This window comes from Herbiconiux daphne (assembly GCF_024979295.1).
GTDB classification, from domain to species: Bacteria; Actinomycetota; Actinomycetes; order Actinomycetales; family Microbacteriaceae; genus Herbiconiux; species Herbiconiux daphnes.
Genome location: NZ_JANLCJ010000007.1, coordinates 1 through 115343, shown reverse-complemented (window position 1 = coordinate 115343; position 115343 = coordinate 1). Strand labels below are relative to the sequence as shown.

Below are 115343 nucleotides of genomic sequence, written 5' to 3'. Positions count from 1 at the left end.
CCAGCTCGATCGAGCCGTCGCCCTCCGCCGCGACGAGTTCGCCGGTCTCGAGAAGGCCGGCGTCGAAGTAACGGGTGACGAAGTCGTCGTCGTAGGGCTTCATCGTGATGAGCATGGCCTCGGTCATGCCGAGTGCCGGCGCGATCGTCGACGAGCGCAGGCCCGTCGACGCGAATCGGTCGAGGAACGCCTGAACGGTCTCGGGGCGCACGGGCTCGCTGCCCGAGATCGTCCATTCGAGGCTCGAGAGGTCGAGCGCGGCGATCTGTTCGTCGGTCGCGAGCTGCGCGCACAGGCCGAACGCGAAGTTGCCGGCCGCGGTGGCGGTGCCCCGGTGGTCGCTGATGAGCTGCAGCCAGAACAGGGGCCGGCGCTGGAACTGCTCGGGCGACGTGGCGACGCTCTGCACGCCCGCCGTCGCCGGCGTCAGCACCTCGAGGCAGAGCCCCATGGCGTGGTGCATCGGCAGCCAGCCGACGAACGTCGACTCGGGACCGAAGTTCATCGCCTCCGCCACGACGTAGGAACTGGCGAGCAACCCGCCGTGGGTGCCGATGACCCCCTTGGGGTCGCCGGTCGAGCCCGACGTGAACATCAGCAGCGCGGTCGACCCGGCATCGATCGCCGGCTTCTCCCAGGCCGCGGCGTCGCCCGTGGCGAGAAGCGACTCGATGGTCAGCACCGCGACGCCGAGGTCGTCGGCGGCGTCGCCGAGCAGGTCGACCACCGACGCATCCGCTATGAGCACCGCCGCCTTCGACGCGACCGCGAGCCCCGTGATCCGGCCGGCCAGCCCAGGACCCGCCGCCGGGGTGGGCACCATCGCGAGGCCGGCGTAGAGCGCGCCGTAGAGGCCATCGGCCCAGGCCAGTCCGGGCTGCAACGCCACCACGGCCGCGTCGCCGGGGCCGTATCCGGCAACCGCGATGGCCTGCGCGATCGTGCGCGCATGCTCGTCGAGGCTGGCGTAACCGCGGTAGTCGCTCGAGTCAGGGCTGGCATAGAACACGATGCCGCGGTCGTCGCCCCGGGTGAGGGCGGTGGACTGCAGGGCGTCGACGAGGGTTTCGGGCGGGGTTCGGGTCATGAACGGGTGGCTCCTCGGGTAGGGGTCAGGGGGTGTTGGCGTGAACGGGGTTGAAGCCGCTCGACGAGAGGGCGGGCAGGGCGCCCGCTTCGATCTGCTGGCGGGTCGGCTGCCGGCGCACCTTGCCGGTGGGGGTTCGCGGCAGAGCGCCCTCGGGCACGATCATCACGGCGAGCGACGGCAGCGAGAAGCCGGCGACGATGGTCTCGCGCACCTGGGCGGCCAGCGCGTCGGGATCGGTGTCGCCCAGCGCCTCGGCCGACGCCTCGAACGCGAGTCCGACGACCGACGGATGCCCCGCCAGCTCGAACGCGGCGCCGATGCCGACCGCGGGGTGCACGGTGCGGGCGGCTGCCTCGATGTCCTGCGGGTAGAGGTTGCGCCCGCGGATGATGATCATCTCCTTCAGGCGGCCGGTGACGTAGAGCTGGCCGTCGATCACGGCGGCCAGGTCGCCGGTGCGCATGTAGGCGTTGTCGTCGCCCGGCAGTTTCAGGCCGAACGTCTCGGCGGTGGCATCCGGGCGGCGGAAGTAACCGGGCGACACCGACGCCGAGGCGACCCAGATCTCGCCGACCTCGCCGTCGGGAACCACGGCCAGGGTCTCGGGGTCGACGATCCGCACGTGGATGTTGTCGGGCCAGCGGCCGCACGACACCCACTCCACGCTGCCCTCGCCCGTGGAGGGCACGAGGTGCCCGGCCTGCAGCTCGGCGCTGTCGAAATGACTGATGACGAGGTCGTCTTCGGGGAACTTGCCCGAGATCATCATGGCCTCGGTCATGCCCATGACGGGTGCGACCATCTTCTCGGTGATGCCGGTCGGCGCGAAGCGCGCGAGGAAGGCGCGCAGGGTGCTCGGCCGCACCGGCTCGCTGCCCGAGAACAGGCTGATCAGGCTCGACAGGTCGAGGTCGGCGATCTGCTCGTCGGTGGCGAGCTGGGTGACGAGGTCGAACGCGAAGTTGCCGGCCGGGCTCATCGTGCCGCGGTGCTTGCTGATCAGCTGCAGCCAGAAGATCGGGCGGCGCTGGAACAGCTCGGTCGCGCAGGCGATGGCCTGGGCGCCGTTGACGGCGGGGAAGATCACCTGCGTCGCGAGACCCATGATGTGGTGCATCGGCGCCCAGCCCACGATGGTGGCATCGCGGTTGCTCTGGAAGAGCACTCCGGTGGTCTGGGCCGTGGCCACCACGTTGCGGTGGGTCGTGATGACGCCCTTGGGGTCGCCCGTGGAGCCCGACGTGAAGAGCAGGTAGGCGATGGTGTCGCCGTCGATGGCCGGTTGCTCCCAGGCGTCGGCGTCGCCCTCGGCGAGCACGTCTTCGAGCACGAGCACCGGAATGCCGATGTCGGCGATGGTGTCGCCGAGCCGGTCGATCACCTTGGTGTCGACGAGCAGGGCCGAAGCCTCGGATGTCGCGGCGATGCGGGCGACGGTGTGCCCGAGCTGCGGGCCCGTTCCGTAGCCGGCGACGGGGGCCGGCACGAAGGCGAGCCCTGCGTACATGGCGCCGAACGCGGCATCCGCCACCTGCAGGGCGTCGGTCAGGCCGATGACGACGGTGTCGCCCACGCCGAGCCCGCGTTTCGCCAGCGCGTTCGCGATGCGGCGCGCGTTCTCGTCGAGGTCGGCATACCCGCGGTAGGTCGTGGTCTCGGGCGTGCTGTAGTAGAGGATTCCGTGGTCGTTGCCGAGATCGCGCGCGCTTTTGCGCAATCCGTCCACTACCGTGATGATCTCCTGCGTCATGGCCGTGCTCCTTCTGCCGATCGTGTATTGCGGTCGTCGGTGCTGTGCTGCTGGTCGTGAGAGACGGGGAGCCCGAAGAGCCGCTCCTTCGCCGCCGGGTAGCCGTCGCGCCACTGGCGCCGTGAGCGCCAGACGACGGCCCAGGTCGAGTCGGATCGGCGCCGCGCGAGAGCGGGCACCGCGCGCACGAGGGCGCCGAGCTGAAGAAGACGGATGCCGACGGTGGCGGCAGGGCGGCCCCAGGCGGTGCGCAGCACGGTCGCCTTGCCGGCCATCACCATCGACATCTTGCGGCCGCTCGAGGCCGTCGACCCGCCGACGGCGTGGATGATCGTGGCGCCGGGAACGACCACCGGTCGCATGCCGGCCTTGCGGGCGCGGTCGGAGAACTCGGCGTCTTCGCCGTAGAGGAAGAAGTGCTCGTCCATGCCGCCGAGCGCGTTCCAGTCGTCGCGCGAGGTGAGCAGCAGGCATCCGGTGATGATCGGCACCTCACGCAGGGTGTCGCGGTTCCAGTGCCCGAGCGACTCGGGGTCGAACAGGGTAGACCGCTTGAACACCGTCGAGAGCCCGAGGGCGAACGAGGTCAGCGACCACAGCGTCATGGCCCCCCAGCACGAGCTCGGGTCGGTGCTGCCGTCGGGCCGAAGGGTGCGCCCGCCGTAGATGCCGTGCTGCGGATGCTCCACGGCGAACGCGAACAGGTTGTCGACCGCCTTCTCGAGCACGATGGTGTCGGGGTTGAGCAGCAGCACCCACGGCGCGCTCGAACGGGCCACGCCGAGGTTGACGCCGGCCGCGAAGCCGAGGTTCTCACCCGCCTCGACGACCTCGATCGAGGGGAACGCCTCGCGCAGGGCCTCGGCACTGCCGTCGACCGAGCCGTTGTCGACCACCACGACCTCGAGCGGAACGGATGTCGCGTCGAGCAGACTGCGCACGCTCGCCGAGGTCTCGACCTTCGTGTTGTAGTTCACGATGATCACGGCGACCTGCGGGGGAGTGCTCACGTCAGCCTCCCGCGCCCGTGCCGGCGGGCGCGGATCCGGTGGCGAGGGTCTCGCTAGAGTCAGCCGCCGCGGGCTCGACTCCGCCGCGCCATCCGATCACCCGGGCCGGAACACCGCCGACGATCGCCAGCGCAGGCACGTCTTTGGTGACCACGGCGCCCGCGGCCACCACCACGTGGTCGCCGATGGTGACGCCCGCGAGCACGACGGTGTTCGCGCCGAGCCACACGTCGCGGCCGATGGTGATGTCGCGCTCGATCTTGGGCTGGTCCATCACGAACTCGCCGAGCTCGGTGCCGTAGTTCGAGGCGGTGATGGTGACGTGGGGGGCGAGCAGGCACTTCTCGCCGAAGGTGATGCGACCCGAGGTGTTGCCGGCCCAGATGATGCTGTGCTCGCCGATGTGGGTGCCCGCGCCGATGGTGATGCGCTCGCCGTTGCGGAACGACACGTTGGGCGCGAAACTGACGTTCGCGCCGCGGTTCAGCAGTCGCACCGGCTGCACGTGGGAATAGGAGGCGAAGTGCAGCAGCCGGAACGCCTGCGCATAGGTGCGCGGGTCGAGGAACGAGCGCACGACGCCCTGAAGCTTGCCGCTCATGCAGCCGCCCCGTCGGTGCTGACGAGCACGACCGGTTGCGGCGGCTGCACGTCGACGAACACGCCGCCCGCGCGCGGGATGCCGTAGGCCTCGCGAAGGCCCCCGACGATCGAGCGCAGGTAGACGCTCTGGCCGCGGCGGGTGCGCTTGTTGCGCAGTCGCCGCACGTAGCGGCTCACGCCGCGCCGGGCGATGAGCGCCGTGAGAGCGATGCCGCTGCGGGGCGAGGTGCGCAGCCACTTGGCGCACATCGCGCCGATGCCGAGGCCGTAGTTGCGGTTGAGTTGCACGTAGTCGTCGTCGCTCCGGGTGTAGAGGTGGGTGACGACGGATGCCGGCACCCGCACGATCTCGCGGCCCGAGTGCAGCACGCGGCAGAAGGCGTCCATGTCTTCGGCGCCACCGAACCGCCGGCCCGCACCGAGCACGGGATCGAAGGCGCCGACTTCGATCAGCGCGGCGCGGCGGAACGCCATCAACGCGCCGTGGCCGGCATCCAGCCCCTCGGTGGTGCGGTGCAGGTGCTCCTCCGACGGCGCGGGCAGCGGTGAGCCCGAGGCGCTCGCGTCGCGCAGCGAGCCGGTGACGGCGCCGACCACGGGAAAGATGAACGGATGGATCAAAGGCTCGAGAAAACCGGGCTCGACCGCGCAGTCGTCGTCGGTGTAGACCACGATCTCGCGCTCGGTGCTCGCGAGCCCCAGGTTGCGGGCGATCGAGAGGCCGGGCACGTCGCTGCGCACGAAGCGCACGCCCGCCGCGGCCGCGGTGTCGGCGGTGGCGGCGGAGCGTGAACCGGAGTCGACGACGAGGATGTCGGCGCCGGGTCCGAGCGCCGTCTTCAGGGCCTCCAGGGCGTGCGCCAGCATCTCGGGCCGGTCGCGCGTGCAGAGCACCACGGTCACGTCGTCGCGGGTCCAGCGGCGCGACGGAACGTCGGCTTCACCGCCGTGGAGCCGTGCTGTCGGCTCGGACATGAGGGCTCCCCTCCCCTTAGTCTCCTGTCAAGATGATCGCCCCCACAGCTCACGCCTTGCGAATCTCGACCTTACCTGCAATGGTGAGGCCGGGTCTACGGTGTGACTTTTGTTGTCTTGTGCCGTTCACACAGTTGAAACACATTACTGTCATTGTTGAGTGCCTATCGCAAACCCGCGTCGATGCAATACCTACATCGGTCGCAAACACAGTGCTCCAACCCCGGGGGAAACGCGTACATGGAAAGACCTACCTACCTTCAGCGATTGCTGAGGCAGAAGATCCTGCTGATCATCGGCATCGTCGTGGCAATCGCTGCGGGCCTGCTGGCCGGCTTCACCATCACCGACGGGCACATCGAATCCCGCGTGGTGCGCACCTATCAGGCGAGTTCGACCGTGCTGCTGTCAGCGCCGACGCCCACCTACTACCAGGTGGAGATCCCCGGCTCGGTCACCGAGGTGCCGCAGGCCGACCCGGCCGCCGACCCCAATGCCGCAGCCGCGCCCGATCTCATCCAGAACCCGGCGACCCCCATCGACCTGGCCAGCTCGGCCATCATCCTGGCCTACATCGCCTCGAGTGACGAAGTGTCCGACGGCGTCAGCGCGGCCATCGGCGGTCTCGAAGATGGCGACGCGATCACCGCGGTGCGGCGCACCACGCAGCCCGCGGGCGACGAGGCGTTCGGCGGCCGGCTGCAGCTGCCGATCGTCAACATCGTCGGCGTGTCGACCTCGGCCGAACGCGCCGAAGAGATCGCCAACCAGGCCACGAAGGTGTTCGGCGACCTGGTCTCGGCCCAGCAGGCCGAGTGGGGCGTTCCCGAAGACATCCGCCTGACGCTCGACGAGCTGAACGCGCCCAAGGCCGACGCCGGCACCGGCAGCAACCCGGCCATCCCCGTCATCATCGTGGCCCTCGGAGTGTTCCTGCTCTTCGTGGCCATCGCCCTCGTCATCGAGGCCATCCGTGAGCGCCGTCGCAAGTCGGGCGCAGATGCCGGTGAGCCCGACGACGACCTGTCGCCCGACGACGACGCCGCCGTGGTTCCCGTGGCCGCGACCTCGCGCGCCGGTCGCTCGAAGAGCTCCGACACGCCGCTGGCGACGACCCCGGCCGCCACCACGCCCGTGGTCGCCGCTCCGGTGGTCGCTGCCCCGGTCGCTACCGCGACTCCGGATGTCGCGCCGCCGGTCAGCGCCGCCGCCAAGCCCTCGCGCTCGTCGAAGGCGTCGCGGAGTGCCGAGCCCGAGGGCACCGCGGTGTTCGACGAGCTCGACGACTCGCTCTCCGAAGGCCCCGACGAGAACCCGGATGCCGGCCCCTCGACCAGCACGCCATCCGGCCGGCTGACCCGCCGCCAGGTGCGGGCTCTCGGCCCCACGACCGACGACTCGGCGCCCGGAACCACCGATTCCACCCGCGGCTAGGACGCCCGCGATGGCCGACGTGACGACCCCGCAGCGCGAGCGAGCCCACCGGCCCGCTCGCGACCGCGGGCCGCGCGTTCTCACCACCATCGCCATCGCGATCGTGGTGACCGCGGTCGTCGTGGTGGCGGTGCTCTTCCTCGAACCGCTCATCGTGGGCGGCGTGCTGCTGGTGGTCTGCGGTCTCTACGTGTTCCGCCGGGCGGTGTTCAACTGGACGACCATGCTGTTCGTGCTGACGGCGGTCATCCTCTTCATCCCGATCCGCCGCTACGCCCTGCCGATTCCGGTCGGGTTCGCGCTCGAGCCCTACCGGGTCACCATCGCCGCACTGTTGGTGGCTCTCGGCGTGCACCTGTTCGTGCGCGGCCGCAAAGACTGGAAGCCCGTGGTGTGGGGCTGGCCGATCGCGATCTTCCTGTGGACCGCGTTCGCGTCGCTCATGGTCAACGCCGTGGCCATAACCGAGACCGGCCTGGTCACCGCCGGTTTCGCCAACATCTTCCAGCTCGCGTTCCTGCTGTCGACCATCGTGATCTTCCGGCAGATGCTCTCGAGCGAGGCCATCACCACGATCCTGCTCAACGTCATCGTGTTCGGCGGAGCCTTCATCGGCATCTCCGCCTTCCTCGAGCGCGTCACGCACCGCAACATCTTCCTCATGCTCAACCAGTTCCTGCCGCTGGAGATCCTGCGCGACGACGCCGAGTCGCTGCGAGCGGGTGGAGCCCGCGCGTTCGGGTCGGCGCAGCATCCGATCGCCCTGGCCGTGCTGTTCTGCATGATCATTCCGCTGGCGATCTACCTGATGAAGTTCAGCCCCTGGCCCAAGTTCCAGTTCACGCGCATCCTGGTCTACTCGGCCGCGATCGGGCTCATGATGATCGGCCTGCTCTCGGCGGTCTCGCGCACCGGGATCGTGGCGCTCGGCGTCATGTTCCTGTTCATCCTGCTCGTGCGGCCGAAACTCGCCGGCCTGCTGGCGGTGGTGGGCCTGCCGGTCGTGATCGTGGTGGGCCTGATCTTCCCGGCCCTGTTCGAGTCGACCGTGCTCTCGCTCTTCGACCTGCAGGGTCTCGTGGCCTCGCAGACGACCTCGGTCGGTCTGGCAGGTCAAGGCCGGCTCGCCGACCTGCCGGAGGCTTTCGCCCAGTTCGGGCAGAACCCGCTCGCGGGCACCGGCCTCGGCAGCCGCATCGTGGTGGGCCCCGAAGCGAACTCGCAGATTCTCGACAACCAGTGGCTCGGTAGCCTGCTCGAGACGGGCATCATCGGCGTGCTGGGCCTCATCGCCCTGCTGGTGTGGCCCATCGTCGTGATGGTGCGGTTCTCGTTCCGCCGTGGCGTGCCCGAGCAGCGGGCCATGCTCGTGCTGGCGGTCACCACGTCGGCCATCGGCTACGCCACGTCGATGTTCTTCTACGACGCCTTCGCGTTCATGCAGACCCTGCTGCTGCTGTCGCTGCTGCTCGCCATCGGCGCCTGGGCCATGACCTTCCAGTCCGAGTCGTGGGGCGGTGTCTACGGCCTCGCGAAGCCGCGTGCTCGCGAGCGCGCGCTGGTGCGATCGTGACCCGCATCTCGGTGGTCGTGCCGGCGCACGACGAAGAGGCGTTGCTCCCGGTCGCCCTGCGGCACCTGCTCGACGTGCCGCGCGAGCAGCTCGACCTGATCGTGGTGGCCAACGGATGCACCGACGGCACGGCCGCGCGGGCTCGTGAGTTCGGCGCTGCGGTGCGGGTGCTCGAGATTCCCGAGGCCTCGAAGATCAAGGCCCTGAACGCCGGCAGCCGCGCGGTCGACGCCTACCCGGTGGCCTTCGTCGACGCCGACGTCTCGGTGGCCGGCTCCGACCTGCTCGCCCTCGCCGAACTGCTCACGTCGACGGGCGCCGAGGTGGCCTCGCCCACCCTGCGGGTGCTGCCGTCGCGCTCGTGGTGGGTGCGGCAGTACTACCGCGTCTGGGCGCTCACCGACTACCGCACGAGCGGGCACATCGGCTCGGGCATCTACATGCTGAGTGAGGCGGGCCGCGCGCGTTTCGACGAGTTCCCCGACGTGATCGCCGACGACCTCTTCGTGCAGCGCCTGTTCGCGCCCGAGGAGCGGTGCGTCGCCGACAGCCTCACGTTCTCGGTGACCGCTCCCGGCTCGCTCGCCACCCTGGTGCGGCGCAACACCCGCATCGCGGCCGGAAACAGCCAGATCGCCCGCGTGTTCCCCGACCTCGCGCCGCCCCCGCCGTCGGCCGGAGCCCGGTCGCTCGTGCGCCGGGTGGCCCGCCGACCGTGGCTGTGGCCCGGTTTCGTGGTCTACTCAGTGGTGCACGTCGTCACCCACCGACGCGCACGACGCCTGACGGCCGACGATCGGCCGATCTCGTGGAACCGAGACGAGACAACCCGGAAGGGCAGTTCATGAGTGCACCCACGAATCTGGCGCATCGCGCCGTTCGCGGCGTCTTGGTCACCACCGGTGGCCTGTGGGGACGGGCGCTGCTGCAGACGGTCTCGACGGTCGTTCTCGCCCGTCTTCTGACCCCGGCCGACTTCGGTCTGATCGCGATGGTCGGGGCCGTGATGGGCCTCGCCGAGCTCGTGCGCGACTTCGGCATGACCGGCGCCATCATCCAGGCCCAGAACCTCACCGAGAAGGTGTGGCAGAGCCTGCTCTGGCTGTCGGTGCTGATCGGCATCGTGCTCTCGGTGATCATCGCCCTGTGTGCCCCGCTGATCGCCGCGCTCTACAACGAGCCGCGTCTGGTGGGTGTGACGCTGCTGATGGCGCCAGGCGTCTTCCTGAGCGGCTTGGTGATGCCGCTGCAGGCCCGCGCCACGAAGGAGCTGCGCTTCGGCACCCTCGCGTCGCTCGACATCGGCACCATGGCGCTCGGCGTCGTGGCCGGCATCATCACCGCGCTGCTCGGCTGGGGCTACTGGTCGCTCGTGGCCATGGCCGGTGCGCAGTTCATCGTGCGCCTCGTGGTGCTCTGGGCCATCGTGCGGCCGAAGGTCGGCGCCCCCCGCATCGTGCGCGACGCCTGGAAGCTGATGGGCACGGGCGGCAGCATCTTCGGTGCCGAGCTGCTCGGCTACGCCGAGAAGAACCTCGACAACGTCATCATCGGTGCGAGCCTCGGCCCCACCGCCCTCGGTCAGTACTCGCGGGCCTACGCGCTGTTCCTGCTGCCCCTGCAGCAGATGAACGGCCCGCTCGGCCGCGTGGCCCTGCCGGTGCTCAGTTCGCTGCGCGACGACGGAGAGCGCTACCGCCGCTACATCCGCAGCGCCGTGCTGGTGATCGGCTACCTCACGCTTCCCACCTACGCCATCGCGGCCGGCGTCGCCCAGCCGCTCGTGCGTCTCTTGCTCGGCCCGAACTGGGAGACGGCGGCCACGCTGTTCAGCCTGTTCGCCATCGCCGGCTTCGGGCAGGCCATCGGCCGGCTGCGCACCTGGCTCTACATATCGCTCGGCCGCTCGCACCGCCAGTTCCTCTACGACCTGGTGGCCCGCCCGATCGTCATCGGCGGCTACTTCTTCGGCATCTTCTGGGGCGGCCTCAACGGCCTGGTCATCACCTACGGCGTGCTCACGCTGCTGCTGCTGATCCCCGGCTTCGCCTGGGCCATCTCGGGCACCTTCATGAAGGGCAAAGACATCTGGGGCCCGCTCGTGCGGCCCGCGATCATGGCCCTCATCGCCTTCGCGGCCTCATTCGGCATCTCGCGGCTCGTGCCCACCCCGATCGCCCTGCTCGAAGTGCTGGTCGGATGCTTCGCCGCCCTGTTCGCCGTGGCGCCGCTGTTCCTCATTCCCGGCTACCGTCGGGACTTCAGCAACCTGCTTCAGTTCGTGCAGCGCATGCGCAAGCCCAAGAAGCCCGCCGCCGCGGCCGGCGAGGGTGCCGACGGCGAGGGCCCCGAGGTCGTCGACGAGTCGCAGCTGGTCGTTCCGGTCGAGCCCGAGACCTTCGCCGAGGCGGCGATGGACGAGGGCTACGTGCGCGAAGAGCTCAGCGCGATCGAAGAGGGCGAGCGCCGGCACGAGCACGAACACGCCGGCGGCCGCCGTAACCCGCCGCACGACGAGCACTCACCGGCCCGTGAGCCGCGCGGGCGCCACGTGCGCGACGACGACCAGGCCTGAGCCCGGCCGCGGCCCCTACCAGCTCCAGAGCGCCCGCAGGGTCGAGATCTCGTAGTCGGGAATGGCCTGCTGGCCCATGATCTGCTCGCGCGTCCACTCGGCGACCGACGGGTCGACGATCCAGGCGCCGGATTCACGGGGCTGCTGCGAGTCGGTCGGCGCGTAGCTGAGGGTCGAGTTCTGCACCTGGGTGAACCCCATGCGGCCGATCGCCCCGGCGACGACCGTGTCGGTCAGGCGCACGTCTTGGCAGTCGCCCGAGAAGGCGTTGGGGTCGCCCGGGTAGTCGCCTGGGCGCAGCGGGTAGACCTGCCAGGGCAGCTGCCCGCCCAGAATGAGGCAGTGGCGGTATTCGGCGAGCGTGAGCTTGTCGTCGAGCAGCTCGGCCGCGTTCGACGAACCGTAGTCGACGCAGTCGGTGGTGGTGACGGGCCCGAACACGCCCGTGCCGGTGCCCTCGAGCTGAATGGTGTCGCAGTGGGAGTCGTCGCCGTCGGGCTTCACCGAGGGCCCGAACACACAGCCGTCGCGGGTGAGGTTCACCATCGGGAAGGTCTCGATCGGGCGCACGCCCACGGTGTCGTCGCTGTTCTGCCGAAAGCCCAGCACGAGCTCGAAGAGCGCGATGTCGCGCCCGCCGCGGGTGATGCTCATGGCGTCGAACCGGCCCCAGCCCACCTGCACGTTCTGGCATCGGGTCATGGTGAAGGCGCCGCTGCCCACGAAGCCGAACAGCGACACCCGGGCGCTCTGGTCGATGCGGATGCCGGTGCTCGCGAACGCCACGCTGCCGAAGCCGTCGAGGGGGCACACCACGACGTTTCTCGTCCACGCCGGGTTGCCCACGTTCGTGAGCACGGCCGGAGCCGACGAGCCCGCGCCGCCGCCGGCGAGCGTGCCGGGCTTGACCCGGATGATGACGCCGGCCGCCACCTCTTCGGCGAGCAGCCCCTGGATGGTGCGGCCGATGTCTTGCCAGCTGCACTCCGCCACGAGCTCCGTGGCGGCCCGCTCACCGAGCCACGGCACGTCGTCGGGGTAGTGGGTGCCGTTGGGGCCGAACGACGTCACCCGCGTGGGGCGCTCAGAGGTCGGCCCGCCGCCGGCCGCTTCCGTCGCGGCGGGCGACGGAGCGGTGGCTGACGGGCCGGGGACTACGCGATCGTCTGAACACGCCACCACGGTTCCGGATGCAGCCAGAACCAGTGATCCTTTCAGCAGCGTGCGTCGGTCGATCTCACGTGTCATGTAGTCCCTCGTGGCACCCGCAGATAGAACGGCGGCGGAGGAACCGTGTGGATGCTGCTTCGGCTTGCTTCGACGATATCATCCAGCGTGAGGTCCTCCGGCGCGCGCATGGTCGCCAGACCGCGTCGCTGGAGCTCGCGGGCCACCTGCAGCTGGTGGTCGTCGATGTGCTCGTTGTGCGCCGTGAGACGCGGGATCATCACGGGGTGCTTGCCGGCGCGCAGCGCCGTCAGCGCCCCACCGACACCCGAGTGGCTGATCACGACGTCGGCCTCACGGATGGCGGCTTTCAGCTCGTCGTAGGGCACACTGGCCCGCCCGTCGATGCCGAGGCCCGAGACATCCAGGTCGCCGGTCTGCCAGAGCACCTCGTCGAAATCGGCGACCAGCGGCACCACGGCTTCGATCATGCGGGGGAAGGGGTAACCCTCCTGCGTGCCGACCGAGACCACGGCGCGCTTGGGCATGGCGTCGGTGGCGACATCCGGGCCCGGAGCGAACTCGTCGAACACCGACCCGCGGTACTCCCAGCGCTCGTCGGCCCACACGGGGTACTGGCAGTAGGTGTTGATGCGCTTGAAGCGCGAGATGAGCTTGCCGGTGAGCGAGGGCCCGTCGGCGCGCGCGGCGCTCTCGATGTAGTGCGTGGTGACGCCGCGCAGCGCGGCATTGGGCAGAAACGCCACGGCGGGGCTCGAGCCCGTGCTGATCACCTCGGTGAACGTGCCCTTCGAGAGCACCTTCTGGGCCAGCACCACGAGCTTCGCGAAGTTCTTGAGGTCGCGGGGCGCCGTGAACGGTGCCCAGATCACCTCACGGCCGGCGAGCAACGATTCGCTGAGACCGTTCTGGAACGTGACCCACACCTGCTGCTCGGGCGCATAGCCGATGCGCTCGACGAAACTGTCCAGCTGCCGTAGGTGTCCACCCCCAGAACACACCAATAGAACCTTGCCACTCGGAATCATTGTGTTCTCCTCTTTCTAGTGCCCGTCGGGAGGCGGGCGCTAAATTCCCCACAGCAGTGCGAGTATCTCCTCGTGTCGTCTCGACCACGCGTTGGCCTTGAGGAACTCCTGCCGTTGGGTTTCGGTGAGAGGTCCCTGCGCCAGCGCGGGGTCGACGAGATCGATGAAGTCCGAGACCGTGTCTGCGAGATGGACATGGTCTCCCAATCCGCGCACGGGACGCAGATCGGTGGCGAGCACGGGCTTGCCGGCTGCCAGGTATTCGTACACCTTGAGCGGGCTCATCGCCTCGGTCAAGGGTGTGCGTCGGTGGGCGAGCAGTGTCAGCTCGCTGTTGCGCAGCACGGCGACGACTTCGCGTCGGCCGACTTTGCCGCGGATGTGCACGTTGGGCAGGTCTTTGAGCTCAGCGATGTAGTGCGCACTCGGCGCCGGGCCCACCAGCACGATGTGCAGTTCGGGTTTCGCGCGCGCGAGCGCGGTGAGCCCGTCGATGTCGAGGCGCGAGTCGAGCGTGCCCACGTAGGTGGCGCGCGGCCCGGGAATGCGGCCGAACCACTCGGGCGGCTCGGGCAGTTCGCCCTCCCACTCCTGCACCTCGATGCCGTTCGGCACCACGCGATGCGGGCCGCGGGGCTCGATGCGGTCGATGATCTCCTGCGACACCGCGGCCACGGCCCGGCCGCTCTCGGAGATGCGGCGGTAGGCCTCTTGATAGGCCGGCCAGTAGCGCCGGCGCGCCGGCGAGCTCAGCCAGTCGTCGCGGGCGTAGTAGAGCGCGGGGCCGGCCCAGTCGAGCGAGGTGAAGCCGCCCACAAGCGGGTTGGCCGTGACGATGGCGGGCGTGACGAGACCGGCCGCTGATGCCGCGTTCTCGAGCTTGTGCTCATAGGCGCGGTAGACGCGCTCGATGGCCTGCAGGTCGGTCGGGTCGGCGCGCGCGAACCGCATCGGGCTCACGTGCTGCATCTTCTCGGAGTCGCGCGGACGGTAACGGAAGTCGATCAGGAATCGCGCCCAGTTCGTGGCCCACGACCGGTAGGGGTCGGCCACGACGAGCCGGCGCACCTCGGGTGACTGCATCAGCATGGCGACGAGCCGGTCGGGCGGCCGCATCATGCCGCGCTTCTGCGCGTCGGCGAACGATTCGTAGGAGAACGTGAAGACGAAGTCCTTGGGGTTCACAGCTGGGCCGCCCGGGGTCATGGGGTTGGGTTCGGCGAGAGTCATGCCAGCTCCCGGATGACTCGTGCGGGCACTCCCGCAGCCACCGTGTGGTCGGGCACGTCATCGCGCACGACGCTGTTCGCTCCGATCACGGCCCCCCGGCCGATCGTGACCCCCGGCAGCACCACGACGTTCTGCCCGAGCCACGCCCCGCGGCGGATGACGACGGGCGCCACCCTGTCGATGGGCTGGTCGCGCACCGGCAGGTCGAGGTCGCTGAAGCCGTGGGAGTGGTCGGAGATGTAACAGCCCCGGGCCATGGCCACGGCCTCTTCGATCTCGACGTGCGAGACGGCTGAGATCGAGGTCTGATTCATGCGCACGCGGTCGTGCAGAATCAGGTTGGGCCCGGGGGAGTGCTGCTCGGGCACGATGAGCCACGACTGGGCGCCGATCAGCACCCGGTCGCCGATGCTCATGTGCTGGGTTCCGCTCAGGCGGGTGGGCAGCAGGATGCGCGAGTTCTTGCCGAACCGGGCGAAGCCCGATGCGGCCAGCTTGCTGAAAGCGAAATCGCGCGCGCGCTGAGCCCCGAGCATCAGTTCGAGTGTGTTCATGCCGCGGCCTCCTTGTTCTCGGTCACCAGGGTGGGTGATGGGGGAGAGCGGAAGGCTTCGACGGCGCCGTCGATTTCTTCGTGATCGAGCACTGCCAGGGTGAGCAGCGCGAGTCGGGTGATGTAGTCGTTCTCGGCGAGACCTCGGGATGTCGCGACCGCGAGCCCGCCCTCGGCGCGCGTGTTGCGCGCGAGCCGGGCACGGAGTGCGGTGGCGAAGGCTTGGGCGTCACCCACGGGCACCAGGGCGGCATCCGCGTCGGTGACGTATTCGTCGATGCCGCCGGCGTCGCTGACGATGAGCGGGATGCCGGCGGAGATGGCCTCGATGGCCACGGTGCAGCCCGAGGCGTGGTGGTTGTCGCGCAGCGGCAGAGCCGCGATCGACGACGACGCATAGGCCTCGAGCACGAGCCGCTGTGGGCTCGAGCGCACGTGCACGTTGCTCGGCCAGGTGCGCTCGCGCACGGTGCTGGCCAGCGAGATGATGTCGAAGTCGGCCTCGGGAACGAGACGGGTGACTTCGAGCAGCAGGTCCCAGTCGCGGTGGCGGTCGTTGCCGACCACCAGCACCCGCGGGGGAGTGGGCAGCGCGGCATCCGTCGGTGCCGGCGTCGCGAATCGCGAGCCGAACGGAAGGCGCAGAACCTTTCGGCCGGGAACCAGGCGACGCGAGTCGTCGCGGTTCACCCGGCTCAGCACCAGCTCCACGGCGTGCCGGCGCAGCAGCGACCGGAACACCCGGGCGCGCAGGCCCGAGATGCCGGGCCACAGGTCCCAGAGCCACACCGACTGGGCGATGCTCACGGCCCGGTAGCGTCGCGGAGCGAGGGCCTTGATGAGGGCGACGGCGAGGTGCTCGCGCTCGGTGTGGGTCCAGACGGCGTCGACCCGTTTGATCACGTGGCGGTTGCGCCAGACGTGCACGAAGTCGAAGCCGACGAACCTCTTCACCGACATGCGCCACCAGCGGGAGAGGTGGCCCTCGACGCGGTCTGTCGACCACTCGAGGGCGAACCACTCCTCTGCCAGATGGTAGGCGTAAGGGGTTTCATCGGCCACTTCGCCCTTGGCGTAGCGCAGGCGCCACGTCTCAGGGCTGAAACCGAACCCGAGGATGACGCCGACTTTGCGTTGCTGTGTCATGCGTCACCCCCGCCGGTTGTTCGCTGCCGTGTCGGTCAGCTGTTGCGGTTTGCGGTCTGCTCCCGACGGCGGGTGATGACCAGGGTCAGCACGCCGGCCAGAAGCACGAGCACTCCCGCTCCAGCGAACGGCGGCACGCTCGAGAGGTCGGCGCCGGTGGCTGCGAGGCTGCCCCCGTTGCCGCCGGTGTTGGCCGGGGTCAAGCTGGTCGCCGTGTTGGTGAACGTCACCACACCCACCGTGCTCGCGTCGAGCGTGATGGTCTGCGCGGCAGGCAGATCGCCCCACGCGACACCCGAGACGGCCGGGAGCGAGCTGCTCTCGGTGATCGTCACGACGTCACCGGGTGCGAGCACGGGGCCGTCGACGGCGGTGCCGTTCGGGTAGACCACGAGCGGGGCTGCAGCCGGCGTTCCGTTCACCGAGTAGGTGAAGCTGAACGGCGTGGTGGAGGGAACCAGGGATGCCCCGGAGCCGGTGATCACCTTGCGCACCTGGAAGGTGGCTGCCGACGGGTCGACCGCGTTCGTGTAGGCCACGTCGACGCTGTCGGTCGGTGCGAGGCCCGTGAGCACGAGTGCCGGGTCGGTGCTGGTGCCCGTGGTCGACGTTCCGTCTTCGTGGGTGATCTCGTAGTCGACGCCCACCAGCGAGTAGCCGGGCTGGCCGGTCTCGGTGAGGGTCAGCGTGGCGGTGGCGGCCACGTCGTCGAAGATGACGTTCCAGGTCGCCTCACCGGTCGAGTTGTCACCCGAGCCGGTCACCTGCGGCGAGTCGCCGTAGAGGGTGGCGGTTCCGGCCGACACGTCGCTGACCTCGGCACCGAAGCTCCAGCCGTCGGCGAGAGCGGGCTCACCGGTGGTGGGGTCGACCACGTACTTCTCGAGGGTGACCGGGGTGCTGCAGACCAGCGGGGTGATCACGTTCTTCAGGTCTTCGGTGAGGGTCTCCCACTCGCCCTGGTAGTAGTCGCTCTCGGCGACCGGACCGGAGATGGCGGCGAGGTTGTGGTAGACGTCACCCGAGACACCGTTGCCGATGCCCATGGCGATCACGCGGGTGCCCTTGGCCTTCACGGCGTTGGCCGAGAAGACGGCCTGCTCGACCGAGGCGATGGTGACCTCGGAGCCCGAGACGTATTCGCCGCCGTCGCCGGCCGCGTTGCTCACCTGGTTGGGTGCGCCGTCGGTCAGCATCAGCAGAGCGTCGAAGTTCTGCGGGGCGTCGGCGATGCGGCGGAGCGCGAGATCCCAGTTGGTCTGCTGCGTGTCGCCGGGCACGGCCTCGGTGAAGTCGCTGATGTCGTCGAGCACTGCGGCGACGTCATCCTCGTTGTCGAGCGCCCAGGGGCCGCTGGCGCGACCGTCGACCGGTGAGGTCGAACCGAACGTCGTCAGGTAGAGGTCGACACGGCTGCCGGCGAGCTGGGCGACCATCTGCTGCAGAGCGTCGCGGTACTGCATGCGCTGCTCGCCGTCGACCGAGCCGGAGATGTCCATCTGCACGGCGAGCGACAGCGAGCCGGTGGTGCACAGCGGCACGATCGACGGGTTGTCGAGCCCCGAGGCGATGACGCCGGAGTTGGTCAGCTGGCCTTCACCCGGGGTCGGGAACGCGATGGTCGCGTTCGCGGTCACCGGAGGGGTGACGCCCGGGTAGTAGCGCAGGTTGTCGGGCCGCGAAGCGGTGCCCGTCATCAGGATGTCGATGGGGTAGGCCGAGGCACCGGCCGAGGTCTGCACCACGTAGTACTGGGCGCCTTCGTTGGCGCCACCGGTGCCGACATCCGGAACCGTGATGGTGCAGTCGACCGCACCGGCCGGAATGGCGCAGGTGAGACCCGTGGGCTCGCCCGGGCCGTCGGCCGTCGGGGTGTAGAGCTCGAAGGCCACGCCCTCGAGGTACTCCGGATTGTTGAGGTCGGCTTCGCCGGCGGGAACCCGCTGGTAGGCGATGCGCGCACCGATGACGATGTCAGCGGTGGTCGGGCCCGCGAGAGCGGTGACCGAGCCGGAGTCGTCGGTGACATCGGCAGAGGCCATGCTCGGCACGGCGATTACGGCTGTCGCAGCCATCAGCGACGCGGCGGCAACCGCGACTACGCGGCTCCGAACGGTCGAGAACGGGTGCGCAGAGATTTTTTTCGTCATGTGTATCAATTCCAGTTTGTCGGGTCTCGGGCATCAGTTACTGGCTGCAGGGACGACAAAACTTAAGGCTCGTCATAGCCTTCCCCCAGGAACAGCATATGTCGAAACGGCTTCGCCACAAATCGCGCATGTAACGATCAGCCTTCGATGTGGTGAATTGCGCGGCAACCAGCTGGGATTCCGCGCAGAGTGCCGGTCTATTCAGGGTGCCGTCGACATACGCTTGCCGGTATGCCCAGCCCCGCGGAAACATCCCGACGCCCGCGCCAACTCGCGGTGGGGGCCGTGCTGGTCGCCCTGCTCGCCGGTCTCGCCGGCTGCACTCCGGCGCCGGCCGAAACCCCCGAGCCCACGCTGACCGTGCCGACGGAGAAGCCCGTGACCGACACCTCCACTTTGCGCACCATCATCGACTCCGCGCCAGAGCAGCCCACGCTCACCATGGGGGAGGTGCTCGACGCCACCGACGGCGTGACCTCGACGGCCGTCACCTACGACAGCGGCGGACTCACCATCTCGGGCGTGCTGCGGGTGCCGGCGGGCGAGGGCCCGTTCCCCGGCGTCGTGGTGGTGCACGGCAGTGTCGACCCCGAGCGCTACGACACCGGCGGCGACCTCGAGTCGGAGCAGAGGGTGCTCGTGGCCAACGGCTACGCCGTGCTCGCCACCGACCTGCGCGGCTACGGCTCGTCAGACCCGGCCGACTCCGAAGACAACCTCACGGTCGACCCCGGCTTCGGCTGGCCCACCGTGCTCGACTGGGGCATGGCACTCGACGTGGTCAACGCTCTCGCGGTGCTGCGCAGCGGGCAGGTGCCCGAGGTCGACCCCGACCGCATCGGTTTGGTCGGTCACAGTCTCGGCGGCCTGCTCGCGCTCGACGCCGCGGTGATCGCGCCCGGTTCGTCTGACATGGTGGTGGCGCTGTCGGCAGCCACGTCGTCGTTCGGTGAGGTGATCGAGGGCTACGAGGCATCCGGAGCCGACGTCACCGAGACCACCGCCGGCCCCACCCAAGACCCCGAATACTGGGCGGATGTCTCGCCCCGCACCTTCTTCGACCGGGCCACCGAGCCCCTGCTGCTCATTCACGGCGGGGCCGACGACACCGCGTTGCCCGAGTGGTCGCAAGAGACCGCCGCCGCCTGGCAGGCCGAGGGCCTCGAGGCCCAGGCGGTCATCCTCGACGGCGCCGACCACGCGCTCAAGCCGCGGCGCGACGAGGCCGACGAACTGATGCTCGCCGCGTTCAACGCGACCATCGGCCCCGGAGGTGCCCCCCAAACGGGGTGACCACCTCTGCTGCAAAGTGTGTTTCACTGAGGGCTGATGCGAAGAGCGCCGGTGACTCCGGGCTCTGAAACCGGGTGAGCAATGGTGACTGAGAGCAAGCGGCAGTCAACGGTAGGCAACCGCGTTGCCTCCGCCGATTGGCGCGTGAGCTATGCCCGCCGGCTTCTGGTGACCGACTTCTTGATTCTCGCCTGGGTCATCTTCGGGGTGCAGATCGCCTGGTTCGGCGTGGATGCCGCCACGGTGGCCGTGCGCGACGCCCCGATGCTCGCGCTCAACTACACCGCCATCTCGGTGATCCTGCTGGTGGGCTGGATGGTGGTGCTCGGCGTCTACGGCACCCGCGGTTACCGCGTGGTGGGCACGGGCGCCCAGGAATACCGGCTCATCATCGACGGCGCCATGCGGTTGTTCGGCGTGGTGGCGATCGTCGCGTTCCTCTTTCAGGTCAGCTTCGCGCGCGGCTACATCCTCATCGCGCTGCCGCTCGGTCTCGCCGTGCTCATCTTCTCGCGCTGGATGTGGCGGCAGTGGCTGGCCACCCGGCGGTCGCGCGGCGAGTACACCTCGCGGGTGCTACTCGTCGGTTCGCGATCGTCGGTGGCGCACATCGCCCACGAGCTCGGGCGTCAGCCCCAGGCGGGTTACCTCGTGGTGGGTGCGTGTGTGCCGTCGAGCGTGAGCGGCGACACCGTGGCGGGCACCGACATCCCGCTGTTCGGCAACTTCGACATGGTGCAGCAGGCGATGATGGCCTACGGCGCCGACACGGTCGTCATCACAAGTGCCGACGAGCTGCCGCCCGAGCGAGTGCGCCAGTTGAGCTGGGGCCTCGAGCCCGGCCGCCAGCACCTGGTGGTGGCACCGAGCCTGGTCGACATCGGCGGCCCCCGGGTGCACACCCGGCCTGTCGCGGGCTTGCCCCTCATCCACATCGAGACTCCGCGCTACGAGGGCGGCACGCGTTTCATGAAGCGCAGCTTCGACGTGCTCGCGTCGGGGCTCGGCATCGCCGTCATCTCGCCGTTCCTGCTGGTGATCGCCATCACCGTGCGGCTCAGCAGCGCCGGTCCCGTGCTGTTCCGGCAGGAGCGCATCGGGCTGAAGGGCGAGCGGTTCGAGATGCTGAAGTTCCGGTCGATGGTGATCGACGCCGAGCAGCGACTGATCGATCTGCAGCTGGAGCAGCACGACCGGGGCAACGCCGTGATGTTCAAGATGCGCGACGACCCGCGCATCACCCCGGTCGGCCGGTTCTTGCGGCGTTACAGCCTCGACGAGCTGCCCCAGCTGTTCAACGTGTTCGCGGGCTCGATGTCACTGGTGGGGCCGCGCCCGCCGCTGCCTCGTGAAGTCGAGCAGTACGAGAAGCACGTGCACCGCCGGTTCCTCGTGAAGCCGGGCATCACGGGCCTCTGGCAGGTGAGCGGGCGATCGAATCTGTCGTGGGACGACACGGTGCGCCTCGACCTCTACTACGTCGAGAACTGGTCGCTCACGAGCGACCTGGTCATTCTGTTCAAGACCGCCCGTGCGGTGCTGGGGCGCGACGGCGCCTACTGACGGCCCGACGGCCGATCGCGGTAGACGGCCTTGAGGCGCGCGAGCACCGAGCGGGCGTGACCACGCTGGGCGTCGTCGGGGTAGCGAATGCGCGAGTCGTCGTGATCGAAGAACGATTCCCACTGCTCGATCGACCAGTCGCTCCAGCGCGCTTCGAGCAGGATGGGGTTCGGCTCGTGGGCTCGCTTGCGCACCGTGGGGCGGGGTGCGTAGACGACGACACAGCCCGGGTGGCTGCACTGCCGCCTCGGGGAATGCGCGAACGGCTGTCGGTGGAACCACGGTCGAGGATCCGACGGTGTTGACGCGAAAATCATGGCAGAAGCAATTACACCATGCCCCGAACGGGGGGTCTTTCCACGGCGCGGGATGTCGCGCAAGTCACGACACGCCGTCTTCGCAGAAACCGGTAGATGTATGCGGTAAACCGCAAGCCTTCGAGAAACCCGCAACGATCACCGCAAGGGCCGGTTTGCGCGTGTCGCCGGGGCCCGGAACGGCATAACCTCAAGGAAGTCGTCGCGCAGGCCCCCACCCGACGCGGCGGCATCTGAACAAGCACTCGTGTTTGTTCGCCCCCGAGTGGGCGCTCATTTCGGTGAGCCCCGCTCGGGGTCTACCGGTGTGCTGCATCCAGGCGCACCCAGATCCGAATTTCAGAAAAGGTGAGTTCATGGTCGAATTCGTTCGCCGGATGCGTCGCCGCATCCACTCCGAACTCGAAGCTCTCGATCGCATCTTCGAGCACAGCACGTGACACTGAACCCCTAGCGGGTCTTTCAGGGCGGTTCCTTCGGGAACCGCCCTGAGCCGTTTAACGCGCGGGTGCATTTCGGCCCGGCGAGATCGGGGCCTGGCGACATCCTGCAGCCGGTGCATACTGTGTTCAGCATCTCTGCTTGTGACGACTGTCCATCGCGTGCCCGACAGATTGGACCTGCCCATGAGTGACACCGCTGCGAGCGCCTCCGCACCCCGCACTCTGTCGGAGCGCATCCCGTGGCCGGATGCCGCGCGAGGGCTGGCGATCGCACTGGTGGTGTTCCACCACGCCATTCAGTTCACGGGCGAGGCCGGGCTGTCGGAGCCGGTGTGGGGCATCCTCACCGAATTCCTCCGCACGATGCGCATGCCGCTGTTCTTCATGGCGGCGGGGCTGTTCGCCGGAAAGTGGGTGCTCGTTGCTCCCTGGCGCGACATGCTGCGGTCGAAGGTGCTGCTGTTCGTGTGGGTGTTCGCCATCTGGGTGCTCATCCGCTGGGGAACGTTCAATCTCATCCCGCGTCAGAACGAAGAGAGCGGATGGCTCAATCTCGTGCTGCACTTCTTCATCTGGCCGCTCGGAGGCTGGTTCATCCTGGCGCTCGCGATCTTCTTCGTGGTGGCCAAGGCCACCGCCCGGGTCGACCCGCGCATCCAGCTGGCCGTCGCCGCCCTGTTCGCCCTGATCTGGTTCGGCGGCGAATACTTCGACAACCGCGCGTGGGACGGCCTGTTCATGTTCTACGTGTTCTTCATCTTCGGCTGCTACTGGCGCACCTGGATCAACGCACGAGCCTCCGCACTCAAGTGGTGGTCGGCCGGCGCGATCATCGTGGCCTGGGTGATCGCCGGCGGCGTGCTCGGCTACCTGCACCTGGGCGATGCGCCAGTGATCGGCTTCGCGCTGCGGCTGCTCGGCCTGGCCGCCGGTGTCGCGCTGGCCGTCATGCTGAGCGGCATCAAGCCGCTGCGATCGCTCGGCACGAAGACGCTGCCCATCTATATGGTGCATTCCATCATCGTCTTCTACGCGGTCTCGGCCCTGGTCGCACTGGGAGCGCCGTCGTGGCAGGGTGCCGGCTGGTGGGTTCCCCTGGCGGTGGCGGCGTTCGCCCTGGTCGTCTCGCTCGGCATCGGCAACCTCGCCCCTCGCGTGCACGCTGGCTGGCTGTTCGCCACGCCGGTCTGGCTCACCTCGCTTTACAACCGGCTCAGCAACCGCACCACCGCGCGCTGAGCCAGGCCGAAAACGGGAAAGGCCCCGTGCGCACCGATCGATGCGCACGGGGCCTTTCCGTTGTGACTCAGTTGCAGCTGGCGAGCGTGGCCACCGCCGGGGTGAGCGTGTTGCGCCCACCCAGCAGGGTCACGTGCGTCAGGCCGTCGCCCTGCAGGGCCGCGCTGACGTCGGCCGGCACGCATTCCGGCCGGCTGAGCAGCAGGGGCGAACCGTGCGTCGCGGCGAGCACGCCACCGGCGAGAGCGTCGGCGAACGCGCCGCCCGAGGCCAGGAACGCAGCGCCCGGGGTGAAGTCGGAGCGGAACTCGTCGTTCACGGCCAGAGCCACGGCGTAGCGGTCGGCGCCGCCGAGGCGGGTGACCTCACCCGGGTACTTCTGCTCGAGCTGGGTCTGGATGCCGGGCGAGACACTGTTCGGGCCACCGAGGATGGTGACCTGCTCGGTGCCGAGCTGGTCGAGCGTCGAGACGGTCGCGGCATCCAGCGTGGAGGACTGGCCGATCACGAGCAGCACGGGCGCATCGTTGGCGACAGCGGCGGGGATGGCCGAGAGGGCATCCGGGTAGCTGGCGCCGGTGGCGATGAACACGTGGTCGGCGCCGGAGGTGCCGAAGGTGTCGGTGGCGAGCTGACGCGAGACCGCGTAGCGGTCGGCCCCGCCGACACGGGTGATCGGGGCATCCGTCTCTTGCTGGATGCGCGTGACCCAGTCGGGCGTGACGGAGTTCGGTCCGCCGACGATGACGATGCTCTCAGGGTCGAGATCGTGGATGCGGCGGGCGACGGCCTCGTTCTGCGACGCCGGTACGAGCAGCAGCGTCGATCCGTCGGCAGCGGCAACCGGGCCGGCGCTCAGCGCGTCGGGGAAGTTGGCGCCGGCGGCGAGGTAGAGCGTCTTGACGGTGCCGAACGGGCGACCCGCTGCGGCCATCGCGATGGCCCCGGTGTAGCGGTCGGAGCCTGAGACGCGTGCGCTCAGCGTGCCGGCGATGCTCGTCGACTGGCCGAACACGGCGTCGACGCTCACGTCGGTGGTCGACACGTGCTGGGCGTCACCCTCGGTGGCGGTCGCCACAATGGTGACGTAGCTGCGGCCGTCGAGGTAGGCGTCGAATGTGGCGCCGCTCGGAATGGCGATCGTCAGGCTGCTGCCGTTGGCCGCGCGAGTGGCCGTGACCGGAACGTCGTTCTCGGCCCAGTCGGTCAGCACCGCGGAGGCGTTCGCCTGCCAGGTGCGCCCGGCGGGTGCCGGCACCACGATGGTCTGACCCGAGGTGACCCACTGCTCGCTCGTACCCCGGTAGTCGGAGGTGAAGGAGTAGGCCGTGGCGCTGTCGCGCGTCAGCGTGCTCGTCGTGGTGGTCGACGAACCGTCGACGACCCGGAACACGCCCTGCAGCTCGAGCTTGCGGTATTCGGTCGACCCGCTGGGCGAGAGGAACGTGATGCGGTAGCTGAAGTAGGGCACGCCGCCATAGGCCGGGTCGGCCGTGGGGCTCACCGTCGTGGAGAGGCGCCCGGCCGGAATGGCCACCTGCAGCGTGTTGGTGGCCGCGTTGATCGCCTGGTTGTGCACGATGACGTTGCCCGAGTCGGCGATCGTTCGCACCGACACGGCCGTGATGCCGAGACCACGCAGATCGTCGGGAAGCACGAACGTCAGTGTCGTCGTCGACACCGGCAGATTCTGCCATCCCGCGGGCGTCGCCGGGTCACCGTAGCTGCCGGTGAGAGAGGCCGAGTACGGCGTCGCTCCCGGGCTCACGTCACCGGGTGCCGCGAGTGCCCCCACCTCTGTGGCGCCGGCCGGAGCCGCCCCCATCAGTCCTATTGCCAGTGCGGCTGCTGCCGTGATCGCTGCTGAACGCCACACACCGTTGAGTTTTGTCATGTAGTTCCCCCTAATAGATGGGAGCATAACCGAGGATGCGCCCCCGCGCCCACACGACGCGTAACGCCTCGAAACGCGTCGCTCGTTGGTTGCCGGGCTTCAATAAAGCTGACTCTGCTCCTTGATGACGTATCGGGTAACTGATGTCGGAGAAAGCCGAGTGCATTGACGACCATTCTGGATAGGACGGTCCCCTCGAACTGGGACATAGCGGCCAACAGCGGTGTTTCATAGGCTCAGCATGCAAGGTGCTGAAACCCGTTCAATCGCTCGCGAGGAGCCCCATGCCGAAAAAGGCCCGTCGACCTGGTTCCTCCTGGACGGTCGAGGTGGCGGTTCTCTCGGCCGCGCTCGTGATCGTTGCAATCGCTGGGGCCGTGTTTCTCGGTGTGTCGATCTCACGAAACTCCAGTTCCGCGTCTGAAGTGCCGTCGGCACCCACAGCTTCGACGAAAGTGGTCTTCATCGGAGATTCTTACACTCACGGCACTGGTGCCTCGTCAGAAGCGAATCGATGGACTTCGATCGTCTCTAAAGCCAAAGGGTGGAGCGAGACCAATCTCGGACGGGGCGGCACAGGATATGTCACCACTTCCGGAATAAATGGTTGTGGGTTGGAGTACTGCCCGACCTACGACGAAATGATTCCGACCGCACTGGAATCTCAACCCGACATCGTTGTGGTGGCCGGTGGGCAGAACGACATGGGCGCGTGGACAGCCAGTCCAAGCGACGTGACAGCCGGTATATCGAAAACATACGGCGACATTCGCGGGCGATTTCCTGACGCCCGAATTATCGCCGTCGGCCCATCGACAGTGGGCGCAGTCTCAAACGAAGTTGTCGCTTTCGACGAAGCTGTGCAAAGTGCGGCTGCATCAGTCAACGCAGAGTACATCTCGCTGATAGATCCTCCAGTGATCGAGCCATCGTGGGTCACCGTCGACGGCGGGCATGTCACCGACTCTGGGCACGCGGCGATTGCTCAGCGTGTGCTGGCCGCCATCGGCTGAGCGCTTCGTGTTGGCTCCCACCCGGTGCGCCTTAGATCGAGCCGCGACCGTACAGGTGCTCTATCCTGAAGTTCGACACATTCGGGGGGTCATGTGCCAGCCACGCCAGGTAGTCAGACGCACGGCGTCTTCACCATTCCGTCTCTCGACGGGCTTCGCGCGATAGCTGTCCTGACGGTGTTCGTAGGTCACGGTGCCGTTGGTATCAGCACCGGCTTCTGGCCCGGACACGTCGGTGTGACGATCTTCTTCTTCCTCAGTGGCTTTCTCATCACGACGCTGCTGCGCCGCGAATACGGGAAGACCGGCACGCTGTCCCTGTCGAAGTTCTACCTTCGCCGGGCGCTACGCATATTACCCCCCGCCTACTTGGCGATCGCTGCTGCAGTCGTGTTCGGCGCTTTGGGGCTCGTGGCCGCGGACACCACGGGGTGGGGTGTTCTAGCCGAAGTCTTGAACTACACCAACTACTACATCGTCATAGCCGGACGGGAAGGGTTGCCTCCGGACACCACGCAATTCTGGTCCCTGGCAGTGGAGGAGCATTACTACCTCATCGTGCCCATCGTGTTGTTGGTCCTTTTCAAGTCGAGGGCAACTCTCAAGACCATCGGATGGACGATGATCGGCATCGCGCTTGTGGTGCCGGTTTGGAGGATCGTCCTGGGTCTGACGGGTGCGAGCTTCGATCGTCTGTACATCTCCACGGACACCCGCATCGACAGCCTGATCTTCGGAACAGCAATGGCGCTTCTTTTCAATCCGGCGATGGGGGACCGATTCATCGGCCCCACGCGGATCTCCCTCTGGCTGACCAGGCACATTGGCCTCGTCGCGGCCATCGCCACGGTGGTGTTCGTCGCCTCGGCACTTGTACCTTCGCAGGCCTTCCGCTTGAGTATTGCTGACACGATCCAATGCGTTTGCTTGATCCCGATCTTCTGGTTTGTGATCACGCGGCCGAGCAGCCTCGTGGGCCGCGTGCTGAACAGCCGTGTGGTGGTGCAGCTGGGAATTCTGTCGTTCTCGATCTATCTCTTCCACCGCTTGGTCTTGAACCTCGTCGAGAACGTCATCACACAACCTCTTGTGGGCGACTTAGTCGCGCTAATCGGGACTCTGGTCGTCGCCCAAATCGTGTATGTCGTGATCGAAAAGCCTGCCGGCCGTCTGCGGAAGCGACTCGAAGTGCGAATCAACCGCTAGCCGGAAAGCCCTGACGCATATTCTGCACGCCCACGGGCATCTCATGAAAAGGGCGGAGCGCGGGTTAGGATCACGCTGCGCCGTATCGACTTGGCCGGGGTGGGGAGATCACAATGCCGAATCGAAGACCATTCCCGCGACCGAGCGTGGGACAGGCGGTTCTGGCGTCGACGCTCGCCGTCATTCTCGCGTGCGTGGTCATTATCGTTGGAGTCAATCTCTCGCGAGTGGACGCAGGCGCTGCGTCAAACTCAGCGCCCGCACCCTACTTATCCGCTGAGCCGACTCCAGATCGCACGAGCACGCGACCTAGAGCCATTTTCATCGGGGACTCATACGTCGCCGGCTCAGGGGCCTCAGCTGATTCACGGAAGTGGACATCGATCGTGTCAGCCTCTGAAGGCTGGTTCGAGATCAACGTAGGTCGAGGCGGTACTGGCTACGTCACCACCTCTGATGTCAGCGGATGCGGGAAACAGTACTGCCCTAACTACGACCAGATGGTCCGAACGGCTGAGGCCGCCAATGTTTCGATAGTGCTTGTCGCAGGCGGCCAGAACGATTTCATCGCGTGGGCCACCAACCCGACCAAGGTCAGCGCCGCCATCGCCAAGACCTACGCAGACCTCCGGGAGGGGATGCCGAACGCTCGGATCATCGCCGTCGGACCGTCGACCGCCGGTGGCTTTGCGACAACGGTCGTCGAGTTCGATGCCGCGGTGCAATCGGCCGCCGCTTCGGTCGGCGCCGAGTACGTGTCCCTGCTGGATCCGCCGGTGCTTGACCCCTCCATGCTCATACCCGATGGAAGTCAGATAAATGATGCGGGCCACGCGGCCATTGCCGCTCGAGTGCTGCAAAGTATCGGATAGCGTCCCCAGGGTCACTGGCTGATTCGAAGGCCCAAAGAACTGATCGAACGACGATTATTCGACGAGTTGCAGTTCCTGGAATTTGCTGACGATGACCGGGGCGAGGCTCTGACTGTAGTTGGTGGTCAGGTGTGCCGAGTCCGCGTACATGGCAGTCGTACCCACGAATGAAGGGCACTTTCCAGAGACGCAGAACCACGAACGCGTATCAACAAATGGAACCTGTCGTTGCTCCGAAGCCGACGACTCCGCTCCGAGTATGAGGCTCCAAGTCGACCGCAGGCTGCCTGCGCAATCCATGGGCTTCGACAGCGGCGTATAACATTCGGTCATGTTGCCGGCTCCAGGTGGCGACATGAGCACTACCTTCTGGCTGTCCGTGGGAAGTGCGTCGAGCGCCTGCCCGAAGCCGTCGGACCACTCAGTGCGAGCAGTCTCGCCGCTGCTGTGGCTCATCAAACGGTCGAGGCCGTAGTAGGAGTCAGAAATGATGATCAAGTCTGGCTTGAGCTCGGCGATCTTCTGAGCAACCCACTCGTGGTGGTCTACGCAACCTTGATAGAGAGGGCCGGTGTCCTCCTCGCTGGATGTCACAGGAGCATACCCGAATGGGCATTTTTCCTTCGTCATGGACCTGATCTGATACCCAAGAGGTTCCAGGCCTGAAATCAGGCCGGGAAGCCAGCTGGTCCCCACAGAGTCCCCCACGACAACGGCAGTCTTGGTGGGCTGGCTGGCTCCATAGACACACCTGTCCACATTCTCGTCAGAGACATTGAGGCAACCGTCCTCGACCCACTGCGGGACTCGAAGATTCACGGTGCCATCAACTGGGGGGTCGAAGGTCGGCCAAGTCTGGGTCGCAAGAGCCGATGCGATGCTGGCGGTGAGAGCCGTGGCGGGCGTTGTCTCGTCTGTGGTCGGTGCGGACGCGTCCCCGATCGCCTCTGCCTGAACTGACACCGCGGATGTCGACACCGGCGGGGTTTTCGGGAGAAGCGCAACCGTCGTAAGCACGAGAGTGCCGGCGGCAATGAAACCGACGGCAATCATGACGGGAACATTCGATTCACGCAATGTTCGGTTGCGATTTCGCTTCTTCTTCGCGATCTGGTGCCGCTCTTCGGGCGTTACATCACGAAGCCAGGTGGACTTCAATACCGCACGCTCGACGAAATGGTAGGAGAGCACAGAGACGATGCCCATCACCGCGATCGCGGTTCCGAAATACTCAATCGTTCCCGCCGCCATCACGGATGCAAGCAACACGATGACCGGGAAGTGCCACAAGTACAGGCTGTACGACATGTCGCCTACGTACCGAGAAACCCTGTTCGTCAGCGGCCAGAGGAAACGCTGCTCTCCGCCTGTACCTGCAAGTATGACGAGCGTCGTCGCGAGCACCGGGGCCGCCGCCCAAGGCCCGGGGAATGGCATAAGGCTGTTGATGAAGAAGATCGACGCCAGAATTCCTAAGAATCCAAGCCAACCCAGAATCGGTCGCACCCACGACGGAATAGCGGTCAGCCTTGTGGCGAACACCGCCAAAAGGGCTCCAATTCCTAGCTCCCAGGTCCTCGAGAAGGTCGAGAAGTAGGCCCAGGTGGGGTTCGTCGAAGTCTCCCAGAGCGACCAGATGAACGAAGCAGCGATGAAGACGATCATTGCGATACCCACCGCGCGATGGGCGGTCTTGGTGTTCCACCGGGCAGCACGGCCGCCCAACACAAAGATCAGCAGCATCAACCAGGGCCACACGAAGTAGAACTGCTCCTCGACCGACAATGACCAGAAGTGCTGCAGAGGCGAGACCGGGCCTCCCGCGAGGAAGTAGTCGGTTCCTGCTGCCGCGAAGTGCCAGTTGCCCAGGAAGAAGAACGACCAGACCGCATCCCAGAACGTCTGCGTGGCGCGCCCTAGGTTGAAAACGAGAAACGCCAGCGCGGCGGTCACAGCTAACGTGACGGTTGCCGCCGGGACGATGCGACGCACGCGACGCTTGTAAAAGCCCGTGAACGAAATCGTGCCGGATCGGTCGTGTTCTCTCAGCAGCAGGCCGGTGATGAGGAATCCGGAGATCACAAAGAAGACATCGACACCAACGAACCCGCCCGAAGGCCAATGGAAGAGATGGTCGAAGATCACGGCGACGACGGCGAGAGCGCGAAGCCCCTGAATATCGGGGCGCAACGACTTCTTCGCCGAGGCACCCGCCGTAACGGCTCTGGTACTCCGACTGGTCTGTCGTCGCAGTTGCTGAGTACTCATAGTGACGCCCAAACTCGCTCAGGTGAAGACTGATTTTCCGGAACGACGTGAAATTGAACGCATTTGTCTAGATCTGACGATGACGTCGTTCCGGGAATTCGTCCATTAGAATCGCTCGCCTGCAATCGCGGGGACGGACTGTTCAAGTCGTCGCCGCTCGGCATGACTTCGAGAGCAAGATAACTCGCCGGCATCTTCCCCCCTAGAACCAAGCGACCGTCCTCAAGGCTACCCCCACGTAGGTTTCGCGTTTGTTAACCCTGAGTAACCAGGGCCTCCACGGCGTTGGGGGTCACTGCCACCCGCTAGGTCGCGTTTCGTAGGAGATTGGCGCACATCGGCCCGCGCGACAGATGTTACAAAACGACGACGCCCTCGGGTGCGGTCGCGAGGTGGAAATAATCCTGTGAGAGCATGGTCGCAGCATCGAGGTGATCGATCGGTAACGGGGAAAGGGCGTAAGCGCGTGGAACTGCGTGACTACATTCGCGTTTTGCGTAAGGGCTGGGTTTTCATACTCGCCTTCACACTGATCGGGATCGCATTAGCGGCGACCTTCTCGATTCTGCAGACGCCGAAATACGAATCCACAAGCAAAGTCTTCGTTTCGGTGCAGTCGACAGGATCGGTCAGCGAGCTGACCCAGGGCGGGGCGTTTGCTCAGAACCAGGTGAAATCCTACGCTGACGTCGTTACAGCGCCCGTGGTTTTGCAGCCCGTGATCGCTGCGCTAGGACTCAACACAGATGCCGCAGGACTCGCTAAATCAGTGACTGCCTCGTCGCCGCTCGACACAGTCATCGTGGAGATCACCGTTTCGGACGTGGACCCTCGACAGTCGGCGGAGATCGCCAACGCTGTCGCATCGAGCTTTCAGAACACGGTGACGGACCTGGTGCCCGAAAATGCCGAGGGCGTCGCGCCGGTCAAGATCACGGTCGTGCAGCAGGCGCTGATCCCAAGGAATCCGTCATCCCCCAATGTTCCACTGAATATCGGTCTGGGTGCGGTTGTCGGCTTGGCTCTAGGCCTCGGAGCTGCCGTGCTCCGCGAGGCTCTGGACACCAGAATTCGGAATGAACACGACGTCGAGAACCTGACGGACGCCACGTTGATCGGTGGGATCGTGTTCGACGCTAGAACACCCGAGCACCCGTTGGTCGTCCAGGACGACCCGCGAAGTCCTCGCTCCGAGTCGTTCAGGACCCTGAGAACGAACCTTCAATTCCTCAGTGTCGGCGACCAGAGCGCGCGCAGCTTCGTGATCACGTCCTCGATCTCAGGCGAGGGCAAGAGCACCTCATCCGCCAACCTGGCAATCGTCACGGCCGCTTCGGGTGCCAAGGTCATCATCGTCGATGCAGACTTGCGTAAGCCGAAGTTGACGGAGTACTTGGGTCTCGAAGGTGGGGCCGGCCTAACGGACGTACTGGTGGGCCGCGCTGAGGTCGGTGAGATGATCCAGCGATGGGGTACTAGCAACCTCTATGTTCTTCCGGCCGGAAAGATTCCGCCGAACCCCAGCGAGTTGCTTGGATCGAAGACGATGATCCAACTGATCAAATCGCTTGAGGACACTTTCGATTACGTATTCTTTGACGCCCCGCCGTTGCTTCCGGTAACCGACGCCGCGATTCTTGCAAGCAACACATCGGGCGCGATCCTGATGGTCGCCGCTGGTCGAACTCATAAGAATCAGCTCAAGGGGTCGATCACCGCCCTGCAGAACGTGGGAGCACGGTTGGCTGGCGTGGTCTTGACAATGCTCCCAACCAAGGGACCCGACTCCTACGGATACGGTCGTTATGGCTACGGATATGGATACGGTTACGGTTACAGCGAGCCGGAGACCCCGAAAAAGCGTGAAAAGAAACCTGTAACCACGTGAGCTCAAGGACTGCGAGCTCTGAGCGCGGCAGATTGATCACAATCGCCTTGATTGTGGCCCTCACGTTGATCTCTTTGCTCCTGGCGGTCTTCGCATTGCGAAGCCCGACCGTGCCTGACGCCGGCCAAACTCCAGGGCCGGTCCCGACTTGGTCGTCCGAGCGGATGCCAGCTGCCTCGCCCACCCCAACGGCGCCTACGGCAACGCCGTTGCCTGTGGCGGGCCCCTCACGATTCCTCCTCTTCGCCGACGAGTCAACCGGTATACGGTCGACGGTAGGAGGCTGCGGGGACTCGGATTCACCTCCTTTAGTAGAGGTGACGACCGACGGCGGCTCCACCTGGCAGCCCGTCACCTTCGGCGATGTAGTCGTGCGACAGGTCTTGGGTGTGGAGTTCGCCGGGGCCGGGCAGCTGGACATCATTACCAGACAAGGCACGAACTGTGATCTCGCTGCTTTGACGTCATACACCAATGGTCAGTTCTGGGAGGCTGTTCCCGATCGCTTGGCTGGACTGACGTTCGTCGACCCCGTAAATGCGGCGACGATTAGTTTCCAGGGAACACCCCTGCCGGGCCCGTGCTCGTCCGTCCTTCAGGTCTTCACTGCACCGAATGGGCTAGTCGCACGATGTGCTGAAGGACTTTTCGCCTACGACGTCGCAACGGCCGGTTGGCAGTCGTTCGATACAGAGCCGATGAGCTCAGCGGGCGTGGACCCGACGGACGGTTCCGTGGTTGCCAGCGTGGAAGCAGCCGAGTTGTGCACAGGCGGGGTGCTGGTGCGGGTCTACCGGCAGCCGATTACGGCCGGAGCCGGCGTCGACCAGCCGTGCTTGTCTCAGGCGCCTGGATCCGAACCGGTGGCACTGGCGTCGGTAGGGCTAAGGCTTTGGGCGTGGACGCCCGAGGCTGTGCTGACCTCTCAGGACGGCGGCGCCTCATGGTCGGCGCTCTAAACGAAGCCGCGCCTCGTCACTTTTGGGCGGATGTTTACATGCCGGTTATTTAGGGGAATCACACGTTCGTTATGGTTGACGTAGAACGCTGACGTTCTCAAAGGTTGCTTGTCGATGGGGGAGATATGGTCAGCAGTTCGACGACGTCTGAGTCGTTTGCGGCCGGGGTGTCGGTACATCGATCATGGAGTCGATCGTTTGCGCGCCGTCTCTTCGTAACGGATCTGCTGGTGCTGATCTGGGTGATCTTCGGCGTGCAGATCGCCTGGTTCGGTTTAACTTCGACCAGTCTCGCGTGGCGCGATAGTCCTGGTGATCTGGCAATCAGTTACTTCGGCATCTCGATAGTCATTCTCGTCGCCTGGATGCTCATGCTTCAGGTCTACGGAACCCGCGGTTATCGGGTGATCGGCACAGGGACGCAGGAGTTCCGCCTTCTGGTGGACTCGACAGTTCGCCTCTTCGGACTGGTCGCGATCGTGGCTTTCCTTTTTCAGATTGAACTGGCCCGAGGATACATTCTCATCGCCTTCCCCCTCGGCCTCGCGGTGCTCGCTTTTTCTCGCTGGATGTGGCGGCAATGGTTAGGCGTCAAGCGAGCCCAGGGCACGTTCACCTCGAAGGTGCTGCTGGTAGGTTCTTCGGTCTCCGTTGCGCATATCGCTCGTGAATTGAACAGCAGGCCACAGGCGGGCTATCGAGTAATCGGTGCATGTGTTCCCACATCACTTGTAGGGGATGTGCTCGAAGGGACAGACATACCCGTCTTCGGGAACCTGGACAAAGTTGTCCGCGCTCTCGAGGTCAGTGGCGCCGACACTGTCGTCATCACCAGCGCCGATGAACTGCCGCCGCAGCGCGTCCGTGAGTTGAGTTGGAGTCTCGAGCCGGGCCGGCAACACCTCGTTGTTGCGCCCAGCCTCGTAGATATCGGCGGTCCCAGAATTCACACCCGGCCGGTGGCCGGACTTCCTCTCATCCATGTGGAGACACCCCGCTACGAGGGCGGGAAGAAGTTCGCGAAGCGCTTCTTCGACGTTGTCGCATCTGGCTTGGGCATACTTCTTCTCTCGCCGATTCTGGCGTGCATCGCCATGATCGTTCGGCTGAGTACTCCCGGTCCAGTCCTGTTCCGCCAGGATCGAATCGGTTACAACGGTGAACATTTCAACATGCTCAAATTTCGGTCCATGGTCGTCGACGCGGAGGAACGGCTGCAGACGCTGGCCGGCGAAACCCGTGCTGAAGGAAATGCGATCTTGTTCAAGATGAAGGACGATCCGAGAGTCACTCCGGTCGGTAAAGTCCTCCGGCGGTACAGCTTGGACGAGCTTCCCCAACTCTTCAATGTGTTCGGTGGCAGCATGTCGCTGGTCGGTCCGCGGCCTCCTCTGGAGCGCGAGGTCGCTCAGTACGAATCGCACGTGCACCGCCGCTTCCTCGTGAAGCCCGGCATTACGGGACTGTGGCAGGTGAGCGGACGTTCAAACCTGTCCTGGGAGGACACGGTTCGCCTTGATCTTTATTACGTCGAGAACTGGTCGCTCACAGGCGATGTTGCGATCCTCTGGCGCACCGCCCGAGCCGTCCTGGGCAGCGACGGAGCATATTGATCCATGACGTCGCCCTGCATTTCCACCGTTATTGTGATTGCAGAACGCTGACGTTCGACTTGAGTAATTTGATTGAGGAGCTATGGTCAGCAGTTCGAGACTTCGTGGGCGCTCGCCTGTCAGGCCGCCCGGAGCAGAAGTGGAGAACGACGTGACTCCGAGATCGCCACGTCGTTACCGAGTTGGTGGACAATTCGCATGGGTCTCCGCTGGTCGTATCGTCGCCGCGCTCATCCAGGCTCTGACCATGCTTCTGCTCGTGAGAACGGTGGCCCCGGCGGAGTTCGGCTTCTTCTCCGCCGTCTACGGAGTCGTGACCGTTGTGCAGACGGCGATTGATCTGGGCATACCGACGTATGTGATCAGAGAGCGAGCGAAGGACGCGTCACAGCCCTTCGTCACGTCCGCCCTGAGGCTCAGCAACCTCCTGTCATTGCTTCTAGCGTTTCTGCTGTTGGCAGCCTTTGTAGCTCTTGGATTTACCTTCGACAGCCGATTCTTTTTATTGGTGCCATTGGCGATTTGGGCCGCTGCGGAGCGGAACGCCGATGCGTGGCTGGGCGTGGTTTTCGCTGACGGGGATGCCAAAATCAATACGGCAAACCTCGTGGGACGGCGCTTGGGCAATCTGGGGTTGTTCGTGCTGTTGGTGCTGCTGACCCAGATCGATCCGGTGTTGGCCTTCGGAATTTCATCCGCTTCAGCGGCGGTCGTGTCGTGGGTGTTCGCCCATGTGTATGTTGCACGGAGGCTCGTCCCCTATGAACCGGTGAAAGCTGGATACCTCATTCGCGAGTCTTGGCCGTACTGGCTCAATTCCGTGGCCACCCAGGCGCGAAATCTTGACACCGCGCTCACCAGCGTTCTCGCCGGTTCGACGCAGGCCGGTTTCTACGCAGCCGCATCGCGCCTCACCAGCCCTCTACGAATCTTGCCTACGTCACTCGCTTCAGTGCTCTTGCCCGCGTCGTCGAAGAGAGATGCAAGCAACATACGAGGCTTGATAAAACTTGTTGCTCTCGCGGTAGCGGCATTCGCCGTGATGTATGCCGTGCTGATCATCGTCATCCCGTTCGGTGTGCCGGTCTTGCTCGGAGCGGAATACGAGGGCGCGATCCTCGCGCTCCAGATCACTGCTGTCGGACTCGTCTTCGCCTCCTCGGCATCGCTGTTGGGTTCGCTCCTTCAGGGTGTCGGCATGAAGCATTTTGTGGCGATGGTCGCGGTCGTCACGACCTGCACGTGTCTCGCTGGGGTGGCGCTTGGTGCCCTGCTCTGGGGCGCAACGGGCGCAGCGCTCGGCCTCGCATTCTCGTATGTCGTGCAAAGCGCCGCCCTTTCTACCAGGTTGACGATGTTCGTCGTGCGGAAGGAAACAAATCGGTGATGGCGAATCGACTGGACCCGAAGAAGCGAGTGGTTTTCTATAGCGTGGCCGCCCAGTGGGACAACCTCGGAGATATCGAGATCAGAGATACCGCATTGGGCTGGATCGGTCAGAGCGGATCCAGGGTAGTTGCGTTCACCGGTGGGATGCCCACCTCGTATCTCAACGCATTCCAGTCCGCGGCGAACACCCGATGGATCAGCAGCTCGATCAAGTATCAGGGCCTTCTCTGGGGGCACATCCTTCGCCGCCGCGCATCAATCGTCTTTGCGCCAGGACCTCAGGTCTTTGCGAGTCGCCCCAAACCGATGCTCAAGTCTTTGGTCAATCTCCTCAACGTTCTGGGCGTGCGGTTGAGCGGGGGAAGTGCACTGGCCGTTGGACGAGCCTTGCGCGGAAGTGGACGAATGGCGCGAGCGCTCGAGCGCGCCGTGGTCTCACGATTCTCGTTATACGTCGTTCGAGATGACCGCTCGGCCTCTGTCATCGGTCGGCCTCTTCGCGATGCGCCGGATCTTGCCTTCGGTCACCCCCGCGTGGTCGGGAGCAAGGAGCGCGTGTACGTCGCGATCTCGCTACGAAGCGATCGTGAAGTGAACATTGAGGGGCTGAAGGCCCTGCTGATTCAGGTGTCCGAGCGGGGGCTTGTTCCCGTTTTCGTCTCGCAGGTCAAACGGGACGACGTGCGTCACAGCTCACTGGCCGCGGAGCTCAGCGTCGAGGCTCTTCTTTGGGGCGAGAACTCACACGCCAGTCAGATGGAGAGGGTCAAGAACGTCTACGCACGTTCAGCAGCGATCGTCAGCAATCGACTTCACGGCCTCATCCTGGGCGTTCAAAACGGCGCATCACCCATCGCGGTGCTGGACCCAGGATCAGACAAGCTCTCGTCAACGCTCGCGCCGTGGGTTCCGTTGAGGACGACATCCTCTCGGTTCGAAGGTCCGGATGGCGGTGGCTGGAAAAGTTTTGATTTCACCGGCGACCGCGCGGGAATCGATCACGGGGCACAAGCCGCCGCGGCGGCGCTGGACTCGCTGCGAGCAGACTTTCTCCGCGTGCTCGACGGCCAGGCGGCTGACCCGAGACGACTGGATCGGGTGAACAGTGGCTCCTAGAACATCGACTCAGCGAGTGGCAATCACGCAACCATATGTGCCCGCGTACCGGCTCCCACTTTGGCAAGGCGTGCTCGACGAGCTTGCCCGGAATGACGTCGAGTGCCGCGTGTTTTACGGCGGGGATTCCGAACAGTTGGCAATACGGGCTCGTCGTGGAGACGGAGTAGTGCCGGACTGGGCCACCCAAGTCGCAACACGCACCTGGCGACCGAGTAAGCGTCTCCCGAAGTTCATGTACCGGAATCTCCCAAAGCCGTGGAGAGATAAGCGGACGCTGCTCGTGACGGAAATGCAGGTTTCGAACCTGAACGCTTGGAAGGCAGCCGCAACTGGACGCCCGTTCATCACCATTGGTCATGGGATTTCCGAGACCACGGATCAGAATCGGATCGCGACCTTTCTCGAAGGGCGCCTCAATCGCCTGGCCGCTCATGTGCTTACCTACACCGAGCGTGGCCGCGAACATGTGATCGAGAGCTCGCGCACAGACCCAAGCAGGGTCTCCGCCTTCCGTAACTCCACCGACACGAGGCAGCTGGAGGACGCTTTGAGGTCGGTGGTTGACGACGACCAAGTCGCCTTCAGAACGAAGCATGGAATTCCGGTGGATGCTCAGATCGCTCTGTATCTCGGAGCGATCAACGAACACAAACGAGTGGATCTTCTGGTCGATGCAGCCCGAGCTGTATTCGCGAGAGATGACTCCTGGTGGCTCGTGGTCGCGGGTGACGGACCCGAGGCGTCGAAACTACACGCACTCGCCGTCGAATCTGGTCGAGTCGTGATGCTCGGCCAAGTTGGTCCGGAGGTGTTCTCAACGGCGGCGACATTGTCCGTCCTGCTGGTGAATCCGGGGCGCGTTGGTCTGGTTGCGGTCGATGCTCTGGTGATGCACCTGCCCATCTTGACCACCTCCGCCGGCGATCGAGCACCTGAGTTCGAGTATCTGCGAGAGGGAATCGACGTGGTCGAGGTGGAACCGTCCATTGATTCGTATGCGGATGCTTGGGTTTCGGGCATTCCCAGGGCCGATTCGAGATCGGAAAATATCCCTTCAATTGCATCGGCGGCCAGCGTGATCTCCTCAGCGATACTTCAGCAGATGGAGGGGATGAAGTGACCATCGACAAGACCCGCGTGCGCCACTATTACGCTCGCTATCTCGAACACCCCTCCGGTGTAACGGACGCCCTCGACCACTGGGCAGCGGCTTCAACACTTGCCGGGGATGACGTGGAAATCCTGGCGGCCAGACCTCGCGGTGCGGATCGGAATGAGTTCGCGCAGTCGGACTTGACGAAGACGATTCGGCACTGGGGCCGTGGCCGAGGGACGTGGATCCCGATCGGTCTAGCGAGAGAGCTTCGCAAGGACGACATCCTGTATCTCCATGAAGGCTGGGTGTTCAGCAACGTCGCAGCCGCGGTTATAGCCCGACTAAAAGGAGCCAAAACGGTCGTGATGCCACATGGCGTCTACGAAAAGCAGATCGTCCAGAACCAGCGGGACTTCCTCGGCCTCCGCCGACGTCTGGAGAAGTACATCCTGAAGCACGCCTCCGCTGTTCACGTGTTCTACGCGGGCGAGCAGGACGTCGTTCGAGAATTCGAGCCTTCGGTAAAGACATTCATCACGTTGCCGAATGGGGCTCCCTTGGTTCCTGAGAAGGCGCGATGGACCGGAAGCGGAGACTACTTTCTCTGGATCGGACGATTCGACGTGTTCCACAAGGGTCTCGACAATCTCGTCAGGTTCTGGTCTGAACTTCCAGAGCCAAAACCGCGGTTGGTACTGGCGGGCCCCAACTTCGCGGGCGGCCGGGAAGTGATCGCGGACTTAGTGGACCGATTGGGGTTGTCCGACGTGGTCGAACTGCGGGGGAGAATCACGGGGACTGAGAAAGACCAGCTCCTCGCCGAAGCCCGAGCCTATATCCATCCATCGAGGTGGGAGTCGTGCAGCATCATGCTTCTCGAGGCGACAGCAGCGGGAGTACCCTCCCTCATCTCGTCCAGCATTCACGCGGCGGACGAGCTCGAGCCGATTGGCGTCGTTCACTCAACCTCCTTCGAGATTGCCGACTCGAACGGGACCGACGCACTTTCACGAGTGGATCGAAACCGAACCCTCGGCGATGCGGCGCTCGCCTGGGCCCGGACCGAAGGAAGTTGGGCAACGGTTTCCGCGGAGCTCGAGTCGGCTCAAGTCAAAATTGGCGTCAGAAAGCATGGAGGAAACTCAGAATGAGTGTTGTGGTCGTTGACCCCGGAATGACATCGACGAACCTCGGTGATCAGATCATCTCGGACGCGGTTCATCGGGAATTCGTGACGCCGCTCGCGAAGGTGGCCGATAAGGTCACCGTCATCCCGATGCACGGGCCGTTGACTGAGGAATCCCGGCAGGCGATTCGAGACGCCGACGAGGTCGTGGTCTCGGGAACGAACCTCCTGTCCAATCACATGAGGTTTCGGACGAGTTGGGAGTGGCCTAGGAGCGACATCGAGCTTGCCAAAGGAAAGCTGACCGTATTCGGTGCGGGTTGGTGGCAATACCAAGTCGGTGCCATTGACCTTGTCACAGCCCGATGGATGAAGGCCATGTCTGATGGGAGGACGTGGGGTGTGCGCGACAAATACTCTGCGTCGCGCCTCAAAGCCGCAGGGTTGAATGCGGAACACATTTCCTGCCCCACCCTCTGGAGGGTCACGTCGCAAACCCTTCCTAGTAGCGAGACCCGAGTGATCGCGACCTTCACCGACTACAACCAGGATCCTTTGGCCGATCGAAGACTTGTCGAGCTGCTCGAGAGCCGGTATGAGGTGCTGTACTGGCCGCAGGGGCCGGGTGACCGGAAGTACATCGAATCGATAGCGCCAGAGGGTGCTCAATTCATCGAGCCCTCCTTGGCAGCGTTCGATTCGGAGCTTCAGAAACCCGGCTCTGCATACGTAGGGCTCCGGCTTCATGGTGGGATTCGAGCTCTTCAGTACGGTGTTCCCAGTCTGATCCTGAGTATTGACAATCGGGCGCGAGAAATCAGCCGATCGGTCGGGCTGTTCTCACCGTCAAGACACTCTTTTCGGGACATCGAGATGGCACTGGAAGGGCATGAATCGATGCCCATCCAGTTGCCGTCGAAAGCAATCGACGAATGGTCGGGACATTGGAAGACGAAATGACAAAGAGTTCCGAAACGCTGGTCGCAGCTGTGCGCGACACGCGCGCGATGGCGTTGCCAAAGGATTTCGCCGGCTCAACGCCTCCGGTTCGCATCCCCGATCCGGCATCGTTCGACTTTGTTCTCGTATCCACCAGCGATCAGTACGAATATGCACTGTCAGTCGGCGCGCAGCCCATCCTGATCACTCGTGATTTCAGCGTGACGGATCGGCGCGGCAAACTACGGCTTCGGCTCGGTAAGTTGATTGAGCCTTGGCGTTGGCGGCGCACCCTGCTCAACGAGGGGGTTACGGAACTCACGGTTCCCAGGGCTGGAGGGTCTGCCTCCTTCCGGATCGCGTCGCGGCTGGCGAAGGTTCGGGTGATTGTCTGGCGAGGGCCGATCTCGTGAAGCGCATTCCGATGTGTCCCCGCGTTACGCGTCCGGTAGGTAAGGTGACTGGATGACGGCAACCGCGAGGACGGGCGCGCAGATAGGGAACCAGACGCAACAGTCGCTGACCTATGGCCTGACAAGCAGCGTCCTCACGATCGTGTTCGTCGCGCTTGTGCCGCTGTTCGTCTACGCGACGGTGCCGTTTCCGACGTCTAATGCCGTTCCGGGCGAAGTCGTCCTCTCTTTGCTTATCGTGCTGCTCTGCGGCACACGCCTAGCGTTTGTCATCGGCGCTGGTCGACAAAATCTCTTCACGTTCTCGTTTTGGCTGTTTGCCTACGTTTTTATCGCTGTACCTGCGTTCGCGCAGATCCTGACCCAGAAGTTTCCAGGGACGACTCCCAATGTGGCTCTCGAATACAACATGGAAGCACTGGTTGTGGTGCTCGTGGGTATCGTCGCGGTTATGGTCGGGGGGCTCTTTGTTCGAGGGAATGCTGGAGCGGGTTTGCGTCCGCCGACCAGAGTTCTGAGCAAAACGAAAATCACGCTGCTGGCTGTGGCTGGGTTCGTCGCTTGGGCACTCTACGTAGCGAGGATCGGACCAGGTACCTTCTTCACGAGCCGCGAAACGATGGCTGCGGTCCGCAGCACGGTGTTCGCGGATCCTACGACCTCGACGATCGTGACAGCCACAGCAGCCCTTCCGTTGCTGGTGTGCATCCATGCGATGACCCGCTACCGCAGGACGGAAAAGGCTGAAGGAAAACACAAGCGAAGCTTCACACTGATGTTGCCCGCTGCCGTGATCGCAGTGCTATTCGCGATCAACATCTTCACGTCCTCTCGCTACCTCTTCGGAACGATGGCATTCAGCTTGCTGGTTTTGGTCGGCGGCTTCGCTACTCGCAGCAGAGCACGGTGGTCCATGGGCGCGCTCGTCTTCGTCCTACTTGCTGCGTTTCCGCTCTTCTCCATCTTCCGGCGCGATGCTACCCAGACGAACAGCCAACTCGGAGCCGGCGCGTTCATCAACAGCGGTGACTACGACTCTTTTGCCCAGATAAACAACGCGGTCAATTACGTCGCCACCGATGGGATCATCTGGGGGAAGCAACTTCTCGGGCCACTCGTATTCTGGGTGCCCCGGTCAGTCTGGGCCGACAAGCCGATCGATACTGGCGTGCTGATCGCGCAGTTCCGGGGCTATCGCTTTGACAACCTTTCCTCGCCGTTTTGGGCGGAGGCCTTCTTGAGCGGCGGATGGGTCGGCGTAGTCGTTCTCTTCGTGGCCTTGGGCTACGTGCTGAAGCGAGCAGATGGCGCGGCGAGAGGCAACCTCTACACGGCTGGCGTGGCCGGGATCACTATTGCGATCCTGTCGTTCTATCTCCTTATTCTGTTGCGGGGTTCATTGCTTCAGGCAACCAGCACACTTGCCGTGATCGTTGTGAGCATCTGGATAGTCTCATCTCCAGCTCGACGGTCACTGCCAGTTCGGACGAGAGCTCCGTCTTGATCCACCTCAGCGGTGAGACCCCGCAATGCCGCTGTAGAGTGCGTTGAGCTGCTGTGCGACGGCAGTGATCGAGTACTTGTCGCGCACTAACCGGCGGCCCCGGGCACCCATATCCGCTCTTAGAGAAGCGTCGCCGATCAGACCTTCAACTCCGCGCACCAGGCCGTCGAGCGACTCATCGACGACTACACCCGCCTTGCCCTCGGCGAGGGGCTGCGCCAGACCGTTGCTCGTCGTGATGACGACGGGAATGCCGAGCGACATCGCCTCCAGCACCGACATGGGCACGATCTCGTTGATCGAGGGCAGCACGTAGATCGACGCTCTGCTCATCCGCTGCAACGTCTCCTCAGGAGACAGCGAACCTTCCCAGCGAACTTTGTCGCCGACTTCGTACTGCTGAATGAGCCGTTCGACCTCGGCGGCATCGCCTTCGTCTGGACCTACTAGCGTAAAGGTCGCGTCAGCGCCTGACGCAAGCAGGGTGCGGGCCATCTCGACGAACATCACCGCCCGCTTACGCGGATGCAGGCGAGCGAGGAACAACACTTCGAGCCCGCGCGGCTGGGTCGTGGAAGCGTCATCCGTCACGCTCATGCCGTTTGCGATCAAGTCGATCGGCAGGTCGGCCTTGGCGACGCTGCGCAGGCTCGCCGCCTCGAGCTCGGTGAGAGCGAGAACACCGTTCGCCGCGCGGAGAGCACGCCGGGTGTACATCGCATCGACCACTGCAGCCAGCGGTCGTTCGGATTCGTCGATCATCCCGTGCGGCTGCAACACGAGGGGCGTGCCGGAACCTGCGACTTTGACAGCAGCTGGGAGCGTGATGAGATCGCGCGCGATGTGCACGTGCACGGCGTCGGCAGCCGGCAGCTGGGTGCTCAGATACGACTGCAATCCTGACGACGCCAGCCCGGCGAAGCCGGTTCGCGGAACGACAGAGCGAACGGGGAAGAGGCTCACCGGCACTCCCTGCAGCACCGTCGGCACTTCTCCCTCGTAACCGCGTGTGCCGGCTACCAGTTCGACGGAATGGCCGAGCGACTGCAGAGCCCCCAACTGGTTGAGCGCGACCCGAATCGGGCCTCCATATGCGCCATCAGGGGTGACGAGAGTTGCCACGTGCACTATGCGCATGTAGAGAGATTCCTAGCCGTTGCGGGAGGGAAAACGTGTGCCGAGCTTCACGCAGGGAGCGGACCCGAGGATCGTGTTCGGCTCGACATCCTGATTCACCACGGTCGACGGGCCGATGAGGGCGGATCGACCGATCGTGACACCCCCGAGAATCATGCAGCGAGAGGTGATCCACACGCCGGGCTCGATGTGGATCGGGCGGGTGATGAGGGCCATGTCGCGCCGATGGGCGTGGCTGCCTGTGGTCAGGAAACTCTCCTGCGAGATCGAGACGTCGTGGCCGACGTAGATGTGGTCTTGATTGTGGAACCAGACTCCCTCACCGATCCAGGAGCGATCGCCGATGTGCAGTTTCCACGGGAATTTCACGCGGGTTCGTGGGCGGAAGACGACGTTCTCGCCGATCTCGGCACCGAACATCCGCAGCACCTTGATGCGCAGACCCGAGCTGATCTGCCACGCATTGGTGACGAACAGAAGCTCGAAGACGCCCCACAGATAGACGACGAGCTTCGGGCGATCCCACGCCTGATGCTCACCTGGTGCTCGGGAAAGGTCGATGACCGGGACCTCTGCGTCTAGGTTCTGACCTGTGCTCTCGTTCGACATGCATTCTCCGTTGCAAGATTGAAACACGGGGGCGCTAGGGTCGTTCGCGTGACTAAAAGTGCACTGCGCATCGCCATCCTAGGGCTGAACTACGCGCCAGAGCCAACCGGCAATTCCCCCTATACGTCTTCGCTTGCAGAGGGCCTGGTCGCGCGCGGATACAAGGTTCGCGTGGTCACATCGCATCCCCACTACCCCGAGTGGAAGATCCGCGAGGGCTACGGGCAGTGGAAGCTGAACGAGGTCGTCAACCACGTTCCCGTGACCCGCTTGCGGCATTTCGTGCCGAAGAAACCGAACGGTATTCAGCGTCTGGTTTCAGAAATATCGTTCGGAATGCGCCTGGTGTTCGCCCGATGGGGCAACCCTGACGTGGTGCTTCTCGTCTCGCCGGCCCTCGTGTCGTCGTACCTGGCGCTGACGCGCATCAAATACGGCCCGCGCCGGCCCGCCACAGCCATCTGGGTGCAAGACCTCTACAGTCTCGGCATCGCCGAGACCGGCGACGGAGGCGGGCTGGCTGAACGTGTGCTGACCGAGATCGAGTCGAGAACCTTCCGGGGTGTCGACGGTGTCGCCGTGATCCATCAGCGGTTCGCGAACCACGCGGTGAAGAATCTGGGTGCGAAAGAGACGTCGCTCCGCGTCATCCGAAACTGGACCCACTTGCCCCCCGCGCCCGAGGTCGATGTCGCTGCGACCCGAAGCGCGCTGGGTTGGGGCGACTCCGAAGTGGTGGTGCTGCACGCCGGCAACATGGGCAAGAAGCAAGGGCTCGAGAACATCGTGGATGCCGCCCGGCTCGCCGATCAGCGAGGCGCGAAGGTGCGCTTCGTGCTGATGGGCGGCGGCAACCAGCGGTCGATGCTGATCGAGGCTTCGCGCGGGGTCGAACGCATTCAGTTCCTCGACCCGTTGCCGAACGACGAGTTCCAGGCTGCGCTCGCCGCAGCCGACGTGCTGATCGTGAACGAGCTGCCCGGTCTCGCTGAGATGGCAGTGCCGAGCAAACTCACGTCGTATTTCAGCACCGGGCGGCCCGTCATAGCGGCCACCGATGAAGGCAGCGTGACCGCGGGCGAGATCGAGGCATCGGGCGGTGGGGTGCGGGTGGACGCCGGAAAGCCCGATCAGCTGGTGGACGCGGTGGTCGCCCTGGGCGCGGATGAGTCACGGGCAGCAGAGCTCGGACGGAACGGCATCAAGTATCGAATGGAGGTGCTCTCATCAGAGTCCGCCATCGACAACTATGCTGAGTGGTTAGTAAGCCTGGCAGCGGAGCGCGGCCGTTAGGCTGCGCTCGTTCGACACCATATATGGGGATTAAGTGACGAAACGAGCATTCATTACCGGCATCACGGGCCAAGACGGGTCGTACCTTGCCGAGTTACTACTGTCGAAGGGCTATGAGGTTCACGGCCTGATCAGAAGGGCGTCGACGTTCAACACGTCACGCATCGACCACCTCTATGTGGACCCTCACGATCCAGAGGCCAAGCTGTTCCTGCACTACGGCGACCTGAGCGATGGCGCACGCCTCGTGACCTTGCTGTCGCAGATCAAGCCCGACGAGGTCTACAACCTCGCCGCACAGTCGCACGTGCGCGTCTCGTTCGACGAGCCGGAGCACACGGCAGACACCACCGGAACCGGAACGATCCGCCTTCTCGAGGCCGTGCGCCTCGCGGGCATCGACACACGCTTCTACCAGGCGTCGTCGTCAGAGCTCTATGGAGCGACGCCCCCGCCGCAGAGCGAGACCACGCCCTTCTACCCGCGCTCGCCCTATGGCGCTGCGAAGCTCTACAGCTTCTGGATCACCAAGAACTACCGCGAGGCCTACGACATGTTCGCGGTCAACGGCATTCTCTTCAACCACGAGTCGCCTCGCCGCGGTGAGACCTTCGTGACGCGCAAGATCACCCGCGCGGTCGCGGCCATCAAGGCCGGCAAGCAAGACCACGTCTACCTCGGCAACCTCGACGCCATTCGTGACTGGGGCTACGCCGCAGAATACGTCGAGGGCATGTGGCGCATGCTGCAGGCCGACGAACCTGACGACTTCGTGCTCGCCACGGGCGGCAACTTCACGGTGCGCCACTTTCTCGAGACAGCGTTCTCGCACGCGGGCCTGTCGTGGGAAGACCACGTTCGCTTCGACGAGCGTTACCTGCGCCCCACCGAGGTCGACGCTCTCGTGGGCGATGCCTCGAAGGCGTACGAGAAGCTCGGCTGGAAGGCCACGGTCGACACCGCCGAACTCGCCCGCATCATGGTCGACGCCGACATCGCCGCCCTCGAGCACGGCGGTGAACCGTGGATCGACAAGGTGCGCCTGGCGAGCTGGGGCACGGCATGACGGGCGACAACGTCGACTTCACGCCGGCCCCGCTCGACCGGTCGGCCCCGCTCTATGTGGCGGGTCATCGCGGGCTCGTAGGTTCGGCCATCTGGCGCAAGCTCGAAGCCGAGGGCTTCGACAACCTGATCGGTCGTTCGTCGAAAGAACTCGACCTCAAAGATCGCGGTGCCGTCTTCGAGTTCTTCCGTGAGACCAGGCCCACCAACGTGGTGCTGGCCGCGGCGAAAGTCGGCGGCATCCTGGCGAACAGCACCTACCCGGTCGACTTTCTTAGCGAGAACATGCAGATTCAGGTGAACGTGCTAGATGCCGCCCTCGAGGTGGGCGTCGACCGGCTGCTGTTCTTGGGCTCGTCGTGCATCTACCCTAAGTTTGCGCCCCAGCCCATCAAAGAGGACTCGCTTCTCACCGGTCACCTCGAAGAGACCAACGACTCGTACGCGATCGCGAAGATCGCCGGCATCCTTCAGATTCAGGCCGTGCGCCGGCAATACGGCAAGCCGTGGATCTCGGCGATGCCGACCAATCTCTACGGTCCGGGTGACAACTTCTCGCCCAAGGGCTCGCACGTGCTGCCGGCGCTCATCCGCCGCTACGACGAGGCGGTCAAGTCGGGCGCCGAGGTCGTGACCAACTGGGGCACCGGCACTCCCCGCCGCGAGTTCTTGCACGTCGACGACATGGCCGCGGCCTGCCTGCACCTGCTCGAGCACTACGACGGGCCCGCGCAGGTGAACGTGGGAACGGGCAGCGACGTCACCATTCGCGAGATCGCCGAGACCATCGGCCGCGTGGTGGGCTTCGAGGGCGTGACCGAGTGGGACACGACGAAGCCCGACGGCACCCCTCAGAAGCTCCTCGACGTGTCGAAGCTCGCCGACGAGGGCTGGACCTACCAGATCGGCCTCGAAGAGGGCCTCCGCTCCACGGTCGAGTGGTATCGCGAGCACGTCGACAGCATTCGCGAGTAACTGAGTTCGACGCACCACCGGCGCCCCGACCCGGGCGCCAGCTGATCAACGACTACAGAAAACAGGGACTGCATTGAAAATCTCGGTCATCGGTTGTGGGTACCTGGGCGCCGTTCACGCGGCGGCCATGGCAGAGATCGGCCACGATGTGGTCGGAATCGACGTGGATGCCGCGAAGATCGCGGAGCTCGCCGCTGGGCGGGCGCCGTTCTTCGAGCCGGGTCTTCCAGAGATCTTGACCTCGGCGAGGGACTCCGGTCGCCTGCGGTTCTCGACCGACATGGCCGATGTCGCGGGCGCAGAGGTTCACTTCGTGGCGGTCGGCACGCCCCAGCGCAAGGGCGAGAACGCCGCTGACCTGACCTTTGTCAACGCGGCCGTCGACGCCCTCGTGCCCTATCTCTCGGCCGGAGATCTGGTGGTCGGAAAGTCGACGGTGCCGGTGGGCACCGCCGCGCGGCTCGCCGACGTGGTGGCGCCGACCGGTGCATCGCTCGCGTGGAACCCCGAGTTCCTTCGGGAGGGCTTCGCCGTGAAAGACACCATCGCGCCCGACCGCCTGGTCTACGGGGTCGCCGCCGGCGAGGCGGGGGAGCGGGCGAAGGCTCAGCTCGACGAGGTGTATGCCCGGGCGCTGTCGAACGACACGCCTCTCGTCGTGACCGACTACGCCACCGCAGAGCTCGTGAAGGTGGCTGCGAACGCGTTCCTCGCGACGAAGATCTCGTTCATCAACGCCATGGCCGAGATCGCCGAGGTCACGGGTGCCGACGTCACCCAGCTGGCCGACGCCATCGGTTACGACGCCCGCATCGGGCGCCGCTTTCTCAACGCGGGAGTCGGCTTCGGCGGTGGGTGCCTTCCGAAAGACATCCGGGCGTTCTCGGCGCGCGCCGAAGAGCTCGGGCGTGGCGACTCGGTGGCCTTCTTGAAAGAGGTCGACGCCATCAACCTGCGCCGTCGGCAGCACGTGGTCGACGTCGTGGTGGAGGAACTCGGGGGCCAGCCCTTCGAGAAGAAGGTGGCCGTGCTCGGCCTCGCCTTCAAGCCCGACTCCGACGACATCCGTGACTCGCCCGCGCTCGATGTGGCGGTGCAGCTGCACGGTCACGGGGCGAACGTGATCGCCTTCGACCCCGAGGCCATGAGCAACTCGGCCCGGCGCTACCCGCAGCTGGCATTCGCGTCATCGGCGAGCGAAGCCCTCGAGGGGGCGGACGTCGTGGTGGTGGTGACGGAGTGGAAGGAATTCCGCGAACTCGACCCCGCTGCAGCCGCCGACCTGGTGCAGGGCAAGATCGTGGTCGACGGCCGCAACTGCCTCGATGCTGCCGCATGGCGCGCCGCCGGCTGGAAGTATCGCGGCATGGGCCGGCCCTAGCCCGCGGTTGTGCTCTGATTGAATTGACCGGTGAGTAACGACGACGACGGCTGGATGAAGTACTGGTCGAGCCCCGACGCCGGCCGAGAATCCGAACCACAGCCCGGCGACGAGAAGAGCTCGCGTCGCCGTTCATCGAGCAGCGGCCGTTCTTCGAGCAGCGGCCGTTCTTCGGGCCGTGGGCGTTCGTCGTCGAAGCGGCGGCGTTCGCGCTCGAAGGGCCGCCGCACCCGCAGAACCGTGGGATTCGTGGTGCTGGGCATCGGCGTTCTCGTCGTCGCCGCTGCGGCGTGGGTCGGAGTGCGCGGGTGGATGGCCAAGGGTGAACTCGAGGCCGCCATCCCGTTGGCGTCGAGCATTCAGCAGCAGTTCGCGGCCGGCGACATCGACGGTGCGAAGGCGAGTGCCAGCGCGCTCGTCGACCATTCCCGGGCGGCCGCAGATCTGACCGGCGACCCGGTCTGGCGGCTCGCCGAGCTGACGCCCGTGGTGGGCGCCAACCTCGCCGCCGTTCGAGAGGCGGCGTCGATCACGTCGTCGGTCGCGGCCGGCGCGATCTATCCACTGGTCTCCGATGTCTCGGACCTCGGCGCTGACAGCTTCAAACCGACGAATGGCACGGTCAACCTGGCGCCACTGGTGGCGGCTCAGCCGACGGTGGCCGCGGCCCGAACGGCCCTCGCGGCCGCCGCGACGCAGGCGAACGCCATTAATACCGCCGACACCATCAGTCAGGTCTCCGACGCGGTCGGCAAGCTCAAGACCTCGGTCAACCAGGCGAACGACCTGATCCAGGGGGTCGACCGCGCGGTGCAGCTGTTGCCGCGAATGCTCGGGGCCGACGGTGCGCGCAACTACCTGCTGCTCTTTCAGAATCCGGCCGAGTTGCGCGCGGGCGGGGGCATCACGAGCGCCCTGGCGCAGATCACAACCGACAACGGGTCGATCCAGCTGACTCAGCAGGCGTCGGGATCAGACTTTCCCCGTTACCCCAACCCGGTGGTTCCCCTGCCCGCCGACGTCACAGCGCTGTATGGCGAACGTGCGGCGACCTACGTGCAGAACACCACCACGGTGCCGCAGTTCGAACTCAGTGGCCAGATCGCCGCGCAGATGTGGACCAATGAGTTCGCCGCGCCGGTCGATGGTGTCGTGTCGTTCGATCCGGTCGGCCTCAGCTACCTGCTGCAGGCGACCGGCCCCATTACCCTGCCATCGACCGGCTTCGAGCTGACCGCCGACAACGCCGTGCAGTTCTTGCTGAGCGACGTCTATTCCATCTATTCCGAGCCCTCCATCCAGGATGCCGTCTTCGCAGAGGCGGCGAAGACGGTGTTCGACCGGCTGTCGGTCGGAGACGTCGACCCGGCGAAGCTGCTGAACGCGCTGGCCAAGGCCGGTGACGAAGGCCGATTCAAGGTCTGGAGCTCCCACCAGGACGATCAGGACGTGCTGGCCGGCACGACCCTCGTCGGTGATGCGCCGACGACCACGGCGGACTCCACCGGAATCGGTGTCTATTTCAACGACGCCACGGGCGCGAAGATGGACTATTACCTCGATGCGGCGGTCGCCACGCAGTCGGCCGTGTGCCGTGAAGACGGGCGACCGAGCGTGGAGGTGGCAGTGACTCTCACCAGCACCGCGCCCGCTGACGGGGCGACGTCATTGCCGAGTTACGTCACCGGCGGATCGGTTTTCGGCGTCACACCCGGAAATGTGAAGACGATTGTTTACGTCTACGGGCCAGCCGGCACCGACCCCGATGAGCCCGTTCTCATCACCAAGCTCGACCCGGGAATCGCCGGCGGCGACTCGTTCAGCGCCTTGGTGGGTGGGCGCAACATCGTTGGTTTCACGGTGGAGTTGGCTCCTGGCGAGACTCGAACGGTCACGGCGGACTTCGTCGGTCAGACCGGAAACCCGTTGCAGCTCGACACCCAGATCACGCCGATGGTGCATCCAACTGTTTACTCAACCGAAATAAACAGGTCTTTCCCAGGATGCTGAGTCCGTTACTATAAAGGGAGATTCAACTGCAACACGACAGCGTCGGTCGTCAGACTGGGCGCTGTTTTTACGCACTGGACCTATTTCACAATTACAAGGGTGGGGAACCTCTAATCATGTTCAAAAAAGTACTCGCGGGCGCAGCTCTCGCAATTATCGCCGTTCTGGCCGTTCCGGCCGCGGCTCAGGCCTACAGCATCACGCCGCCGCCGAACACCTCGGCCGGTGCCGGTGAGACGTTCAGCGCGACCTTCACGGGCTTCTCTTCGGGTGAAGACGTGTCGATCGCTCTGACGGGTGAGAGCGCCTCCTCGGCGACTCTGGCAGCAGTGGTCACCGCAGTCGAGACCAAGACGATCGTCAAGGCAGCCGACGCTGCCGGCGACGTCACCGTCACGGTCACGCTGCCCAGCAACGCCTCCGGCAGCTACACGCTGACCGCGACCGGTCTCACCTCGGGTGCCATCGGCCAGTCGACCATCACCGCGGTCTCCAGCTCGGCCGCAGGTGGATCGGGCTCCGGCGCGACCGGTGGCCTGCCCAACACGGGTGCCATGGACCCGACTCTCGGCATCTGGGCCGGTGGCGGACTTCTCGCCCTCGGTGCAGCGTTCGTGATCGTTCTCACGATCGTTCGCCGCCAGAAGGCCACCAACTAACACCAGCAAAACTCCCATACCCGAATACTCGGGCCCTCGCCGCAAGGCGAGGGCCCTGGTGTTTAAGGGGAGTTCGGCTCGGGTGCACTGAGCTTGTATACAAGCGGCGTACACTCTCGGTGTGAGCACAAAGAGCGTCGACGTCGTCCTGATCGGTGGAGGCATCATGAGTGCCACCCTCGGCACCATGATCAAGCAGCTCCAGCCCGACTGGTCGATCCTGATCTTCGAGCAGCTGAGCGAAGTGGGGCAAGAGAGCTCGAACCCATGGAACAACGCCGGCACCGGCCACGCCGCTCTGGCCGAGCTCAACTACATGCCCGAGGCGCCCGACGGGTCGCTCGAGACCTCGCGCGCGGTGAACATCAACGAGCAGTTCCAGGTGAGCCGGCAGTTCTGGTCGTCGCTCGTGAAAGAGGGCGTGCTGCCCGACCCGACGTCGTTCATCAACCCGACGCCGCACATGACGTTCGTGCGCGGTGAAGACAACGTCGACTATCTGCGCCGACGCTACGAGCTGCTGAAGAACGAGCCGCTCTTCGAAGGCATCGAGTTCAGCGACGATCCGAAGGTCATCTACAAGTGGGCTCCGCTTCTGATGCGCCAGCGCCAGAAAGGCGAGAAGATCGCGGCCACCCGCATCGAGACCGGCACCGACGTCGACTTCGGTTCGCTCACGCACCAGCTGATCGACTACCTCGTGGCCAACGGCGCCGAGCTGCACACCGAGAGCGAAGTGAAGAAGCTCAAGAAGCAGAAAGACGGGTCGTGGAACGTCGTGACCCGCGACCGGGTGGGCAACACCCCCCACACCTACAACGCCAAATTCGTGTTCGTCGGCGCCGGCGGCCACGCGCTGCCGCTGCTGCAGAAGGCGCACATCCCCGAGATCAAGGGCTTCGGCGGGTTTCCGATCAGCGGGCAGTTCTTTCGCACCGACAACCCGGCCGTGGTCGCCCAGCACCAGGCCAAGGTCTACGGCAAAGCCGCCGTCGGCGCACCGCCGATGTCGGTGCCTCACCTCGACACCCGGGTCGTCGACGGCCAAGCGTCGCTGCTGTTCGGGCCGTATGCCGGCTTCAGCCCCAAGTTCTTGAAGTCGAGCAGCTGGCTCGACCTGCCGGCATCCATTCGTCTTCACAACATCGGCCCCATGCTCGCGGTGGCCCGCGACAACGTCGACCTGATGAAGTACCTCATCGGCGAACTGCTGGCGAGCAAGAAGAAGAAGCTCGAGGCGCTGCAGGAGTTCATGCCCACGGCCAAGGCTGAGGACTGGTATCTCATCACCGCCGGTCAGCGCGTGCAGGTGATGAAGAAAGACCCCAAGCGCGGGGGAGTGCTGCAGTTCGGCACCGAGGTCATCACCGCGGCCGACGGCAGCATCGCCGGCCTGCTGGGCGCCTCGCCCGGAGCTTCGACCGCTGTGCCGATCATGATCGACCTCGTGAAGCGCTGCTTCCCGCAGCAGTACCCCGAGTGGGAGAAGAAGCTGGGCAAGCTCATTCCGTCGTTCGGCACCAAGCTCAATGAGAACAAGCGTCAGGCCGAGAAGGCGATCGAGAGCACCGCGAAGGTGCTCGAGCTCGAGCGCGGATGAGTTCTCCTTCGGGAGAGGCCGTCGGGTTCGACGGTCGTGCGGGGGTCGCCGCGGCGATGCCCGAGCGCATAGTCGGGCTCGACCTGGCGCGGTTTATCGCGATCGTCGGCATGATCGCGACGCACGTGTGGCTCTACTCCGACCTGACCGCGGGCACGCTCGTGGCCGGCAGCGCGCTCTTCGAGGGGCGGGCATCCGCTCTCTTCGCCGTGCTCGCCGGGGTGGGCGTGGTGCTCGCGACGCGACGTGCCATGCGTGAGCGGCGGCACGCATCCGCTCGGCTGATGGTGTTCGGGCGGGGTGCGGCGCTCATCGTCATCGGGCTGACGCTCGACCTGGTCGACGTACGCATTCTGGTGATTCTCGTCTATTACGGCGTGATGTTCTGGTTGATCGCGCCCCTCGTGGCCGTGCCCACCTGGGTGCTGGGGGTGCTCACGGGGGTGGTGGCCGTCGGTGCGCCGGTCGTGGCGTGGCTGGTTGGCGTGTGGACCGACCCGGGGTCGGGTTCGTCGCCGGTGTCGGAGAACGTGTCGTGGCTCGACCTGCGGTATCCGCTGCAGGTGCTGCACGAGGTGCTGTTCACCGGGGCGTACCCGGCGCTGATCTGGCTGGCCTACGGGCTCGCCGGCGTGCTGGTGGGGCGAGCGGTGCTGAAGATCGACTCGGTGGTCGCGTTGCGCCGGAACGGGCTGAGCATCGCGTTGGCGGGCGGGCTGACGTGGGTCGTCGGAGTTCTCGTCAGCCTGATCACCCTGCCGGCCGCCGCGGCGGGTGCGGCAGCGGCCGCGGGGCTGCCCGTCGAGGAGGGCCTCGGGCTGCTGCTCGACGACGGGGGCGGGCAGCCGTCGGCCGCCAGCGCCTGGTATCTGCTGTCGCCCGCGGCGCACTCGGGATCGACCGTCGATCTGCTGCTGACGGGCGGGTTCGCGGTGACGGCGATCGGGCTGCTGCTTCTTCTGGGCAGCGTGCTCGGGCCGGTGGCTCTGAAGGTGCTCACGCCCGTGATCGGGGCCGGGAGGGCACCGCTCACGAGTTACACCGCGCACGTGCTGCTCGTGGCCGTTATAACCGGACTGTTGCTGCCTCGGTCGTGGTCGGAGTTGACCTACCCGGAGTTCGTGGCGCTGGGCACGCCCTGGTACATCTCGAGTTTCGGCATGTTCGCGCTGAACGTGGGGTTGGTGTTGGCGATCGGCACGGTGCTGATGCTGCTGCGGCGGCGGGGGCCGCTCGAGACGTTCGTGACGTGGGCGGGGCGCGCGGTGGGGCGGCTGGGGGGCGCGGGGCGGTAGCCGGCGCGCCCCGGCGGCTCACCGTTCGAGCAGCATCTCGACCGCGTCGGCGACGAACTGCTCGACGGTCACGCCCTCAGCCTCGGCCTGCGCCGCGGCATCCGTCAGGTCAGTCTGCGACAGACCCACTCGCACGACGGCCCCCACCGTCATCGGCGCGGGTCGGCCGGGGCGGGTGCGCGTGAGCAGGTAGTCGACGTCGTAGCCGGCCTCGGCCTCGCCGGAGAGCCGGTCGATGACCGCCGACGTGAGCTCGTAGTCGTCAGCGGCCGTGCCGTAGTCGGGCAGAGTGCCGGCTGGTGTCTGAGGGTCGGGTGGAACGACCTCGGCCAGCAGAGCGCGCGTGGCCGGTCGCGCGGGAGCGGCGTGCAGCACGAAGACGTCTTCGTGGCGCACGACGGCGGTCATCTCGAGGTCGACGCCCGTCGTGTCGGGGCCGACGATGAAGATCTGGGTGGGGGCGTTGCCGATGTGAGTGGTGAGCCGGGCATTCTCGACGGCCGAGAAGATATCGGCGCGGCTGCGGCCGTCGAGGGCGGCGGGGTGGATGTCCATGGTCGTTCTGGTCCTTTGTGTCGTGTCGTGTCGTCGTGAATCAGGGAGGGGCGCGCCTATGCGGCGTCGACGCTGGCCAAGCGCCGGCCGACGGCCCGTCGCACGAGTTCGGGAAGCGAGATGCCGAGCTCGTCGGCCTTCGCCGCTGCCGCATCGTGCAGCCGGTCGTCGAGGTGCACGCGCACGACTTCACCCACCGCGAGGGGGGCGGGCCGCCCTCCGCGCAGCCGCAGTCGGAGCACGTCGTAGTCGTGCCCCCGCTGGGCGCGATCGTTGAGCGCGACCGCGAGTTGCTCGGTGAGTTCGAGACCGTCGACCGAACGCCCCCAGCCGCCGTCGACGGCGCCTGCCGGGGTGTGGTCGCCGTCGGCGCCCGGAAGGGAGTGTGCCAACTCGAGAAGAGGCCGGTAGGCGGGCCGCAGAGCCTGAGCGTGAATCGCCAGCACGTCTTCGCCGCGGATGACGCACGACACCTCGATCATCTCGCCGGCGGCGTCCTCCCCGAGGATGAGGATCATCGTGGGGCCGTTGCCGATCGCCATGGTGGCCTCACCGTGGTCGATCGCGTGGCTGATCTGTTCGCGCGTGAGTCCGTAACGGAGTGCGAGCGGGTGGACAGAAGGCATGGGTGTTCCTTTCTTTGGAGCAGAAGAGCTGAATCGCTCGGTCGTATGGATGCGCGCGGCGATGCCGCCGCGGTTCAACCGCTCTGACGGAATTCGCGGTATTCGCCGAATTCGGCGAGCTTGGCTCGCTCGCGACGCGGGTCGGGAACAGCCACGGCGTCGAGAAGCGACCTCGTGTAGTCGTGGACGGGGGAGTCGAAGACCGCTTCGGTCGGACCCTGCTCGACGACCCTGCCGCCGAACATCACAGCCACACGGGAGCAGAGGTGACGCACCACCGCCAGGTCGTGCGAGATCAGCACGATCGTGATCCCTGACTGGCGCTGCAGATCTCGCAGCACGTTGAGCACCTGCGCCTGCACCGACACGTCGAGCGCCGACACCGGTTCGTCGCAGATGAGCACCTCGGGCTCGACCGACATCGCGCGGGCGATGGCGATGCGCTGTCGTTGCCCGCCCGAGAACGAGTGCGGGTAGCGCTTGGCGTCGGTGGCATCCAGCCCCACCATCTCCAGAAGTTCGGAGACTCTGGAGCGTCGCCAATCAGCGGAGCGCGCTCGCGGAACCCTGCGAACCCCCTCCTCGATGAGTTGACCGGCCGTCATGCGGGGGTTGAGGCTCGACATCGGGTTCTGGAAGATGAGCTGCACCCGCGCGTCATAGCGATGACGCCGACTCAGGAACGGTTGGAGCGGCGAGCCGTCGTAGTCGATGCGCCCCGCATCGATCTGTTCGATGCCCACGAGACAGCGGGCCAACGTCGACTTGCCCGACCCGGATTCCCCGACGATGCCGGTGATCTCACCGTGGGGCATCACGAGTGTGACGTCGTCGAGCGCGAGGTGGCTGCGCGAACCCGACCGGAACCTCTTCGTGACTCCCGTCACATGCACGCTCATCGTGCCACCACCTCGAGCGGCAGCAGCGGTCGATGGCACTCGAACTCCAGTGAATCGTCGGCGAACGTCGTAGCCGGAACGTCGACCGCGCAACGCTCGACAGCTCTTGGGCAACGAGGGTGAAAGCTGCAGCCCGACGGAAGCGCTCCGGGCCGTGGCGGGGTGCCTGCGATGGGCAGCAGTTCAGCGCCCGGGTCATCCAGGCGGGGGATCGCATCGAGCAGTGCTCGTGTGTAGGGGTGAGCGGGCTCGGCGAACAGCCTGTCGACGCGGTCTTCGTGCACCTTGCGACCGGCATACATCGTGGCCACTCGGTCGGCGAACCCGGCCACAACCGACAGGTCGTGCGTGATCATCACCACGGTCAGCGATCTCTCGGCTGCGACCGCGTGCAGAAGCTCCAGCACTTGCCGCTGAACCCGCACGTCGAGTGCCGTCGTGGGCTCGTCGGCGATGAGCAGCTCGGGTTCGGCGATGAGGGCCGCCGCCAGCATCACTCGCTGCCTCATGCCTCCCGACAATTCGTGCGGGTAACCGGATGCCGCCGATCGGGCCTGCGGAATGCCGAGCTCATCGAGCATGCGGATGGCCGCGTCGCGCGACTCGCGGCGACCCCGCCCCGCGATGATCAGGGGTTCGGCCACTTGCGCGCCCACCGTCATCAGCGGGTTGAGGCTCGCCATCGGGTCTTGCAGCACCATCGAGATGCGGTCTCGCCGCACGAGGTTCATCTGGCGGCTCGACAGGTCGAGCAGCTCGCGGCCGCCGAGGCGGACGGAGCCCGACACCGTGAGCTTTCGGTTGAGTCCGGCGATCGATCGCGCCACGAGGCTCTTACCCGACCCGGATTCACCGACGATCGCGAGGCGCTCTCCCCGCCCCACCCGCAACGACACCTCGCGCACCAGGGGCAGCTCGCCGTTCGGCGAGGGAGCCGCGACCGACAGCTGGGTGACCTCGAGAAGAGGAGTGGATTCATCCGGGCTCATGATGCCGGCCTCTCGTTCACGGTGGGTGCCGTCACCGACGTGCGCAGTAGAGGATTGAGCCGCGCCTGCAACTGGTCCCCGAGAAGCGCGAACGCGGTGACGGTCAGTGCGATCGCGATGCCGGGCGCGAAGATCACCCACCAGCCCTGGGCGGTGGAACGGGCGGCCTCGTTGACGAGAGCTCCCCACTCGGGAATCGGCGGCTGGGCGCCGACCCCGATGAACGACAGTGCCGACAGCGACAGGATGACGAACCCGATGTCGGCGGCCCACTTCACGATCAGCACGTCGAGGGAGTTCGGAAGAATGTGTCGCATCATCACGCGGGTCTTCGACAGTCCCAGCACGCGGGCGCCCTCGATGAAGGGCGACTGCGAGGTCTCACGCAGCACCTCGCGCAGGAGCCGCGCGGTGAAGGGCCAGCCGGTGGCGATCAAGGCGACGATCGCCGGCCCGAGCCCGCCGCCCAGCACTGCGGCCAATCCCATCGCGAACACGAGCGGGGGCAGGGCGAGCCCGGCGTCGCAGACCCTCATCAGCACCTGATCGACCACTCGACCTCCGGTGGCCGCGGCGACCGCGACCAGCACACCGATCACCGAGTAGCCGGCCACGACGAGCACGGCCGAGAAGATCGAGTAACGCGCGCCGACCACCAGGCGCCAGAACACGTCCCGTCCCTGGGCGTCGGTGCCGAGCCAATGGGCAGAGCTCGGTGCCGAGAACGCGTCGAGGATCGACGAGGTGTTGACCGACGCAGGAGCGATCATCGGGCCGACGAGCGCGACGAGCAGCAGCGCCGCGATGACGGACAGAATGACCCAGAACATCGGGTTGCCATGGCGCCGCGTTCGACGCGTGGGTTGCGTGCGTCGGGCGAGAGCACGAGCCCGTCGCGCCGAGAGTGCGTTGTAGGCGGTCGAGCCCATCATGCGAGCTGCCCCCGTCGTAGCCGTGGGTCGCGGACGAGCTGCGCGATGTCGGCGACGAAGTTGACGCCGACGACGAGGATGCCGACGATGAGCACCGCGCCGAGCACCGACGGGATGTCTTTCTGTGCCACCGCGTTGCTGAGGAACGAGCCGACCCCGGGCAGGCCGAACACCGCCTCGACGAGGATGGCTCCGCCGATCATGTTGCCGAAGATCACGCCGAGCGTGGTGATGGCGGGCCCGGCGGCGTTGGGCAGCACGTGGTGTCGGGCGAGTCGAAGCACGGAGACTCCTTTCGTGCGGGCGAAGGTGACGTGGTCTTGTTCGAGGACGAGCAGCGTCTCGGCTCGTTGCGCCCGAAAGAACTGAGCGCCGAACGAGACGGCCAGGATGGCGGCGGGCAGCACGAGATGGAGCAGAGCGTCTCCGGCCGCGGCGGAATCACCCGCGAGCGCGGCATCCAGTGGGGTGAAGCCCGTGACCGCCGATACGGAGAACCGCCGGTCGAGCTGACCCGAGATCGGCACGATTCCCAGTTTCGAACCCAGCGAATACTGCAGCATGAGCGCCAACCAGAAGGCGGGCAGAGCGGCGGCGAACACCACGGTCGAACTCGTGATGGTGTCGAACGGCGTGCGAGCGCGGAAGGCCGCGATGGTCGCCAGCGGCACCGAGACCACCACGATCATGAGTGCGGCCAGTGCGACGAGGCCCAGCGTCGCGGGCACCACCGCGGCGAGCTGAGCACCCACCGAGGCGTGCGTCGAGGTCGACACCCCCCAGTCCCCGCGCAGCACGCGGCCGAGGAAGGTCGCGAACTGCACGGGAACGGGTTGGTCGAGACCCAGCCGCCGGCGCGCTTCGTCGATCTGCTCTGCCGTCGCTCCCTCACCCGCTGCCGCGACCGCCTCGTCTCCGGGTGCCAGCTTGAGTAGCAGGAAGACGGAGGAGGTCAGAAGCAGCAGGGCGAGCAGCGTGCCCGCTCCACGTCGGAGCGCGAAGGCTCCCACCGTGCGGGTCGACGACGAGATCGACATCGGTGCACCTGCCCGGTCAGTCGACGGTGACGTCGGCGAACGAGACCGGAGTCACCGTGGCGCTGGCTTCGACGTTCTGGAGTCGGCTGCTATAGGCCGCGGGCCACGGAATGGTGAACAGGTCGACCGCGGTGGCCTGGTCGTAGACGATCTGCTGGGCCTGGGTGTAGTCGTCGCACTGCGCCGCTTCGTCACTGGTCGCCGCGGCATCCGTGATCAACGCACTCAGCTCGGGTGACGTGAATCCGCTGCGGTTCGACCCGGCGGAGTCGGGGCCGTAGAACTGCGTGAGGAACGAACCGACGTTGGGCACCTGGGCGTTGTCAGCCAGCAGGATCATCTGCGGAATGGTGTCGGTGCTCTGCAGCAGCGTGAGGTAATCGGCGAAAGTGATCGGCTCGAGATTGAGCGTGACGCCGATCTTCTGCAGATCGGACTGGTAGAGCACGGCCTCCTGCGCCTGGTCGGAGATGTCGGGCTGGTAGCGCATCGTGAGCGTCAGGCCGGATTGCCCGGCGTCGTCGAGCAGTTGCTTCGCCTTGTCGAGGTCTTGCGCGAATGCGGGCGTGTCGAGAGTGCACGGCATGCCGAGCGGCACCGGGCCGGTCGCGATCTGGCCCTGACCGCCGAGGATGCTCGAGAGCGCCCCTTCGTAGTCGAACGCCAGCTGCAGCGCCTGTCGCACCCGCACGTCGCTCGTCGGGCCGGTCGTGGTGTTGAAGTAGATGAACTGCTGATTGACGATGTCGAGGCTCGCCTTGGTGATGTCGGCCGCGTCGATGGCATTGAAGTCGGCGGTCGAGAGGTTGTTGGCGTAGTCGATGTTGCCGGCCTCGAGTTCTGCTCGCTGAGTCGCGCTCTCGTCGATGCGGCGGAACGTGATCGACTCCGGGCGTGCTTCGTCGTAATCCCAGTAGTCGTCGTAACGCTCGACCGTGATGTTCTGGCCTGCCACAACGTCGTCGGGGAGCGTGAACGGCCCCGTTCCGGCGTCGTGGGTGGAGAGCCATCCCTGGCCCTGATCGTCGCCGGCGTTCGCCTCGACCAGTTTCTGGCTCAGGATGTAGGCCTTCGAGAGCTTGCCGAGAAAGATCGAGTCGGGCTGCTTCAGGGTGATGGTGAGCGTGGTGTCGTCGACGATCTCGGTGGAGGCGTAGTTGCTCAGAAGGCTCGCGATGCCGGTGCCCACCGAGACATAGCGGTCGAGGCTGTACTTCACGTCGGCCGACGTGAGCGGTGACCCGTCGTGGAAGGTGACCCCGTCGTTCAGCACGATCGAGACGGATGTCGCATCCGCAGAGAGCTCGAAGGTGCTGGCCAGCCCGGCCACGAGCTGGTTGTCGGCGTCGTAGGTCACGAGCGGTTCGTAGAGGGTGGCGTCGATCAGGTTCGTCTGGCCGTAGTCGGAGTGCTGCGGGTCGAGCGAGTCGACCGTTCCCGAGTAGGCGGCGACGACCGCCGTCGAAGGAGTCGCGCTTTGCGATGATGCGGCGCAGCCCGAGAGCGCAAGGGCGCCCGCGGCGAGCAGTGCGACCGAGGCGCCGGCACGGCGGGTCGAAGGGGTCGGCAGAAAAAGAGACATGGTTCTCCTTAAGAGAGAGCTGGACAGCATTCGAATAAAACGGGGTACCCGAGGGCTGTCCTTGCCGGACCTTAAATCAGGACTCTCTCTGAAGGTCTGCAGGCTACAACGGCCAGGACTGATAGAACGCTAACCCCGCAATGTCACAGCCGCGTTAACCAGCCGTTTCGATAATGGGCATTAATCGCGGCGACACTGCCTCGCGGGCAGCTGCCGTCATCGCGCGCGCGACTACGACGAGCGCTTGAGCCACCGCGACCAACCGGGCCGCTCGCACTCCGACGCGAACGGCGCGACCGGCGTCTCGATGGCTTACCGCCACGGCGGGTCTGTCGGGCCGTTCTAGTCGCCTGGCTCTCGTCGGGCGCGCTCTGGATCAACGCGTTCGTTTCGATCAATACGACGAGTGTCGACTATCGATAGCATGACCTCATGCAGAATCGGGAGACCGGCGCACGGGCCCTTCGCGTGAATGGCACGGCGGTCGACCCAGACCGATTCCCTGTCGGAGTGAAGGTCGTTCGACTCGGAATCACTCTCGGATTGATCGCGGTGGCGCTCGCCGGTTGCTCGTTTTTTCCGAGCACCGACGAGCTCCCGAACAGCCCCACACCGTCGGCGACACACACACCCGCTATCTCGGCAACGCCGACGCCAACACCGACTCCCAGCCCGACGGCGACTCCCACGGAAGTGCCGCCACCGCCCCCACCGCTTCCGCCTACTCCAGCGAATGAGGCAGGTGGACAGACAGATGGGGGAAACACCCCGAATACGCCCTGGGTGGAAGACACCGGACCAGCTCCATACGCGGATGGGCCGGCTGAACCGCTGAACGACTACGAGTTTCTCTACACCGTCACCGAGAACGACACCGTACTCGCGATAGCGTCGCGGTTTCGAGTCCAGACGATGGACGTTGTCCGTGTCAATTTCCCCTGCAGGGACCCGATGAACGTGCAGCCGGGCGATGTTCTTCACGTTCGATGGCCGCAGCCCTACGAAGTCGTCGGCATCGGCGAAGGATGCTGACCGACCCCGCCGCGACCACGTCTACCCGGCGGTCAGCGCTGGAGGATTAGGCCTGCGTTAGGGGCAGTTGATAGTGATCGGTTCGGAGTCGGTGCCAGGCACGAGAGCCTGCCCGATGACGGTGACTCCGTCTGAATCGTAGACATTCAGGTACCGGTCATACCGGTTCACGCCGTTGATGTACTCCTTCACCTCTTCCATGGTCATGTTCTCGTCGAACAGGGCGTCGACTTCCGCCGCGCTCAGGTATCCCCGCTTGCAGTTGAGTGCGTAGGCGGGCGTGAGGTCAGGGTTCTGGTCGCCTTTCGGGGCTCCGAATGTCTGCCCGGCCTCATTGACTCCCCACTCCGTTTCGATGGTCTTGGTGTAACCGGCGCTGATCGACCAGGACGCGTCCGCGGTCGTCTCGATGGTGACCGTGCGTTGCTGATCGAGCCCGAGTGGCACGGTTCCCCACGACGTGGTGCTGACATCGCCCTCGGCGCAGACCTTGGTGCCGAACTCACCGAACGTGAACGATCCGGCCGTGAGACAGGTGACGGTCACGGCGATCCCATTGGCACCAGCCGGGACAGGTCCGAGGTCGAGCGTGCCGGTTCCCGTGAAAGTGCCGCTCGTCGGTTCCCCGAGAGTTTCGATGATCGGGGTTCCGGGAGGTGTCGATAGTTCGGCGGTCGCAACTCCGGCAGCTCCTGTGATAGCGAGCACGAAGGAGGCTGCGATGCCGGCCCACCAGCGGCGCCTGGTCCCTTGCAAGTTCGGTTCGCAGCTTCGTTCGGAGACGCGAAAGCCTGGTTCGGGCGGCACCGTCTTTGAGTCCGAGTGCTGCCGCGGCATCCGTTATCGAGTAGTCCTCGATGGACACCAGGGTGATCAATCCTTGATCGACCGCACCCAGGGTGCGGATCGCCTGTGTCAGGACGGGATCGAGCGCCGAGGACCGCAGGAACGACTCTTCCTCGGCGGACCGTTCTGTGCGGTCGTGTGGGAGAGAGCTCAACAGCTGCGCGTAACGTCGGGTTGCCCGCTGCATGTTCAGAGCAGTGTTCGTCGTGGTCACGAGTAGCCATGGGAGAACAGACCCGTTCGCAATGTGCACATCGCGTAGTCGTCGCCAGAGCTCGAAGAACACCGTTCCCAGGGCATCCTCCGCATCGGGACGGTTGGTCAGCAACCGGAAGGCGTGCCGAAAAACGCGGTCCTTGTGCAGATCGAATAGTGCACCGAAGGCGTGTTGATCACCGGCCCGCGCCCGCTCCCATTGGGCCGCCTCGCCCGCATCCTCGTTGGGTTCCATATCCTGTTATGTCCTCAGTCCGCCAAAGTGTTACACATCCGCGGAGATCTCCGTGGTCCCGAATGCGTGATTCCACCGATGCCGGTCCCTCACTGCCGCCTTTATCGTCGGAGCGACATCACAGGGATAGGAGCGGTCGTGCAATCACATCAGATGGCCCGGGCGGGCGGGTGGGCCGCCTTGATAGCCGGCGTTCTGGGGGCAGCTGCGGCTGTGGTCCTCATCTTCGTGCCTGCCGCGGTGCCAGAAGACGTCTTCAGTTACCCGATGACGCCGGAATGGCACCTTGTCGTCCAGACCGCGTTCGGGCTGCATCACCTCGTCGCAGCGTTCGCGCTGTGGGCGCTCTGGCGTTCGGGGCTTGCGGGCCGCACGCGATTAGCGGCCGTGTCCGGAATCGCGTCTGCAGCGATATTGGGCTTGTTCGGCGTGTGGGAGATCGTCGTCGGCGCCTTCGGCAATGAGCCCTATCCGTCGCCGACGACCGATGTGCATCGGTGACCGTCTCGTCGAGCTGGGCTCTGCGGCCTCCGATGATGACATCTCCGCATGGGGGCGACTCTGGCGGCTCGACGCGCTACTGCAGCTCGGGCGGCGGCTGGAGTTCGACACCGAGTTGATGGAGTTCGCGGCGGTCGTGTCCCGGCATCCTGCCCCCGCTTGGCACTGGAGGCTTGCCAGCGTGAAGACCTGCTTGGCGCTTCTTGAAGATCGCCTCGCGGACATCCCCAGCCTCATCCATGACATGACTCAGCTCGGAGAAAGCGCCGGAGTCGACGGCGCAGACTGGATGGCTCTGATCATCCGTTCGGCTTTTGCGCGCCGCACCGGCGAGGGACTCGACGAGATCGAAGCTGAGGTTCGGCAGGCTCTCGCGGGTGCGCCGTTTTTCGCACAGGGGTGGCGGGCAGGCTTGTTGGTCGGATTGGATCGAATCGACGAGGCGAATACCATTTGGCGCGCCATCGCGCCGCACCTCGATGCGATGCCGAAGGAGTCGGTCGAGTGGCTCATCGCGATGAGCGGCTACGCCGAGAACGCGATCATCGCCCGCGATGTCTCCGCCGCGGCTCGGCTCCGAAAGGCGCTGGAGCCCTATGCGCATCAGCACGTCACCGGCGCAGCGACGACGCCGTACGGCGGCCCCGTGAGTCTCCCCCTTGCACGCTTGTGCGCCTTTCTAGGGGATCGCTCCGCGGCGACACTGTGGTTCGAGGATGCCGTCAACCGGGCGGAGGCGATGAATGCACCCTGGTACGCGGCGAGCGCGCGACACGAACTGGCACAGCTCGAACGGCACGAGAGCCCCCTGTCGCCGCGCGAGTGGGAGGTGGCACGGAGGGTCGCCACGGGAGAGTCCAATCGCGCCATCGCCGCCCGCATGTTTCTTTCTGAGCGCACGGTGGAACGGCACGTCAGCAACGCTCTCCGCAAGCTGGGCATGTCGAGCCGCTCGGCGCTCGCGGCATGGGTCGTGGGTGGATCCGTGCCACGCTCCGACTGACGCCTGGCCCGGAACCGCTCGCGGCGCCATTCACTCGCCCAGGTAGCGCCGCACGATGATCTCGTGGGTTTTGAGACGCCAGCGCACCCTCACCATCGTGACCCCCTCGGCTCTCAACCGCTCCGCCGTGTCGCGCGTCAGCCGCAGATCGGGGTCGGCGGGCGGATGCCACCCACCAGCCCCTCCGTAGACGCCCGTGATTCTCGGGCGGGCGTGCGCACCGAACTTCTGCACGGCGTAATGGGTGACGGGGTCGGTCACGGCACGGTCTCCTTCCGGTCGCTGGACCAAATGGAGCACGCGGGCGAGACACTCGACGTCGTCGGCCCAGCAGGCTGCAGGCGAGCGGTGGGGGTGGGCGTGGGTGGGGATGCCGATCGACCCTGCACCCCCAATGCTAGAAAGTCTCGGGCAGAGTGACCAGCCCCCGAAGGCGTGGGGCGCTGGGAGGAGCCTGAGACATTGGGCCAGCATTGGCGACAACTGTAGATTGGAGGTATGGAATTCGTGATCATCCTGCTCGTTCTGGCCCTGCTCGTGGCCGGCGTCGGCGTGCTCATCGGTGTGCGCCGGCATCGCGCGAAAGACTACGACGACCGCCTCGACGCCCGCGACCAACCTGGCCGCAACCGCTCCGACTCCGCCGGCGACTCGGCCTCCGGAGCCGGGATGGCGCACCGCTACGGCGGCTCTGTCGGACCCTTCTGAAGCCATCCGCGCGACGTCCTCTACGACCTCGCACCGCGGGCGGCGTTGGCCGCGCTCAGATGCGGATGCCGCCCGTAGGGTCGGGCTCCGAGCGCGGTGTGGTCACGGCATCCGTCGCCTGCTGCTGACGGGCTTGGTGGCGCAGGAAGCTGCCGGCGAGCAGCGCCCCCACGAGCGTGCCGAGCGTGTTGGCGATGACGTCGTCGGGAGTGCCGTAACGACCGGGCAGCAGCACCCACTGGGCGAGTTCGATGGCACTGGATGCCGCGAACCCGACGCCGACGGCCCACCCCCAGTGCCGCCGCCCGAACAACACGCCCACGAGCACGCCGATCGGCACGAACATCGCCACGTTCGCCGTGAACTCGATCTGAGCGTAGCCAAGGAACATCAGCAGATCACGCTCGTGCAGCAGTCGCAGCAGCTTCAGGATGAAGCCGTGCGCGTCTTTGTCGACCGGCACCGGCCAGGCGACGATGAGAATGACGACGAGCCCGTAGGCGGCAAGCAGAACGGCTGCGACACGGCGGGTGATCGTCGGATTGTTCAGGGTGCCTGCTCTCGACTGGGGATCGGTCGATCTTATCGTGCCTCCCGCGTCACGAATTGATGCACCGAGCCCAGGAAAGGTCCGCCGGCGTCCACCCCTCCAATTGGGGTAGGGCGCATCGCTGCGAACGCATGAAGTATGGAATCTGCGCGCCGAAGACCGGGCGGCGTGACGATCGTCTTTCGGTGCGAGCGCAGCCCGAGTGTGCTCGGCCTGCAGACGAGGAAGGCCCGTTCCCTCGATCAGGGAGCGGGCCTCGTCACGCCGCATCCCGTGCGAGACTCGAAGAGTATCGAAAGGGGTCTCGATGGCAGTGGGGATGCCGCGTGACGCGACCGCGAAGAGCACGGTGCTCGCGCTGTCGAGCGCCACGATGGCTCTCGGCTGCAGTTCGCTCGGCATCTGCATCGTGCTCGTGGTGCTGCGCAACCTCAACTCGCCCTCCCACAACGCCTGGCCGGCCTTGCTCTTCCTGCTGCCGATCGCGGTGCTCGCGTGCCTCGCGCACTTTCCGCGCAGCACGCCCGCGATGGCGGTGTCGCTCGCCCTCGCCGTCACGAGTCTCAGCTTCTACTCCTCGGTCATCATCGCGAACGCGCCGGAATCGATCGTGGAGTCGCCGTTCATCCTGGCGCTGCCGCAGGTGGCCATCATCTATACGATCGCTCCCGTCGCTGTCGGGGTGCGCTCGTTCGTCTTCATCACGGTCGCCTACCTGTGGGGTCAGGTCGCCGTGCTCTGTGCAGCCGTGGAGGCCGGCCGCTATCCGGCGTTCGACTACCTCACCCTCGTGGCCACGATCGTGCTGCTGCTCATCTCGGGGCTGAGCCTCGCGCTCTACCGGAGGTCGGCCGCCGACCGGCGCGCGGTCGCCAGGGCCCGGCGCGAGGTCGACGCCGTGAACTACCAGCAGGAGCTCGAGTCGCAGGTGGTGTCGCTCTTTCACGACACGGTGCTGAGCGAGCTCACCGTGCTGTCGCACCACGAGCCCGGGCCCCTGAGCCCGGCCGAGCGAACCGCTGTCGAGCGCGACCTGGCCATGATCGCGCAGGGTGCCTGGTGGCCCGCCGAGGGCAGCGAGTCGAGCCCGGCCGCACTCACCCCCGCGTTCGCCGGAGTGCTGGCCGCGAGCCGGGGCGAGGGCCTCTCGATCGACGTGTCGGGCGACCTCGCGTCGCTGCACCGCCTCACCGCGGCCACCTCGACGGCGCTCGCGCTCGCCGTGCGCCAGGCACTCGTGAACGTGCGGCAGCATTCCGGCGTCGATCACGCCGAGATCGTGGTCGACGGGGCTCCGGATGCCGTGGTCGTGATGCTCGCCGACGCGGGCACGGGCTTCGACTCGGCTGCGGTGCCGGCCGACCGGCTCGGGGTGGCCCAGTCGATCAGGGGGCGCATCCGCGACGCCGGAGGCGAAGCCCAGCTCTGGACCTCACCGGGCAGCGGAACGGCCTACATGTTCACCCTGCCCGCGGCGCCCGAGCACTCGTGGGACGACGCATGATCGGCTTCCTGCTCTGGCGAGGCGTGCCGCAGCGACTCGACCCCATCAGCATCCGCAGCCGTTACCCCGTTGTAGGCGTGGTCGTCATCGTCATGATGGTGTTCGCCCTCGTGCGAACGATCGTGATGGTCGATGAGATCGATCAGCCCTTCTTCGCCGTGGCCGCCATTTTGTTCGTGGTGGTCACCGGGCTCAGCGCCCTCGTGGTGACCGACCCGGTGCACAGCCCGGTCGGTCTCGGTGGCTTCGCTGCCACGGTCGCCGTCGCGAACCTCGCATCGGTGTCGTCGAGTCTCAGCGCGTGGGGAACGACCAATTACATCTGGAGCAACTGGGGTCCATTGGTGGTGGGGGTGACGCTGGTGATCTTCGCCGAGTACCGGCCCGGCCGCGACCTCGCCGCCGGCGCCGCGGCCTCGACCGTGATCGTCGGAACGACCGCGGCGGTCGAGACCTTCTCGATGCCCGAGCTCGCGTCACCGCTCACGGCCGCGGTGATCGCCAGCACCCCGATCGTGCTCTTCGGGGTGGGAGCGGCGGTGTTCTCCTACCGCATGAGCCTCACCCTCTCGCGCGAGAGCGAGACCCGCGTGCGGGAGCAGAGCGGCCTGAGCCGCCGCGTGCGCATCCGGTTGCGCGAGCTGCTGCGCGAGTCGGGTCGCGACGCGCTCAGCGTGGAAGTGGTGCCGTTTCTCGAGGGCATCCTGGCGCGGTGTGAGGTGAGCGCCGACGACGCGGCTCAGGCGCGGCGCATCTCGGCGGTCATGCGCTCGGTGCTCTTCACCGACATGAGCCTGCCCTGGCTGCAGCGCATGGAGCGCGCGCATCCGGGCGAACTCATCGTGCACGACGAGCGGGCGGCCGCCGACGCCTTCTCGATGGAGCAGAAGGCGGCCCTGCGGGCGCTTCTCACCGCCCTGCTCGCCGACCGGCGGGAGCAGCAGACGGTGGCGGCGCTGGTGGCGGACGCCGAGTGGGGGCAAGCCGGCCTCGGGCCTGTGGCCGTGACATCCGTCATCGAACCGGTGCACGTGCGCATCAACGACCTGGGCGGGCACCGCAGCGTGTTCCTGCGCATGCCGTGCTCGCAGAGCGAGGCCGGGGTGCGGCTGCGCTTCGGTGCGTTCATCACTGTGATGAACGCGGTGTTCGGGCGCTCGACGGTGAGTCTCGTCGACGGCGAGCTGCGGCTGCTGTTCGCCTACGACTCGTGAGCCGGGCCGAAGTCGACCCCAAAAGCCGGGCGCCGATCGCCGATCGCCCTGCTCTCGCTGCGTGCTCCGCTTACTCCTCGATGGCGCTGCGGCTGCGCGGCTGCACCATCGGCATCTCGTCGATGCCCGAGCTGAGCCGGGCGATGGCGGCCTCGGCGTCGTAGGTGGGGTCGGGCACGATGAACGCCATGATGATGGCGTGGTAGCTGATGGCCGCGAGCGACACCTCGGCCGGCCGGCCCTCATTGTCGACGTTGTAGCGGCCCTCGACGAGGTCGGGGATGGTGGTGCGCGAGATGCCGAGGCCCTCGATGATGGCGGCGGCCGCCACGACCAGGGGGCGGTAGTCGTCGTTGAGGTCGGGGCGCAGGCGGTAGCCGACCGCGGGAACGATGTTGCGGTAGAACACCTCCATCTGGTCGAGGAACGCCAGCTCGCTGTTGCGCAGCGCCTCGATGATGCGCTCCCGCACGCGGGAGTCGGGGTAGCTCAGGGCGGTCGACGACAGGGCCACGTAGGTGCGCCACTGCACCGACGACGTGACCGACTCGAAGTTCTGCTCGGCGGCGAGGCCGGTGACGTCGACGAGAATGCGGCGGCGGCCCTCGGGGGTGCGCAGTTCGTCGGCCCGGAAGCCGAGATACTCCCATGTGGCGACGAGCGATTCCTCGTCGGCGCGACCGGGGGAGACCTGGTTGGCGACCTCGCTCAGGAGCTCTTCGAAGAAGGCCTCCTTCGACTCCCAGATGCGGTAGACCGAGCTGCGGGGAACGCCCGCCTCCTTGATCAGATCGTCCATCAGCAGATGCTCGAAACCGACGGTCAGACCGTTGGCCTGCACGAGCGCCATGGCCGTGTCGAGCAGCTTCGTGCGGACCTCGTCTTTAGGAACTCGTGTGCGCCCCGTCGCAGACTTGGTCCAGCTGTTTTCAGACATGATCGCCCCTCTCAGCACCATTTTGAGACATAACGTCTCAAGTTGCAAACGACTTGCCGCGCTTCTATGCTCAGGTCAACGGCAGCGTGCAGCACGCGGACACGCCGGACGGCCATCCACCCCTTGAAGTCGGAGGATTCGAAGTGCTCCGTGAGATGAATGGCGACCAGATGCTGTCGCGAAAGTGGCACGGTGTCGCGAATTGACCGTTCGGTAACAAACGCGGCGGTCATCCCGATCATCGCGGGCTCTTCGGCGTTCATCGCCGAGCCCGAAGCCCGTCTGGCGACCGGCATCATCGCCGTCAACGGCGTCGCCCTGCCGGGCTTCGAAGACGTCTACCGTCAGCATTTCGAGTTCCGCCGGCGCGTCTACGTCGACCAGACCGGCCAGCTCGACCCCTCCGACCTCTCCGACGACGGCACCGACCGCGACGCCGACGACGCCCGTTCGGTGACATTCGCCGTGCTCGAGAACGCGCCCGAGGGCGTGCGCATCGTGGGCGTGGCCCGCACCATCATCAAGGGCGCCGACGGCGGCGCTCAGCCTCTGCCGGTCGAGGAGTTCTGCCCCGAGCTGTTCGCTGAAGACCCGCTCGACCTCGGCAGCGTCGAGGTGTCACGCGTGATCGCCCGGCACGAGCGCGTGGCCATGCAAGAACTGGTGCAGTGGCACCTCTTCGCGCTGATGTCGGCCTACTTCCCGGGGCACGACGTGGGGCGCACGTTCGCCATCATCGAGCCGTGGCTCGAGCGGCTGCTCGCCGGCGTGCTCGCCATCTCGCGCATCGGCGAACCGCGCTACATCGAGCACTATCTCGACTACAACCTGCCGGTCGAGTTCGACCTCGCCGGTTCGGCCGCCCGCATCAACGAGCGCAACGCGACCATCCTCGCCACGCTCGAAGCCGCCGACGGCCGCCTCGAGTACTTCGGCCGCGTGTCTCGCGCGCAGAGGGCCGCCGTCATCGGCAACGCCGCGGCCGACTCCGTGGGGGTGGTCGACGCCGTGGCGGTGGAGGCTGCGGTGGTCGACTTCGACGTCGAGGTCGATGCCACGATCGACCGCGGATGAAGACCGTCGACTCTCCAGAGTTCTCGCGCAACTACGGGTTCTGGAGTGAGGCGGAACAACAGGCGCTGATCGGTGCCCGCGTCGCCATCGCCGGCGTCGGCGGCGTCGGCTTTCAGGTGGGCACGAAGCTCGCTCGCATGGGGGTGGCGAGCTTCGCCATCGCCGACCCCGAAGACTTCGAGCCGCAGAACGCCAATCGGGTGCCGGGCGCGACCACGGCCACCTACGGCCGGTCGAAGGCCGACGTGTTTCGTGAACAGGTGCGGGCGATCAACCCGGCCGCCGTGGTCAACGTCTTTCACGACGGGGTCACGGTCGAGAACGTGGGTGAGTTCCTCGAGGGGGCCTCGCTGGTGTTCGACGAGTCGGAGACCACGCACCCCGAGATCGGCACCACCATCGCCCGGCATGCACGCGAGCTCGGCATCCCCGACGTGCTGGTGGTGAATGTAGGCTTCGCCGCACACGTCACCGCGTTCGCCCCGCACAGCCGCTGGACCTTCGAGCGCTTCATGGGCCTCTCCGACACGGCCCCCCTCGACGAGATCGCCGCCGCGACCGTCGACTACTCCCGCTTTCTGCCCTACATCCCTCCTTACAGCGACCTGCGCGGGCTGGTGTCGATGACCACGGATGCCCCTGACGGCTCGAGCGTGTCGCTCCCGTCGATCTCGCCCGGCGTCGACCTCGCGAGCGCGATCGGCACCACCCAGGGTTTTCTGCACCTCACCGCTGGAGTCTCGAACCGCCGCACTCGCCCCATCTGGGCGCCGCGGGTGGCCTACCTCGATGCCTACAGCCTGCGCGGCCGCGTCACGCGCGCGGGGCGCTTCACGCACCTGCGGCACCTCGCCGTCGCGGCGCTGCGATTCAAGCTCGGCCGCAACCCGGCCGCGAGCTACACCCACGACGACATCGCGAGGCGCGCCGGGGGCTAGGGCGAGCGAGCCGGGGCTAGGGCACGCCGGGGGTTGAAGGGGTCGGGCCGGGATGTTAGCCTCGTGGGGCTATGAAGAGATGACGCCCTCCGTCCCGCGCCCGAGGCCGCACGTTCTGATCTGACGATCCGTGCACCGCCCGGCGGGAGTTCTCACTCTCGAGAAGGGCGGCCCCCGTGGCCCCGAAGACGACATCCATCACTGCGCATGTTTCGCTCGCGCACTTCCGCGCCGAGGGCGTCTCGCGCTCCTACGGCGACCGCCGGGTGCTCACCGACGTGACGCTCGTGGTCGACGCCGCGGAGCGCGTCGGCGTGATCGGCGAGAACGGCGCCGGAAAGTCGACACTGCTGCGCCTGCTGGCGGGCGTGGAGAGCCCGGATGCCGGCACCGTGGTGCGCCCGGCATCTGTGGGTCTTCTGCGGCAGGAGTTGCCGTTCGCGCTGTCGCAGACGCTGCACGACGTGCTCGAGCACGCCATGGCGCCCGCGCGGGCCGCCGAGCGTGAACTCGAGGCGGCGGGGCTGGCGCTCGCCGAGGGCATCCCAGACGCGGAGTCGGGCTGCGCGGAGTCGGGCTGCGCGGAGTCACACGACGCGGAGTCGCGCTACGCGGCGGCGCACGACGCGGGGTCGCGCTACGCGGCGGCGCTGGAGCGGGCCGAGCGACTCGAGGTCTGGAGCATCGACGCGCGACGCGACGGCATCCTCGACGGGCTGGGGCTCCGCGGCATCCCGCTCGCCCGGCGCATCGACGAGATCAGCGGCGGTCAGCGCTCGCGGCTCGCGCTCGGCGCCCTGCTGCTCGAGGCGCCGAGCGCTCTGCTTCTCGACGAGCCCACCAACCACCTCGACGACCAGGCCGCCGAGTGGCTGCGCAGCACCCTGGTTGAGTGGCACGGCCCGGTGGTGTTCGCGAGCCACGACCGTGCCTTCCTCGACGAGGTGGCGACGGCGCTGGTCGACATCGATCCCGGGTCGAGCGACGGCGCCCGGCGCTACGGCGGCGGGTTCAGCGACTACCTCGCCGTGAAGGCGGCCGACCGCGACCGCTGGCAGCGCCGGCACGACGCCGAGCAACAGGAACTCGGCCGACTGCGCACGTCGGTCGACGTCACCAGCCGCCAGATCGCGCACGACCGCGCCCCACGCGACAACGAGAAGCTGAATCGCGATGCCACGGCCGGTCGCGTGCAGGGGCAGATCGCCCGGCGCGTGCGCAACGCCCGCGGGCGGCTCGACCAGCCGACCGGCGAGCAGGTGGCGAAGCCGCCCACGCCGCTCACGTTCGCGGGCATTCCGGGCGGGTCGCACCTGCTGCCCGACGAGGGTGTCATTCTCGCGGTCGACGACGGCCGGGTCGACGGCAGGCTCGCGCCGGTGTCGCTCGCGATCGAGGCGCGGTCGCGCGTGCTCGTCACGGGCCGGAACGGGGCGGGCAAGTCGACGCTGCTGGGGCTGCTGGCGGGAGCGAGCGGGGGCGCCCTCGAGCGGGAGGGGCACGCGGCATCCGTGGCCCGGCTCGACGGGGGAACGGTGCGCCGGCGCAAAGGCCTGCGCGTGGGGCTGCTCGCACAAGACGTGCGATTCACCGCCCCGGATGCCTCGCCGCGCGCGATCTACCGGGCCGCGGTGGGCGAGGGGCTGGCCGAGCGGGTGCCCCTCACGTCACTCGGACTGATCGCGCCGCGCGACATCGACCGCGCGGTGGGCGTGCTGTCGGTGGGGCAGCAGCGCCGGCTCGCGCTCGCGCTCATCGTCGCCCGGCCGCCGCACGTCTTTCTGCTCGACGAGCCGACCAACCATCTGTCGCTCGCTCTCGCCGAAGAGCTGGAAGACGCGTTCGGCGACTACCCGGGCGCTGTGGTCGTGGCGAGTCACGACCGATGGCTGCGCCGGCGCTGGACCGGACAGGTGCTGGCGCTCTGAGCGTGCTCGTCGCCCAAAGGCCGCACTCCACCAGCGCACCCACCCCAGGTGCGTCGCCGTGAGTCGGGATCAGACCGCTATGCGCAGAATCGGCCCGGTGACATCGGCAGGCGTGTAGCGCTCGATGGCGTCGTCGGGCGTCTCGTAGGGCCCCGACCACGCGAATCGATCATGCCGATGCGTGAGCTTCATGTGCCAGCCGTCTTTCAAGAGGTAGACGGTGGCGAGCGGGATGCTCGTCTCCGGATCCTCCCCGGCACGGCAGAGCGTAGCGATGGTGTCTGTCTTTCGATGGATCACTATCTCGTTCACAGCACTGAGATTATCCGGGTCACATGATCGTCGTGTTACGAGAAGAATAAGAATGTGCGCACGGTTGCTCTTCTCGCGCGGAATCTGTCAGCTCGACCGACGACAGCGGTCACGTCGACCGTGTAATGTGAGGCCAACGGGGACGTCGTGCGCGGGCCTGGTTCATGGCCGTAAGGGTAACGGCTCAACATGGCAGGTCCGTTGACGTCTCCTTGCGGGATGAGAGTATCGGGTCCTCTCATCCCGCTAAATCGTTAACGGGCGTGCTTGAATCGTCAGCGTGAAACTGAACCGGGTGCACCACATCGCCGTCATCGCCACCGACTACGACCGCTCGAAGGCCTTCTACCTCGACGTTCTGGGCTGTGAGCTGCTGAGCGAGGTCTACCGGGCCGAGCGCGACTCGTGGATGGGAGATCTCGCACTCAACGGGCAGTACCTGATCGAGCTGTTCTCGTTTCCCGACCCGCCGCTCCGGGCGAGCTGGCCCGAGGCCACCGGTCTTCGCCACCTGGCGTTCGAGGTCGATTCGGTGGCGGATGCGCGGGCCGAGTTGCTGAGCAAGGGCGTGCGCTGTGACGAGCTGCGCACCGACCCGCACACCGGCAAGGCCATGATGTTCTTCTTCGACCCCGACGGCCTGCCGCTCGAGCTCTATCAGGCCTGACGAGCGCTTGACCGACATTCGAAAGTATGTTCGAATGTCATCATGCGTTGGAACGGCCAGACCCTCGACTCCGAGACGCCCTCGACCCTGCCGGGTCTGGCGCGGCTGAACAATCTGGTGCGCTCGGTGCAGACCCCCGAGTTCGCCGGCATGACCTTTCACGAGGTGCTCGCCAAGAGCGCGTTGAACCACGTGTCGGGCGCCAGCACGATGATGCCGTTCGCGTGGACGATCAATCCCTACCGCGGCTGCTCGCACGCCTGCGTCTACTGTTTCGCCCGACCCACCCACACCTACCTCGAGCTCGACGCGGGCAAAGACTTCGACCAGCAGATCATCGTCAAGGTGAACGTGGGCGAGGTGCTCGAGCGCGAGGTGGCCAAGAAGTCGTGGCAGCACCCGTCGGTGGCGCTCGGCACCAACACCGACCCCTATCAGCGGGCCGAGGGGCGCTACGCGCTGATGCCGTCGATCATCCGTGCGCTCGCCGGGTCGGGCACCCCCTTCTCCATTCTCACCAAGGGTTCGCTGATGCGCCGCGATCTCGATCTCATCGCCGAGGCCTCGCAGGTGGTGCCGGTGAGCCTGGCCATGTCGATCGCGGTCTACGACGACGAGTTGCAGCAGTCGATCGAGCCGGGCACGCCCACCACCAAGGCCCGGCTCGCGACGGTGACCGCCGTGCGCGAGAAGGGGCTCGACTGCCAGGTCTTCCTGATGCCGATTCTGCCCTTCCTCACCGACACCACCGAGCACCTCGATCACGCGCTGGGCCTGGCCGCAGCCGCGGGGGCGTCGAGCGTGGTCTATTCCGCCCTGCACCTGAAGCCGGGAGTGAAGCAGTGGTTCATGGCCTGGCTCAGCCGCGAGCATCCGCAGCTCGTGTCGGCCTACGCGCGCCTCTATGCCAAGGGCACCTACGCGCCGGTCGAATACCGCGAGTGGCTCGCCGCTCGCATGAAGCCGATCGTGCGCAAGCACGGGCTCAACCGAGGCCGGCCGTCGGGTGTCACCGGGGGAGTGGCGCCTCCTGGGCGGGCCGACACGCTCGCGGTGCCGAGCTTCGGGCCGGTCGGCGACTCGCAGCCGATGCTCTTCTGAGGGCGCCCGATCGCGAGCGGCTGCCTCGACAAAAAGGTGGCCGGCCGCCTGCGGATGGGGAACCGGGCGGCCGGCCACACGACCGGGCGCGAGGATGGGGAGTCGGCACGCCACGGTCTGCAATTCGGGTGAACTGATGAGTCAATGGTGCGCTCCGAATGTGTGAATATCCCGCACATTCGCGGGCAATTCACTCCACGGCCGTCGCCGATCTCGAGAGGCATAAGGTTGTCGCGTGGCGAAACTGTATTTCCGGTATGGAGCGATGAACAGCGGCAAGAGCACCTCGATGCTGCAGGCCGCCTACAACTATGAGGAGCGCGGCCAGCAGGTGCTGATCGCGAAGCCCGCCATCGACACGAAGGGCGACCTGCAGATCGTCTCGCGCCTCGGCGTCACCCGCGACGTCGACTTTCTCATCGCCCCCGACACCGACGTGCGGCAGGAGTTCGCCGATCGCCGCGATCAGGTGGTGCTCGACACGGGCGTCGACGTCAGTTGCCTGTTGATCGACGAAGCGCAGTTCCTGACGCCCGAGCAGGTCGACGACGTCTTGCGCATCGCCATCATGGACGGCGTGCCGGTGATTGCCTACGGCATCCGGAGCGACTTTCAGACGGCGGGCTTTCCGGGCAGCATCCGGTTGCTCGAGGTGGCTCACAGCCTCGAAGAACTGAAGACCATCTGCCGCTGCGGGCGCAAGGCCATCTTCAACGCCCGCAAGATCGGCGACCGCTACGTGTTCGACGGCGCGCAGGTCGCGATCGACGGCGAAGACGTGACTTACGAGTCGCTTTGCGGGGCCTGTTATCTCGAAGAATCCCACGGTGTGCTCAGCCGTTCCTGAGTGCCGCGGATGCTACGCTCAGCGCGTCAGATCTGAACACCAGGGGGCATAGATGCAACACTCCACGACTCGGGTTCTCTCGGTCTTCGCCATCGTGGGCGCGGCCGTTCTCGGACTCACGGCCTGCTCGTCGGGCTCCGGCGCCGACTCGGGCTCGGGCGGCTCGACGACCACCAGCCCGAGTGCCACGAGCGAGCCCTCGAACTCGGCGCTGCCGCCCGTGATCGTCGAGCTCAGCGACATCGACGGCACGACCGTCGAGGTTCCGCTCGACAACGTCGTCGACCTCGTGGTGGCCGACGGCGACGACGTGATGGCGTGGACGGCGAAGCTCTCCGACGAGTCGGTGGCCGAGTTCATCCCCGGCAAAGACGACGGCAGCGCTCAGTTCAACCCGGGCATCAAGCCGCTGGCCGAAGGCACCACCGACGTCGTGATGTCGAACCCGACCACCGACGCGAGCGTGTCGTTCACCGTCACGGTCACCGCCGCGGCGAAGTAGCGTTCCGGTCGACCAGCCGGTGACGCATCCCGACGTGACCGGGCAGCCCGCCGGCGGCGCGGCCGCGGGCGAGGCCCCGTTGAATCCCGTGCCCGGAGAGCACCCCGCGGCGCCCCGCGCCCGGCGCGACCCCGTGATCGATCGGGTCGCCGCGCGGGTGGAAGGGCGGCATCCGGACTGGGTGGTCGACCACGCCTTCGCGGTCGGCTGGATCTGGTTCGTGGCCTGGGCGCTGCTGCTCGTGCCGGCCGATCTGTTCGACTGGCACATCCTGATCTGGGTCGGCATCAGCGTGGTAGCCGGGCTGCCGACGATCGTGGCCGGTGCGATCTGCCTGTGGCGCACACCCGAGTCGCACCTCGCGCGCGAACCGTCGGTGCTGGGGCACTTTCTCACGCGCTTCTTCGCCGTCGTGTTCGGCTTCGGCGTGTGGACGCTGTCGGTGGTCGTGAGCACCGTGCTCGCGCTGGTGCTGCCGACGCTCGACGACGACAGCGACTCGCGGGCGATCAACGACGGGCTCTACCTGCTCGGTGCATCCGTGCCCCTCGTGGCATCGCTGTTGCTCGTGATTCTCACGGTGCGCTGCTCCTACTTCCTGCTTCGACTGCGCGGTGTGGCCCGGCGGCCGCGTCACACCCGGATGCCGCACAGCTTCTTGAGCGAGAGCCCGCGCTCGCACCGGCTCATCGTGGGTCTCGCCAACCCCCTGCTGCTGCTCGCCGGCGGCGGGCTCACCTCGGTGATCGTCGTGGCCGGCACGGTGTTCGACATCACCCTGCGACTCGTCACCCAGGTGTGATCGCTCGCTACCAGTGCGCCGGCGGGGTTGCTGCCCATGGGCGCCGGGGGCAGGGTTGACACATGAAGAGTGTCACATATGCAGGATTGACGTTCGCCACGGCTGACGCCATCGCCGACGCTCTGCTGCAGCTCGCGGCTGCGCTCGGCCAGAACGAGAAGGCCGAGACCGTCGAGATCCCGGTGATCGAAGAAGACGGGCGCCCGAACTCCGTGCAGCTCGTGATCGGCCCGGCGAGCCAGTTCATCAGCCGGCACATCGACTCGCCCTACGACGACCCGCAAGACGTGAAGCTCGTCGACGACCTCGTGAAGCGCACCCGGCTGCTCGACCTGCCCCGGGCATCGGCTGTGACGGCCGCGGAGTTCGACCGGTTCGACTTCGACACTCCGTCGTAGGGCACCCGTCAGATCGACCGTTCAGATCGACCCGTCAGATCGACCGTTCAGATCGTCCCGTCGAGGGCTGAGGGCGCGGTCAGTGCACGCGGTCGCGGAGGGTGATCGACCGGCCGACGATGACAGCGACCGCGGTGGCACCGGCGAGCCACACCGCGGCGACCGCGGCGGCTATGGCGATGAACTCCATGGTGACCTCCTGACGCGCGGGGTGCGCGTTCTGAGAAGAGAGTAGGCCTCGCATCCTGCGACGGCCCTGCAGAATCGCCGCGTTGCGGCTGAACGTCGCCCGCGAAAAGGGGGTGCATTCCGCGCCGCTCGCACGTGACATGAAGAAAGCCGGCCGGAGATCATCTCTCCGGCCGGCTTCTCGTTGTGTTACCTGTGTGTCGGGGTAGCGGGATTCGAACCCACGACCTCCTCGTCCCGAACGAGGCGCGCTACCAAGCTGCGCCACACCCCGATTGGTGGACACGTTTCCGTGTTCGACGCCTCAACAAGGATAGCCGAAATTCTCACCGCGCTCGACCGCGCCCGTGGCCACGAGCTCGCGATCGCGGTCGCCGGGCTCGAACCCAGACGTCAGGACTTGGCGGTGAGCGTCAGCAGCGTGGCCTCGGGCCGGCAGGCGAACCGGAACGGGGCGTAGATCGAGGTGCCGAGGCCGGCCGACACGTTGAGGTAGGCGGAGTGGAAGCCGTGGCGCCAGAGGCTCAGACCCTTGACCTGCTTGCGCGGGATGTCGCAGTTGGTGACGACGGCGCCGTAGCCCGGCACGCAGACCTGGCCGCCGTGGGTGTGTCCGGCGAAGATGACCTCGGCCCCATGGGTGACGAACGAGTTCAGCACGTATTGATAGGGAGCGTGCGCGACGCCGATGGTGACCCGGGGGCCCCGCTCGTCTTCTTCGCGCAGCTCGTCGAGGGCGCCCGGGATGCGCTCCAGCCGGTCGAAATGCCGGTGCGGGTCGTCGACCCCGAAGAAGTCGATGATGGTGTCGTTGACGACGGTGGTGACCGCGCGGTTGTTGAGGTTCTTCCAGCCGAGCGAGTCGAAGTAGGCCTCGAGGGCCGCGGTGTCGAGTCGCTCGGTGCGGCCAGGCGACTTCGACGGACCCATGAAGTAGCGCAGCGGATTCTTGAACGACGGGCCGAAGTAGTCGTTCGAACCGTTGACGTAGACGCCGGGCACGCCGTTGAACACGTCGAGGGCGGCCTTGATGCCGTCGAGCCCGTCGCGGTGGCCCAAGTTGTCGCCCGTGTCGACGATCAGGTGCGGGTCGAGGCGGGCCAGGCCGCGCACCCACGCCTGCTTGTCTTTCTGCCAGGGCGCCATGTGCAGGTCGGAGAGGTGCAGCACCCGGATGTCGGCGGAGCCCGCCGGCAGCACGTCGATCGTCGCCGTGCGGAGCGTGTAGAGCTTGCGCTCGACGAAGGTGCCGTAGGCGAACGCCGAGGCGCCGGCCACCGCGAGCACTCCGAGTGCTGTCGCGGTGGCCCGCGTCGTGGCGGCCACTCCTAGCCTGCCTTCGTGGTGACCCTGAGCTTGTCGGTGCCCGCACGGATCGGCGCGCCGGCCGCCGGGTTCGACGAGGTCACCTTGGCGTTGCCGCCCGACGGGCCGTCGATGACGATCTGGCTGGCATCGATTCCGGCTCCAGTGATGGCCTTCTTCGCGTCATCCGGGCTCAGGCCCACCAGGTTCGGCACCGTGCGCAGCTGGCCGTTCGAGGTGTAGACCGTGATGGTCGACCCCTTCGACGCGGTGCCCGTGGGCGAACTGCTGTCGACCGTGTTCGCCGGCTGCGTGGAGTCGATCACTCCGCCGTCTTGGAAGTCGAACCCTGCCGTGGTGAGCGCGGCCTTCGCCTGGTCGATCGTCATGCCGGCGAGGCTCGGAATCTGCACCTGCACGCCGTTGACGAGCGTGCCGCTGGCGGTGGGGAACGCGTCTCCGCCGTATTTGCCGTCGGCATCGGTCATGTACTGCTTCCAGACGTAATGACGCACGTTACCGCCCGAGTTGCCGGCGATCGAGGTGTTGCGGATCGAGACCGTGCCCACCACGTTGCCCACCCAGACCGCGGTGGCGAGCTTGGTGCTCGCGCCCACGAACCAGGTGTCTTTCTCGGAGTCGGTGGTGCCCGTCTTGCCGAAGTGCGGGATGCCGTCGTTGGGGTTCGACGCCCCCGCGGTGCCGCCGCCGGCCAGCACGCCCTGAAGGGCGGTGGTCATCGCTGCGGCGATCGTGGGATCGACGGCCTGGGAACAAGTCGACTGCGGCACCGGGAGCTCGTTGCCCTGGTTGTCGAGGATCTTCTCGATGGCGATGGGGGAGCAGTAGGTGCCCTGGTTGGCGACCGCGGCGAAGGCGGCGGCCATGGTGAGCGGCGCGATCTCGTTGGTGCCGAGCACGTCGGCCGGGTTCTCGCCCAGCGGGCCACCGTCGGCGCGGTGCACACCGAAGGCCTCGGCTGTCTTGCGGATCTCGCACTGGTCGAGCTTCTGCGCCATGCGCAGGAAGGCGAGGTTGACCGACTGCGCGGTGGCCTGCATCACGGTGACGTTGCCGGGGTTCGCGCCACCGTCGTTCTTCACCGAGTAGGTGCCGCCGTTGCCGCCGGTGCAGCTGTCTTGGAACTGTGCCAGGTTGAGCGTGCCGGCGTTGCCGTTGATGACGTCGCCCAGCGAGTGGCCGGTCTTCAGCCACTCGGCGAGGGTGAAGATCTTGTAGGTCGAACCCACCTGGAAGCCGGTCGATCCGCCGTATTCGTAGTCGGTGCCGTAGTTGATGGCCGAGGCGCCGGCGTTGGTGGCGGTGACTTCGGGATCGTCGCTGAAGTCTTTGTTCTGCACCATCGCGAGCACCTTTCCGGTGCCGGGCTGAACCGTGACGAGTGAGGCGCCGAGGTCGAAGTCGTAGCTCTTCGGAACGTAGTTGTTCATGGCCGACATCGCCGCGTTCTGCAGGTCGAAGTCGAGCGTCGTGTAGATCTGGTAGCCGCCGGTCTTGAAGTTCGTCCACCGCGTCTCTTCGTCGGCGCCGAAGGCGGGGTCGTTCTTCACGATGTGGGTGACGTAGTCGCAGAAGAAGCCGGCCGCGATGGGGTTGGCCGTCTGGCATCCGGTCGAGGGCTGCACCAGGTTGGGCGTCACCGGCGTGGCGATGGCCTCGTCGTATTGGGCCTGGGTGATCTTGTGCTCTTTGAGCATCGCGGGCAGCACGTCTTTGTCGCGACGCGCCTGGTTGTCGGGAATGTTCTCGGCTTCGTCGATGCGGAGGCCGTTGGGCTCGTTGACCGTGGCCACCAGGCTCGCGGCCTGGGCCACCGTGAGGTCGGAGGCGTTCACACCGAAGTAGTACTGCGCCGCCGACTGGATGCCGTAGACCCGGCCGCCGAACGGAGCGATGTTGAGGTAGCCGAGCAGGATGTCGTCTTTCGAGAACTCCTTCTCGAGGCCGATGGCGAGCTTGATCTCTTTGAGCTTGCGGTCGGGCGAGGTGCGGGTGGCCTCTTCGTAGGCCGCGTCGCGCTCGGCCGGGTCTTGGATGGCCTCGGCCTTCTGCACCAGGATGTTGCGCACGTACTGCATCGAGATGGTCGACGCACCACTGGCCGACGTGCCGGCGGCGTTGCCGACCGCGGCGCGCAGGGTCGACGCGATGTCGACGCCGCCGTGCGTGTAGAAACGGGGGTCTTCGGTGGCGATGACCGCGTCTTTGACGAACGGGGAGATCTGGTCCCACCCGACCTCTTCGCGGTTCTGCTCGAACACCGACGCCAGCAGCACGGGCGAGCCGTCGCTCTTCGTGGCGTAGATGTTGGTCTTCTCGGCGAGCGCGTCGGGCTTGATGTAACTCGGCAGGTTCTCGAACATGCCGATGGAGTTGTTGGCGGCTATACCGGTGACCGCGAGGGCAGGCGTGACCATGGCTGTGACGAGGATGCCCGCGATTGCGCTCATACCTATGATGCCCAGAATGGCCCCGACCACACCGCTAGCCGTGGCTTTCGGGGCAGACATAGGATCAAGGGTAAGCGACAAACCTTTAAAAAGCCGAGAAAGGGGTGCCCGTGCCCGCCTGGGAATACGTGACGACACCACTGATGATCCACAACACCGCAGCCATCCTCAACACCTGGGGGTCGGATGGGTGGGAGCTCGTTCAGATCGTCACCGGCCCGGAAGGCGGCCTCGTGGCCTACCTGAAGCGCCCGGTCGCCTCGACCGCCGCCGGAACGGGAGCGTGACGCCCGTGTCGCAGATCACTGCCCGCCTCAGCGACCTGGGAATCACCCTGCCGACCGTGTCGGCTCCCGCCGGCGCCTACATCCCGGCCACCGTGACGGGCAATCTCGTCTTCACCGCCGGGCAACTGCCGTTCGTCGGCGGCGCGCTCTCGCGCACCGGCAAGGTCGGTGAGGCCCCCGGCCTCGTCACCCCGTCGGAGGCCAAGGAGTTCGCTCAGCTCGCCGCCCTCAACGGCCTCGCCGCCGTGCAGAGCGTGCTCGGCTCGCTCGACCGCATCACCCGCATCGTGAAGATCACCGGTTTCGTGGCATCCGACCCGTCGTTCACCGGCCAGCCCGGCGTGATCAACGGCGCCTCGGAATTCTTGGTCGACCTGTTCGGCGACCGCGGCGTGCACGCGCGCTCGGCCGTCGGCGTCGCCGTGCTGCCGCTCGACTCGCCGGTGGAAGTCGAGCTCATCGTCGAATTCGCCTGAGCGGCGCCCCTTCTTGTGGGCGCCGCACCTCCGGGGCGGCGTCAGCGCATCGACTTCGAGATGGTCTGCATGACCATGGTGTCGGCGAGGGTGGTGGTGTCGCCGATCTCGCGGCCCTCGGCGACGTCGCGCAACAGGCGCCGCATGATCTTGCCCGAGCGGGTCTTCGGCAGCTCTGCGACGATGAAGATCTGACGTGGCCGGGCGATGGCGCCGATCTGGGCGGCGACGTGCGCCCGCAACACGTTCGCGGCGTCTTCGTGAGCCGCGGCATCCGCTTGGCTGGCGCGCGTGATGACGAAGGCGACGACCGCCTGCCCTGTGGTCTCGTCGCTCGCGCCCACCACGGCCGCCTCGGCGACCATCGGATGCGACACCAGGCTCGACTCGATCTCAGCGGTGCTGAGGCGATGGCCTGACACGTTCATGACGTCGTCGACTCGGCCCATCAGCCAGATGTCGCCGTCTTTGTCGTAGCGGGCGCCGTCGCCGGCGAAGTAGGTCGTGGGTCCGAACTTCGACCAGTAGGTCTCGACGAAACGCTCGTCGTCGCCCCAGATGCCGCGCAGCATGCTCGGCCAGGGCTGGGTGACCACGAGCAGGCCGCCCTGGTCGGGCTCGGTGGTGCGGAAGCGTTCGTCGACGATGTCGATCGAGACTCCGGGCACGGGCACCTGGGCGCTGCCGGGTTTCAGCGTGGTGACACCCGGCATGGCCGAGATCATGATGGCGCCGGTCTCGGTCTGCCACCAGGTGTCGACGACCGGGGTGGTGCCGCCGCCGATCACGTCGCGGTACCAGACCCAGGCCTCGGGGTTGATGGGTTCGCCCACGCTGCCGAGCAGGCGCAGGCTCGACAGGTCGAACTGCTGCGGAATCTGGCGGCCGAGCTTCATGAACGTGCGGATGGCGGTGGGCGCCGCATAGAGGATGCTCACCTTGTATTTCTGGATGATCTCCCACCAGCGGCCGGGGTGCGGCGTGTCGGGGGTGCCCTCGTAGATGACCTCGGTGGCCCCGTTCGCGAGCGGGCCGTAGACGACGTAGGAGTGGCCGGTGATCCAGCCGACGTCGGCGGTCGACCAGTAGACATCCGTCTCGGGCTTGAGGTCGAAGACGTTCTTGTGCGTGTAGGCCACCTGGGTGAGATAGCCGCCGCTGGTGTGCAGGATGCCCTTGGGCTTGCCGGTGGTGCCGGAGGTGTAGAGGATGAACAGCGGGTTCTCGGCCGGGAACGGCTTCGCCACGTGCTCGGCGTCGACCTGCGCGATCTCGTCGTGCCACCACAGGTCGCGGCCGTGCTGCCAGTCGACGTCGCCCTTCGTGCGTTCGACCACCAGCACGTTCTTCACGGTGCTGGGGTTGCCGTCGGCGTCGTTCTCGAGGGCCTTGTCGACAGTGGGCTTCAGCGGGAAGGCCTTGCCCTTGCGGTAGCCGCCGTCGGCGGTGATGACGAGCACGGCTTCGGCGTCGTCGATGCGGGAGCGCAGGCTCTCGGCGCTGAACCCGCCGAACACCACGGAGTGCACGGCGCCGATGCGCGCCACCGCGAGCATGGCGATGACGGCCTCGGGAATGAGGGGGAGGTAGATGGCGACGCGGTCGCCCTGCTTCACGCCGAGGGCGGTGAGCAGGTTCGCCGCCTTCTTGACCTCGGCGGTCAGCTCGGCGTAGGTGAAGGACTTGTCGTCGCCCGGCTCGCCCTCCCAGTGCAGCGCGATGCGGTCGCCGTTGCCGGCCTCGACGTGGCGGTCGAGGCAGTTGTAGGCCACGTTGAGTTCGCCGTCGTCGAACCACTTCGCGAACGGCGGGTTCGACCAGTCGAGGGTCTGCGTGAAGGGCTTGTGCCAATGCAGCAGCGTCTTCGCCTGATCGGCCCAGAAGCCTTCGCGGTCGGCGCGGGCGGCGTCGTAGAGCTCGCGCGTGGCGACGGCCTGCTCGGCGAATTCGTCACTCGGCGGAAAGCGCCGGGTCTCGTGCAGGAGGTTGTCGATGTTGTTGACGGTCATGCTGAGAGATCGCTCCTTCGCGAGGCACAGAACCTGGGCAGAGGGCGTCTGGATCGGCGCCCGGCTGCGGACGATTACGACGATACTGCACGAGTGCCGGAGCGTGGTTGCATGCGGTTGCAGAGGCTGTCGGCGGCATCCGGAGGCCGTTTGCTGATGGTGGGCTGCAGATCGCTGAGAATTCGCTGGAGTGGTTTGCAGCCATGTTTCCAGCGCGTAAACTTGCCACTACCAAACCTCGTGTTTGGATGCAGCGCAATAGCGATTCCCCCCAATCCAGCGTTGCTGCGGCGGCACCCTTCCCCCCATTGGGTGCCGCCCCTTTATTTTTTAACGGCTGCCTGTGAGGGCATCGTCGAGCGGGCGGTCATCGACGCCAGCGGCATCGCTCGAGGCTCGTTCACTCAGCCACCAGAGCGTGTGCGCACCGAGGAACCAGGCGAGCAGACCGGCCGCTGCCGGCTGCGCCAGGATGACGGTGCCCGAAAACGACACCATGATGAGCCAGGCGGCCAGTCCGGACACGGCGGCGGTGGCGAGCAGCACGGCCAGCCAGCGCAGGATGCCGCCGTAGGGCGGGCGCGAGGTGGCGGGAGGCGCGGCGCGGGGTTGGGCGGGTGGCTGGGTCTCGTCGTCCGGTGCGTCGGGCCGGGTGTTCTCGTCGGGCGCGTCGGGCTGTGTGTTTTCGCCTGGCTTGGGAGCCGGGAGCCAGCCATGCGTGAGCGTGAACGCCGCGATCAGGCCGACTGCGGCGACGAGGGCGGGCACGAGTGCGTCGCGGGGCCACGCTGCGGTGGCGACGGCGATGGGCTGAGACAGGATGATGACGATCACCGGGGCGATGCCGGCGAGCAGCCAGCGCAGGGCCGATCCGTCGGGGCGGGGGGTGCCGAACTGCCGGCTGGCGCGGCGGGCCGTGATGATCGCGGCCACGGTGATGCCGGCCAGGCACCAGGTGCCCACCTGGGCGCCGCCCTCGACGACGGTCAGAACGATCGCCACGAGCAGGGCGCCGGCGCCGATCGACCACGAGGTCCAGGCCACGCGACGGGCGCGCGCTCCGCGCTGGGTGAGGGCCGAGAGCAGGGTGCGGCCGAGGTCGTCGAGCGGGGCGCTCGCTGCGGCCGCGACATCCGCTCGTCGTCGGTCGGCCCGGCGGAGGGCCAGTGCGGCGCGCACGAGAGCGAACACGAGTGCGGCGGCGACGAGGGCGAGGCTGACGACGCCGAGCCAGAATCCGGGATCGGGGTAGGGCGCGAGGGTCGGATGCCCCGACGCGACGATCGCGATGACCGCGGCGAAGACGAGCGCGAGGAACACCGCGCGGATGGGCACCACCACGAACGGCACGTTCACGAGCAGGGGCGGCAGGAGGCCGTAGATGGCGAGGCGGCCGGCGGTTCCGCGACCGGTGGCGGCGGCGCGGAGCGCGATGCGGGAGGCACGCGACGCGACGGCGACGAGGTAGTCGGCGCGCAGGTTGCGCAAGCTGTGGGCTCCGGAGGTCATGCGGGCCGCGGAGTCGGCGGGCGGGGGGAGCGGCGATGGGTCGGTGGCTTGGGGCGGGTCGGCGGTGGCGGCAGCAGCGGTGGCGGTGGTGGCGGTGGTGGCGTCGGTGTCTGCGGCGACGGCAGGAGCGGCGGCCGTGGCGTCGGTGTCTGCCGCGACGGCGGAGGCGCTGGGTGCTGCGCCGGGGTCGGCGGCGGAGGCGCTGGGTGCTGCGCCAGGGTCGGCGGCGGGCGGCGGCGCGAGGGTGGTGGCTGGGGCGACCACGGTGACGGGGGCGGTGGGGGTCGGTTCGGCGGGTTTGGCGTGGGCGCGGAGGGGAGCCTCGGCGACGGAGTCGGGCTTGTCGAAGGGGCGCAGGTCGTCGGCGGCGAGGCAGGCCTGCGTGAGGATCGACTGTTGCGCCGCGCGTGCCGCCTCCTTCACTTCGGCGGGGTCGACGTCGCCGAGGTCGCCGAGGATGCGCAGGAGTCCGGCGGCTGCATCCAGGTGCCCCCACCACCAGTCGTTGGTGCGCCACCGCGTCGAGAAGAAGGCGCCGAAGCTCCACAGCGTGGTGCCGGCGAGCTTGGTCAAGGGCGCGAGGCGGCGATGGCCGAGCGCTTCGGCCGCGCGGGCCGCGTCGAACTCGGTGCGAGCAGCCGCGAGGGCGTCGTCGTCGAGCGACATCCATTTCTCGGCGAGTTCTGAGGCCTGGGCGAGTTGCAGGGCGGTGAACTCCGCGTCGAGACCCCCGGGTTCGTTCGCCGAGATCACGTCGAAACGCAGCGTGGAGCCCGGGCTCGGAATGCCGATGACCGACGTGAACGGAGCGAGATCGACGGCGTCGACCCCTGCATCAGAGTCGGTGAGGGTGGCGAAGCGGGTCCACGGCACGTCTTCGGTCAGCTCCGCCGCCTCGTCGCCGTCGAGGCCGGCCGCGAGCTGCTTGATGAGCGCGATGGCGTCGTCGATCGCCGCCCAGTGCGCGTCGTCGATTCGCGTGAGGTTGCCGTCGACCCAGCCCGACACCACCTTCTCGGCGTCGGCCGACTCCATCGCGCTCACGAGGGCGGCTTGCAACGCGAGGTCGCGACCCGCGCGAGCGGCGGCCGAGACGTCGTTGATGAGTCGGCGGGCCGCGATGCGCCTCTCCTCGTCGTCGGGCGAGAACCAGCGGTGCTGGTCGAACACGATGGTCTCGATTTCGCGCAACCACGCCAGGGCCGAGGCCGCCGCGTCGAGCACGGCCTGGGGCCCGCGCACGATGGCCTCGGCCACGAACGCGCGCAGCCCACCCGCGGGAACGGCCATGCGGTCGGAGTCGGGCCAGCTCTGCGCGTAGTCGCCGAAGATGCGCGACTCGAGGGCCACGATGAGTTCGCGCGGCGCGGCCGGCACCGCGGTGCGTGTGGGCAGGTCGGTGCCGAGCTGCCACAGGGCCGGGTCGGTGAGGGTGTCGCTCAGCAGCGACAGGTCGGCGGTTTCGCGGTAGCGGATGTAGGCAGCTCGGCCGTCGTCGCGCTCGTAGGCCACGCCGAGCGAGGCGAGCGACTCGCGCCGGCCCTGCCAGAGGTAGCGCTCCCGCCGGAACCGCTCGACCTGATCGATCTCGGCATCGCCCGACTCACGGATGCCGCGCAGCCCGAGCCCGTTGCGGATGTTGTCGATCATGCGCGCGATGTGCGGCGACCGCACCTCGACCGACGGCGGCACCGCCGTCGAGGGCGTGGGGTCGCGCGGCACCGACGTCGCCGGGTCGGGCTCGAGATAGAGGATGGCGCGCGACACGAAGTCCTCCGCGGGCATCTCGCGCACCGCACGAAGGGCCCGGTCGATCGGCACGTTGTCGGCCACACCCCCGTCGATCGCGCGGAACGGGCGAAGACGGCCGACCTCCACATCGGCGGCATCCGTGTGCGGGCGGTGGTGGCTGAAGGCGAAGTCGAAGTCGATGTGCTCGGTAGGGGGCTCGGGCCGCGGCTCGTCGCCGACCGGACGGCTCAGGATGCGCGCCGGCTCGAACGCCCCCGGGAACGACGACGTGGTGCGTGCGGCGTAAGAGAGGCGGCGGAACGCGGCCGGGTCGTCGGGGCCGTTCGGGCCCGACGGGATGTCGCGGCCGGAGGGAGCGGGCAGGGCGCCGGTGACGCCGGCCTCTCGTGAACTGGAGCGCCGGCCGGTGAAGCGGAAGTGCGCCCGGCCTTCCTGAAACCCCCATTGCGCCGACGAGTCGGCATCGACGATCGTGCCCGACAGCTCGACCGACACCGCGCGCGCCTGGTGATCGTCGGAGGCCGGTGAGCCGTGCAGTTCCGAGATCGCGTGCTCGACCTGCTTCGCGAAGAACTGGTCGCCGTCGAGCACCGAGGTGTAGCCGCGTGCCCACGGCTTTCGCAGCAGATTCCAGACGGCTCCGGCGTCGAGCCAGGTGTGCAGCACGGTGTCGAACGCGACGCCCGCGCGCTGCGACACCCCGAAGAGCACGGCGTTCAGGCCGCCGGCGCTGGCTCCGGCGAGCACGTCGAACTCGACCTGGTCGTAGCGGGCCTGAATGAGCAGGTCGGCGTAGATGCGGGCGCGCTCGAGCACCGCGGCGGGCTCGTCGACGCCGACGCGCACGAGAAAAGGGCGCGGCTGCTCCGGCGTGCCCAGCACGCGGATGCGGCGCAGCAGGTCGAGCTCGGCGACGGCGCCGCCGATCCAGACAGCGAGGCTGATGCCGCCCTTCATCGCGAGGGCGACCCGCAGGGAGCGGTTGAACGCGGGCACGCGGTCGGCGGATGCCGGGCCGTCAGTGGTTTCGGGGCGCTCGCCCACGTCGCCCAGCGGGATGAGTGCCTCGGTGCTCTCTTGCATGCCGAACCTCTGCAAGGTGAGGGAGCGGCTGCCCGGCTCCGCGTCGGCGCGGTCTCTCCGTGGTGGGGTGGAGCAATATTCACAAACAGTAGCGGGCGTCTCGTTCGGGCGACAGGGTTCTCCTGCACAATCGCGCGAGCAGCGGAGTTTGTGCACAGAAACGCGGATGCCGGCATCCTGAGCTCTTCGCATCATCAAGATGGGCGCATGACCACCCTCTCCCCTCCTCGTTCGCTCGTCTCTTCGACACCCCTTGCCGCTCCTGCCGTGGGCCGCTCGGCGGCCGATTCGGTGTTCGGGCCGCTCGCGCCCTATCTCGACGACCCGTCGGTGACCGACCTGTTCGTCAACGGGCATCGCGAGTTGTGGGTCGACCGGGGCGGAGGGCTGGTGCGCGACGACGAATGGCGGTGCCCGGGAGAAGAGCGGCTGCGCGAGTTCGCGGTGCGGCTCGTTGCGCGCGGCGGCCGCCACATCGACGAGGCCACGCCCTGCGTCGACGTGCGGGTCGAGGGCACGCGGGTGCACGTCGTGCTGCCGCCGGTCGCCGTGGGCGGAACGGTGCTGTCGATCAGGGTGCCGCAGACCGATCATCCGCGTCTCGACGACCTCGACCGGCGCGGCCTGTTCGGGGCAGGTGCCGCCGGCCGAGCTCAGCGGCGCATCATCGACGACGCGGTTCGGTCGCGCACGAACGTGCTGATCACCGGCGCCGGCGGCAGTGGCAAGACGACGCTGCTCTCGGCCTTCCTGGCCGAGGCCGACCCGGCCGATCGGATCGTGGTGATCGAAGACGTCACCGAACTGCGCGTCGACCACCCGCACGTCGTCGCGCTCGAGGCGCGGCAACCGAACCTGGAAGGGGCGGGAGGAATCGGTCTCGCCGAACTGGTGAGGCAGGCGCTGCGCATGCGGCCCGACCGGCTGGTGCTGGGCGAATGCCGTGGTGCAGAGATCCGAGAACTGCTGTCGGCGCTCAACACCGGCCACGACGGCGGGGCCGGCACTCTGCACGCGAACGCCATCGTCGATGTTCCCGCCCGCGTCGAGGCGCTCGGGGCGCTCGCCGGCCTCGACGCCACCGCCATCGCCCGCCAGGCCGTGAGCGCGCTGGGTCTGGTGTGCCATCTGCGGCGCACCCGCGACCGACGCGAGATCGAAGCCTTCGGTGTGTTCCATCTCGACACGCGCGATCGCCTCGCCGTCCGGCCGCTTCCGTTGGCCGAGGCGGCGGCGGTGGCCAAGCGCCGCCACTGACATGGGCAGCTCACGCGTGGGCAGCTCACGGCAGGCGCGCGAGATCCGCACCCGCCCGGCGGCCGAACAGCTCGGCGCCGTGGTGGAGCGGCTGGCCGTGCTGATCGGCGCCGGCGTCACGCCCCAGAACGCGTGGTCGTATGTGGCGGAGTCGAGCGTCGACCCCACTGTGCGGGCGATCGCCGCGCGCGTCGAGCGCGGCGCGCCGATCGCCGCGGCGGTGGGAGCAGCCGCAGTCGGTGCGCTCCCCAGGCTCGAGCTCGGCCGGGGCCGGGGCTCCGCGTCTGCTGCGCGCGTGAAACGCGGGGGTGCGGCCGGTATGGGCGCTGCGTGGGCGACCGTGGCTGCGGCCTGGTCGGTCGCCACCGAGACCGGGGCGCCGCTCGGCCGCTGTCTTGCCGATATCGCCGACTCGCTGCGGGCCGTCGGGCAGGTGGAACGCGAGATCGACGCCGCACTCGCGGGCCCCGCCGCCACGACGAGACTGGTCGCTGCCCTGCCCGTGATGTCGTTGGCGTCGGGCTGGCTGCTGGGCTTCGACACCGCCGGAGTGCTGTTCGGCAGCCCGGCCGGCGTCACGTGCCTCGTCGGCGGACTCCTGCTCATGGCGGCCGGACACGTGTGGAGTTCTCGGCTCCTACGCCGAGCCCGGCAGCTGGCTCCCGCTCCAGGCCTGGCGCTCGACCTCGTGGCCGTCGCGGTCGCGGGCGGCGGGTCACTCGCACGGGCCACCGCCTTCGTCGACGACACCATGTCCCGCTTCGGTCTCGAGCGCGGTGCCGACGATCACGCCGTCGAGTCGGTGCTGTCGCTGGCCGCCCGCGCCGGAGCACCGCCTGCCGAGCTGCTGCGCAGCGAAGCTGCTCGCGTGCGGCGCGACTCGGTGAGTGCCGCCAACCGCCGTGCTGCGGCTCTCGGCGTGTGGCTGATGATTCCGCTCGGCCTCTGCGTGCTCCCCGCCTTCCTGCTGCTCGCGGTCGCGCCGGTCGTCATCGGCGTGCTCAGCTCGACGGCCTTCGTGTGAACCCGACTGCTCTCGCCCCGTCGCCTCATGGCCCCGTCGACCACCGCACCCCATCGATCCATCGACCCCTCACCCCATCGACCCCTCACCCCATCGAAAGGAACACCGTGAACATCCACCATTCCGCTACCGTCCACTCCTATCCGTCGCTTCGTGTGGGCGGTGCCGAGACCCTCCTGGCGCGTGCCCGGATCGCGGTGCGCGACGAGTCGGGCGCCGCCACCGCGGAGTACGCCATCGCGACCCTCGCCAGTGTTGTTCTGATAAAGCGGTTATGGGGCTTGTACGCCCCCGTCTGAGGGTCATGGCAAAGGTGGTTGGTGCGATCATTGAGTCCACAGAGCGTAAAGGGTGAGCGGCGAGGAGTCTCCGAATGATCGACGAAAAAAGCTTCTTAGATTGGCAGTCAAATCGCGGCCGCTATGAATCGCTTTGGGCCGACCGAGCCCGAGCCCGTGCCAATGTCGAGGAAGCCAAGACTGCCCTTGAGGCGGTGCGGCAATCCGAAGTCGGTACCAATTGGGAGCGGAACCAAGACCTACTTCGCGCCCAAGAGGCGCTGAACAACGCGTACGAGCTATTTGTGCTCGCATCCGATTCGGTAAACACAGCGATGGATGGCGACGGTGGCATAGACATTTCCTAGGGTGGTCTCAGTGACTGGTTACCCGAGCTGTCGGAGGTGCTGAGTAGTCTTCGAGATACACCTAGCGAAGGGGGCATTCACCCATGACCGACGAGCCCACGAACACTGAAGGCGCAGCTCCGAGCTACCGAATCGAGGACGATCCGGACCGGCCGGAGCGCGATCAGATTTTCCCGAAAGACCCGTACTTGGCCGATGTGCTTGACCTTATCCTGGGCTCTGATGACCAAGCCGATGGGCAGGCACTCGCCATCACCCTAAATATGGGCGGCCTCCTCGTGAGCGGCGAGGCCATCACGCGCCGCGCGTGGATCGACGCCATGAAGGATCAAGTAAGTTGCATCCGCCACGTTCGCCGATGCGTTAGAGGAGCTCTGGGGAGGTGACCCTGCCAGGCGCACTGAGTTGCAGGAGCGTCGTGACGCTCAGGAGTTGCCTCGTTTCGCGCGGAGCTTTATCCACATGCGCAACGTGAGCTTCTATCCAGCAACCAACGGAGTGTCAGTCACACCGTGGCGTGCCGCGCTGTCGGATGTCTCGGGCTGGACGTTCGGCAAGCTCGGGCCCCGAGCGATCGAGGACGAGGAGTAGCCGAGGAAAGCGCCCCCCGACCTTGGAACCGTCGGGGGGCGCTCGGCGGGAAAGGCACCGCCTCTGCCCTGCCGAGCATGGCTACCCGGCAGGTGTCTGGGGGCTACGTCGTGAACACGACCTGGCCCGAGCCGTTGTCGTAGCGAGTCACCGACTCAAGGTGCATCGGTGTCGAGCCGGCACGCGAGTAGATGGCCGCCGTCTTGGCGTGAGTGGCGATGCGCGCCGCGTTCTCGGGCTCATCGGTCCAGTCCTCGGGGTTGCACGGGTCGACGTTGAACGTCCAGCGGGCCATGGTTCAGCCCTCCCGCTCGGGGGTGAACGTGCCGTCGTTGTAGCGACGGGCGATCGCGGCTTGGATGCGATCGACATCCGACACGATGCCGGTGACGCCCCGGTCGAGCTTGTCGGTCAGGCGCTGCTCGGCGGCGTCGAGCTCGGCGGCCTCGGCCGCGCGCTTGCGCGCCAGGATCAGTTGCGCCTGGCGATTCGTTGTGGTCATGTGCGTTCTTCTCTCTCTCAGTCGTCGGTGCCGAATGGCTCAACGATTTGGTCGGGCAGGGGTGCTGGTGCATCTGGTTCGAGGCGCTGACCGGCGATACGGAGCGCGTGGGCGACCTGTCGGGATGCTGCCTTGATGGCCTCGGCCTCAGGCACGGGTCGTGTCTCAGGCAGCCCGTTCTCGGGGTCGTCCTGACTCGTGCCGGGCAGCCGCTCGACGAGTTCGAGCAGCCCTAGGTCGGATTCGAGACCGTGGATGGCCTGCTCAAGCGCGTACGTATGACCAGCCATCGCGTCGCGGGTCTTGGCGATGTTCTTCCGCAGCCCTTTGGCGATGCCGGGCCCCTCATCGATCAGCGCCACCCGTAGCCGACGCCAGGCCTTGGCCACCATCGAATCCATCGCGTAGATCATCTGCTGCGCGTTCTCGACCTCGGCCGCGGCCGCGTCGCGGGCCGTCGTCGGCATGTTCAGCTGGGCAGCCTCGGCGGCCGGCGCATCGGCGATGAGCTTGTGGAACTCGATGGTGTCGAGGGTGAACGCGTGGGGCAGCGCGTTGTCGGCTTGGAACTTGCGTTCCTGAGCCTGAGACAACCCCTCAGTGGCCTCTTTGAGTGAGTCCAGAGCGACCCGCACGGCAGGGTTGCTGATCGTGCTCGGCAGCTTGACGCCGTAGGGGCGGAAGTAGGTGATCCAGTCACCGTTGTCGGTCATGGGCATTGGTTATTTCTCCTGTTCGATAGGGATTTGAGTGGGTGCCGGGTCGAGGGGCTTGAGGTATCGGGCAAAGGCATCGGCGAAGTCGGACCGATACCAGCCACGGGCGGTGCTGACGCTGTCGGTGCGGATGGTGTGCGGGCTTGGGATGTCGAACTCTTTGAGCATCCGAATGGCGAACTGCCGATCTAGCGGCAGGCCCTGTTTACCGAACCCAGACCACGGCGCCTCGTCGAGCAGCACGAGCTTGTTGACTACGTCCTCGGCGGCCAGCTTGTCGTCGTCGCCGAACACCCGGCGGATGTCGGACAGCAGCCGAACGTTGAGCGCCTGCGAGTCGTCGCGGGATGCCGTCACGAACGCTACGGCGGCCTCACGGATGCGTCGGGGCCACTCTTGACCGGCCAGGTCGGCCAACACGATCAGGGGCTCGAAAATCTCGGCAGCGCGGTTGTCGAGCTCATCGGGGAGAGCGGGCCAGGCACCATCCCAGTCGTCCATCACGATCGCGAGCGACAGCCGCAAACGGTGCTGCAGCTGCTCGGCCTCGTCGGCGACCTCGCGGTGTCGGAACTTGGCCACCTGCTCACCTGGCAGTTTGCGACGCATGGGGATGATGAACGACCTGGACGCGAGGGTGTCGGGCAGACCATGCAGCCCGGCCATGGCTACGGGCGCGTAGGTCGGGTACTCGCGCATGACCCATTCCTTGCCCCTCGATTCCATCCGAGCGACCGAACCGCCCCGCTTGTAGCCGCTATTCAGAGCCCCGCGCAGTTCCTCCGATGACTCGTTCTTGCTGCCGCCGAACACCGTGTCGACCTCGTCGATGAACGGTGTGCGCGGCATCTCAGGGTCGGAGGTCGCGTGAAAGAACGCAGACGTGCTGAGGTTGGCCGTTTGCAGCGGGCGGTTGCTGATCGAGGCGCACACGTCGAGCGCGAGTGTCTTGCCAGACCCGGCTACCGGCGACGTGAAGAAGAGTCGACCGGCGACGTCGAAATAGTCGGCAGCGACGTAGGTCAGGCCGATCCAGAGGGTGACTACGGTGGCCGCGTGCTCGTCGGGCAGTACGACGAATCGGGTGACGTATGCCCTCACAGCATCGAATACGTCGCTGAGCGGGTCGCCGCCACCGTCACGGTAGCCCTCGACGACGAGCTCCGCGACCTCGTCACTGGTCAGAACTGGGGGCGCGACGATGTCGTGCCTCTTCATCGTCTTTCGGGCGGTCTTGGAGATGCTGCGTGCCGCCTTCATGTCTGGGCTCGCTTGCGCCCAGGCGACCGCGTCGGGGATGAGTGGCAGCATGCGGGTTGCTTCCCAGGCAGTACGCCGAGCCCACCACTGGCGCTCTGCGAAATCGGGAGAGGGGTAATGAAAGTCGCTAGGCACGTAGTGCTCATGCACCGTCGCCACCCTCGTTGAGCCACCGACGTCGGAGGTAGCGGGCCTGTTCGAGGCGATCGGCCGGCGACAGTTCGGGCCAGGTTTCGCCGACCTTGAGCCAGAACGGCATCAATTCATCGGTCGGCTCGTGTGCCTGTTCCTCGGCGGCTTTGGCGGCCTGCTCAGCGCGATAGCGTTCCCAACGGATGCGGTTGAGTTCGGCGGCGCGCTCGCGGCGCTCGGCCGGTGTGCTGCCCTGCCACCGTTTCATGCCGCCTTTGCGGCCGTTCTCTCGGTCGCGGGCGCTCATCGCTGACCTGCCACGAGCAGAGCGGCGAGGCGAGCACGCACGGCCTCAGACAGCGGAGGGGCGGCGGCGACGAGCGCGGCGATGGTAGCGGAGGGCTCAGGGCCAGAGGATCGCAACATGATGAAGTCCCGAAAGAATCGGTGAACGCTTCATCCCATTGCGGGAGCCCATATGCATTTTGGGCGGGGCCGAAATTTATAGACCCCGCTGACCCTCGGGGTATGGAAGAACTCTACAGCAAGACGGTACGGATTAACAGTCCGAACCCTGCTCTTTTTCCAACGGCGCCCGCTGTCGGCATTAGGGCGCATCGGAGAGGCCGCCGATCGGGAGACCGAGACCGATTAGAGCTAACCCGAGGGCATCCCGCGCCGACCGTTAGACCGTCGCCGATGTCCGACAGAGCAAGGGGGTGAGGGAGCACGCCGGCGTCACGAGCGTGTGACGTTGTGACGGATGTGACGCGTGACGGAAAGGGTAGGCGAGGGTCGAACCTCTACCCCTCTCCCTTTCTCTTATTTTCAATCTCACCCCCCTCTGACCCTCTAAGCGGCACACGAGGCGCCCCCATACCGTATTTGTCACGTGACACATCCGTCACAACGTCACAGCGGCCCAGCTGCATCGGAGATCGGCGGCACTAACGAGCTAACGCGCATACCTCTGGTGAAGCGTCACAAGCGTCACAACTGAAACAAGCGAGGTCATCGGCCCCGGGAGTGAGAGAACACGGGCGTGGGTGGAGTTTTCTCCCTTAGCGTCCGCGCTCGGCCAGGGTCATCGAATCCGTAGCCGGTACCGTCGGACCTACTCGCGCCACTCGATCGTGACCGTCTTGGCCAGCTGCTCGTCGCTCATTTTGCGTCGGTTCCCCTGGCCCACCGAATGCACGGTCATCGTCATGAGGGCGTCGACAATCTCTCGCTTGACTCCGAGGGGTCGACTCTCCCAGGCAGCCTGAACGTCGGCAGCGCCCACGACGTCGGAGAATGCCGACACGTTCACCCCCGCGCGCAGAAGTTCGTCTATCTCTGCGATCCGCTTGGCGATCCGCTTGAGCGCGGCCAGTTCCTCGTCACGCGGCAGCAGCCCGGCTTCGGCATCCGAACCCACCTCGCGGCGTCGGGTTTCGAGTCGGCGGCGCTCATCCCTCAACGCCTTGACGTCGGGGCGCACGCGTGGCGTCAGCAGGTCGAGCGCGTCGCCGCGGCTGAGCCGGGCAACGACCAGTCGGCCGACGAACTCATCGAGCGGGTCACCTCGGCGCATGAAGTGTTTCATGGACGGGCAGCGATACGAGTGGATGCCCGCCTCACCACCGCCGGCCTGATCGGCTCATGGCACACGCCGCAGACTGCGAGGCCTGAAAGCAGCCAGCGACGCGAGGGACCCGGCGAGGTGCGCCGCTTGGGGTTGCCCATGATCGACCGGGCCTCTTGCCATTCCTCGACGCTGACGAGGGCGGGCCAGTTGCCCTCCGTGGTGTGCTCGCGCTCGATCATCGCCACGTCGTAGTGCTGGCCCCAGCCCCCCTCGGGCGGTACGGGCAGGAGACCGGCGTAGTAGGGCGACATCAGGATGCGGCGCAACGTGTTCGGTCGGAACTCGGCCCCGTCGGGCGTGGCCTTAGTCGGCAGGGTGCGGCGCCCTGCATCGGTCAGGTCACGGCAGATCGAGCCGAGTGGCACCCCGGCCAGAAACTCATCGAACATGCGGCGCACGTCGCCGGCGCGCCCCCCGTCGGCGTCCCTGACTGATTCGAGCTCGGCCAGGTAGAGGTCGAGCGAGCCGGCATCGAGCGCAGCCGTCAGACCGTCGTGGAACCGCTCCCCGCCCCGGATACCACCGAGCACCGGCAGCACCTTGGCAGGGTCGGTCGTGTCGAGGCCTCGGAGGGCGGCGGCCAGCTTGCGGGCGGGGTCGGTCTCGATGCTCCCGGTGTCGGGCTCGTATGCGGCCGGGTCGCCTCGGCGTGCGCGCTCGGCTGGGGTGACCCACCGGTAGCCGTACGGCACCCGCCCACTGGTCGGCATGCCGAGTTTCCTGCCGGCCGCATTCGAGAACGCGCGACGCTCGGCCTTGGTCTCGACCTCGGCCTGCGCGACCGTTGCCAGGATGCCCGCCACGAGCCGACCGTTGGCCGACGTGAGGTCGAGGTCGCCGTCGGTTGTTACGACCAGCACATGGGCATCCTGTAGCTCGGTGATCGAGTGCAGCGCCCGCGTGAGCCGATCGAGTTTGCGCACCACGACGACGTCGAACTTGCCCGACCGGGCATCGGCGATCATCTTGGCCCAGGCGGTGCGCTCCCCGCGCTCTTTCGACCCCGACACCCCGTCGTCGATGTACTCGCCCGCCGGCACGTACTCGCGCAGGTCGATGAGCTTGCGGCAGGCGTCGAGTTGGTTGAGAATTCCATCCTCTTTCGGCACCGATTGGCGGGCGTAGATGGCTGCTCTGAGGGGGCCGCGGGGCTTTGTGGGCATGCTCTAATTATGCTCTAACAGTACAACTGTCGCGGCTGTGGGCTTGGCCGGCCTGCTCGTCGTCGTGCTGCGGGGCGACGACGTCAAGGGCATGCTCACCGAGCTGATCCACCGTGCGCTCACGCTCTGAGGCGCGCGCGACGGGTCGGGGGAGCGTCGGTGCTCCGTCCGGCATCCTCAATCCACCGGGGCGCCGGCCGCGGATCGCGGGCCGGTCCCCAGCGGAGGGTGCCATCGACTCGGAAGCGGGGTCGGTCACCGCCGAGTTCGCGATGATCCTGCCGGCCATCGCGCTGATCCTCGCCATCGGCGTCGGCGTGGTGCAGCTCGGCGCGCTTCAGGTGCGACTCACCGACGGGGCAGCCGACGCCGCGCGCATGCTCGGCCGGGGCGACCCGGCGGGCGCCGCGTCGGCGCGGGTGGCCCAGGCGCAGGCGGGCGCGTCGATGAGCGTGTCCCATCCGGGTGCGCTCGTGTGCGTCACGGCCCGCGCCTCTGCCGGTTCCGACCTCTTGGGTGCGCTGTTCGACTTCTCGGGCACCGGATGCGCGCTCGACGACACGCAGACGCCGTCACCATGACACCGTCGACAGGCCGGCTGGGCGCGCGGCTGCGCCGGCTCACCCAGACTGATGACGGCGGTGGGGGAGTCGCCGGCATCGGGGTGATCGTCGCACTCTGCACCCTGCTGTGCGCGTGCGCTCCGATCGGCGGTGCACTCGCCGCCCGGCAGGAGTTGCGAGGTGCCGCCGATTCCGCGGCCCTCGCCGCGGCCGACACCGCCTCGGGCCGGGTCGCCGGGGCGCCCTGCGACAACGCTTCGGCCGTCGGCGGTCAGCTCGGCGCGAGAATCGCGTCGTGCGACGTCGATGCCGGTGGAGCGGCGACCGTCGTTGCCGAGAGCACCGTGCTCGGCGTCACGATCAGCGCGACCGCGCGCGCCGGGCCGCCGGCGGGCTCCGCCGCCGCGGGAGGAACGTCAGTCGACGATGGCCTGCACGTAGCGGTAGTCGACAGCGCTGGGTCGCTCCGAGTCGGCGAACTCCAGGCCCGACGCGCGTCGGTAGAGATAGTGTTTCGCGGTCGCCTGCACCGGAATCGTGAGCCGAGCCTGCGGCTCGCCCGAATCGGTGAAGTCGGTGCGGATGGTCTTTCCTTCGAGTGGTCCGTCGGTGAACTTGGCGGTGTAACTGCCGTTCTCGATCGCTGCCATACTGCTCAGGCCCTCTCCGTTGAAGTGGTCACACCCATTGTCCCCCCATACGCCCACGGCGCAATGCGAGCGATTTCTTCCACGGCGAACGCCCTGATTAGGCAGCTACCCGTGGGGGGTGTGTATGGTGTGCCTGACGGACCAGCGTGTCCGCCATCGGCCGGAACGGCGCATCATCCACCCCGGAATCGCTCTCTGCCGACGCGTTGCATATATAAGGAGAACAGTTGCCAGGCCCGAGAAAGCTCGTCATCGTCGAGTCACCGACGAAGGTCAAGTCGATCGCCCAATATCTGGGTGACGGCTTCGACGTGATGGCTTCGGTCGGCCACATCCGTGACCTGGTCGAACCCAAGAACCTGCCTGCCGAGCTCAAGAAGGGCTCGCTCGGCAAGTTCTCGGTCGACGTCGAGAACAAGTTCGAGCCCTACTACGTGGTGTCCGACGCGAAGAAGAAGACGGTCGCCGACCTGAAGAAAGCCCTCGCCGGCGCCGACGAGCTCTACCTCGCAACTGATGAAGACCGCGAAGGCGAGGCCATCGCCTGGCACCTGCTGCAGGTGCTGAAGCCCAAGGTTCCCGTGCACCGCATGGTGTTCCACGAGATCACCCGCGAGGCCATCGAACAGGCCCGCGACAACACCCGGCAGATCGACGACGCCCTCGTGGACGCCCAGGAGACCCGACGCATCCTCGACCGCCTCTACGGCTACGAGGTCTCTCCCGTGCTCTGGCGCAAGGTCGGCCCCGGCCTCTCCGCCGGCCGCGTGCAGTCGGCCGCCACTCGCCTCGTCGTCGACCGCGAGCGCGAACGCCTCGCCTTCACGAGCGCGAACTACTGGGACCTCACGGCCCGCCTCGCCCCCGACAAGGCCGCCCCCGAGGTCGACGCCTTCGACGCCCGACTGGTGCGCCTGAACGGCGAGCGCGTCGCGTCGGGTCGCGACTACGACGAATCCGGCTCGCTCAAGGGCAAAGCCGTGGCGCTCGGCGAAGCCGCCGCCACCGCCCTGTCGGCGGCTCTCGAGGCACCGGATGTCGCCATCCGGGTCACCGGTGTGGAATCCAAGCCCTACACCCGCCGCCCCGCCGCTCCCTTCACCACCTCCACGCTGCAGCAGGAGGCCTCGCGCAAGCTGCGCTTCTCGGCCCGCCAGACCATGAGCGTGGCCCAGTCGCTCTATGAGAACGGCTACATCACCTACATGCGAACCGACTCCCCGTCGTTGTCGCAGCAGGCGATCACCGCGGCGCGCAACCAGGCCACCAAGCTCTACGGTGCCGAGACGATTCCCGACAAGCCGCGCCTCTACTCGGGCAAGAGCAAGAACGCCCAAGAGGCGCACGAGGCCATCCGGCCGGCCGGCGAGGTGTTCAAGACGCCCGCCGAGCTGTCGTCGGTGCTGCGCGGCAACGACTTCCGGCTCTACGAACTCATCTGGAAGCGCACGGTCGCGTCGCAGATGGCCGACGCGAAGGGCTCGACGGCGTCGGTCACCATTGCCGCCGGCCCGGTGACGGTCGAAGAACTGGGCGGCGAGACGACCGCCGAGTTCTCGGCATCCGGAACCGTCATCACGTTCCGAGGCTTCATGCTGGCCTACGAAGAGGGCCGTGACGAAGAGCGCAACGCGTCGGGCGAGCCCGCCGAGGCCAAGCTGCCCCCGCTCAAAGAGGGCCAGCAGCTCGCCGCCATCGACGTCGACGCCGCCGGCCACGACACCACGCCGCCGCCGCGTTACACCGAGGCGAGCCTGGTGAAGGCGCTCGACGAGCTCGGCATCGGCCGCCCGTCGACCTACGCGTCGATCATCTCCACCATCATCGATCGCGGCTACGTCACGCCGCGGGGCCAGGCTTTGGTTCCGAGCTGGACGGCGTTCTCGGTGGTGCGGCTGCTCGAAGACTTCTTCGCCGACCTCGTCGACTACGACTTCACCGCCGCTCTCGAGGCCGACCTCGACAAGATCGCCGACGGCGAAGAAGACCGCGTCGACTGGCTCAACGGGTTCTACTTCGGCAGCGAGGGTCACCCGGGCCTGCGCACCGTGATCGACAACCTCGGCGAGATCGACGCGCGCGCCATCAACTCGGTGGCGATCACCGACGACATCACCCTGCGCATCGGCAAATACGGCCCCTACCTCGAGGTGCTCGACCCGTCGGGCGACCTCGACGCGCCGCCGCGCCGCGTCAACCTGCCGCAAGACCTCGCTCCCGACGAGCTGACGGCCGAGAAGGCCCGCGAACTCGTCGACGCCCCGGTCGTGACCGACCGGGTCGTGGGCATCAACCCGGCCAACGGCAAAGAGATCGTGGCGAAAGACGGTCGATTCGGCCCCTACGTGACCGAGCTCGACCCGGTCGTGCCCGAGGAGTCCGCCGCGGCGGCCCCGGCAGCCCCGGCCGCCGCCGCTGCAGCCACGACGACGGATGCCGCCACGCCCGACACCGCGGCCCCCGCCAAGAAGGCTCCCGCCAAGAAGCCGGCGGCCAAGAAGGCCGCGGCCGCCAAGCCGCGCACGGCGTCGCTGTTCAAGTCGATGGATCTCGCGACCATCGACCTCGACACCGCTCTGCGGCTGCTCGACCTGCCGCGCGTGGTGGGCGACGACCCCGAGTCGGGTGAGCCGATCACGGCCCAGGGCGGCAAGTTCGGCCCCTACCTCAAGAAGGGCACCGACACCCGGTCGCTCGAGAACGAAGACCTCATCTTCGAGATCGACCTGCCTGGTGCGCTCGAGCTGTTCGCGCAGCCGAAATACGGAGCCCGCCGCGCGTCGTCGGCCCTGAAGGAGTTCGAGGCCGACCCCGAGAGCGGCAAGCCGATCCGGGTGAAAGACGGCCGGTTCGGCCCCTACGTCACCGACGGCGTCACGAACGCCACCATCCCTCGCGGCGAGACCGTCGAGGAGGTCGACTTCGAGCGCGCCGTGCAGTTGCTCGCCGACAAGCGCGCGAAGGGCCCCGCGAAGCCGAAGGCGAAGACCGCGACCGCGGCCAAGAAGCCCGCGGCCCGCAAGGCGCCCGCACGGAAGGCCGCTCCGAAGAAGTGAGAGGCGTGTTCATCACGCTCGAAGGCGGCGACGGGTCCGGAAAGTCCACACAGGCCGAGAAGCTCGAGGAGTGGCTGACCGAGGCCGGCCGCACGGTCGTGCGCACCCGCGAACCCGGGGGAACCGACTTCGGCAACGAGGTGCGCGAGATCGTGCTGCACAGCCGCGGGCACATCTCGCCGCGGGCCGAAGCGCTGCTCTATGCCGCCGATCGCGCCCAGCACATCGCCACGAAGGTGCGCCCCGCCCTCGAGCGCGGAGACGTGGTGGTGCAAGACCGCTACCTCGATTCCTCCGTCGCCTACCAGGGCGCCGGGCGCGTGCTCGACGCCGACGAGGTGCGGCGGCTGTCGCTCTGGGCGGCCGAGGGCCTGCTGCCCGACATCACGATCCTGCTCGACCTCGACGAAGACCTCGCGCGTGCCCGCCTCGACAGCGCCAACAAGCGGTTCGACCGACTCGAGGCCGAGAAGAGCGACTTCCACCGCCGGGTGCGGCAGGCCTACCTCGACCTCGCCGAGCGCGAACCGCAGCGCTTTCTCGTGGTCGACGCGGCTCTGCCGCCCGATCAGATCGCCGCGATCGTGAGGGGCCGCGTCGAGGCCTTCGTCGCGGCATCCGAGACCCCCTGACCGCTCGACCGTCACGCCCACTGACAGAGCCCCGGCCAGCGCCAACCGCCAGAGCCCACCGCCATGGCCCACTGTCAGAGCCCGCTGTCAGAACCTGCCGATAGATTGACACCATGACCGTCTGGGACGACCTCACCGGCCAGCCGGCCGCCATCGAGGTGTTCCGTGCTGCCGCCGAGAGCTCCACGCTCCCCTCGAGCGCCGCCGCCCGCGAGGCCCTCGCCGCCACGGATGCCGCGCCCACCGCGCCCGACTCGATGACCCACTCCTGGCTCATCACCGGGCCTCCCGGGTCGGGTCGCTCGAACCTCGCCTATGCGTTCGCCTCGGCGCTGCTGTGCCGCAACGGCGGCTGCGGAGTCTGCTCCGACTGCCGCCAGGTGGCGGCCCGCACCCACCCCGACCTCGCCATCCTGGCCACCGACCGGGTCATCATCTCGATCGACGAGGTGCGCCGCCTGGTGTCGGCGTCGCAGTTCTCGCCCTCGGTCGCCCGCTACCGCGTGGTGGTGATCGAAGACGCCGACCGCATGGCGGAGCGCACCTCCAACGTGCTGCTCAAGGCGCTCGAAGAGCCGCCCGAGCGCACGGTGTGGATTCTCTGCGCGCCCAGCGAGGCCGACCTGCTGCCCACCATCCGCTCCCGCGTGCGCTCGGTGCGCCTTCGGGTGCCGAGCACCGACGACGTGGCCGCCTTGATCATGAAGCGCGACGGCGTCGACCACGCGCTCGCCGAGCGCGCCGCCCGTGAGTCGCAGAGCCACATCGGCATGGCCCACCGCCTTGCCACCAACGACGAGGCGCGGGCCCGGCGTGCCGAGACGATCGAGCTCGCACTCTCGGTGTCGTCGGTGGGCGACGCGGTGCGCGGCGCCGCCCGACTGCTCGACATCGCGGGCGCCGACGCCCAGGCCATCACCGAGGAGCGCGACGCCGAGGAGCGCGCCGCCGCGCTCCGGTCGCTCGGTGTCGAGCCCGGCCAGGCCATCCCGCCGGGCCTGCGGTCGCAGATCAAGGCGCTCGAAGACGACCAGAAGCGCCGGGCCACCCGAAGCCTGCGCGACGGCATCGACCGCATCCTGACCGACCTGCTCTCGCTCTTCCGCGACATCGTGCTCGTGCAACTCGGCGCCCGTGTCGAACTCGTCAACGAGGCCATCGCGGCCGACGTGCGTCGCGCGGCCGAGAATAACGATTCGTCATCGACCCTCGCGGCGATGGATGCCATCGCCGACGCCCGTCGCAGGATTGCGGCTAACGTTGCCCCGGCCCTCGCCCTCGAGGCCATGCTCGTCACGGTCGCCGAGGCCGGCCGTTCCGCATCACGAAAGGTTCCCCAGTGAGTCGACGCACCCCCGCGAGGCGGGCCCTGACCGCGCTGACGATCGCCGCCGTCGCGCTGCTCGCCCTCTCGGGGTGCACCACCTGGTTCACCGGCGCGCAGAACGGCTTCGGCGGGGCCACCTCGGCGCCCGCCACCTCGACGCCGACCGGCGAAGACGTTCCCGCCGACCTGCAGCCGTTCTACGGCCAGGTGCTCGACTGGGAGTCGTGCGGCGGCCCGTTCCTGTGCGCCGACGCGACCGCCCCGCTCGACTGGTCGAACCCCGGCGGCGACACGGTCACCCTCGCTCTCATCAAGAAGCCGGCCTCCGGCGGCACGAAGCTCGGGTCGCTGTTCGTGAACCCGGGTGGCCCCGGCGGTTCGGCCTATGACTTCGTGCAGCAGTCGGCCGACTTCGCGGCGCATCCGTCGCTGCAGTCGTCCTATGACCTGATCGGCTACGACCCCCGTGGCACCGGCCACTCCGACGCCGTGCACTGCCTCACCGATGCCGAGCGCGACGCCTACCTCTACGACATCATCCCGGGCGAGCGGGGTTCGCAGGAGTGGATCGACGCCTACACGAAGGCCGCGAAAGACTTCGCCGACAAGTGCGCCGAGAACACGGGTCCGCTGCTCGAGTTCATCGACACCGACAGCACCACCCACGACCTCGACATGCTGCGCTCGGTGGTGGGCGACCCGAAGCTCAACTACCTCGGCTATTCCTACGGCACGTTCCTCGGCGCCGCCTATGCCGAGAACTTCCCCGACAAGGTCGGCCGCATGGTGCTCGACGGTGCCGAAGACCCCGCGTCGAGCGGATTCGACATCTCCATCTCGCAGGCGGCCGGCTTCGAGAACGCGCTGAAGAACTACCTCACCGCCTGCGTGAACGGCTCCGACTGCTGGTTCGACGGGTCGGCCGACGACGCCCTCACGCGCATCCAGCAGCTGCTCGCCCAGGTCGACCAGAGCCCCATCCGGGCGAGCGACGGCCGCGAGCTCGGTTCGTCGAACCTGCTGACGGCGATCTTCTACCCGCTCTACAACGAGGGCAACTGGCCCTACCTCGACGATCTGTTCTCGTCGGTCGAAGACGGTCAGGCCGACTTCGCCTTCCAGCTGGCGGATGCCTACAACAGCCGCAATTCCGACGGCACCTACGCCGACAACCTGATCGAGTCGTTCAACGCCATCTCGTGCGCCGACTACCCGGCCACCACCGATCCGGCGGTCATCGCGAAGCAGAACGCCGACTTGATCGCCGCCTCGCCGACCGTCGGGCCCTATTGGACCTACGGCGACATCGCCTGCGCCCAGTGGCCCTACCCGAGCAAGCGGGTGCCGGCGCCGGTGACCGCCGCCGGATCCGACCCGATCCTCGTCGTCGGCACCACCGGCGACCCGGCGACGCCCTACAAGTGGGCGCAGGCGCTCGCCGCGCAGCTCGAGAACGGCCACCTCGTCACCTTCGAGGGCGAGGGGCACACGGCCTACAACTCGTCGAACTGCGTGGCCGACGTGGTGGATGCCTACTTCCTCGACGGAACCGTGCCCTCGAGCGATCCCGACTGCACGAACTGATCGCCGGGTCGGCGCGCAGGCAAGCACCCACTCCCAGAGGCAGGCACCCACTCCCAGAGGCAGCGAGTCCGCCGCGAAACTGCATGCAGACGCCTCGATTCTGAGATCATGGATGCATGTCCGCTGAACCCGAGGAACTCGGTCTCCGAGAGCGCAAGCGAAAGGCGACGCGCCGCAACATCCAACTCGCCGTGCTGCGACTGACCGCCGACCAGGGCCTCGACCAGGTCACCGTCGACGAGATCAGCAACGCCGCCGGCGTCTCGCCGCGCACGTTCTTCAACTACTTCCCGTCGAAAGAAGCCTCTCTCGCCGGCGACGCGCCGTTCGTGTTCACCGACGAGATCGCCCGCGAGTTCGAGACGGCAGCGCCCGACCGCGACCCGCTCGGCGACCTGCTGGTGATCATGGCCGACCAGGCGCGCGAAGACGGCGCCGTCGACCCCGAGCTCCACGCCCTGCGCCGGCGCGTGATGAACGACTACCCGAAGGTGTTCGCGCTGAAGATCGACAGGATGCGCGAATTCGAGGCCGAGGTCGCGGCATCCGTCGCCCGCCGCCTCGAAACGGATGCCGCCCACCGCGGCGACCCCACCGACCCTGACGACGTGCTCGAGCGGGCCCGCATGATCGCGCTGCTGTCGCTGACGCTCGCGCGGTCGGCCTGGTTGTCGTGGGCCGAACATCCGGAGACCGTCTCGCTGCCCGACGCCCTGCACCGCGCCTACGAGCGCATGCGCGACGTGGTCGCGGTGCCCTCGCGGGTGTGAGCCGCGGCGGTCGGCTCGGTGTCCGCGAGACCCTCGCGGATCGGCTATGCTTTGTTGCTGTGCCGCGCGCTGAGCGTCGGCCAGGCCGCCTTAGCTCAGTCGGCAGAGCGATTCACTCGTAATGAATAGGTCCCGGGTTCGATTCCCGGAGGCGGCCCCGTTTCAGCCCACACAAGAAGCCCGGTGCATCCGGGCTTTTCTTGTCTGCGGGCACGCAGCACTAGGCTCGACAGAGCTATTGAGAGAGCGGAGTCGCGGATGCCGGAGCAGATTCGTTGGGGAATACTCGGAACCGGAGGCATCGCGCACTCCTTCGTCACCGACCTGCTGGCCGAGGGCCTGACGGTCACCGCCGTCGGGTCGCGTTCGCGGGCCTCGGCCGATGAATTCGCGGCGAAACACGGCATCGCGACGGCGCACCCGAGCTACGAAGCGCTCGTCGCCGACCCCGAGGTCGACGTGGTCTACATCGCCACGCCGCACACGTTCCACGCCGAGAACGCCCTGCTCGCCATCGGCGCCGGCAAGCACGTGCTCGTCGAGAAGGCGTTCACGATCAACGCCGCTGAAGCCGCCCGCATCCAGGAAGCCGCCGCCGCTGCGGGCGTGGCCGTGCTCGAGGCGATGTGGACCCGGTTCTTGCCGCACATGGTGCGCATCCGCGAGATCATCGCCGCCGGCACCCTGGGCGACGTGCGCACCGTGCTCGCCGATCACGATCAAGACCTTCCCGACGACCCCGAGCACCGCATCAACAACCCCGACCTGGGCGGCGGCGCGCTGCTCGACCTCGGCATCTACCCCGTGTCGTTCGCGGTCGACCTGTTCGGCGTGCCCGAGCGCATCCTCGCGCAAGCCACGCTCACCGACACCGGGGTCGACCGCCAGACCGCCCTCATCTTCGAGCACGCGGGCGGGCGGCAGGCCGTTCTGCACAGCGCGCTCGACACCGCCGGCCCCGTCACGGCGTCGGTGATCGGCACCGAGGCCCGCATCGACATCGAGCGGGTCTGGTATGCGCCGACGAGTTTCACCGTCACGAGCAACACCGACGAGGTGCTCGAGCGGTTCGAGCAGCCTGTGAACTCGCGCGGCATGCAGTTTCAGGCGTTCGAACTCGAGCGCGTCATCCGGGCCGGTGAGACCGAGAGCCCGCTGCTGCCCGTGGCGGAGTCGGTGGCGATCATGGGCGTTCTCGATGAGGTGCGGGCCCAGATCGGCGTGCGCTACCCGGGCGAGTGAGCGCGATGTTCGGTTCGGGCGCCCACTCGGCGCCGAGGGAATCGAGGCGGCGACCCGGTGGGGTGCGCCGCCACGTGCTCGTGCTGCCCGGCGGGGGCTACGGGCGGCTCGCGCCGCACGAGGGCGAGCCGGTGGTCGAGTGGCTGCAGGGGCTGGGCGTCGAGGCGAGCGTCTTTCGCTACCCGGTGCTCACGCGGCATCCGTTGCCCACCGAGGCGATCCGCGCCGAGATCAGGCGCTGGCGGGCTGAGGGCGTCGACGAGGTGGGCGTGCTGGGCTTCAGCGCCGGCGGTCACGCGGCCGGCATGGCGGCGCTCGCCCCGGCCGACGACCCGGGCGACGTGGCCGACCTCGCGGTGCTGTGCTACCCGGTGGTGTCGATGGTGCTGCCAGGGCACGAAGGGTCACGGCTGAACCTGCTGGGGCCGGATGCCGACGAGCACCTGCGCCGAGCCACCTCGCTCGAGCTGCTGGTGACTCCGGATGCGCCGCCCGTGTTCCTGTGGCACACCTCCGACGACGACGTGGTGCCGGTGGCCCCGGTCTACCGTCTCGGCGAAGCGCTGCACGCGGCCGGGGTGGCGCACGCGGTGCACGTGTACCCCTCGGGCAAGCACGGTCTGGGGCTCGCGATCGGGTCTGGCCTGCCTGAGATGTGGACCGCGGAGTGCGCGGCCTGGCTCGCCGACCGGGGCTGGCTGGGCTGAGCCGGCGGAGCGGCTCTGGGCCGCGGCCGGCGGGGCGCGTGAGCTGGGAGAACTGGGGGCGCGAAAGCCTCGCGGGTAGCATGAAGTGATGTCCGAGTCAGAGACGCCGAGAACTCGCCGCGAGGCGCGCGAGGCCGAAGAGCGGGAGGCAGCGGCCGCATCGGCCGCCGCCGACGCCGCCACCGCGGGCACGCCGGCAGCGGCAGCGGCGACGGCGGCTACGGCGGCCACGGCGGTGGGCGGGCAGGCCGCTGCATCCGAAGCCGCGGTAGGCGCGGGCGGTGTCGCGGCACTCGTGGGGCGGCATCCGCGCATCTGGATCGCCTCGGCCGCGGCCGCCGTGCTGCTCGTGCTCGGCGGCGGAGCGTTCGCCGCCGGAGCCGCGGTGGGCGGCTCAGGATCCCCGGCCTCGACGCTCGCCGTCACCGAGGCCACGGCGACGCCGACCCCCACACCCACGCCCGCGTCACGGGCACAGCCTCAGGCCGCGGCGGCCCCGGCGGTGCTGCGCACCTGCTCCGTCGCCGGGCTCGCCACCGACCCGCGCCTCGGCACGTTCCTCGGCGCGGTGCGCAACGCGGCCACCGGCGAGGTGCTGTTCGACCGCGGCGCGTCGACCTTCGCGCGCACCGCGAGCGTGATGAAGGTGCTCACGAGCTCGGCCGCACTCGCCGTGCTCGGCCCCGACTACCGCGTGCCCACCACCGTGGTGAAGGGAACCGAGCCCGGCCAGGTGGTGCTCGTCGGCGGCGGCGACATCACCCTCGCGAGCGGCTCGTCGAACATCTATCCCGGCGCCGCCAGCATGCTCGACCTCGCGGCCCAGGTGGATGCGGCCTGGAACGCCGATCCCGCCACCGCCGGCACCCCGATCACCTCGATCGTGATGGACGCGAGCGTGTTCTCGGGCGAGCGCTGGCAGCCGTCGTGGAACCGCAAGGAGCAGGTCGACGGCTACTCCTCCGAGGTGACCGGCCTACAGGTCGACGGCGACCGCGCCGACCCGTCGGCCAACGTCTCCACCCGCAGCGACGATGCCGTGCTGCGCGCCGGGCAGGCGCTGGCCCTCGCGCTCGGAGTGCCCGACGCGGCACTCGCCGAAGGCCTGGCGACGGCGGGCGCACCCCAACTCGGGCAGGTGCTCTCGGCTCCGGTGTCGACCATGATCCCCGATGCGCTGCAGCGCTCCGACAACACCGAGGCCGAGATGCTCGCGCGGCTCGTGGCGGTGAGCCTCGGCACGGGCAACTCGTTCGAGGCGCTGCAGGCCGCCATTCCGCAAGCGCTCGCCACCTACGGTCTCGACACCAGCGGACTCACCATCGTCGACGGCTCGGGCCTCAGCGACAACAACGGGGTGTCACCAGCGCTTCTCACGAAGCTCTTCGTCAAGATCAACGCCCGCGAGGGCAACCTCGGCATCGTCTACGACGGCCTGCCCGTGGCGGCGCAGAGCGGCACGCTCGCCGGCCGCTTCGGCGATTCGCCGGCCGCCGGCAACGTGATCGCGAAGACCGGCTGGATCGACACCGGCTACACCCTCTCGGGCATCGTCAACGCCGCCGACGGCACCGTGCTCACCTTCGCCTTCTTCGCGCTCGACGACGTCGGCGACAGCGCGAAGGCCGCCCTCGACGCCCTCACCACGGGTGTCTACGAGTGCGGCAACACCCTCTCGAACAACTGACCCACCCCGCCCGCGGCCTAAACTGGAGGCAACACTTCCCGCGAAGAGTAGGTGATTCTTGATGGCACGAGCGCTTTTCATCATCGACGTGCAGAACGACTTCATCGAGGGCGGCGCCCTCGGGGTCGAGGGGGGAACGGCCGTCGCGAACGGCATCTCGAAACTGCTGGCCGAGCATCCGACGACCTACGACTACGTCATCGCCTCGCGCGACTGGCACGACCCCGACAACGACAACGGCGGCCACTTCGCCACCGACGCCGCCCCCGACTTCGAGTCGACCTGGCCCGTGCACTGCGTGGCCGGCACCTATGGCGCCGAATACCACGACGACCTCACGGCGCAGGCCATCGACCACCACGTGCGCAAGGGCCAGGGCCAGCCCGCCTACTCCATCTACGAGGGCACCACCGAAGAGGGTGGCACCGTGCACGACCTGCTCGACGCCAACGGGGTCACCGAGATCGACGTCGCCGGTCTCGCCACCGACTACTGCGTGCGCGCCTCCGCGCTCGACGCCATCGAGCACGGCCGGCACGTGCGGGTCATCACCGACCTGGTCGCCGGGGTGTCACCGGATGCCTCGCGCGCGGCCATCGCCGAGCTCGCGCACGCGGGGGCCGACTTGATCACCTCCGATCTGGTCGATCGCTGAACCCGAGCACCGCGGCATCCGTCGCCTGCCACCGCCCGGACGCAGCCACCGCGGTAAAGGCGCCACCGGCCCGCATTCGTCACCGGCGGCATCCGCTGGTCTCGCGAAAGGAAACGACATGAGTGCAGCATCCGAGGCCGATCTGCTGGCGGGCGTGCCCGATCAGCTGTTCATCGGCGGCCACTGGGTGGCCTCGTCGAGCGGTAAGACGCTCGACGTCTACGACCCGGCGACGGGTGCGGTGCTGAAGAGCATCGCCGACGCGGGCCCCGACGACGGCATGCGGGCGCTCGACGCCGCGGTCGCCGTCGCCGACGAATGGGCGGCGACGGCTCCGCGCGTTCGCGGTGAGATTCTGCGAGGCGCGTTCGACCTGCTGCAGGAACGAAAAGGCGACGTGGCTCTGCTGATGACCCTCGAGATGGGCAAACCGCTCGCCGAAGCGGCGGGCGAGGTGGCCTACGGCGGCGAGTTCTTGCGCTGGTTCAGCGAAGAGGCGGTGCGCATCGCGGGCCGCTACGGGCGCAACCCCGAGGGCACGGGCCAGATGGTGGTGTCGCAGCGCCCGGTGGGGCCCTGCTTCTTGATCACGCCCTGGAACTTTCCGCTCGCGATGGCGACCCGCAAAATCGCGCCCGCGCTGGCTGCCGGATGCACCGTGGTGGTGAAGCCCGCGGCGCTCACCCCGCTCACCACCCTCTACGTCGCTCGCCTGCTCGAAGAGGCGGGGCTGCCCGGCGGGGTGCTGAACGTCATCACGACCTCGACCTCGGGCGCCGTCTCCGACCCGATCATCGCCGACCCCCGCCTGCGCAAGCTCTCGTTCACCGGATCGACGCCGGTCGGCCGCGCGCTGATGAAGCAGGCCTCCGAGAACGTGCTGCGCACCTCGATGGAGCTGGGCGGCAACGCGCCCTTCGTGGTGTTCGGCGATGCCGACCTCGACAAGGCGGTCGACGGGGCAATGCTCGCGAAGTTCCGCAACATCGGGCAGGCGTGCACCGCCGCCAACCGATTCATCGTGCACCGCTCGGTGGCCGTCGAGTTCTCGCGGCGGGTGGCCGAGCGGGTGGGGCAGTTCCGCATCGGTCGCGGCACCGAGGAGGGTGTGGGCATCGGCCCGCTCATCAATGCCAAGGCGGTCGACAAGGCCGACGAACTGGTGCAGGACGCCGTGTCACGCGGGGCGACCCTGGTGGCGGGCGGGCACCGGCTCGAGCGGGAGGGCAGCTTCTACGAGCCGACGGTGGTGACGGGGGTGCCGCTCGGCAGCGACATCCTGCGCGAGGAGATCTTCGGGCCGGTGGTGTCGGTGGTGGAGTTCGACGACGAAGACGAGGCCGTGCGGCTCGCGAACGACACCGAATACGGGCTCGTGAGCTATGTGTTCACCGAGAACCTCGGTCGCGGGCAGCGCATGATCGACAAGCTCGACACCGGCATGATGGGGCTGAACGTCGGGGTCATCTCGAACGCGGCCGCACCGTTCGGGGGCGTGAAGCAGTCGGGGCTCGGCCGCGAGGGCGGGCTCGAGGGCATTCACGAGTACCTCTCGACGAAGTACACCCTCATCCCCAACGGCTGAGGCCCGCGGCGGTCGGCAGCGGGGTGGGTGAGGCCGCTCGCTGGTGAGCGCTGCGGCCCTCACCAGCCGTGCGTCAGCACCTCGTCGAGCGTGTCGACGAAGAAGTCGGCACTGGTCAGCGTGAGCGTGAGCGGCGGCTTGATCTTCAGCACGCACTGCCGGTCGGAGGTGGGCTGCACGATGACGCCGAGTTCGAGCATCCGGTCGCAGATGGCGGCGGTCTCGTCGGTGGCGGGCTCGAGGGTGACGCGGTCGCGCACGAGTTCGACACCGAGATAGAGGCCGAGCCCGTGCACCGCACCGATGAGCGGATGCCGCTCGGCGAGTTCTTCGAGCCGGCGTCTGAGGTGCGCACCCACCACGCGTGCGTTCTGCTGCAGTCCCTCGTCGTGCAGGATGTCGAGCACCGTGGTGCCGACCACCGAGCTCACCGGGCTGCCGCCGGCCGACGAGAAGAAGGAGCCCTGCGATCGGAAGTTCTGGGCGATGTCGCGACGCGTGATGACCGCGCCGAGCGGATGCCCGTTGCCCATCGCCTTCGCGATGGTGACGACATCGGGCACCACCCCTTGCTGCTCGAACCCCCAGAAGTGGTCGCCGAGGCGGCCGTAGCCGACCTGCACTTCGTCGGCGATGCAGAGGCCGCCCGACGAGCGGATGGCGGCGTAGACGGCTCGCAGATAACCCTCGGGAAGCGGCATCCCGCCGGCGTTGCCGTAGAAGGGTTCGGCGATGAAGGCGGCCGGGGGCCGGCCCTCGGCCGTGAGGGCCTCGATCGCGGCCACGGCGTCGTCGGCGTAGCGGTGCACGTCGGCGCCGCGGTGCCGGCCCCGGTAGGCGTTCGGGGCGTCGAGGGTGTGCACCCAGTCGGGCCTCGTCGAGAGGGCGTCGGGGTTGTCGGCCGTCGAGGTGGAGACGGCGTCGGCCGCGTCGGACCACCCGTGATAGGCCTCGCGCACCGCCACCACGTCGCGGCGGTTCGCCCACGCCCACGAGAGGCGCAGGGCCAGGTCGACCGCCTCGGTGCCGCTGTTGACGAGGAACACCGAGTCGAGCGGATCGGGAACGAGCCCCGCCAGGCGCTCGGAGAGATCGACGACCGACCGGTAGTTGAACCGCGAATTGGTGTTGAGCAGCTGGAGCTGACGCGCCACGGCGTCGGCGATGCGCGGATGCGCGTGACCGACCGAGGCGACGTTGTTCACCATGTCGAGGTAGGGGCGCGCGTCGGTGTCGAACAGGTGGTGCCGCCAGCCGCGCTCGATCACGGGCGGCCGGGCGTAGTAGTGCTCCTGCACGTCGGCGAGGGCACGTGCGCGGCGGTCGAGCAGGCCGGCGGGGGCGGCGGCGGGGGCGGATGCGGGGGCGGATGCCGTGGCGCTGCGTGCGGTGTCGGGGAGGCGCGCGGGGTCGGCGGTGCCACCGCGGTCGTCGGCGGGCTCGGGGACGTCGTCGGGATCGGTGCGGGGTGCCGCGTCGGGCGCGAGGGACGCCGGGGCGGCATCGGTGCCGTCGGCATCCGTTGCGGCATATCTGGTCGAGGGGGTGGTGGCGAAGACGAAGGGGGTCGGGTCGAGCACGACGTGCGCCCACGCGGGCTCGAGGTCGACCGTGGTGAACCACGGCACTCGTGCGAGGTCGACGCCCCGCCGCACGAGTCGCACGCCGAAGGCGACCGCGCCGTCGGCTGCGGTGCCGGTGGTGGTGGTGCCGGTGGTGGTGCCGCCGGGTTGCAGCGGGGCGCCGGCGACACCGATCCACGCGCCGGCCTGCACGTCGCGAGCGCCCGGCTCGGCGTCGTGACCGTGGGGGTCAGACTCTGCGCATGTGCCGGCCTCGGCCGCTGCGCCGCCCGTGGTCGGCCCGCGGCTGCCGGTGGCGCCCGCCGCCACACCCGGCAGCACGGCCGTGGGGGTCAGGCCGACCAGTTCGAGCACGGAGTCGTCGGTGCGCAGCAGGAGGCGGCCGTCGTCGGTGGTGGTCAGCCTTCCGGCCCACGGCGCGTGCACCGGCTGAGCCGCGGCGAGGGCGATCCCGACGCTGAGCGCGACGCACGGGTGCGGCCGCCACGATTCGACCACCGATCGCGTCAGGCAGCGCTCGCCGAAGCGGGTGATCGTGGCGGCCGCGCCGGCGCGCAGCTGGTCGGCGGCGACGGATGCCTCCACTCCCGGCTGTGCGAACCGCCCGCCGTCGAGGGCGGCGCTCGTCGACGACAGGTCGAGGGTCACCGCGTCGGCGGCCTCGACCTGCGGCAGCAGGGGGTGCCAGGCCGCTGCCGACGCCCGGGAGTGGTCGACCCCCGCACCGCCGACCGCGCCGCCGTCGCTGACCGCGCCGCCATCGGCGACCGCGCCGCCATCGGCGACCGCGCCGCCATCGGCGACCGCGCCGCCATCGGCGACCGCGCCGCCATCGGCGACCGCGCCGCCATCGGCGACCGCGCCGCCATCGGCGACCGCGCC

The 115343-nt window shown here is 67.2% G+C and carries 106 protein-coding genes, 2 tRNA genes and 2 pseudogenes (1 of these 110 running past the window's edge); 64 read left to right on the top strand and 46 right to left on the bottom strand.

The window, feature by feature from the left end; all coding sequences use genetic code 11:
- The 5 genes in view from N1032_RS17815 to N1032_RS17795 are tightly spaced (at most 25 nt apart) and all read right to left on the bottom strand, a layout consistent with a single transcriptional unit that may run on beyond the window.
- Nucleotides 1–1087, bottom strand: the 5' portion of a protein-coding gene (locus N1032_RS17815; RefSeq protein WP_259540546.1) for an AMP-binding protein. Its footprint begins 635 nt before the window's first position; the window shows 1087 of its 1722 coding nt (coding positions 1–1087); its start codon is at nt 1085–1087; its stop codon lies off the left edge, out of view.
- Nucleotides 1088–1112: 25 nt separating this feature from the next.
- Entirely contained in the window at nt 1113–2840 is a 1728-nt protein-coding gene (locus N1032_RS17810; protein ID WP_259540545.1) for a fatty acyl-AMP ligase, read from the bottom strand.
- Nucleotides 2837–3850: a glycosyltransferase family 2 protein gene (locus N1032_RS17805; RefSeq protein ID WP_259540544.1), complete on the bottom strand. Its 1014-nt coding sequence runs from the start codon at nt 3848–3850 to the stop codon at nt 2837–2839. The genes N1032_RS17810 and N1032_RS17805 overlap by 4 nt, the downstream gene beginning before the upstream one ends.
- A 1-nt stretch (nt 3851) precedes the next feature.
- On the bottom strand, nt 3852–4451 hold the full coding sequence (locus N1032_RS28315; RefSeq protein ID WP_310795964.1) for an acyltransferase: 600 nt from the start codon (nt 4449–4451) through the stop codon (nt 3852–3854).
- The gene (locus N1032_RS17795) at nt 4448–5428 is read right to left on the bottom strand and encodes a glycosyltransferase family 2 protein (RefSeq protein ID WP_259540543.1); all 981 of its coding nucleotides are present in this window, start codon (nt 5426–5428) and stop codon (nt 4448–4450) included. Before N1032_RS17795 ends, N1032_RS28315 begins: the two co-directional genes overlap by 4 nt.
- Nucleotides 5429–5695: 267 nt before the next feature.
- Between N1032_RS17795 and N1032_RS17790 the strand changes: the two genes are divergently transcribed.
- Genes N1032_RS17790 through N1032_RS17775 form a run of 4 tightly spaced genes read left to right on the top strand, consistent with a single transcriptional unit; the run spans nt 5696 to nt 11010 of the window.
- On the top strand, nt 5696–6862 hold the full coding sequence (locus N1032_RS17790) for a hypothetical protein (protein ID WP_259540542.1): 1167 nt from the start codon (nt 5696–5698) through the stop codon (nt 6860–6862).
- Between the two features lie 10 nt (nt 6863–6872).
- Nucleotides 6873–8435, top strand: coding sequence for an O-antigen ligase family protein (locus N1032_RS17785; protein ID WP_259540541.1), 1563 nt, complete (start codon nt 6873–6875; stop codon nt 8433–8435).
- On the top strand, nt 8432–9283 hold the full coding sequence (locus N1032_RS17780; protein WP_259540540.1) for a glycosyltransferase: 852 nt from the start codon (nt 8432–8434) through the stop codon (nt 9281–9283). Before N1032_RS17785 ends, N1032_RS17780 begins: the two co-directional genes overlap by 4 nt.
- The gene (locus N1032_RS17775; RefSeq protein ID WP_259540539.1) at nt 9280–11010 is read left to right on the top strand and encodes a lipopolysaccharide biosynthesis protein; all 1731 of its coding nucleotides are present in this window, start codon (nt 9280–9282) and stop codon (nt 11008–11010) included. The genes N1032_RS17780 and N1032_RS17775 overlap by 4 nt, the downstream gene beginning before the upstream one ends.
- Before the next feature lie 15 nt (nt 11011–11025).
- Here the strand turns inward: N1032_RS17775 and N1032_RS17770 are convergent, their stop codons facing one another.
- From N1032_RS17770 to N1032_RS17745, 6 genes are all read right to left on the bottom strand, one after another.
- A complete protein-coding gene (locus tag N1032_RS17770) occupies nt 11026–12258 on the bottom strand; it encodes a hypothetical protein (protein ID WP_259540538.1) in 1233 nt (410 codons plus the stop codon).
- A complete protein-coding gene (locus N1032_RS17765; protein ID WP_259540537.1) occupies nt 12255–13199 on the bottom strand; it encodes a glycosyltransferase in 945 nt (314 codons plus the stop codon). Before N1032_RS17765 ends, N1032_RS17770 begins: the two co-directional genes overlap by 4 nt.
- A gap of 66 nt (nt 13200–13265) precedes the next feature.
- Nucleotides 13266–14456 carry a glycosyltransferase gene (locus N1032_RS17760; RefSeq protein WP_259540536.1) on the bottom strand — a complete coding sequence of 397 codons (1191 nt, stop codon included), beginning with the start codon at nt 14454–14456 and terminating at the stop codon, nt 13266–13268.
- Nucleotides 14453–15010 carry an acyltransferase gene (locus N1032_RS17755; RefSeq protein WP_259540535.1) on the bottom strand — a complete coding sequence of 186 codons (558 nt, stop codon included), beginning with the start codon at nt 15008–15010 and terminating at the stop codon, nt 14453–14455. The genes N1032_RS17760 and N1032_RS17755 overlap by 4 nt, the downstream gene beginning before the upstream one ends.
- Nucleotides 15007–16155, bottom strand: a complete 1149-nt coding sequence (locus tag N1032_RS17750) for a glycosyltransferase (protein WP_259540534.1) — start codon at nt 16153–16155, stop codon at nt 15007–15009. Before N1032_RS17750 ends, N1032_RS17755 begins: the two co-directional genes overlap by 4 nt.
- 35 nt (nt 16156–16190) lie before the next feature.
- Nucleotides 16191–18305 (bottom strand): VWA domain-containing protein, encoded by a 2115-nt coding sequence (locus tag N1032_RS17745; protein ID WP_259540533.1) that lies wholly within the window; start codon nt 18303–18305, stop codon nt 16191–16193.
- 231 nt (nt 18306–18536) lie between these two features.
- Here N1032_RS17745 and N1032_RS17740 point away from each other — a divergent pair, with 231 nt between their 5' ends.
- On the top strand, nt 18537–19598 hold the full coding sequence (locus N1032_RS17740) for an alpha/beta hydrolase family protein (protein WP_259540532.1): 1062 nt from the start codon (nt 18537–18539) through the stop codon (nt 19596–19598).
- A 144-nt stretch (nt 19599–19742) separates the two neighbouring features.
- The gene (locus tag N1032_RS17735; RefSeq protein ID WP_310795963.1) at nt 19743–21161 is read left to right on the top strand and encodes a sugar transferase; all 1419 of its coding nucleotides are present in this window, start codon (nt 19743–19745) and stop codon (nt 21159–21161) included.
- On the opposite strand, the gene N1032_RS17730 is transcribed toward N1032_RS17735, so the two are convergent.
- Together N1032_RS17730 and N1032_RS17725 are read right to left on the bottom strand one after the other, a co-directional pair.
- Nucleotides 21155–21478, bottom strand: coding sequence for a hypothetical protein (locus tag N1032_RS17730; protein WP_259540530.1), 324 nt, complete (start codon nt 21476–21478; stop codon nt 21155–21157). The two genes, N1032_RS17735 and N1032_RS17730, sit on opposite strands and share 7 nt — an antisense overlap.
- Nucleotides 21479–21777: 299 nt before the next feature.
- On the bottom strand, nt 21778–21909 hold the full coding sequence (locus N1032_RS17725; RefSeq protein WP_259540529.1) for a hypothetical protein: 132 nt from the start codon (nt 21907–21909) through the stop codon (nt 21778–21780).
- A 195-nt stretch (nt 21910–22104) separates the two neighbouring features.
- Between N1032_RS17725 and N1032_RS17720 the strand changes: the two genes are divergently transcribed.
- Nucleotides 22105–23160, top strand: coding sequence for an acyltransferase family protein (locus tag N1032_RS17720; protein ID WP_259540528.1), 1056 nt, complete (start codon nt 22105–22107; stop codon nt 23158–23160).
- A 67-nt stretch (nt 23161–23227) separates the two neighbouring features.
- Here the strand turns inward: N1032_RS17720 and N1032_RS17715 are convergent, their stop codons facing one another.
- Nucleotides 23228–25054 (bottom strand): cell wall-binding repeat-containing protein, encoded by a 1827-nt coding sequence (locus N1032_RS17715; RefSeq protein ID WP_259540527.1) that lies wholly within the window; start codon nt 25052–25054, stop codon nt 23228–23230.
- A gap of 284 nt (nt 25055–25338) precedes the next feature.
- On the opposite strand from N1032_RS17715, the gene N1032_RS17710 reads away from it, so the two are divergent.
- The 3 genes from N1032_RS17710 to N1032_RS17700 all read left to right on the top strand — a co-directional run bounded on the left by N1032_RS17710 (nt 25339) and on the right by N1032_RS17700 (nt 28145).
- Nucleotides 25339–26067, top strand: a complete 729-nt coding sequence (locus N1032_RS17710) for an SGNH/GDSL hydrolase family protein (RefSeq protein WP_259540526.1) — start codon at nt 25339–25341, stop codon at nt 26065–26067.
- Nucleotides 26068–26160: 93 nt separating this feature from the next.
- On the top strand, nt 26161–27273 hold the full coding sequence (locus N1032_RS17705) for an acyltransferase family protein (protein ID WP_259540525.1): 1113 nt from the start codon (nt 26161–26163) through the stop codon (nt 27271–27273).
- A gap of 113 nt (nt 27274–27386) precedes the next feature.
- A complete protein-coding gene (locus tag N1032_RS17700) occupies nt 27387–28145 on the top strand; it encodes an SGNH/GDSL hydrolase family protein (protein WP_259540524.1) in 759 nt (252 codons plus the stop codon).
- 54 nt (nt 28146–28199) lie between these two features.
- Here N1032_RS17700 and N1032_RS17695 read toward each other — a convergent pair whose 3' ends face one another.
- Nucleotides 28200–30413, bottom strand: coding sequence for an acyltransferase family protein (locus tag N1032_RS17695; protein ID WP_259540523.1), 2214 nt, complete (start codon nt 30411–30413; stop codon nt 28200–28202).
- Between the two features lie 466 nt (nt 30414–30879).
- Between N1032_RS17695 and N1032_RS17690 the strand changes: the two genes are divergently transcribed.
- On the top strand, nt 30880–32301 hold the full coding sequence (locus N1032_RS17690; RefSeq protein WP_259540522.1) for a polysaccharide biosynthesis tyrosine autokinase: 1422 nt from the start codon (nt 30880–30882) through the stop codon (nt 32299–32301).
- Between the two features lie 308 nt (nt 32302–32609).
- On the opposite strand, the gene N1032_RS17685 is transcribed toward N1032_RS17690, so the two are convergent.
- Entirely contained in the window at nt 32610–32735 is a 126-nt protein-coding gene (locus N1032_RS17685; protein ID WP_259540521.1) for a hypothetical protein, read from the bottom strand.
- 650 nt (nt 32736–33385) lie between these two features.
- Here N1032_RS17685 and N1032_RS17680 point away from each other — a divergent pair.
- From N1032_RS17680 to N1032_RS17645, 8 genes are all read left to right on the top strand, one after another.
- Nucleotides 33386–34873: a sugar transferase gene (locus N1032_RS17680; RefSeq protein ID WP_259540520.1), complete on the top strand. Its 1488-nt coding sequence runs from the start codon at nt 33386–33388 to the stop codon at nt 34871–34873.
- 139 nt (nt 34874–35012) lie between these two features.
- On the top strand, nt 35013–36260 hold the full coding sequence (locus N1032_RS17675; protein WP_259540519.1) for a lipopolysaccharide biosynthesis protein: 1248 nt from the start codon (nt 35013–35015) through the stop codon (nt 36258–36260).
- Nucleotides 36260–37378 carry a polysaccharide pyruvyl transferase family protein gene (locus N1032_RS17670; RefSeq protein ID WP_259540518.1) on the top strand — a complete coding sequence of 373 codons (1119 nt, stop codon included), beginning with the start codon at nt 36260–36262 and terminating at the stop codon, nt 37376–37378. Before N1032_RS17675 ends, N1032_RS17670 begins: the two co-directional genes overlap by 1 nt.
- A gap of 16 nt (nt 37379–37394) precedes the next feature.
- Nucleotides 37395–38501: a glycosyltransferase gene (locus N1032_RS17665; RefSeq protein ID WP_259540517.1), complete on the top strand. Its 1107-nt coding sequence runs from the start codon at nt 37395–37397 to the stop codon at nt 38499–38501.
- Nucleotides 38498–39628, top strand: coding sequence for a glycosyltransferase family 4 protein (locus N1032_RS17660; RefSeq protein ID WP_259540516.1), 1131 nt, complete (start codon nt 38498–38500; stop codon nt 39626–39628). The genes N1032_RS17665 and N1032_RS17660 overlap by 4 nt, the downstream gene beginning before the upstream one ends.
- Nucleotides 39625–40563: a polysaccharide pyruvyl transferase family protein gene (locus tag N1032_RS17655; protein ID WP_259540515.1), complete on the top strand. Its 939-nt coding sequence runs from the start codon at nt 39625–39627 to the stop codon at nt 40561–40563. The genes N1032_RS17660 and N1032_RS17655 overlap by 4 nt, the downstream gene beginning before the upstream one ends.
- On the top strand, nt 40560–40955 hold the full coding sequence (locus N1032_RS17650; protein ID WP_259540514.1) for a hypothetical protein: 396 nt from the start codon (nt 40560–40562) through the stop codon (nt 40953–40955). The genes N1032_RS17655 and N1032_RS17650 overlap by 4 nt, the downstream gene beginning before the upstream one ends.
- A 52-nt stretch (nt 40956–41007) precedes the next feature.
- Nucleotides 41008–42459 (top strand): hypothetical protein, encoded by a 1452-nt coding sequence (locus N1032_RS17645; protein WP_259540513.1) that lies wholly within the window; start codon nt 41008–41010, stop codon nt 42457–42459.
- A 6-nt stretch (nt 42460–42465) separates the two neighbouring features.
- On the opposite strand, the gene N1032_RS17640 is transcribed toward N1032_RS17645, so the two are convergent.
- Nucleotides 42466–43581 (bottom strand): glycosyltransferase, encoded by a 1116-nt coding sequence (locus N1032_RS17640; RefSeq protein ID WP_259540512.1) that lies wholly within the window; start codon nt 43579–43581, stop codon nt 42466–42468.
- Nucleotides 43582–43608: 27 nt separating this feature from the next.
- Nucleotides 43609–44205, bottom strand: coding sequence for an LbetaH domain-containing protein (locus N1032_RS17635; protein WP_259540511.1), 597 nt, complete (start codon nt 44203–44205; stop codon nt 43609–43611).
- Between the two features lie 48 nt (nt 44206–44253).
- Between N1032_RS17635 and N1032_RS17630 the strand changes: the two genes are divergently transcribed.
- The 8 genes from N1032_RS17630 (at nt 44254) to N1032_RS17595 (ending at nt 54483) form a co-directional block, all read left to right on the top strand.
- A complete protein-coding gene (locus N1032_RS17630; protein WP_310795962.1) occupies nt 44254–45498 on the top strand; it encodes a glycosyltransferase in 1245 nt (414 codons plus the stop codon).
- A 34-nt stretch (nt 45499–45532) separates the two neighbouring features.
- The gene (gmd, locus tag N1032_RS17625) at nt 45533–46564 is read left to right on the top strand and encodes a GDP-mannose 4,6-dehydratase (protein WP_259540510.1); all 1032 of its coding nucleotides are present in this window, start codon (nt 45533–45535) and stop codon (nt 46562–46564) included.
- Nucleotides 46561–47538, top strand: a complete 978-nt coding sequence (locus N1032_RS17620; RefSeq protein WP_259540589.1) for a GDP-L-fucose synthase family protein — start codon at nt 46561–46563, stop codon at nt 47536–47538. The genes gmd and N1032_RS17620 overlap by 4 nt, the downstream gene beginning before the upstream one ends.
- 73 nt (nt 47539–47611) lie before the next feature.
- Nucleotides 47612–48919, top strand: coding sequence for a UDP-glucose dehydrogenase family protein (locus N1032_RS17615; protein ID WP_259540509.1), 1308 nt, complete (start codon nt 47612–47614; stop codon nt 48917–48919).
- 30 nt (nt 48920–48949) lie between these two features.
- A complete protein-coding gene (locus tag N1032_RS17610) occupies nt 48950–50929 on the top strand; it encodes a DUF4012 domain-containing protein (protein ID WP_259540508.1) in 1980 nt (659 codons plus the stop codon).
- A 116-nt stretch (nt 50930–51045) separates the two neighbouring features.
- Complete coding sequence (locus tag N1032_RS17605; protein WP_259540507.1) at nt 51046–51588, top strand: LPXTG cell wall anchor domain-containing protein; 543 nt, start codon at nt 51046–51048, stop codon at nt 51586–51588.
- 166 nt (nt 51589–51754) lie between these two features.
- A complete protein-coding gene (locus N1032_RS17600; RefSeq protein WP_407933054.1) occupies nt 51755–53188 on the top strand; it encodes a malate:quinone oxidoreductase in 1434 nt (477 codons plus the stop codon).
- Nucleotides 53185–54483 (top strand): DUF1624 domain-containing protein, encoded by a 1299-nt coding sequence (locus tag N1032_RS17595; protein WP_259540505.1) that lies wholly within the window; start codon nt 53185–53187, stop codon nt 54481–54483. Before N1032_RS17600 ends, N1032_RS17595 begins: the two co-directional genes overlap by 4 nt.
- An 18-nt stretch (nt 54484–54501) precedes the next feature.
- Here N1032_RS17595 and N1032_RS17590 read toward each other — a convergent pair whose 3' ends face one another.
- The 7 genes from N1032_RS17590 to N1032_RS17560 all read right to left on the bottom strand — a co-directional run bounded on the left by N1032_RS17590 (nt 54502) and on the right by N1032_RS17560 (nt 61103).
- Nucleotides 54502–55038 carry a hypothetical protein gene (locus N1032_RS17590; protein WP_259540504.1) on the bottom strand — a complete coding sequence of 179 codons (537 nt, stop codon included), beginning with the start codon at nt 55036–55038 and terminating at the stop codon, nt 54502–54504.
- Nucleotides 55039–55094: 56 nt separating this feature from the next.
- Nucleotides 55095–55664 (bottom strand): hypothetical protein, encoded by a 570-nt coding sequence (locus N1032_RS17585; RefSeq protein ID WP_259540503.1) that lies wholly within the window; start codon nt 55662–55664, stop codon nt 55095–55097.
- A 74-nt stretch (nt 55665–55738) separates the two neighbouring features.
- The gene (locus tag N1032_RS17580; protein WP_259540502.1) at nt 55739–56563 is read right to left on the bottom strand and encodes an ATP-binding cassette domain-containing protein; all 825 of its coding nucleotides are present in this window, start codon (nt 56561–56563) and stop codon (nt 55739–55741) included.
- A complete protein-coding gene (locus N1032_RS17575) occupies nt 56560–57552 on the bottom strand; it encodes an ABC transporter ATP-binding protein (RefSeq protein WP_259540501.1) in 993 nt (330 codons plus the stop codon). Before N1032_RS17575 ends, N1032_RS17580 begins: the two co-directional genes overlap by 4 nt.
- On the bottom strand, nt 57549–58484 hold the full coding sequence (locus tag N1032_RS17570) for an ABC transporter permease (protein WP_259540500.1): 936 nt from the start codon (nt 58482–58484) through the stop codon (nt 57549–57551). Before N1032_RS17570 ends, N1032_RS17575 begins: the two co-directional genes overlap by 4 nt.
- Nucleotides 58481–59521, bottom strand: a complete 1041-nt coding sequence (locus N1032_RS17565; RefSeq protein WP_259540499.1) for an ABC transporter permease — start codon at nt 59519–59521, stop codon at nt 58481–58483. Before N1032_RS17565 ends, N1032_RS17570 begins: the two co-directional genes overlap by 4 nt.
- Nucleotides 59522–59537: 16 nt before the next feature.
- Nucleotides 59538–61103, bottom strand: coding sequence for an ABC transporter substrate-binding protein (locus N1032_RS17560; RefSeq protein ID WP_259540498.1), 1566 nt, complete (start codon nt 61101–61103; stop codon nt 59538–59540).
- A gap of 566 nt (nt 61104–61669) precedes the next feature.
- Here N1032_RS17560 and N1032_RS17555 point away from each other — a divergent pair.
- Both N1032_RS17555 and N1032_RS17550 read left to right on the top strand, forming a co-directional pair.
- Nucleotides 61670–61840 carry a hypothetical protein gene (locus N1032_RS17555; protein ID WP_259540497.1) on the top strand — a complete coding sequence of 57 codons (171 nt, stop codon included), beginning with the start codon at nt 61670–61672 and terminating at the stop codon, nt 61838–61840.
- 46 nt (nt 61841–61886) lie between these two features.
- Complete coding sequence (locus tag N1032_RS17550; protein WP_259540496.1) at nt 61887–62135, top strand: LysM peptidoglycan-binding domain-containing protein; 249 nt, start codon at nt 61887–61889, stop codon at nt 62133–62135.
- Nucleotides 62136–62192: 57 nt separating this feature from the next.
- Here the strand turns inward: N1032_RS17550 and N1032_RS17545 are convergent, their stop codons facing one another.
- On the bottom strand, nt 62193–62843 hold the full coding sequence (locus N1032_RS17545; protein WP_259540495.1) for a hypothetical protein: 651 nt from the start codon (nt 62841–62843) through the stop codon (nt 62193–62195).
- Between the two features lie 58 nt (nt 62844–62901).
- Nucleotides 62902–63432 (bottom strand): annotated as a pseudogene (locus tag N1032_RS28445) (RNA polymerase sigma factor); the annotation flags it as partial.
- 138 nt (nt 63433–63570) lie between these two features.
- Between N1032_RS28445 and N1032_RS17540 the strand changes: the two are divergent.
- Together N1032_RS17540 and N1032_RS17535 are read left to right on the top strand one after the other, a co-directional pair.
- Nucleotides 63571–63933, top strand: a complete 363-nt coding sequence (locus N1032_RS17540; RefSeq protein ID WP_259540494.1) for a hypothetical protein — start codon at nt 63571–63573, stop codon at nt 63931–63933.
- Nucleotides 63920–64936, top strand: coding sequence for a helix-turn-helix transcriptional regulator (locus N1032_RS17535; RefSeq protein WP_259540493.1), 1017 nt, complete (start codon nt 63920–63922; stop codon nt 64934–64936). The genes N1032_RS17540 and N1032_RS17535 overlap by 14 nt, the downstream gene beginning before the upstream one ends.
- A 30-nt stretch (nt 64937–64966) precedes the next feature.
- Here N1032_RS17535 and N1032_RS17530 read toward each other — a convergent pair whose 3' ends face one another.
- A complete protein-coding gene (locus N1032_RS17530; RefSeq protein WP_259540492.1) occupies nt 64967–65197 on the bottom strand; it encodes a hypothetical protein in 231 nt (76 codons plus the stop codon).
- Between the two features lie 237 nt (nt 65198–65434).
- On the opposite strand from N1032_RS17530, the gene N1032_RS17525 reads away from it, so the two are divergent.
- Nucleotides 65435–65644: a hypothetical protein gene (locus tag N1032_RS17525; RefSeq protein WP_259540491.1), complete on the top strand. Its 210-nt coding sequence runs from the start codon at nt 65435–65437 to the stop codon at nt 65642–65644.
- A 55-nt stretch (nt 65645–65699) separates the two neighbouring features.
- Here N1032_RS17525 and N1032_RS17520 read toward each other — a convergent pair whose 3' ends face one another.
- On the bottom strand, nt 65700–66464 hold the full coding sequence (locus tag N1032_RS17520) for a VanZ family protein (RefSeq protein WP_259540490.1): 765 nt from the start codon (nt 66462–66464) through the stop codon (nt 65700–65702).
- 37 nt (nt 66465–66501) lie between these two features.
- On the opposite strand from N1032_RS17520, the gene N1032_RS17515 reads away from it, so the two are divergent.
- On the top strand, nt 66502–67698 hold the full coding sequence (locus N1032_RS17515; protein WP_259540489.1) for a sensor histidine kinase: 1197 nt from the start codon (nt 66502–66504) through the stop codon (nt 67696–67698).
- Nucleotides 67683–68912, top strand: a complete 1230-nt coding sequence (locus N1032_RS17510; RefSeq protein WP_259540488.1) for a hypothetical protein — start codon at nt 67683–67685, stop codon at nt 68910–68912. Before N1032_RS17515 ends, N1032_RS17510 begins: the two co-directional genes overlap by 16 nt.
- A 70-nt stretch (nt 68913–68982) precedes the next feature.
- Here N1032_RS17510 and N1032_RS17505 read toward each other — a convergent pair whose 3' ends face one another.
- Nucleotides 68983–69849, bottom strand: coding sequence for a TetR/AcrR family transcriptional regulator (locus N1032_RS17505; protein ID WP_259540487.1), 867 nt, complete (start codon nt 69847–69849; stop codon nt 68983–68985).
- A 192-nt stretch (nt 69850–70041) separates the two neighbouring features.
- Here N1032_RS17505 and N1032_RS17500 point away from each other — a divergent pair, with 192 nt between their 5' ends.
- From N1032_RS17500 to N1032_RS17490, 3 genes are all read left to right on the top strand, one after another.
- On the top strand, nt 70042–70923 hold the full coding sequence (locus tag N1032_RS17500; protein ID WP_259540486.1) for a hypothetical protein: 882 nt from the start codon (nt 70042–70044) through the stop codon (nt 70921–70923).
- Complete coding sequence (locus tag N1032_RS17495) at nt 70920–71861, top strand: ThiF family adenylyltransferase (protein WP_259540485.1); 942 nt, start codon at nt 70920–70922, stop codon at nt 71859–71861. Before N1032_RS17500 ends, N1032_RS17495 begins: the two co-directional genes overlap by 4 nt.
- Nucleotides 71862–72037: 176 nt before the next feature.
- The gene (locus N1032_RS17490; protein WP_259540484.1) at nt 72038–73789 is read left to right on the top strand and encodes an ABC-F family ATP-binding cassette domain-containing protein; all 1752 of its coding nucleotides are present in this window, start codon (nt 72038–72040) and stop codon (nt 73787–73789) included.
- Nucleotides 73790–73858: 69 nt separating this feature from the next.
- On the opposite strand, the gene N1032_RS17485 is transcribed toward N1032_RS17490, so the two are convergent.
- Nucleotides 73859–74101 carry a hypothetical protein gene (locus N1032_RS17485; protein ID WP_259540483.1) on the bottom strand — a complete coding sequence of 81 codons (243 nt, stop codon included), beginning with the start codon at nt 74099–74101 and terminating at the stop codon, nt 73859–73861.
- Between the two features lie 280 nt (nt 74102–74381).
- Between N1032_RS17485 and N1032_RS17480 the strand changes: the two genes are divergently transcribed.
- The 6 genes from N1032_RS17480 to N1032_RS17455 all read left to right on the top strand — a co-directional run bounded on the left by N1032_RS17480 (nt 74382) and on the right by N1032_RS17455 (nt 78418).
- Complete coding sequence (locus tag N1032_RS17480) at nt 74382–74768, top strand: VOC family protein (RefSeq protein WP_259540482.1); 387 nt, start codon at nt 74382–74384, stop codon at nt 74766–74768.
- Nucleotides 74769–74810: 42 nt separating this feature from the next.
- Nucleotides 74811–75869 carry an Rv2578c family radical SAM protein gene (locus N1032_RS17475; RefSeq protein ID WP_259540481.1) on the top strand — a complete coding sequence of 353 codons (1059 nt, stop codon included), beginning with the start codon at nt 74811–74813 and terminating at the stop codon, nt 75867–75869.
- A gap of 235 nt (nt 75870–76104) precedes the next feature.
- The gene (locus N1032_RS17470; RefSeq protein ID WP_259540480.1) at nt 76105–76716 is read left to right on the top strand and encodes a thymidine kinase; all 612 of its coding nucleotides are present in this window, start codon (nt 76105–76107) and stop codon (nt 76714–76716) included.
- A 52-nt stretch (nt 76717–76768) separates the two neighbouring features.
- A complete protein-coding gene (locus tag N1032_RS17465) occupies nt 76769–77218 on the top strand; it encodes a hypothetical protein (protein ID WP_259540479.1) in 450 nt (149 codons plus the stop codon).
- A 19-nt stretch (nt 77219–77237) separates the two neighbouring features.
- Nucleotides 77238–78020 carry a hypothetical protein gene (locus tag N1032_RS17460; RefSeq protein ID WP_259540478.1) on the top strand — a complete coding sequence of 261 codons (783 nt, stop codon included), beginning with the start codon at nt 77238–77240 and terminating at the stop codon, nt 78018–78020.
- A gap of 62 nt (nt 78021–78082) precedes the next feature.
- Nucleotides 78083–78418, top strand: coding sequence for a hypothetical protein (locus tag N1032_RS17455; RefSeq protein ID WP_259540477.1), 336 nt, complete (start codon nt 78083–78085; stop codon nt 78416–78418).
- A gap of 389 nt (nt 78419–78807) precedes the next feature.
- Here the strand turns inward: N1032_RS17455 and N1032_RS17450 are convergent.
- From N1032_RS17450 to N1032_RS17440, 3 genes are all read right to left on the bottom strand, one after another.
- A tRNA-Pro gene (locus tag N1032_RS17450) sits at nt 78808–78881 on the bottom strand.
- Nucleotides 78882–79000: 119 nt separating this feature from the next.
- Entirely contained in the window at nt 79001–79933 is a 933-nt protein-coding gene (locus tag N1032_RS17445) for a metallophosphoesterase (protein ID WP_259540476.1), read from the bottom strand.
- A gap of 2 nt (nt 79934–79935) precedes the next feature.
- A complete protein-coding gene (locus N1032_RS17440; protein ID WP_259540475.1) occupies nt 79936–82383 on the bottom strand; it encodes a transglycosylase domain-containing protein in 2448 nt (815 codons plus the stop codon).
- 110 nt (nt 82384–82493) lie between these two features.
- Here N1032_RS17440 and N1032_RS17435 point away from each other — a divergent pair, with 110 nt between their 5' ends.
- Both N1032_RS17435 and N1032_RS17430 read left to right on the top strand, forming a co-directional pair.
- Entirely contained in the window at nt 82494–82670 is a 177-nt protein-coding gene (locus N1032_RS17435) for a DUF4177 domain-containing protein (protein WP_259540474.1), read from the top strand.
- Between the two features lie 5 nt (nt 82671–82675).
- Complete coding sequence (locus tag N1032_RS17430; RefSeq protein WP_259540473.1) at nt 82676–83146, top strand: RidA family protein; 471 nt, start codon at nt 82676–82678, stop codon at nt 83144–83146.
- Between the two features lie 41 nt (nt 83147–83187).
- Here the strand turns inward: N1032_RS17430 and acs are convergent, their stop codons facing one another.
- Together acs and N1032_RS17420 are read right to left on the bottom strand one after the other, a co-directional pair.
- Nucleotides 83188–85155 carry an acetate--CoA ligase gene (gene acs, locus N1032_RS17425; protein WP_259540472.1) on the bottom strand — a complete coding sequence of 656 codons (1968 nt, stop codon included), beginning with the start codon at nt 85153–85155 and terminating at the stop codon, nt 83188–83190.
- A 330-nt stretch (nt 85156–85485) separates the two neighbouring features.
- Complete coding sequence (locus tag N1032_RS17420; protein WP_259540471.1) at nt 85486–89499, bottom strand: DUF3376 domain-containing protein; 4014 nt, start codon at nt 89497–89499, stop codon at nt 85486–85488.
- 207 nt (nt 89500–89706) lie between these two features.
- Between N1032_RS17420 and N1032_RS17415 the strand changes: the two genes are divergently transcribed.
- The 5 genes from N1032_RS17415 to N1032_RS17395 all read left to right on the top strand — a co-directional run bounded on the left by N1032_RS17415 (nt 89707) and on the right by N1032_RS17395 (nt 92812).
- Nucleotides 89707–90756, top strand: coding sequence for a TadA family conjugal transfer-associated ATPase (locus N1032_RS17415; RefSeq protein WP_259540470.1), 1050 nt, complete (start codon nt 89707–89709; stop codon nt 90754–90756).
- 1 nt (nt 90757) lies between these two features.
- Nucleotides 90758–91780: a type II secretion system F family protein gene (locus tag N1032_RS17410; protein ID WP_259540469.1), complete on the top strand. Its 1023-nt coding sequence runs from the start codon at nt 90758–90760 to the stop codon at nt 91778–91780.
- Nucleotides 91777–92079 (top strand): DUF4244 domain-containing protein, encoded by a 303-nt coding sequence (locus N1032_RS17405; RefSeq protein ID WP_259540468.1) that lies wholly within the window; start codon nt 91777–91779, stop codon nt 92077–92079. The genes N1032_RS17410 and N1032_RS17405 overlap by 4 nt, the downstream gene beginning before the upstream one ends.
- Nucleotides 92080–92153: 74 nt before the next feature.
- Complete coding sequence (locus tag N1032_RS17400) at nt 92154–92426, top strand: hypothetical protein (protein ID WP_259540467.1); 273 nt, start codon at nt 92154–92156, stop codon at nt 92424–92426.
- 83 nt (nt 92427–92509) lie between these two features.
- On the top strand, nt 92510–92812 hold the full coding sequence (locus N1032_RS17395; RefSeq protein ID WP_259540466.1) for a hypothetical protein: 303 nt from the start codon (nt 92510–92512) through the stop codon (nt 92810–92812).
- 308 nt (nt 92813–93120) lie between these two features.
- Here the strand turns inward: N1032_RS17395 and N1032_RS17390 are convergent, their stop codons facing one another.
- From N1032_RS17390 to N1032_RS17355, 8 genes are all read right to left on the bottom strand, one after another.
- Nucleotides 93121–93312 carry a hypothetical protein gene (locus N1032_RS17390; RefSeq protein ID WP_259540465.1) on the bottom strand — a complete coding sequence of 64 codons (192 nt, stop codon included), beginning with the start codon at nt 93310–93312 and terminating at the stop codon, nt 93121–93123.
- 3 nt (nt 93313–93315) lie between these two features.
- Nucleotides 93316–93519: a hypothetical protein gene (locus N1032_RS17385; protein ID WP_259540464.1), complete on the bottom strand. Its 204-nt coding sequence runs from the start codon at nt 93517–93519 to the stop codon at nt 93316–93318.
- 17 nt (nt 93520–93536) lie between these two features.
- On the bottom strand, nt 93537–94232 hold the full coding sequence (locus N1032_RS17380; RefSeq protein WP_259540463.1) for a hypothetical protein: 696 nt from the start codon (nt 94230–94232) through the stop codon (nt 93537–93539).
- Between the two features lie 9 nt (nt 94233–94241).
- Complete coding sequence (locus N1032_RS17375; RefSeq protein ID WP_259540462.1) at nt 94242–95546, bottom strand: DUF3631 domain-containing protein; 1305 nt, start codon at nt 95544–95546, stop codon at nt 94242–94244.
- 91 nt (nt 95547–95637) lie between these two features.
- The gene (locus tag N1032_RS17370) at nt 95638–95934 is read right to left on the bottom strand and encodes a hypothetical protein (RefSeq protein ID WP_259540461.1); all 297 of its coding nucleotides are present in this window, start codon (nt 95932–95934) and stop codon (nt 95638–95640) included.
- Nucleotides 95931–96053 carry a hypothetical protein gene (locus N1032_RS17365; RefSeq protein WP_259540460.1) on the bottom strand — a complete coding sequence of 41 codons (123 nt, stop codon included), beginning with the start codon at nt 96051–96053 and terminating at the stop codon, nt 95931–95933. The genes N1032_RS17370 and N1032_RS17365 overlap by 4 nt, the downstream gene beginning before the upstream one ends.
- 688 nt (nt 96054–96741) lie before the next feature.
- Nucleotides 96742–97215, bottom strand: a complete 474-nt coding sequence (locus tag N1032_RS17360; protein WP_259540459.1) for a hypothetical protein — start codon at nt 97213–97215, stop codon at nt 96742–96744.
- On the bottom strand, nt 97212–98420 hold the full coding sequence (locus N1032_RS17355) for a recombinase family protein (RefSeq protein ID WP_259540458.1): 1209 nt from the start codon (nt 98418–98420) through the stop codon (nt 97212–97214). Before N1032_RS17355 ends, N1032_RS17360 begins: the two co-directional genes overlap by 4 nt.
- 37 nt (nt 98421–98457) lie before the next feature.
- Between N1032_RS17355 and N1032_RS17350 the strand changes: the two genes are divergently transcribed.
- The 3 genes and pseudogenes from N1032_RS17350 to N1032_RS17340 all read left to right on the top strand — a co-directional run.
- Nucleotides 98458–98550 (top strand): DUF4244 domain-containing protein, encoded by a 93-nt coding sequence (locus N1032_RS17350; protein WP_259540457.1) that lies wholly within the window; start codon nt 98458–98460, stop codon nt 98548–98550.
- Nucleotides 98534–99001: a TadE family protein gene (locus N1032_RS17345; RefSeq protein ID WP_259540455.1), complete on the top strand. Its 468-nt coding sequence runs from the start codon at nt 98534–98536 to the stop codon at nt 98999–99001. The genes N1032_RS17350 and N1032_RS17345 overlap by 17 nt, the downstream gene beginning before the upstream one ends.
- Nucleotides 98965–99357, top strand: a pseudogene (locus N1032_RS17340) (Rv3654c family TadE-like protein); the annotation flags it as partial. The gene N1032_RS17345 and the pseudogene N1032_RS17340, both read left to right, overlap by 37 nt.
- Nucleotides 99358–99399: 42 nt before the next feature.
- Here N1032_RS17340 and N1032_RS17335 read toward each other — a convergent pair.
- Nucleotides 99400–99633: a hypothetical protein gene (locus tag N1032_RS17335; protein WP_259540454.1), complete on the bottom strand. Its 234-nt coding sequence runs from the start codon at nt 99631–99633 to the stop codon at nt 99400–99402.
- Between the two features lie 227 nt (nt 99634–99860).
- Between N1032_RS17335 and topA the strand changes: the two genes are divergently transcribed.
- The 11 genes from topA (at nt 99861) to N1032_RS17280 (ending at nt 112878) form a co-directional block, all read left to right on the top strand.
- A complete protein-coding gene (gene topA / locus N1032_RS17330; RefSeq protein ID WP_259540453.1) occupies nt 99861–102689 on the top strand; it encodes a type I DNA topoisomerase in 2829 nt (942 codons plus the stop codon).
- Nucleotides 102686–103321, top strand: a complete 636-nt coding sequence (tmk, locus tag N1032_RS17325; protein ID WP_259540452.1) for a dTMP kinase — start codon at nt 102686–102688, stop codon at nt 103319–103321. Before topA ends, tmk begins: the two co-directional genes overlap by 4 nt.
- A gap of 113 nt (nt 103322–103434) precedes the next feature.
- Nucleotides 103435–104664 carry a DNA polymerase III subunit delta' gene (locus tag N1032_RS17320; protein WP_259540451.1) on the top strand — a complete coding sequence of 410 codons (1230 nt, stop codon included), beginning with the start codon at nt 103435–103437 and terminating at the stop codon, nt 104662–104664.
- Nucleotides 104661–106232, top strand: coding sequence for an alpha/beta hydrolase (locus tag N1032_RS17315; protein ID WP_259540450.1), 1572 nt, complete (start codon nt 104661–104663; stop codon nt 106230–106232). The genes N1032_RS17320 and N1032_RS17315 overlap by 4 nt, the downstream gene beginning before the upstream one ends.
- A 116-nt stretch (nt 106233–106348) precedes the next feature.
- Nucleotides 106349–107002, top strand: a complete 654-nt coding sequence (locus N1032_RS17310; protein WP_259540449.1) for a TetR/AcrR family transcriptional regulator — start codon at nt 106349–106351, stop codon at nt 107000–107002.
- An 84-nt stretch (nt 107003–107086) separates the two neighbouring features.
- A tRNA-Thr gene (locus tag N1032_RS17305) sits at nt 107087–107159 on the top strand.
- 101 nt (nt 107160–107260) lie between these two features.
- Nucleotides 107261–108244 (top strand): Gfo/Idh/MocA family protein, encoded by a 984-nt coding sequence (locus N1032_RS17300; RefSeq protein ID WP_259540448.1) that lies wholly within the window; start codon nt 107261–107263, stop codon nt 108242–108244.
- 5 nt (nt 108245–108249) lie between these two features.
- Nucleotides 108250–108951, top strand: a complete 702-nt coding sequence (locus tag N1032_RS17295; protein ID WP_259540447.1) for an alpha/beta hydrolase — start codon at nt 108250–108252, stop codon at nt 108949–108951.
- 88 nt (nt 108952–109039) lie between these two features.
- The gene (gene dacB, locus N1032_RS17290) at nt 109040–110638 is read left to right on the top strand and encodes a D-alanyl-D-alanine carboxypeptidase/D-alanyl-D-alanine endopeptidase (protein ID WP_259540446.1); all 1599 of its coding nucleotides are present in this window, start codon (nt 109040–109042) and stop codon (nt 110636–110638) included.
- A 61-nt stretch (nt 110639–110699) separates the two neighbouring features.
- A complete protein-coding gene (locus tag N1032_RS17285) occupies nt 110700–111293 on the top strand; it encodes an isochorismatase family protein (RefSeq protein ID WP_259540442.1) in 594 nt (197 codons plus the stop codon).
- A gap of 118 nt (nt 111294–111411) precedes the next feature.
- Complete coding sequence (locus N1032_RS17280; RefSeq protein WP_259540441.1) at nt 111412–112878, top strand: NAD-dependent succinate-semialdehyde dehydrogenase; 1467 nt, start codon at nt 111412–111414, stop codon at nt 112876–112878.
- Nucleotides 112879–112937: 59 nt separating this feature from the next.
- On the opposite strand, the gene N1032_RS17275 is transcribed toward N1032_RS17280, so the two are convergent.
- Nucleotides 112938–115343 (bottom strand): aminotransferase class III-fold pyridoxal phosphate-dependent enzyme (locus N1032_RS17275; RefSeq protein WP_259540440.1); only part of this gene is annotated, 2406 nt, incomplete at its 5' end.

Coding starts and splice junctions, on each gene's coding strand:
- N1032_RS17810 (WP_259540545.1), bottom strand. CDS start 2,840: ATGACGCAGGAGATCATCACGGTAGTGGACGGATTGCGCAAAAGCGCG.
- N1032_RS28315 (WP_310795964.1), bottom strand. CDS start 4,451: ATGAGCGGCAAGCTTCAGGGCGTCGTGCGCTCGTTCCTCGACCCGCGC.
- N1032_RS17795 (WP_259540543.1), bottom strand. CDS start 5,428: ATGTCCGAGCCGACAGCACGGCTCCACGGCGGTGAAGCCGACGTTCCG.
- N1032_RS17785 (WP_259540541.1), top strand. CDS start 6,873: ATGGCCGACGTGACGACCCCGCAGCGCGAGCGAGCCCACCGGCCCGCT.
- N1032_RS17775 (WP_259540539.1), top strand. CDS start 9,280: ATGAGTGCACCCACGAATCTGGCGCATCGCGCCGTTCGCGGCGTCTTG.
- N1032_RS17770 (WP_259540538.1), bottom strand. CDS start 12,258: ATGACACGTGAGATCGACCGACGCACGCTGCTGAAAGGATCACTGGTT.
- N1032_RS17760 (WP_259540536.1), bottom strand. CDS start 14,456: ATGACTCTCGCCGAACCCAACCCCATGACCCCGGGCGGCCCAGCTGTG.
- N1032_RS17755 (WP_259540535.1), bottom strand. CDS start 15,010: ATGAACACACTCGAACTGATGCTCGGGGCTCAGCGCGCGCGCGATTTC.
- N1032_RS17750 (WP_259540534.1), bottom strand. CDS start 16,155: ATGACACAGCAACGCAAAGTCGGCGTCATCCTCGGGTTCGGTTTCAGC.
- N1032_RS17745 (WP_259540533.1), bottom strand. CDS start 18,305: ATGACGAAAAAAATCTCTGCGCACCCGTTCTCGACCGTTCGGAGCCGC.
- N1032_RS17740 (WP_259540532.1), top strand. CDS start 18,537: ATGCCCAGCCCCGCGGAAACATCCCGACGCCCGCGCCAACTCGCGGTG.
- N1032_RS17730 (WP_259540530.1), bottom strand. CDS start 21,478: ATGATTTTCGCGTCAACACCGTCGGATCCTCGACCGTGGTTCCACCGA.
- N1032_RS17720 (WP_259540528.1), top strand. CDS start 22,105: ATGAGTGACACCGCTGCGAGCGCCTCCGCACCCCGCACTCTGTCGGAG.
- N1032_RS17715 (WP_259540527.1), bottom strand. CDS start 25,054: ATGACAAAACTCAACGGTGTGTGGCGTTCAGCAGCGATCACGGCAGCA.
- N1032_RS17710 (WP_259540526.1), top strand. CDS start 25,339: ATGCCGAAAAAGGCCCGTCGACCTGGTTCCTCCTGGACGGTCGAGGTG.
- N1032_RS17700 (WP_259540524.1), top strand. CDS start 27,387: ATGCCGAATCGAAGACCATTCCCGCGACCGAGCGTGGGACAGGCGGTT.
- N1032_RS17695 (WP_259540523.1), bottom strand. CDS start 30,413: ATGAGTACTCAGCAACTGCGACGACAGACCAGTCGGAGTACCAGAGCC.
- N1032_RS17680 (WP_259540520.1), top strand. CDS start 33,386: ATGGTCAGCAGTTCGACGACGTCTGAGTCGTTTGCGGCCGGGGTGTCG.
- N1032_RS17670 (WP_259540518.1), top strand. CDS start 36,260: ATGGCGAATCGACTGGACCCGAAGAAGCGAGTGGTTTTCTATAGCGTG.
- N1032_RS17655 (WP_259540515.1), top strand. CDS start 39,625: ATGAGTGTTGTGGTCGTTGACCCCGGAATGACATCGACGAACCTCGGT.
- N1032_RS17650 (WP_259540514.1), top strand. CDS start 40,560: ATGACAAAGAGTTCCGAAACGCTGGTCGCAGCTGTGCGCGACACGCGC.
- N1032_RS17645 (WP_259540513.1), top strand. CDS start 41,008: ATGACGGCAACCGCGAGGACGGGCGCGCAGATAGGGAACCAGACGCAA.
- N1032_RS17635 (WP_259540511.1), bottom strand. CDS start 44,205: ATGTCGAACGAGAGCACAGGTCAGAACCTAGACGCAGAGGTCCCGGTC.
- N1032_RS17620 (WP_259540589.1), top strand. CDS start 46,561: ATGACGGGCGACAACGTCGACTTCACGCCGGCCCCGCTCGACCGGTCG.
- N1032_RS17605 (WP_259540507.1), top strand. CDS start 51,046: ATGTTCAAAAAAGTACTCGCGGGCGCAGCTCTCGCAATTATCGCCGTT.
- N1032_RS17600 (WP_407933054.1), top strand. CDS start 51,755: ATGAGTGCCACCCTCGGCACCATGATCAAGCAGCTCCAGCCCGACTGG.
- N1032_RS17595 (WP_259540505.1), top strand. CDS start 53,185: ATGAGTTCTCCTTCGGGAGAGGCCGTCGGGTTCGACGGTCGTGCGGGG.
- N1032_RS17590 (WP_259540504.1), bottom strand. CDS start 55,038: ATGGACATCCACCCCGCCGCCCTCGACGGCCGCAGCCGCGCCGATATC.
- N1032_RS17585 (WP_259540503.1), bottom strand. CDS start 55,664: ATGCCTTCTGTCCACCCGCTCGCACTCCGTTACGGACTCACGCGCGAA.
- N1032_RS17580 (WP_259540502.1), bottom strand. CDS start 56,563: ATGAGCGTGCATGTGACGGGAGTCACGAAGAGGTTCCGGTCGGGTTCG.
- N1032_RS17575 (WP_259540501.1), bottom strand. CDS start 57,552: ATGAGCCCGGATGAATCCACTCCTCTTCTCGAGGTCACCCAGCTGTCG.
- N1032_RS17570 (WP_259540500.1), bottom strand. CDS start 58,484: ATGATGGGCTCGACCGCCTACAACGCACTCTCGGCGCGACGGGCTCGT.
- N1032_RS17565 (WP_259540499.1), bottom strand. CDS start 59,521: ATGTCGATCTCGTCGTCGACCCGCACGGTGGGAGCCTTCGCGCTCCGA.
- N1032_RS17560 (WP_259540498.1), bottom strand. CDS start 61,103: ATGTCTCTTTTTCTGCCGACCCCTTCGACCCGCCGTGCCGGCGCCTCG.
- N1032_RS17535 (WP_259540493.1), top strand. CDS start 63,920: ATGTGCATCGGTGACCGTCTCGTCGAGCTGGGCTCTGCGGCCTCCGAT.
- N1032_RS17525 (WP_259540491.1), top strand. CDS start 65,435: ATGGAATTCGTGATCATCCTGCTCGTTCTGGCCCTGCTCGTGGCCGGC.
- N1032_RS17520 (WP_259540490.1), bottom strand. CDS start 66,464: ATGCGGCGTGACGAGGCCCGCTCCCTGATCGAGGGAACGGGCCTTCCT.
- N1032_RS17515 (WP_259540489.1), top strand. CDS start 66,502: ATGGCAGTGGGGATGCCGCGTGACGCGACCGCGAAGAGCACGGTGCTC.
- N1032_RS17505 (WP_259540487.1), bottom strand. CDS start 69,849: ATGTCTGAAAACAGCTGGACCAAGTCTGCGACGGGGCGCACACGAGTT.
- N1032_RS17495 (WP_259540485.1), top strand. CDS start 70,920: ATGAAGACCGTCGACTCTCCAGAGTTCTCGCGCAACTACGGGTTCTGG.
- N1032_RS17475 (WP_259540481.1), top strand. CDS start 74,811: ATGCGTTGGAACGGCCAGACCCTCGACTCCGAGACGCCCTCGACCCTG.
- N1032_RS17465 (WP_259540479.1), top strand. CDS start 76,769: ATGCAACACTCCACGACTCGGGTTCTCTCGGTCTTCGCCATCGTGGGC.
- N1032_RS17455 (WP_259540477.1), top strand. CDS start 78,083: ATGAAGAGTGTCACATATGCAGGATTGACGTTCGCCACGGCTGACGCC.
- N1032_RS17440 (WP_259540475.1), bottom strand. CDS start 82,383: ATGAGCGCAATCGCGGGCATCCTCGTCACAGCCATGGTCACGCCTGCC.
- acs (WP_259540472.1), bottom strand. CDS start 85,155: ATGACCGTCAACAACATCGACAACCTCCTGCACGAGACCCGGCGCTTT.
- N1032_RS17420 (WP_259540471.1), bottom strand. CDS start 89,499: ATGCAAGAGAGCACCGAGGCACTCATCCCGCTGGGCGACGTGGGCGAG.
- N1032_RS17415 (WP_259540470.1), top strand. CDS start 89,707: ATGACCACCCTCTCCCCTCCTCGTTCGCTCGTCTCTTCGACACCCCTT.
- N1032_RS17410 (WP_259540469.1), top strand. CDS start 90,758: ATGGGCAGCTCACGCGTGGGCAGCTCACGGCAGGCGCGCGAGATCCGC.
- N1032_RS17400 (WP_259540467.1), top strand. CDS start 92,154: ATGATCGACGAAAAAAGCTTCTTAGATTGGCAGTCAAATCGCGGCCGC.
- N1032_RS17395 (WP_259540466.1), top strand. CDS start 92,510: ATGACCGACGAGCCCACGAACACTGAAGGCGCAGCTCCGAGCTACCGA.
- N1032_RS17390 (WP_259540465.1), bottom strand. CDS start 93,312: ATGGCCCGCTGGACGTTCAACGTCGACCCGTGCAACCCCGAGGACTGG.
- N1032_RS17385 (WP_259540464.1), bottom strand. CDS start 93,519: ATGACCACAACGAATCGCCAGGCGCAACTGATCCTGGCGCGCAAGCGC.
- N1032_RS17380 (WP_259540463.1), bottom strand. CDS start 94,232: ATGACCGACAACGGTGACTGGATCACCTACTTCCGCCCCTACGGCGTC.
- N1032_RS17375 (WP_259540462.1), bottom strand. CDS start 95,546: ATGCTGCCACTCATCCCCGACGCGGTCGCCTGGGCGCAAGCGAGCCCA.
- N1032_RS17370 (WP_259540461.1), bottom strand. CDS start 95,934: ATGAGCGCCCGCGACCGAGAGAACGGCCGCAAAGGCGGCATGAAACGG.
- N1032_RS17365 (WP_259540460.1), bottom strand. CDS start 96,053: ATGTTGCGATCCTCTGGCCCTGAGCCCTCCGCTACCATCGCCGCGCTC.
- N1032_RS17360 (WP_259540459.1), bottom strand. CDS start 97,215: ATGAAACACTTCATGCGCCGAGGTGACCCGCTCGATGAGTTCGTCGGC.
- N1032_RS17355 (WP_259540458.1), bottom strand. CDS start 98,420: ATGCCCACAAAGCCCCGCGGCCCCCTCAGAGCAGCCATCTACGCCCGC.
- N1032_RS17335 (WP_259540454.1), bottom strand. CDS start 99,633: ATGGCAGCGATCGAGAACGGCAGTTACACCGCCAAGTTCACCGACGGA.
- N1032_RS17320 (WP_259540451.1), top strand. CDS start 103,435: ATGACCGTCTGGGACGACCTCACCGGCCAGCCGGCCGCCATCGAGGTG.
- N1032_RS17310 (WP_259540449.1), top strand. CDS start 106,349: ATGTCCGCTGAACCCGAGGAACTCGGTCTCCGAGAGCGCAAGCGAAAG.
- N1032_RS17300 (WP_259540448.1), top strand. CDS start 107,261: ATGCCGGAGCAGATTCGTTGGGGAATACTCGGAACCGGAGGCATCGCG.
- N1032_RS17295 (WP_259540447.1), top strand. CDS start 108,250: ATGTTCGGTTCGGGCGCCCACTCGGCGCCGAGGGAATCGAGGCGGCGA.
- dacB (WP_259540446.1), top strand. CDS start 109,040: ATGTCCGAGTCAGAGACGCCGAGAACTCGCCGCGAGGCGCGCGAGGCC.
- N1032_RS17285 (WP_259540442.1), top strand. CDS start 110,700: ATGGCACGAGCGCTTTTCATCATCGACGTGCAGAACGACTTCATCGAG.
- N1032_RS17280 (WP_259540441.1), top strand. CDS start 111,412: ATGAGTGCAGCATCCGAGGCCGATCTGCTGGCGGGCGTGCCCGATCAG.